Annotated in this window: 85 protein-coding genes, 1 tRNA gene, 1 pseudogene and 1 other annotated feature (1 of these 88 running past the window's edge); of the genes and pseudogenes, 37 read left to right on the plus strand and 50 right to left on the minus strand. The window is 51.9% G+C overall.

The genetic code is table 11. From position 1 onward, the window contains the following. From D5398_RS13940 to D5398_RS13950, 3 genes are all read right to left on the minus strand, one after another. Positions 1 to 1,168: the 5' portion of an amidohydrolase family protein gene (locus D5398_RS13940; RefSeq protein ID WP_120508176.1), read on the minus strand. 260 nt of this gene lie to the left of the window's left edge; only the first 1,168 of its 1,428 coding nucleotides appear in the window; the start codon lies at positions 1,166 to 1,168; its stop codon lies beyond the left edge, outside the window. Between the two features lie 11 nt (positions 1,169 to 1,179). Further along, entirely contained in the window at positions 1,180 to 2,169 is a 990-nt protein-coding gene (locus D5398_RS13945; protein WP_120508177.1) for an ABC transporter substrate-binding protein, read from the minus strand. A 263-nt stretch (positions 2,170 to 2,432) separates the two neighbouring features. After that, complete coding sequence (locus D5398_RS13950; protein WP_120508178.1) at positions 2,433 to 3,356, minus strand: LysR family transcriptional regulator; 924 nt, start codon at positions 3,354 to 3,356, stop codon at positions 2,433 to 2,435. Positions 3,357 to 3,570: 214 nt separating this feature from the next. Between D5398_RS13950 and D5398_RS13955 the strand changes: the two genes are divergently transcribed. Genes D5398_RS13955 through D5398_RS13990 form a run of 8 tightly spaced genes read left to right on the plus strand, consistent with a single transcriptional unit; the run spans position 3,571 to position 11,275 of the window. Then, a complete protein-coding gene (locus D5398_RS13955; protein WP_120508179.1) occupies positions 3,571 to 4,545 on the plus strand; it encodes a PDR/VanB family oxidoreductase in 975 nt (324 codons plus the stop codon). Between the two features lie 20 nt (positions 4,546 to 4,565). Next, positions 4,566 to 5,846 carry an amidohydrolase family protein gene (locus D5398_RS13960; RefSeq protein WP_120508180.1) on the plus strand — a complete coding sequence of 427 codons (1,281 nt, stop codon included), beginning with the start codon at positions 4,566 to 4,568 and terminating at the stop codon, positions 5,844 to 5,846. Then, on the plus strand, positions 5,836 to 6,306 hold the full coding sequence (locus D5398_RS13965) for a RidA family protein (protein WP_120508181.1): 471 nt from the start codon (positions 5,836 to 5,838) through the stop codon (positions 6,304 to 6,306). Before D5398_RS13960 ends, D5398_RS13965 begins: the two co-directional genes overlap by 11 nt. A gap of 21 nt (positions 6,307 to 6,327) precedes the next feature. Further along, positions 6,328 to 7,209, plus strand: coding sequence for a creatininase family protein (locus D5398_RS13970; protein WP_120508182.1), 882 nt, complete (start codon positions 6,328 to 6,330; stop codon positions 7,207 to 7,209). 12 nt (positions 7,210 to 7,221) lie between these two features. Beyond that, on the plus strand, positions 7,222 to 8,205 hold the full coding sequence (locus D5398_RS13975) for an ABC transporter substrate-binding protein (RefSeq protein ID WP_120508183.1): 984 nt from the start codon (positions 7,222 to 7,224) through the stop codon (positions 8,203 to 8,205). Further along, positions 8,202 to 9,029: an ABC transporter ATP-binding protein gene (locus D5398_RS13980; RefSeq protein WP_120508184.1), complete on the plus strand. Its 828-nt coding sequence runs from the start codon at positions 8,202 to 8,204 to the stop codon at positions 9,027 to 9,029. The genes D5398_RS13975 and D5398_RS13980 overlap by 4 nt, the downstream gene beginning before the upstream one ends. Positions 9,030 to 9,033: 4 nt before the next feature. Next, on the plus strand, positions 9,034 to 9,849 hold the full coding sequence (locus D5398_RS13985) for an ABC transporter permease (RefSeq protein ID WP_120131103.1): 816 nt from the start codon (positions 9,034 to 9,036) through the stop codon (positions 9,847 to 9,849). A 25-nt stretch (positions 9,850 to 9,874) separates the two neighbouring features. Continuing rightward, positions 9,875 to 11,275 carry an FAD-binding oxidoreductase gene (locus D5398_RS13990; protein ID WP_120508185.1) on the plus strand — a complete coding sequence of 467 codons (1,401 nt, stop codon included), beginning with the start codon at positions 9,875 to 9,877 and terminating at the stop codon, positions 11,273 to 11,275. 61 nt (positions 11,276 to 11,336) lie between these two features. On the opposite strand, the gene katG is transcribed toward D5398_RS13990, so the two are convergent. Together katG and D5398_RS14000 are read right to left on the minus strand one after the other, a co-directional pair. Then, entirely contained in the window at positions 11,337 to 13,547 is a 2,211-nt protein-coding gene (katG, locus tag D5398_RS13995; RefSeq protein ID WP_244216765.1) for a catalase/peroxidase HPI, read from the minus strand. A gap of 262 nt (positions 13,548 to 13,809) precedes the next feature. Next, complete coding sequence (locus D5398_RS14000) at positions 13,810 to 14,835, minus strand: LLM class flavin-dependent oxidoreductase (protein WP_120508186.1); 1,026 nt, start codon at positions 14,833 to 14,835, stop codon at positions 13,810 to 13,812. A gap of 262 nt (positions 14,836 to 15,097) precedes the next feature. On the opposite strand from D5398_RS14000, the gene D5398_RS14005 reads away from it, so the two are divergent. Beyond that, positions 15,098 to 15,173, plus strand: a tRNA-Asn gene (locus D5398_RS14005). Between the two features lie 483 nt (positions 15,174 to 15,656). Beyond that, positions 15,657 to 16,877 carry a multidrug effflux MFS transporter gene (locus tag D5398_RS14010; protein WP_112362521.1) on the plus strand — a complete coding sequence of 407 codons (1,221 nt, stop codon included), beginning with the start codon at positions 15,657 to 15,659 and terminating at the stop codon, positions 16,875 to 16,877. Positions 16,878 to 16,999: 122 nt separating this feature from the next. On the opposite strand, the gene D5398_RS14015 is transcribed toward D5398_RS14010, so the two are convergent. Next, a complete protein-coding gene (locus D5398_RS14015; protein WP_120508187.1) occupies positions 17,000 to 18,049 on the minus strand; it encodes an alpha/beta hydrolase in 1,050 nt (349 codons plus the stop codon). 248 nt (positions 18,050 to 18,297) lie between these two features. Between D5398_RS14015 and D5398_RS14020 the strand changes: the two genes are divergently transcribed. The 9 genes from D5398_RS14020 to D5398_RS14060 all read left to right on the plus strand — a co-directional run bounded on the left by D5398_RS14020 (position 18,298) and on the right by D5398_RS14060 (position 26,795). Continuing rightward, positions 18,298 to 19,464, plus strand: a complete 1,167-nt coding sequence (locus D5398_RS14020) for an aldo/keto reductase (RefSeq protein WP_208645954.1) — start codon at positions 18,298 to 18,300, stop codon at positions 19,462 to 19,464. A 14-nt stretch (positions 19,465 to 19,478) separates the two neighbouring features. Beyond that, positions 19,479 to 20,159 carry a heavy metal response regulator transcription factor gene (locus D5398_RS14025; protein ID WP_095921607.1) on the plus strand — a complete coding sequence of 227 codons (681 nt, stop codon included), beginning with the start codon at positions 19,479 to 19,481 and terminating at the stop codon, positions 20,157 to 20,159. A gap of 15 nt (positions 20,160 to 20,174) precedes the next feature. Beyond that, a complete protein-coding gene (locus tag D5398_RS14030; protein WP_120508188.1) occupies positions 20,175 to 21,632 on the plus strand; it encodes a heavy metal sensor histidine kinase in 1,458 nt (485 codons plus the stop codon). A 64-nt stretch (positions 21,633 to 21,696) separates the two neighbouring features. Continuing rightward, positions 21,697 to 22,176: a (R)-mandelonitrile lyase gene (locus D5398_RS14035; RefSeq protein ID WP_120508189.1), complete on the plus strand. Its 480-nt coding sequence runs from the start codon at positions 21,697 to 21,699 to the stop codon at positions 22,174 to 22,176. Further along, on the plus strand, positions 22,154 to 22,915 hold the full coding sequence (locus D5398_RS14040) for a carboxymuconolactone decarboxylase family protein (protein ID WP_097446449.1): 762 nt from the start codon (positions 22,154 to 22,156) through the stop codon (positions 22,913 to 22,915). The genes D5398_RS14035 and D5398_RS14040 overlap by 23 nt, the downstream gene beginning before the upstream one ends. A 9-nt stretch (positions 22,916 to 22,924) precedes the next feature. After that, on the plus strand, positions 22,925 to 23,509 hold the full coding sequence (locus tag D5398_RS14045; protein WP_120508190.1) for a flavodoxin: 585 nt from the start codon (positions 22,925 to 22,927) through the stop codon (positions 23,507 to 23,509). Positions 23,510 to 23,616: 107 nt separating this feature from the next. Then, complete coding sequence (locus tag D5398_RS14050; protein ID WP_120508191.1) at positions 23,617 to 24,681, plus strand: alpha/beta hydrolase; 1,065 nt, start codon at positions 23,617 to 23,619, stop codon at positions 24,679 to 24,681. A 246-nt stretch (positions 24,682 to 24,927) separates the two neighbouring features. Continuing rightward, on the plus strand, positions 24,928 to 25,779 hold the full coding sequence (locus D5398_RS14055) for an aldo/keto reductase (RefSeq protein WP_120508192.1): 852 nt from the start codon (positions 24,928 to 24,930) through the stop codon (positions 25,777 to 25,779). Positions 25,780 to 25,805: 26 nt separating this feature from the next. Next, complete coding sequence (locus D5398_RS14060) at positions 25,806 to 26,795, plus strand: aldo/keto reductase (protein WP_101867808.1); 990 nt, start codon at positions 25,806 to 25,808, stop codon at positions 26,793 to 26,795. Between the two features lie 34 nt (positions 26,796 to 26,829). On the opposite strand, the gene D5398_RS14065 is transcribed toward D5398_RS14060, so the two are convergent. Continuing rightward, entirely contained in the window at positions 26,830 to 27,723 is an 894-nt protein-coding gene (locus D5398_RS14065; protein WP_016243455.1) for a LysR family transcriptional regulator, read from the minus strand. A gap of 148 nt (positions 27,724 to 27,871) precedes the next feature. Here D5398_RS14065 and D5398_RS14070 point away from each other — a divergent pair, with 148 nt between their 5' ends. Beyond that, entirely contained in the window at positions 27,872 to 28,657 is a 786-nt protein-coding gene (locus D5398_RS14070) for an SDR family oxidoreductase (RefSeq protein ID WP_120508193.1), read from the plus strand. 34 nt (positions 28,658 to 28,691) lie between these two features. Here the strand turns inward: D5398_RS14070 and D5398_RS14075 are convergent. Then, positions 28,692 to 28,808, minus strand: a pseudogene (locus tag D5398_RS14075) (helix-turn-helix domain-containing protein); the annotation flags it as partial. A 449-nt stretch (positions 28,809 to 29,257) separates the two neighbouring features. Beyond that, a complete protein-coding gene (locus D5398_RS14085) occupies positions 29,258 to 30,286 on the minus strand; it encodes a GIY-YIG nuclease family protein (RefSeq protein ID WP_120508194.1) in 1,029 nt (342 codons plus the stop codon). Positions 30,287 to 30,472: 186 nt separating this feature from the next. Here D5398_RS14085 and D5398_RS14090 point away from each other — a divergent pair, with 186 nt between their 5' ends. Together D5398_RS14090 and D5398_RS14095 are read left to right on the plus strand one after the other, a co-directional pair. Beyond that, positions 30,473 to 30,901: an RrF2 family transcriptional regulator gene (locus D5398_RS14090; RefSeq protein WP_120508195.1), complete on the plus strand. Its 429-nt coding sequence runs from the start codon at positions 30,473 to 30,475 to the stop codon at positions 30,899 to 30,901. A 13-nt stretch (positions 30,902 to 30,914) separates the two neighbouring features. After that, complete coding sequence (locus tag D5398_RS14095) at positions 30,915 to 31,304, plus strand: DUF1360 domain-containing protein (RefSeq protein WP_120508196.1); 390 nt, start codon at positions 30,915 to 30,917, stop codon at positions 31,302 to 31,304. Positions 31,305 to 31,366: 62 nt separating this feature from the next. On the opposite strand, the gene D5398_RS14100 is transcribed toward D5398_RS14095, so the two are convergent. From D5398_RS14100 to D5398_RS14120, 5 genes are all read right to left on the minus strand, one after another. After that, positions 31,367 to 32,338, minus strand: a complete 972-nt coding sequence (locus D5398_RS14100; protein ID WP_120508197.1) for a chemotaxis protein — start codon at positions 32,336 to 32,338, stop codon at positions 31,367 to 31,369. A gap of 197 nt (positions 32,339 to 32,535) precedes the next feature. After that, the gene (acuI, locus tag D5398_RS14105) at positions 32,536 to 33,513 is read right to left on the minus strand and encodes an acrylyl-CoA reductase (NADPH) (protein WP_120508198.1); all 978 of its coding nucleotides are present in this window, start codon (positions 33,511 to 33,513) and stop codon (positions 32,536 to 32,538) included. Between the two features lie 107 nt (positions 33,514 to 33,620). Continuing rightward, complete coding sequence (acuR, locus tag D5398_RS14110; RefSeq protein WP_120508199.1) at positions 33,621 to 34,274, minus strand: acrylate utilization transcriptional regulator AcuR; 654 nt, start codon at positions 34,272 to 34,274, stop codon at positions 33,621 to 33,623. 153 nt (positions 34,275 to 34,427) lie between these two features. Next, on the minus strand, positions 34,428 to 35,774 hold the full coding sequence (locus tag D5398_RS14115; RefSeq protein WP_120508200.1) for an LLM class flavin-dependent oxidoreductase: 1,347 nt from the start codon (positions 35,772 to 35,774) through the stop codon (positions 34,428 to 34,430). A 9-nt stretch (positions 35,775 to 35,783) separates the two neighbouring features. After that, the gene (locus D5398_RS14120) at positions 35,784 to 36,770 is read right to left on the minus strand and encodes an MsnO8 family LLM class oxidoreductase (protein WP_120508201.1); all 987 of its coding nucleotides are present in this window, start codon (positions 36,768 to 36,770) and stop codon (positions 35,784 to 35,786) included. Between the two features lie 257 nt (positions 36,771 to 37,027). Between D5398_RS14120 and D5398_RS14125 the strand changes: the two genes are divergently transcribed. The 5 genes from D5398_RS14125 (at position 37,028) to D5398_RS14145 (ending at position 41,688) form a co-directional block, all read left to right on the plus strand. After that, complete coding sequence (locus D5398_RS14125) at positions 37,028 to 38,212, plus strand: M20 peptidase aminoacylase family protein (RefSeq protein WP_120508202.1); 1,185 nt, start codon at positions 37,028 to 37,030, stop codon at positions 38,210 to 38,212. Between the two features lie 215 nt (positions 38,213 to 38,427). Further along, complete coding sequence (locus D5398_RS14130) at positions 38,428 to 39,366, plus strand: ABC transporter substrate-binding protein (protein WP_208645962.1); 939 nt, start codon at positions 38,428 to 38,430, stop codon at positions 39,364 to 39,366. Positions 39,367 to 39,381: 15 nt separating this feature from the next. Further along, on the plus strand, positions 39,382 to 39,885 hold the full coding sequence (locus D5398_RS14135) for a GNAT family N-acetyltransferase (protein WP_120508204.1): 504 nt from the start codon (positions 39,382 to 39,384) through the stop codon (positions 39,883 to 39,885). A gap of 27 nt (positions 39,886 to 39,912) precedes the next feature. Further along, on the plus strand, positions 39,913 to 40,830 hold the full coding sequence (locus D5398_RS14140) for an amino acid ABC transporter permease (RefSeq protein ID WP_120508205.1): 918 nt from the start codon (positions 39,913 to 39,915) through the stop codon (positions 40,828 to 40,830). Between the two features lie 12 nt (positions 40,831 to 40,842). After that, positions 40,843 to 41,688, plus strand: a complete 846-nt coding sequence (locus D5398_RS14145) for an amino acid ABC transporter ATP-binding protein (RefSeq protein ID WP_244216766.1) — start codon at positions 40,843 to 40,845, stop codon at positions 41,686 to 41,688. Between the two features lie 78 nt (positions 41,689 to 41,766). On the opposite strand, the gene D5398_RS14150 is transcribed toward D5398_RS14145, so the two are convergent. The 8 genes from D5398_RS14150 to putP form a co-directional block, all read right to left on the minus strand. Next, positions 41,767 to 43,479 (minus strand): ABC transporter ATP-binding protein, encoded by a 1,713-nt coding sequence (locus D5398_RS14150; protein ID WP_120508206.1) that lies wholly within the window; start codon positions 43,477 to 43,479, stop codon positions 41,767 to 41,769. A 195-nt stretch (positions 43,480 to 43,674) separates the two neighbouring features. Continuing rightward, complete coding sequence (gene phoH / locus D5398_RS14155) at positions 43,675 to 44,463, minus strand: phosphate starvation-inducible protein PhoH (protein WP_120131086.1); 789 nt, start codon at positions 44,461 to 44,463, stop codon at positions 43,675 to 43,677. Positions 44,464 to 44,526: 63 nt separating this feature from the next. Continuing rightward, complete coding sequence (locus D5398_RS14160; protein ID WP_120508207.1) at positions 44,527 to 44,931, minus strand: hypothetical protein; 405 nt, start codon at positions 44,929 to 44,931, stop codon at positions 44,527 to 44,529. Positions 44,932 to 45,114: 183 nt separating this feature from the next. Further along, the gene (locus D5398_RS14165) at positions 45,115 to 46,272 is read right to left on the minus strand and encodes an N-acetylmuramoyl-L-alanine amidase (protein ID WP_120508208.1); all 1,158 of its coding nucleotides are present in this window, start codon (positions 46,270 to 46,272) and stop codon (positions 45,115 to 45,117) included. 167 nt (positions 46,273 to 46,439) lie between these two features. Next, positions 46,440 to 47,735, minus strand: coding sequence for an iron uptake transporter deferrochelatase/peroxidase subunit (efeB, locus tag D5398_RS14170; protein ID WP_120508209.1), 1,296 nt, complete (start codon positions 47,733 to 47,735; stop codon positions 46,440 to 46,442). Between the two features lie 155 nt (positions 47,736 to 47,890). Beyond that, a complete protein-coding gene (efeO, locus tag D5398_RS14175; RefSeq protein WP_162940765.1) occupies positions 47,891 to 49,018 on the minus strand; it encodes an iron uptake system protein EfeO in 1,128 nt (375 codons plus the stop codon). Between the two features lie 45 nt (positions 49,019 to 49,063). Next, positions 49,064 to 49,915, minus strand: coding sequence for an iron uptake transporter permease EfeU (gene efeU, locus D5398_RS14180; RefSeq protein ID WP_120508210.1), 852 nt, complete (start codon positions 49,913 to 49,915; stop codon positions 49,064 to 49,066). A 262-nt stretch (positions 49,916 to 50,177) separates the two neighbouring features. After that, positions 50,178 to 51,662, minus strand: a complete 1,485-nt coding sequence (gene putP, locus D5398_RS14185) for a sodium/proline symporter PutP (RefSeq protein WP_120508252.1) — start codon at positions 51,660 to 51,662, stop codon at positions 50,178 to 50,180. A gap of 526 nt (positions 51,663 to 52,188) precedes the next feature. Between putP and putA the strand changes: the two genes are divergently transcribed. Further along, positions 52,189 to 56,163, plus strand: a complete 3,975-nt coding sequence (gene putA / locus D5398_RS14190; protein WP_120508211.1) for a trifunctional transcriptional regulator/proline dehydrogenase/L-glutamate gamma-semialdehyde dehydrogenase — start codon at positions 52,189 to 52,191, stop codon at positions 56,161 to 56,163. Between the two features lie 60 nt (positions 56,164 to 56,223). Here the strand turns inward: putA and D5398_RS14195 are convergent, their stop codons facing one another. From D5398_RS14195 to D5398_RS14255, 13 genes are all read right to left on the minus strand, one after another. After that, complete coding sequence (locus D5398_RS14195; protein WP_120508212.1) at positions 56,224 to 56,892, minus strand: DUF998 domain-containing protein; 669 nt, start codon at positions 56,890 to 56,892, stop codon at positions 56,224 to 56,226. Between the two features lie 118 nt (positions 56,893 to 57,010). Next, the gene (locus D5398_RS14200) at positions 57,011 to 58,588 is read right to left on the minus strand and encodes an ABC transporter substrate-binding protein (RefSeq protein WP_120508213.1); all 1,578 of its coding nucleotides are present in this window, start codon (positions 58,586 to 58,588) and stop codon (positions 57,011 to 57,013) included. A gap of 165 nt (positions 58,589 to 58,753) precedes the next feature. After that, positions 58,754 to 59,170 (minus strand): flagellar protein FlhE, encoded by a 417-nt coding sequence (locus tag D5398_RS14205; protein ID WP_120508214.1) that lies wholly within the window; start codon positions 59,168 to 59,170, stop codon positions 58,754 to 58,756. A 1-nt stretch (position 59,171) separates the two neighbouring features. Continuing rightward, positions 59,172 to 61,256 (minus strand): flagellar biosynthesis protein FlhA, encoded by a 2,085-nt coding sequence (gene flhA / locus D5398_RS14210; protein ID WP_120508215.1) that lies wholly within the window; start codon positions 61,254 to 61,256, stop codon positions 59,172 to 59,174. Next, a complete protein-coding gene (gene flhB / locus D5398_RS14215) occupies positions 61,249 to 62,403 on the minus strand; it encodes a flagellar biosynthesis protein FlhB (RefSeq protein ID WP_120508216.1) in 1,155 nt (384 codons plus the stop codon). The genes flhA and flhB overlap by 8 nt, the downstream gene beginning before the upstream one ends. A gap of 210 nt (positions 62,404 to 62,613) precedes the next feature. After that, positions 62,614 to 63,258: a protein phosphatase CheZ gene (gene cheZ / locus D5398_RS14220; protein ID WP_112291593.1), complete on the minus strand. Its 645-nt coding sequence runs from the start codon at positions 63,256 to 63,258 to the stop codon at positions 62,614 to 62,616. Positions 63,259 to 63,268: 10 nt separating this feature from the next. Further along, on the minus strand, positions 63,269 to 63,658 hold the full coding sequence (cheY, locus tag D5398_RS14225) for a chemotaxis response regulator CheY (RefSeq protein WP_120131074.1): 390 nt from the start codon (positions 63,656 to 63,658) through the stop codon (positions 63,269 to 63,271). Between the two features lie 46 nt (positions 63,659 to 63,704). Continuing rightward, positions 63,705 to 64,754 (minus strand): protein-glutamate methylesterase/protein-glutamine glutaminase, encoded by a 1,050-nt coding sequence (locus D5398_RS14230; protein WP_120131073.1) that lies wholly within the window; start codon positions 64,752 to 64,754, stop codon positions 63,705 to 63,707. Then, positions 64,754 to 65,626, minus strand: a complete 873-nt coding sequence (gene cheR, locus D5398_RS14235) for a protein-glutamate O-methyltransferase CheR (protein WP_120508217.1) — start codon at positions 65,624 to 65,626, stop codon at positions 64,754 to 64,756. Before cheR ends, D5398_RS14230 begins: the two co-directional genes overlap by 1 nt. An 82-nt stretch (positions 65,627 to 65,708) precedes the next feature. After that, complete coding sequence (locus tag D5398_RS14240; protein WP_120508218.1) at positions 65,709 to 67,379, minus strand: methyl-accepting chemotaxis protein; 1,671 nt, start codon at positions 67,377 to 67,379, stop codon at positions 65,709 to 65,711. A gap of 69 nt (positions 67,380 to 67,448) precedes the next feature. Beyond that, entirely contained in the window at positions 67,449 to 69,143 is a 1,695-nt protein-coding gene (locus D5398_RS14245) for a methyl-accepting chemotaxis protein (RefSeq protein ID WP_120508219.1), read from the minus strand. 127 nt (positions 69,144 to 69,270) lie between these two features. After that, positions 69,271 to 69,435 (minus strand): hypothetical protein, encoded by a 165-nt coding sequence (locus D5398_RS14250; protein WP_244216767.1) that lies wholly within the window; start codon positions 69,433 to 69,435, stop codon positions 69,271 to 69,273. Then, positions 69,432 to 70,898, minus strand: a complete 1,467-nt coding sequence (locus D5398_RS14255; RefSeq protein ID WP_120508220.1) for an MFS transporter — start codon at positions 70,896 to 70,898, stop codon at positions 69,432 to 69,434. The genes D5398_RS14250 and D5398_RS14255 overlap by 4 nt, the downstream gene beginning before the upstream one ends. 114 nt (positions 70,899 to 71,012) lie before the next feature. Here D5398_RS14255 and ftrA point away from each other — a divergent pair, with 114 nt between their 5' ends. Further along, a complete protein-coding gene (gene ftrA / locus D5398_RS14260) occupies positions 71,013 to 72,020 on the plus strand; it encodes a transcriptional regulator FtrA (RefSeq protein WP_244216768.1) in 1,008 nt (335 codons plus the stop codon). A gap of 581 nt (positions 72,021 to 72,601) precedes the next feature. Here the strand turns inward: ftrA and cheW are convergent. The 7 genes from cheW to D5398_RS14295 form a co-directional block, all read right to left on the minus strand. Further along, positions 72,602 to 73,099 (minus strand): chemotaxis protein CheW, encoded by a 498-nt coding sequence (cheW, locus tag D5398_RS14265; protein WP_120508222.1) that lies wholly within the window; start codon positions 73,097 to 73,099, stop codon positions 72,602 to 72,604. Positions 73,100 to 73,181: 82 nt separating this feature from the next. Continuing rightward, positions 73,182 to 75,203 carry a chemotaxis protein CheA gene (gene cheA / locus D5398_RS14270; RefSeq protein ID WP_120508223.1) on the minus strand — a complete coding sequence of 674 codons (2,022 nt, stop codon included), beginning with the start codon at positions 75,201 to 75,203 and terminating at the stop codon, positions 73,182 to 73,184. A gap of 30 nt (positions 75,204 to 75,233) precedes the next feature. Next, entirely contained in the window at positions 75,234 to 76,337 is a 1,104-nt protein-coding gene (gene motB, locus D5398_RS14275; RefSeq protein WP_120508224.1) for a flagellar motor protein MotB, read from the minus strand. After that, the gene (gene motA / locus D5398_RS14280) at positions 76,334 to 77,224 is read right to left on the minus strand and encodes a flagellar motor stator protein MotA (protein ID WP_120131053.1); all 891 of its coding nucleotides are present in this window, start codon (positions 77,222 to 77,224) and stop codon (positions 76,334 to 76,336) included. The genes motB and motA overlap by 4 nt, the downstream gene beginning before the upstream one ends. 176 nt (positions 77,225 to 77,400) lie before the next feature. Beyond that, entirely contained in the window at positions 77,401 to 78,009 is a 609-nt protein-coding gene (flhC, locus tag D5398_RS14285) for a flagellar transcriptional regulator FlhC (protein WP_120508225.1), read from the minus strand. Between the two features lie 2 nt (positions 78,010 to 78,011). Continuing rightward, entirely contained in the window at positions 78,012 to 78,356 is a 345-nt protein-coding gene (flhD, locus tag D5398_RS14290) for a flagellar transcriptional regulator FlhD (protein ID WP_120508226.1), read from the minus strand. 1,259 nt (positions 78,357 to 79,615) lie between these two features. Next, positions 79,616 to 80,440, minus strand: coding sequence for an SDR family oxidoreductase (locus D5398_RS14295; RefSeq protein WP_120508227.1), 825 nt, complete (start codon positions 80,438 to 80,440; stop codon positions 79,616 to 79,618). Positions 80,441 to 80,767: 327 nt separating this feature from the next. After that, positions 80,768 to 80,889 (plus strand) — a sequence feature (His leader region). Between the two features lie 72 nt (positions 80,890 to 80,961). On the opposite strand from D5398_RS14295, the gene hisG reads away from it, so the two are divergent. The 8 genes from hisG to hisIE are packed head-to-tail and all read left to right on the plus strand — an operon-like array spanning position 80,962 to position 88,116. Further along, positions 80,962 to 81,861 carry an ATP phosphoribosyltransferase gene (gene hisG / locus D5398_RS14300; RefSeq protein ID WP_013575087.1) on the plus strand — a complete coding sequence of 300 codons (900 nt, stop codon included), beginning with the start codon at positions 80,962 to 80,964 and terminating at the stop codon, positions 81,859 to 81,861. A 3-nt stretch (positions 81,862 to 81,864) separates the two neighbouring features. Then, the gene (hisD, locus tag D5398_RS14305; RefSeq protein WP_120508228.1) at positions 81,865 to 83,178 is read left to right on the plus strand and encodes a histidinol dehydrogenase; all 1,314 of its coding nucleotides are present in this window, start codon (positions 81,865 to 81,867) and stop codon (positions 83,176 to 83,178) included. Continuing rightward, entirely contained in the window at positions 83,178 to 84,311 is a 1,134-nt protein-coding gene (gene hisC, locus D5398_RS14310; protein WP_120508229.1) for a histidinol-phosphate transaminase, read from the plus strand. Before hisD ends, hisC begins: the two co-directional genes overlap by 1 nt. Before the next feature lie 14 nt (positions 84,312 to 84,325). Further along, entirely contained in the window at positions 84,326 to 85,390 is a 1,065-nt protein-coding gene (gene hisB, locus D5398_RS14315) for a bifunctional histidinol-phosphatase/imidazoleglycerol-phosphate dehydratase HisB (RefSeq protein WP_415838530.1), read from the plus strand. After that, positions 85,390 to 85,980: an imidazole glycerol phosphate synthase subunit HisH gene (hisH, locus tag D5398_RS14320; protein ID WP_120508231.1), complete on the plus strand. Its 591-nt coding sequence runs from the start codon at positions 85,390 to 85,392 to the stop codon at positions 85,978 to 85,980. Before hisB ends, hisH begins: the two co-directional genes overlap by 1 nt. A 5-nt stretch (positions 85,981 to 85,985) precedes the next feature. Further along, the gene (hisA, locus tag D5398_RS14325) at positions 85,986 to 86,723 is read left to right on the plus strand and encodes a 1-(5-phosphoribosyl)-5-[(5-phosphoribosylamino)methylideneamino]imidazole-4-carboxamide isomerase (RefSeq protein WP_120508232.1); all 738 of its coding nucleotides are present in this window, start codon (positions 85,986 to 85,988) and stop codon (positions 86,721 to 86,723) included. Further along, entirely contained in the window at positions 86,705 to 87,478 is a 774-nt protein-coding gene (hisF, locus tag D5398_RS14330; RefSeq protein WP_120508233.1) for an imidazole glycerol phosphate synthase subunit HisF, read from the plus strand. The genes hisA and hisF overlap by 19 nt, the downstream gene beginning before the upstream one ends. Before the next feature lie 23 nt (positions 87,479 to 87,501). Further along, the gene (hisIE, locus tag D5398_RS14335; RefSeq protein ID WP_120508253.1) at positions 87,502 to 88,116 is read left to right on the plus strand and encodes a bifunctional phosphoribosyl-AMP cyclohydrolase/phosphoribosyl-ATP diphosphatase HisIE; all 615 of its coding nucleotides are present in this window, start codon (positions 87,502 to 87,504) and stop codon (positions 88,114 to 88,116) included. Between the two features lie 71 nt (positions 88,117 to 88,187). Here the strand turns inward: hisIE and wzzB are convergent, their stop codons facing one another. From wzzB to D5398_RS14375, 8 genes are all read right to left on the minus strand, one after another. After that, on the minus strand, positions 88,188 to 89,180 hold the full coding sequence (gene wzzB / locus D5398_RS14340; RefSeq protein WP_120508234.1) for an LPS O-antigen chain length determinant protein WzzB: 993 nt from the start codon (positions 89,178 to 89,180) through the stop codon (positions 88,188 to 88,190). A gap of 200 nt (positions 89,181 to 89,380) precedes the next feature. Continuing rightward, positions 89,381 to 90,790: an NADP-dependent phosphogluconate dehydrogenase gene (gndA, locus tag D5398_RS14345; RefSeq protein WP_120508235.1), complete on the minus strand. Its 1,410-nt coding sequence runs from the start codon at positions 90,788 to 90,790 to the stop codon at positions 89,381 to 89,383. A 323-nt stretch (positions 90,791 to 91,113) separates the two neighbouring features. Further along, complete coding sequence (locus D5398_RS14350) at positions 91,114 to 91,518, minus strand: WbuC family cupin fold metalloprotein (RefSeq protein ID WP_120508236.1); 405 nt, start codon at positions 91,516 to 91,518, stop codon at positions 91,114 to 91,116. Then, positions 91,505 to 92,722, minus strand: coding sequence for a glycosyltransferase family 4 protein (locus D5398_RS14355; protein ID WP_120508237.1), 1,218 nt, complete (start codon positions 92,720 to 92,722; stop codon positions 91,505 to 91,507). Before D5398_RS14355 ends, D5398_RS14350 begins: the two co-directional genes overlap by 14 nt. Next, positions 92,723 to 93,880: a non-hydrolyzing UDP-N-acetylglucosamine 2-epimerase gene (wecB, locus tag D5398_RS14360; protein ID WP_120508254.1), complete on the minus strand. Its 1,158-nt coding sequence runs from the start codon at positions 93,878 to 93,880 to the stop codon at positions 92,723 to 92,725. Beyond that, positions 93,855 to 94,733, minus strand: coding sequence for a dTDP-4-dehydrorhamnose reductase family protein (locus tag D5398_RS14365; protein WP_120508238.1), 879 nt, complete (start codon positions 94,731 to 94,733; stop codon positions 93,855 to 93,857). Before D5398_RS14365 ends, wecB begins: the two co-directional genes overlap by 26 nt. Then, a complete protein-coding gene (locus tag D5398_RS14370; RefSeq protein ID WP_120508239.1) occupies positions 94,726 to 95,757 on the minus strand; it encodes a polysaccharide biosynthesis protein in 1,032 nt (343 codons plus the stop codon). The genes D5398_RS14365 and D5398_RS14370 overlap by 8 nt, the downstream gene beginning before the upstream one ends. A gap of 13 nt (positions 95,758 to 95,770) precedes the next feature. Beyond that, positions 95,771 to 96,420: glycosyltransferase (locus tag D5398_RS14375; RefSeq protein ID WP_162940766.1), on the minus strand; the 650-nt coding region annotated here is incomplete at its 5' end.

Genomic DNA, 96,420 nt, shown 5'->3' on the forward strand with positions numbered 1-96,420 from the left:
CGAGGATTTGCGCCCCGCCTGCGCTGCCCCAGCGCACTACGTCTTCAACAGAGGCTGCGTCGCCGCCGCCTTCAAACGTGCCGCCGTCGTAGCGAGGTTTAGCCAGCATGCCTTTTCTGGCTCGCTGCAAAAGCCACGCGGCATGTGCCTCGCTCTGCATGTCGGCGGCTTCGTTCGATGCCGCACCGTCCACGCCCAGCGATACCGGCACGCCCGCCTGCTCCAGCGCCAGCAAATCGGCAATGCCGCTGCCCAGCCGCCCGTTGCTTTGCGGACAGTGCGCAATGCCGGTGCGGGTCTGGCCCAGCATGGTGATTTCCTGCGGCAGCAGTTTCACCAGATGCGCGAACCAGACGTCATCGCCCAGCCAGTCGTGTTCCGCGCAAAACTGCACCGGCGTCATGTCGAACTTAGCGCGTGCTGCATCGAGGTAATCCACCGTTTCTGAAAGATGACTGTGCAGGCGGATCCCCAGACTGCGCGCCAGTTTCGCCATTTCGCGCAGTTGCGGACCGGGTGCAGAATGCAGCAATGTCGTCGGTGCCATCACCACGCGGCGCAGTGACGTCGGTTTCGGATCGTGATAGCGGCCCACCAGCCGTTCCATATCCGCCATGTAATGATCAAAGTTCTCCGGACGCAGCGCCTGCGGCAAATCTTTCTCAATCGCCCGCCCCTGCGTTGCGCCCCCACGACACAGCACAATGCGCATTCCCAGCGCTTCCCCTTCACTGAACAGGATTTCCGAGGTATCGAAAGGCATATCCGGCCAGTAAAGATAGTTATGGTCAGCGACCGTGGCGCAGCCGGAACGTAACAGTTCGGTCAGACCGATACGCACCGCGAGCCGGAAGGTGACTTCATCAAACGTCCCGCGAAAGCGATAAGGCGTTGCACTTAACCACGCGGTCAGGCTTTTGTTCAGCCCCTGTGGCTCGCCTTTGAGTAAAGACTGAAACAGATGATGGTGCGTATTCACCCAGGCGGGATAGACCACGCAGTCGCAGGCATCAATTAGCCGCTCGCCGGGCAACGCCGTCAGGGAGCCAATCGCCTTAATGACACCCTCATAGACGCGAATATCCGGCCCGGCGTGGCGCGCGGCGTCTCCGGGCAAGCCGGTCAGGATCGCGTGCGCATTTTTAATCAGCAATGAGTCAGATGACATCGCAACGCTCCTCAGGGTTTAACCTGCATATGATCGACAAATTCAGTGGTATAAGCCTGTTTCCAGTCGGTACCGGCATCCAGCAGTTTAGCGTTGACCATAAAATCACGGGTTTTCTGCCAGCGGGCCTCCGTCATGGTGCCCCAGCCTTTGGTCGCCGCATCGCCGCCGTCAATCAGGTGATGTTCTTTGATTTGCTGAACGCCCCAGGCCAGCAGATCATCAGTCATCTTCGGGTTATCCTTTTTGATCAGCGCGTTGCCTGCCGCCGGATTTTGCAGATAACTCACCCAGCCTTCCATCGACGCTTGCACAAACTTAGCCATCGCGTCTTTTCTGCTGCTGATAAGGTCAGGACGGGTGATCAGGATCCCGCCGTAAGGGGGATAACCGTGCTCAGAAAACAGGAAGAAATTGGATTTCACCCCGGCCTTCTGTGCCTGAAACACTTCAGAACTGACATAGGCTTGCTGCGCCACGTTCTCGTCGGCGACAAAGGGCTGGATATTGAAAGTGTAAGGACGAACCTGCGAGTCGCTGAGCTGATAACGCGCCTTAAGCCACGGCCACCAGGTGGATTGCCCGGAGCTGGAAACCAGAATGGTTTTATCTTTCAGACCATCGAGGGAAGTGACAGAAGCGTGTGTCAGCAGACCCTGCGGGTCGAACTGGAAAGGGGCGGCGATGGCTTTGGCCTGAAACCCGCGCTGCACTGACTCGAGCAGCTGAAGGTCATAACCGATAATCACGTCGGCGCGTTTTGCCAGCAGCAACTGCATGCCGTTAACCTGCGGGCCGCCGGACTGAATGCTGACATCCAGCCCGTAACGTTTATAAATGCCTGTCGCCAGTGCCTGATAATAGCCACCCTGCTCCGCCTGCGCGTACCAGGATGTCAGTAGCGCGATTTTCTCATCGGCATGTGCCGGCAGAGAAACCACACCAGAAATCAGCGCGCTCAGCACGCAGCAAGACAGGGGAATGCGGGAAATTGATTTCATTGCTCCTCTCCTAATCATCGCCGGCGAGAGGATGAGCGAATGCGGCTCAGCCCCCCTGACCGGCTCAAAATGAACCGCGAAATGGTTGCTGAGCAATGTCCCGCGCAGTTGCCTGCACTGACCGCTTATACTCACTGTCAGCTATACAAGAAAGATGCCAACTTATCCGATCCGCTCTCCCTGCGCTCTGTCGGGGAATTCACGGGTGCACTCTCTGCAACCTTTGATTCACCACGGAGCGCAGTGCACCAGATGAGTGCAAGTCAGTGCCGCTTTCCCCCTGGTGTCTGGATCTTGCTGAATAACATCTCCAGCTGTTTGAGCATCATCGAGGCGGCCAGAGAAAGTTGCCGTGAAGGGGCAACGCACAGAGAGAGGGTGAAGGTCTTTAACTGCGGATCGGTCAGCGGTATGAACTGCAACTCATCGCTTTCCACTTCATCCATGATGTCGAGCCAGCACAGAATACCGATGCCCATTTTCTCTTTTATCAGCGAGCGGATCATGTGGATATTATTCGACACCGCCACCTCGTGGATCATGTCGCCGTTGATATTCATCAGCGCCTGCACCGGCTCAGCCAGCATCAGGGGGGCAGCAGGCAGGATGAACGGATACTCCATGCACTGATTAAAACGCACGCCGCTCCTGTTGCCGAGCGGATGCCCTTTCGGTACGACAATCCCCAGTTCGATTTCAGCAAATGCGCGCACCTGCAACTCGCGGGAACTTTGCGGGTTCAGCATCACCCCGAAGTCGGCATCACCGGACATCAGCGCCTGCTGAATGTCCACGTTGTTCATGGTGGTCAGTGTGAAAGAGATATTCGGGTAATCGGCATGCACTTTCCTGAGCATCGCTGAGAAAAACTGCCGGTTAATGGCGTCGATAGTGGCGATCCGCACATGCCCGCGCCGCAAGCCGCGCAGGTCATCGAGCTGTTCGCAGACGCGGGAGAAATCCTTTTTCCAGTTGTTCGCCGAGTGCAATAACAACTCGCCCGCCGCGGTCAGCCGCAGCCCGGTGGGATGCCGTTCAAACAGCGGCATGGCTAATTCTTTTTCAACCCGCAGGATCTGCCGGTCAATCGACGAAGCGGCAACATGCAGGGTTTCGGACGCCTTACGAAACGATCCCTGACGGGCAACCTCAGTGAAGTACAGCAGAAAACGGGAGAATGCGAACATAGGTGAGTGCTCTCTTTTATGCAACGGGATGTGCGAATCAAAGCGCTGGACGCAACAGTTTTATAACAATAACGTAGCTTTCATTGCAACGGGAACAATCGTTTCATTGCCGGTATTGCCCGCCCTGCGCTGTTTCCGGCGTGATGACAGCGGGTTATGCGGCAGGTGCATTGAAATCCTGTTATTAAATAACTCTTGAAAATAAATACGGTAAATGATGATGAAAGATGCCGGATTAATTCCTGTCACGATCAGGGCGATCGGGGTAAATGGTTCAGGGAATATTTCGCTGCAACTTATTGCGCAGCAGGGAGGCGTATTACCTGCTTATTTACCGGGAGCGCATATTGACGTTTTCATTCCTGAACTCGGCCCGCGCCAGTATTCTCTCTGCACCGAAAACCACAGCGGAGAATATTATGAAATTTGCGTAAAACTGGCGGAGAATTCCACAGGGGGATCGCACTTTATTCATCATCATTTCAGCGCTGGCGATAACCTCATCATCTCCGCCCCGCGAAATCACTTTCCTCTACCGGACGCCGGAAAATATCTGCTTTTTGCCGGAGGTATCGGCATCACCCCGGTGCTGGCGATGGCTGAACAACTGGCTCAGCAACAGACTGAATTTGAACTGCATTATTATTTTTCTGACCGGGCAAAAGCGGCGTTTACAGCGCGTCTGAATGCGCCTGCGCTGGCGAAAAATGTCATTTTACATTGCAGCGAAGCAAACGATTCCCTGCGTCACATCACCCCGCTGAGTTTATGCCAGCCGGAGGAAAATACCCGTGTCATTGCCTGCGGCCCTGACGGCTTTATCGAGCGTCTTGAAGAAATAATGCAGACACATCACTGGCAGGCAGAACAATTATCTTATGAGCGGTTCAGTAATGCGAATCTGAATAATGATACCGGCGGTGAGTCATTTTATATTCAGCTAAACTCCACCGGACAACGTTATTTAGTGGGTCGGAACCAGTCCATTGCTGAAGTCTTATTAAGTGCCAGAGTCGATATAATGCTGTCGTGCGAGCAGGGTATTTGCGGTTCCTGTATTACTGACGTCATCGACGGCATTCCCGATCACCGGGACTGTGTGCTGACCGAAGCAGAGAAAGTGGAGAATACGCAAATTACGCTGTGCTGTTCACGCTCCAAAAGCCCCCTTCTGGTCCTCGACCTGTAATGCCAACGCGGAGCCTTAAGATGAACATGCCGACACCTGACTCAGCGATTAATGGCATTGCCAACGTCCGTCTCCCCGCATGGTTGCTTCCCGCCGGCTGGCCCTTGCAGGCTGGCGAACCGCTCATGGCAGACCTGCGTTTTGATGCGGGGAAAATTTCTTCGTTGCAGCCCGCGCGAGCAGGACAAACAGACCTGTGGGACGCATGCGGCGCGCTGGCATTGCCGGGGCTGACAGAACCTCACGCGCATCTCGACAAAACCTTCACTATTGGTCGCAGCCGCCCTCCCCGACCCGGCCTTCTGGCCGCCATTGAAACAATGCATCAGGACCGCCAGCACTGGACCGCAGAGGATCTTCGCCAGCGTGCCCGCAAGGGACTGGACCTGGCAGCCGCCAATGGCGTCACCCGTTTACGTACTCATATTGACTGGTTCGAAGGCACGCCCCCGCTGGCCTGGCGAGAACTGGCTGATATTGCCATGCCGGGCGTCACGCTGGAGCGTGTAGCACTGGCACCACTGAGCTTTTTCGCCGATGCAGAGGCCGCAGACCTTATCGCACGCACGGTCGCGGAAAGCGGAAAAGACTGCCTGCTGGGTGGATTTATCCACTCGTCCAACTGGGATCCGGCAGCGATGACTCATCTGATGCGCAGCGCGTCACGCTGGCAACTGAATCTGGATCTGCACATCGATGAAGAGCTTTCCCCGGTGGCACACGGCCTGAGCTGGCTGGCTGATAACCTGACAGAGAACAAATTCAGCGGCCACATCTGTTGCAGCCACGGGTGCGCGCTGGCTTGTGGCAGTGAACAACAGGCACAGGAGGTGCTGAGTTTGCTGGCGGCACAGCGTGTCACGCTGATTGCCCTGCCGATGACCAATCTGCTGTTGCAGGATGCCGTCACCGGACGCACACCACGCCAGCGCGGGATTACCCTGCTCAAAGAAGCACAGGCGGCGGGCGTTCCGCTACTGCTGGGCTGCGATAACGTGCAGGACGCCTTTTGTCCCGCAGGCAGTTACGACCCGCTGGATACCCTGAGCTGCGCTCTTTTCGCGCTTCAGCTCGATAACCTGTTTGATCAGCATTCACGGCTGATTTGCGATGTCGCCGCACTGACCGGTGATACTCAGACCGGTCTGCCGCTCGCCGCTGGCAGCGCTGCCAGTTTAGTTATTTTTCCCGGCAGTGACCCCCTGACTTGGCCTTTGAACAGCGCAGCCCGTCTGGTGTTCCATCATGGCAGGCTCACCCACCAACGCACCTGGAATGAGGATTTATCCCATGAGTCTTGAAGCAGGAGCGGGTAAACCGCTCGCCAGATATGCCGCCTGGCGTCGTGCCGGTGATTTTGTCTTTCTCTCCGGCATCATTCCGGTGAACCCGCAGACGGCAACGATCGTGCGCGGTTTTCAGGATATCCCCGCGCAAGCGCGGCAGTTGCTGGGCGAAACGGGTGAGTTCTCCACCGACGCCAAACAGGGGCCGATCCTCGCCCAGAGCTGGTATGTGCTCGAAAGTATCCGTCACACCATTGAGGACGCTGGCGGGCAAATGAGCGACGTGATCAAGCTGGTGCAGTACTTCCGCAACCTCGATCACTTCCCGTATTACAGCCGGGTCAGAAAACTCTTTTACGCCGGACAACCGCCGGTTTCTACCGTGGTGCAGGTCAGTGAAATGCTGCCGAACGCCGACGTCCTGATTGAAGTGGAAGCCACGGCCTGGTTACCGCAATCCCGCTTAACCCAATAATGTCCGACCACGAGGCACAGCATGATTAACGGCTATATTCCCGCAGATCGTTTTCTCCCTTTCCTGAGCTGGACGGCCATCGCGGCATTGCCCGATAAGGCCAATACGGTGATCGTACTGCCGACCGGCGCAATTGAGCAGCACGGCCCGCATCTGCCGTGTTCGGTGGACAGCGTGATCTCCTCCGGCGTGGCGGGTCATGCACTGGCGCGGCTGTCAAAAGATATTCCGGCCTACGCCATTCCCCCTGTCACATACGGCAAATCAGACGAACATCTGAATTTCCCCGGCACCCTGACTCTGACCGGCGACACGCTGTTGCAGACGGTTCTTGAGATTGCCGAATCCCTGTACCGCGCCGGTTTCCGCAAACTGCTGATGATTAACGGTCACGGCGGACAGCCGCAGGTGTTGCAGATGGCCTCACGGGAAATGCGCCTGCGCCACGGCGACATGATCATGATCCCGCACGACGTGTTCCGCGTGGCTAACGTCGAAAACCAGTACCTGAGTGCGCAGGAGCAGAAAATGGCGATGCATGCGGGTCACAGCGAAACGGCAGTGATGTTGGCGCTGGCACCGGAATGCGTCCACATCGAACACGCGGTCGCCAATTATCCGCCGGAATTTCCCTGCCCGACACTTTCATCAGGCCGCCCTGCGGCTGCCTGGGCTTCCTATGATTTTGGCCCGAGCGGCGTCATCGGCGACCCGACCGGCGCAACCGCCGAACAGGGCCATGCGATCCTCGATTCCCTCGCCGCCAGCTGGGCGCAGGCCATCACTGAAATCCACCTGATGGAATGGAAAGTCCGCAGTGAACCGACCTGGGGAAAACACCACTGGAACGGTTTTGTGCAGACCAGCTTCACCCCTCCTTCGTCTTCTTTTGTCACTAAATAAAGGATTCTTACGATGAAAATACGGCGTAAACCCACTCTGACCCTGCTGGCCCTGCTGCTGGCCGGGGTTTCCACCACGACGATGGCGGAAGAAAAATTCACTTTCCTGACCAACTGGTACGCGCAGGCTGAGCACGGTGGTTTTTACGACGCTCAGGCCAAAGGACTGTATAAAACTGCCGGTCTCGACGTCAGCATCAAGATGGGCGGCCCGCAGGTTAACGTGATGCAACTGATGGCTGCGGGACAGGCTGACTGTACGCTTGGCGACAACGGTCAGGCGCTGGAAACCTGGCAGGCTGGCGTACATGCGGTGACGGTGGCGACGGTATTCCAGCATTCACCGACGGTGTTTATCAGTCACGACAAAGTGGAAAAAGGACAGGAGCTGAAAGACAAAACCTTCCTGCTGGCCACCGAGGCTTACACCTCTTTCTGGCCGTGGGCGAAGAGTGAGCTGGGGCTGGGCAGCGCCAAAATCCGACCGTATACCTTCAGCGTGCAGCCGTTCCTCGCGGACAATAATCTGGTGCAGCAGGGTTATGTGACTTCCGAGCCCTTCTCGGTCGAAAAAGGCGGCAAACCGTTCTACGTCTACATGCTCAGCGACTGGGGTTATCCGCCGTACGGCAATTCAATTATTTGCATGGCCGACACGGTTAAAAAACGCCCGGCGGTAGTGGCGGCATTTGTGAAAGCGTCGATGCAGGGCTGGAAGGAATACTTGCAGGACCCGACCGCGGGCAACGCGCTTATCACCAAAGACAACCCGCGCATGGGGGCTGATCAAATAGCTTTCGGCATCGCGCAGATGAAAAAGTATGAGCTGGTCACCGGCGGCGACGCACAGACCGGCGGTATTGGTATCATCACTGAACCGCGTCTGAAGAAGACCTGGGACATGCTGGTGAAGAACAAGCTGATCGACGCGGATAAAGTGCCGTTTGAGCAGACTTACACCCTCGACATGATCAAAGACGCGAAGGTTATGCCATGAATTCAGCCCCCAAACTGACCGTGATGAGCGATATCCGCTCAGCCAATCCTCCGCCGATACCCGCCATCGAAGTGCTGTCGGCTGAGAAAATTTACAGCAATGGCACGCGCGCGCTTTTGCCGGTCAATCTGACCATCAATCAGGGAGAATTTGTAACGTTGCTCGGCCCGTCGGGCTGTGGCAAAAGTACCCTGTTAAAAATGGTCGCCGGGCTGACAGAGCCCAGTGACGGCAAGCTGGTGCTGTGGCGTCGCGACAGCCGTGAAAAAACGCAGGTGCCGCTGTCTTTCGTGTTCCAGGAAGCCACACTGATGCCATGGAGCAATGTGCAAAATAACGTGCGTTTACCACTGGATCTGGCGGGCCTACCGCGCGCCGAAGCCAATACCCGCGTCAGTGAGGCGCTGGAACTGGTCGGGCTGGGAAAATTTGCCCACGTCCTGCCGCGTGAGCTTTCGGGCGGCATGCAGATGCGTGTGTCAATTGCCCGCGGGCTGGTGACACGACCGAAACTGCTGCTGATGGACGAACCCTTTGGCGCGCTCGACGAAATCACCCGTAACAAACTCGACAGCGATCTGCTGCGCCTGTGGCGTGAACAGGGGCTGACGGTGGTATTTGTGACGCACTCGATTCACGAAGCGGTATTTCTCTCGCAGCGGGTAATCATGATGGCTGCCCGTCCGGGACGCGTGGTGGAAGATATCGCCATCACCGAGCCTTTCCCGCGCAGCGAAGATTTCCGCGTCAGTCCTGCGTTTTCACGTTATGCGAAACAGTTGCAGGACAGCCTGCTGCAAGCCAGCCAATCGGGTATGGAGTAACGCTATGCAAACTCAAAAGTCTTCTCCCTGGATCAATAATCCGACCTTTCGCAAAGTGCTTTATCCGGCCGTCGTGGCCGTTGTGGTGATTTTGCTGTGGCAGGGCTGGGTGAGCTATTTCAAAATCCCCCAGTTTCTGGTGCCCTCCCCGGTAGTCATGCTCAACAGCCTGTGGACCAATCTCGGTTCGCTGATGATGTCGCTGCTGTTCACGCTGAAAATCACCCTGATTTCGTTTTTGCTCTCGATTGTCATCGGCTCAGCCGTGGCTTTTGTGCTGGTGCAAAACCGCTTTGTTGAAACCGCGTTGTTCCCGTACATCGTGTTTTTACAGGTGACACCGATTGTCGCCATCGCGCCGCTGATCATCATCTGGGTCAAGGACACCACGCTGTCGCTGGTGGTGTGTTCGACGCTGATGGCGGTGTTCCCGATTATTTCCAACACCACGCAGGGGCTGCGCAGTGTGTCGCCGGGACTGCTGAGCTATTTCCAGCTCAACCGCGCCAGCCGTCTGCAAATCCTGATTCGTTTACGCATTCCTTCAGCGCTGCCCTATTTTTTTGGAGCGCTGCGTATTTCCAGCGGCCTGTCGCTGATTGGCGCGGTGGTTGCCGAATTTGTGGCCGGTACCGGTGGCAATAATACCGGTCTGGCGTACCAGATATTGCAGGCGGGCTATCAGCTGGACATCCCGCTGATGTTTGCTGCCCTGCTGCTCATTTCACTCACCGGCATCGCTTTATTTGGCGTGATGTCGTGGATTTCTCGACGCGCCCTGAGCGCCTGGCACGAAAGCGAAGCCGTGCAATCTCATTAACCTCATTCAATTCAGGCAGAAAAATATGGACAGTGAACAACGTCAACTCGCGCTTGCCCTGATACTCCAGGCACTCCCTGATCTCGACTGGAATTTGCAGGCGACCAAAGTGAAACGCCTGTCGCGCGACTTTCACTGGTTCAGTCCGGTGCTGAAGCGGCAACTGGAAGACAAACAGGCCGACGCCGTGGTCAAACCGCGCAGTGAAGAAGAGCTGATTTTGCTGGTGAAAGCCTGCGTTGCGCATCAGTTGCCGCTGATTTTGCGCGGTGGCGCGACCGGTAACTATGGTCAACTGGTGCCGCTGGAAGGCGGAATTCTGGTGGATATGACCGGATTCAGTCAGGTGTGCGAACTGGGCAACGGCGTGGTGCGCGCGCAGGCGGGGATCCGTCTGGCCGATATTGAAACCATCACCCGTCCGGCGGGATGGGAACTGCGCTGCATGCCGTCAACTTACCGGCTCGCCAGCCTTGGTGGCCTGTACGGCGGCGGCTTTGGCGGCATCGGCTCTATCAACTATGGGCCGCTCGGCGCGCCGGGTAATGTGCTCAGCGTAAAAGTCATGACCATGGAAGCCACGCCGCGCATTCTGCACGTTCCTGCCCCACAGGCACTGCTGCTGCATCACGCTTACGGGAGCAACGGTATTGTGCTCGAAGTCGAACTGGCGCTGGCACCGGTTCATCAGTGGATTGAGCGGCTGGACGTTTTCGACGATTTCACCGACGCTCTGGATTACGCCAACGCCTTTGCCCGCTCGCCGGGGCTGGTCAAACGCCAGTTGGCACTTTTCGCTGCACCGATCCCTTCCTGGTTCAGCCATCTGAACGGGCATTATCAGGCCAGTCAGCACGCGGTCATCAGCGTGATTGCACAGGAAAGCGAAGGATTTTGCGCCTCTCTGTTGGAACAATTTCACGGGCGCAGCGCAGTACGCCAGTCTGCCGATGAAGCACGCGACGCCAATGCATCACTGATGGAATATTGCTGGAACCACACCACGCTGCACGCCCTGAAAATTGACAGTTCACTGACCTATTTGCAAACAGCGTTTAATTATACGAATTATCGCCAGCAGATTATCGATATGGCTGAAATATTTGGCGACGAAGTTATTTCACATATTGAATTCCTGCGTGACAATGACGGAAATATAACCGCCAGCGGCTTGCAGTTAGTACGTTACTCCACCGAAGAAAGATTGAACGAAATAATGATTACCTTCCGTGATAATGACGTAAAAATAAATAACCCTCATGTCTTTAAAATAGAAGATGGCAAACAGGGAGAAATAAAACCCGACGTCGTTTCCGTCAAAAAATGCCTTGATCCCAACGGGTTACTTAACCCCGGCAAGCTCAGGGGCTGGGATGTCCGCGACACGCTGGAATTAGATAACAATCCCCTGTTATTGGCTGACTGAACGAAAAAGCCCGCTTAAAAAGATTTAAGCGGGCTTTGTGCTTTCAAACGTTCAGTTCAGATCAAAGCTCGAATCTGTCCAGATTCATCACTTTGGTCCAGGCGGCAACAAAGTCTTTCACAAACTTCTCTTTGGCGTCACTGCTGGCGTAGACCTCGGCATTGGCACGTAATATGGCATTCGAACCAAACACCAGATCAGCACGTGTGGCGGCGAACCGGACGTCTCCGCTGACGCGATCACGACCTTCGAAACGCTCACCGGAACCGTCTGTCGCTTTCCATTCGGTGCGCATATCCAGCAGATGTGCGAAGAAATCTGCATTCAGCTCACCGGTTTTTTCCGAGAAAACACCCAGATTGCTGCCGTCGTAGTTAGCACCCAGCGCACGTAATCCGCCGACCAGTACCGTTAATTCCGGCACGGTCAGGGTCAGTTGCTGAGCCTTGTCGATCAGCAGATTTTCAGTCGTGGTATTCGCCGTATCGCCACGGTAGTTTCTAAAACCATCCGCTTTCGGTTTCAGCAATTCAAACGACTCAATATCCGTCTGATCCTGACGCGCATCCACACGACCCGGCGTGAATGGTACTTCAATATCAACGCCAGCCGCTTTCGCTGCTTTTTCAACACCCACCACACCGGCCAGCACGATCACATCCGCCAGAGACACTTTCTGCAATGACTGCTGAACAGATTCCAGAGCAGGCAGCGCACGGGCTGCAACGGCATTCACGTCCCAGTCTCGTTGCGGACGCAACGCCAGACGCGCACCGTTCGCGCCCCCGCGTTTATCACCCCCACGGAAGGTAGACGCCGACGCCCACGCCACCGAGACCAGCTCACTGACGCTCAGACCAGAAGCAGCAATTTTCTCTTTCAGCTGCGCGATATCAGCCCCTGTCGGGTGATACACCGGAACCGGCAACGGATCCTGCCAGATTAAATCTTCTTTAGGCACTTCCGGTCCGATATAACGGGCTTTCGGCCCCATATCGCGGTGGGTCAGTTTGTACCATGCACGGGCAAAAGCTTCGTTAAAGGCCTGCGGATCGCCGTGGAAACGACGGGAAATCTTCTCGAATTCAGGGTCAAAACGCAGCGTAAGGTCTGTCACCAGCATGGTCGGTTTGCGTTTTTTCGACGTATCGAACGGATCAGGAATAATATCCGGCGCATCGGCGGCTTCGAACTGAATTGCACCCGCCGGACTGCGGGTCTGCACCCACTCATATTTGAACAGATTTTCGAAGAAGTAGTTGCTCCACTGAGTCGGCGTCTGTGACCAGATCACTTCCAGACCGGACGTGATGGCATCCGCGCCGACACCGGATCCGTGGCTGCTTTTCCAGCCCAGCCCCTGCGATTCAATCGGTGCGGTTTCAGGGTCAACGCCCACGTTGCTGGCATCGCCTGCCCCGTGCGTTTTCCCCAGCGTGTGACCACCGGCGATTAACGCGACGATCTCTTCATCGTTCATGCCCATATTGCCGAAAGTGGCGCGGATGGCCGGAGCCGCAGAAGCCGGATCACCACTGTGATTCGGGCCTTCCGGGTTGACGTAAATCAGCCCCATTTCCGTTGCGCCCAGCGGTGATTTCGCCAGTTCTTCTGGATGACGGTGCTCCAGCCAGGTGGTTTCGTCGCCCCAGTTAATATCCTGATCCGGCTCCCAGACATCTTCACGCCCGGCACCAAAACCAAAGGTGCGGAAACCGGAGTTTTCCAGCGCCACGTTACCCGCCAGAATATACAAATCGGCCCAGGAAATTTTCTGACCGTATTTTTGCTTCACCGGCCACAACAGCCGGCGAGCTTTATCCAGACTGACGTTATCCGGCCAGGAGTTTAATGGTGCGAAACGTTGCTGGCCGCGCCCTGAACCGCCGCGCCCGTCAACGGAGCGATAAGTTCCGGCACTGTGCCACGCCAGACGAATGAACAGACCGATGTAGCTGCCCCAGTCTGCCGGCCACCAGGGCTGCGAAGCAGTAAGCACCCCTTTGAGGTCGGCTTTTAATGCGGAGTAATCTAATTTGGCGAATTCTTTGCGGTAATCAAACGTTTCGCCCAACGGGTTTGAGCGATTTGAATGCTGATTCAGCAGGTCAACCCTGAGCTGGTTTGGCCACCAGTCACGGTTATTTGTCCCGCCGCCAGAGGCTTTATTGGTGTTTCCTTCATGGAATGGACATTTACCGGCACCGGCTTCTCTGTCTGCTTCAACAATTGGCTTTGCGTCTTTTGCTTCTTCATCAATAGAACTGCTCATGCTCACACTCCTGTTATGTAGTCTCATTGCTACTCTATACGCGGTTTTGAACAACTCACATCTGAATCACCCTATGTATTTGATAGACTTTGCCTTGGGACTTACGCGCGATTTTTGTGGGCTTTATCACCAAAATACTTTTAGCACTGAATATAGAATAGTCACTTAATCGCAGAGGCTTCTCTGTCAGTGTCTCAAAATGAAAAAAGCCCGACTGAGTCTCCTCAGACAGGCTTTTATTTCTTAAAAATTTATTCAGAGATTATTCACGCCAGCCCATAGCAGGCGCGACGTGTTTAAGTATCGATTCAATCACATGCACGTTGTAATCCACGCCGAGCTGATTCGGCACGGTGAGCAATAACGTATCGGCTTCGGCAATCGCTTCATCCTTTTTAAGCTGTTCGATCAGAAACTCCGGAGAAGCCGCATAACTGCGCCCGAAAATGGCGCGCGTTTTCTCGTCGAGGAAACCGACCTTATCGCCGTCATTACTGCTGCCGCCGAAATAGGCGCGGTCTCGGTCATCCATCAGGGCAAAAATACTGCGACTGACCGATACCCGTGGAGTGCGGGTATGTCCCGCTTCTGCCCAGGCTTCGCGATAAGCACGGATTTGTCTGGCCTGCTGAATATGGAACGGCTCGCCTGTTTCATCATCTTTCAGCGTCGAGCTTTGCAGATTCATACCCAGCTTCGCGGCCCATACGGCGGTGGCGTTCGATCCCGCGCCCCACCAGATACGCTCACGTAAACCTTCAGAATGTGGTTCAAGACGCAGCATTCCCGGCGGATTTGGAAACATCGGTTGCGGATTCGGTTTCGCAAAACCTTCACCGCGCAGCGTATCCAGCAGCACTTCAGTGTGACGCCGCGCCATTTCCGCTTCCGTCTCCCCTTCTGCGGGCTGATAACCGAAATAGCGCCAGCCGTCGATCACCTGTTCCGGCGAACCCCGGCTGATACCCAGCTGCAAACGACCGCCTGAAATCAGATCTGCCGCGCTGGCGCTTTCCGCCATATACAGCGGATTTTCGTAACGCATATCAATAACGCCGGTGCCGATCTCAATCTTGCTGGTCTTCGCGCCGATGGCCGCCAGCAGCGGGAAAGGCGAACCCAGCTGACGGGCAAAATGATGGACACGGAAATACGCGCCGTCCGCACCCAGTTCTTCCGCCGCAACAGCCAGATCGATGGATTGCAGCAATGCATCCGCCGCCGAGCGTGTGCCCGACTGAGGCGATGGCGTCCAGTGACCAAATGATAAGAACCCAATCTTTTTCATCGTTAATTTATCCTCAAAGTACGCAAAGCGATGTGCCAGCCGGTCTTCTGAAGTCTGGCGCAATATACGTTTACTTTACGCGACTCAGGATGAGAATAAATATCAGTTGTTTAACAAAGCGATTCAGTTTATTTGATGGACATGAGTGATTTTTGCTTATTTTTTAACAACCTGAACAAAAAGTCTCCCATCGAAACGCAGAAGTAAAAAAACCGTTGCTCCCGACTTAATCCCCCGTTATCATGCGCCCCGTTCACACGATTCCTCTGTAGTTCAGTCGGTAGAACGGCGGACTGTTAATCCGTATGTCACTGGTTCGAGTCCAGTCAGAGGAGCCAAATTAGAGAAGCCCGCTCAGGGAAACCTGAGCGGGCTTTTTGCTTTTGGCTTTTTTGACCGGCGGTTATGAGCGAAAAGCGGAAATTGGCAACTGTTCTAACCACTGATAATGGCATCACTAAAATCGCGGTGTGTTAATCAGCGGTGAGCAAGGCAGTCCGCTTGGAAAACCGAACTTATCCTACGCTAAGACTAACCTACGGCTTTATGACGAAATTTTTCTTAGATTAGTCAGGAAGGCATGCTGTTTTATGATCTGATAATTCGTGCCCTTGTCTGCAATCACAAATCGTGCCTGAAACGATACCTCGATTCTTCCCCATAAGGCCTAAGATAAGCACCTGTTCAAATCATTTTTTCACTGCCTTCGCAATTCCCAATATTAATGAATGTTATTCATAGTCCCTATCCTCCCCTCGGTGATTATCAGCGAGCTTAAACCCGTTAATATGCCCTTATCTCTTCATGTCCAACGGATCACCATGCTTAATCAACAGACACGTACACAGTCAGCTACAGCTAACAATACAGGTCTATCATTTCTACTCATTCTCAGCGCCCTGATGGCTGTTACCTCTTTATCAACCGACATCTATCTTCCGGCTATGCCCGTCATGGCGAAAGATTTGCAGGGTGATGCTGAGCTGACGATCACAGGGTTCCTTATCGGCTTTTGCATTGCGCAACTGATTTGGGGACCGATTAGCGATCGTTACGGGCGTCGTCTGCCGCTGTTTATCGGTTTAGGCCTATTCATCATCGGCTCGGTGGGCTGCGCATTATCAACAGATATCGTGCAAATTATCTTCTGGCGTGTTTTTCAGGCGTTAGGTGCCTGTACCGGGCCGATGCTGGCACGAGCAATGATCCGTGACCTGTTTAGCCGCACTCGTGCAGCACAAATGCTTTCTACCCTGATGATAATCATGGCCATCGCGCCGATTGCCGGGCCCCTGATCGGCGGGCAGATGATTAAAGTCACCTCGTGGCATGCCATTTTCTGGCTGCTGGCGATTATCGGAACATTAATGCTGATGTCTTTATTCTGGTTACCGGAGACATTACCTGCTGAGAAACGCTCGCAAGCCTCCGTAACCAGAGCCTTTCACAACTACTATGCCTTGCTAACCAACGCCAAATACATGCGTTTTACGCTATGCCTGACGCTCTATTACGTTGCAGCCTACGCCTTTATCACGGGCTCTCCGTTTGTGTACATCACGTACTTCGGCGTAGATCCGCAGCACTACGGTTGGCTGTTTGCAGTAAACATTGTGGGATTAATGGCAGTGAGCATGGTCAACAGACGCCTGGTTCACCGCTATCCACTGGAAGCGTTGCTCAGGAATGCCGTATTCATCGCCACTATTGCGGCAATAGTGCTGGCAGTCACGACCGGCCTGGGTGTCGGTGGAATTACCGTGATTGTCGGGGCAGTGTTCGTGTTCTTCTCCATGAATGGCATCATCGCGGCGACATCCACGGCTTGCGCACTTGACGCCGTTCCTAATGTTGCAGGCTCAGCGTCGGCGCTAATGGGAGCATTACAATACGGTAGTGGCATCATCTCTTCACTTCTTCTCGCCCTGTTCAGTGATGGCACACCATGGACGATGGGCTGGATAATTGCGGTGTTTACGGCAGCCAGCGCCTTGATGGCATTGACTGTTCAGGTAAAAAACAACTGTCCCCTGCCCGAATGATTTTATGAATTTCATTCATAGTGGCTATTAACCAGGCGTAATTATCTTTCATCCCGACTCCGTTAATCTGAACGATAAATTTTGGATAAGTCGATACCCGCCGGGGTATCGACAGATGCGGATTAAATATTCTTATCGAAGAAGACGTCTAACTTTTGCATTGCCTGGTCTACGTATTTAGGTACCCAATACGTCTCGATATGGGTAGCGCCCTCGATCAGAAACAGTTCTTTGTCCTTCGTACCGGTGGCTTTCGCGAACGCATCTTCAGTCATATAGAGCGTATCCGCTTTTGTGCCAGCAATCATCAGCAGGGGTTTATTGATGAGATTGATATGGTCCGTTACGTCAAAGCTCATCAAGTCTAACAGGCTGCTTGTAGTGTATTTAAACGTAGAGTTCGGATGGGCGTGGGTTTTCCAGTAATACTCGTAGCCCTGGCGATACAAGGCAAAAGGTAATTTAGCAATCTGTTCATCAGTCAGGTTGGCATCGCCGGAGTAAAGCACCTCTCCTCCGGCGGCTTCCTGAGCACGTGCGTCAGAAGCCTGCTGAAGACGCTGCTGGATAGTATCCAACTGTGAATCCTGCATACCATTGCGGCGCACAAGACCTGAATTAAACATGCTGATGGTTGCGATCGATTTGAACCGTTTGTCCGTCTCGGCAGCAACAAGTGAATAACCGCCACCACCGCAAATGCCAAGCAGACCGAGGCGGGAAGTATCAACCCCCGGATACTGGCTGATGTAGTCAGCCATGCCGTGGACATCTTCGATGCGATTAGCGGGTTTATCCACGCTGCGCGGCATCCCACCGCTAGCGCCCTGATAAGCCGCGTCGGCGGTAATCGTGATGTAGCCCTGCTCGGCGAGACGCTGGGCATATAAACCCGCGACCTGCTCTTTTACGCCACCATTAGGATGTGCGACCACCACGGTAGGATATTTTTTGGCAGGATCATAGTTAGCAGGGGTATAGACATTCGCCGCAATCTGGATGCCATGCAGATCGTATTTCACCGGATGAATGTTGACCTTGCCTTTGACGTTCTCGGTGATGGCACCGTCATAGGCCAGTGTGAATGGATTTTTTTTGTAATCAGCCGCATTGACTGAGGTGGCTCCGGCCATTGCCGTGATTAGCATTGCACTGATAAGCGTAAATTTCATGCTCTCTCCCGATGAGTGTTTGCCTGGTTATGCAGGCTCGCGGAATCAAATTTGCAGGCTTAGAGTAGGCAGAGAGGGCTGTCAGCATCGTGACGGGGAAATAACATTTTCGTCAGGAATGGGACTGAGATGGGTAATTGTTTCTGACAACGCTGTCAGGTAACTGTCAGCTTTATGTTGGCAATCAGGAGGCAGAATGGTCTCGTTTAATGTGATTCATGTTCAATTTCTGAGAAAAGGAGCGATCAATGAAAAGCCAGAATGACCCAACAATGCCAGCGCGACGCAAGCTATTAGTCGCCGGGGCGGGTATTGCCGCCGCCTCGCTGATCCCCCACGTATCGGCAGCGAGCCCATCCTCTCAGGTCGATTCATCCAGACAAACCAGCCATCGCCCTGCGGCTCCGGGCAAACGTAAACTCGGGAAGCTGGAAGTTTCTGCCGTCGGTCTGGGCGTGCAGAACATGAGTCGCAAATACGACACCTCCGTTCCCTGGCGTCCCGAGATGCTCAATGTTATCCACCGGGCCTTTGATGAAGGGGTAACGTTCTTCGACGCTGCTGAAGCCTACGGCCCCTTTGAAGTCGAAAAAATTCTCGGGGAAAGCGTCGCCCCATTCAGGGACAAAATCGTTATTGCCACTAAGTTTGGCTGGAACATTGACCAGCAGACAGGTAAGCGACTGCCGGGTCTTAACAGCAGACCGGAGCATATCAGACAGGTCGTCGAAAACATGCTCAAACGCCTGCGTACCGATCGTATCGATTTACTGTATCAGCACCGGGTTGACCCGCAGATCCCGATCGAAGATGTCGCCGGTGTGGTGAAAGATTTGATGGATCAAGGGAAAGTCCTGCACTGGGGTCTGTCTGAAATGGGTATCAATACGCTGAGACGCGCCCATGCGGCATTACCCGTTACTGCCGTACAAAGTGAATACTCCATGCTCTGGCGCGGCCCTGAAAAGCAGGTACTTCCGCTATGTGAAGAGCTGGGCATTGGCTTTGTGCCATGGAGCCCACTCGGCGTGCAGTTTTTAACGGGCTGGATTGATGGGAATACCCGGTTCGCTGCCGGTGATATACGTGCTATAGAAACGCGATTTTCACCCGACAATCTCCCGCACAACTTACAACTCGTTGAGTTGCTGAAAACCTGGGCGATAAGAAAAAATGCCGCGCCGGGTCAGATTGCGCTGGCATGGCTCCTGGCCCGTAAATCCTGGATAGTTCCCATCCCTGGCACCACCAATAAAGACCATATGCTGCAAAACACAGCGGCTACCGGCATATCGCTGACTGCGGCAGAAATGACCGAGCTTACCCGCTCACTGGATGCCATCACTATCCAGGGTCAACGTCTGCCGGATGCCGTGCAGGTTTATTCCGATGTTGAAGCACCGATGAAAAGTTAAGAGGAAGTCCCGTTATGCGCCTGTTGTTAGTCGAAGATGAAGAAAAAACGTCAACTTATCTCAACCGTGCGTTGAGTGAGTCCGGATTTACGGTAGATGTTTCTGCAGATGGCGCTGAAGGTCTTCATTACGCGCTGGAGTTCGACTACGACGCGATAATCCTGGATGTCATGCTGCCGGGGATGGATGGCTACCGGGTTCTTGAGGGGGTGCGGGCTGTCAAACAGACGCCGGTGCTGATGCTCTCTGCACGGGGATCGGTCGACGAGCGCGTCAAAGGGCTGCGCCTTGGCGCGGATGATTATCTTCCCAAACCCTTTTCGCTTATTGAGCTGGTGGCGCGCATTCAGGCACTGGTGCGCCGCCGCGCTACGGATGGGGCTGACATCACCCAGTTGCAAATTCACGATCTGCACCTCGACTTACTGGCTCGCCGCGTTTTTCGCGCCGGAACACGACTGGAACTGACCGCAAAAGAGTTTTCCCTGCTGAGTCTTATGTCCCGTCATCAGGGTGAGATTCTGTCAAAGATGATGATTGCTGAGCAGATATGGGACATGAATTTTGACAGCGATGCCAATGTGGTTGAAGTCGCCATTAAACGTCTGCGAGCCAAAGTGGATGCCCCGTTCGATATCAAACTACTGCATACCGTCCGTGGCATGGGGTATGTCCTCGAAGTCCGGTCCGAATAAATGAAGGGGATAAGCATGCCTGAGCGTTCCATCTCCGTTCATCTGGCGCTGATGTTTGCCTTTTCCGCGCTGCTGATTGTATCCGTTATCGGCATCCTGCTCAGAAGCTCCTTACATGACTCTTTGCAAAAGCAGATGCATAACGAACTGCTGTTCCGGGAATCATTAATGAGTCCGTGGATCACCGCACGAACCTCGGCAGACGGCTGGTCTACCCTGGCCAATAAATTCACTGTGTTAACCAATTCTGAAGGTGAGCGCGTTCGCTACTGGATAGTGAGCGATAACCCGCGTTTTAGCATGGGGGGAACGCCACCGGTGGGTGTTCAGTGGTCTTCTTTGCAGGAAGGCTTTAATAAAGTGCCCGGCGCATCGGAAGGCGCATGCTCGCTGTTCCTGTTAGTGAAAACCATCCCTGCCAACGGTGAAAGACCTGAGCTGCGCTATGTGGTTGCCATCGACTCCACGCCGTACATGGGCACGCTCGATGCGTTCACGCGTACACTGCTGATCATTACTGCACTGGGCGTCGTGATTGTCGCCTTACTAGGATACGTCGTTTCAAGGATCGGTCTTCGTCCCGTTGGGGCGCTCAGTAAACAGGCCCGGCAACTCGCTCCTGGGGACCATGGTCAGCGCCTGAATACCGAAGCATTACCTGACGAATTACAGCAGTTAGCATCATCTTTTAATGGCGTGCTGGAACGGCAAGAGGTCGCCTGGCGACAGCTCGAAAGCTTTAACGCCGATGTTGCGCATGAACTCCGTACCCCGCTGACAAACCTTATCGGTCAGACGCAACTGGGTCTCTCGCGCCGACGTTCGCATGATGAACTGGAAGAGTTATTGGGTTCCAATCTGGAAGAACTTGAACGCATGACGTCTATTGTTAACGACATGCTGTTCCTGTCTCATGCTCACGCGGGTGAACATGCTTCCCAGCTTACGCAGGTGTCCCTGCGTGAAGAAACCCTGAAAACAGCGGAGTATGTTGAACCCTCTTTTGTTGAAAAACAGCTCTCTCTGGATGTTGAGGGCGATGTCACCGCGCACATCGACCGGCGACTGTTCCACCGCTCACTGGCTAATTTACTGGAAAACAGCGCAAGACATTCACCCTCCAACAGCAGGGTAATGGTGCGGTTAAGCGAAAAAGATCATCAGGCCTGTGTTGAAGTTTCAAACCCTGGCGACCCAATAGCACCAGAGCACTTACACCGGCTTTTCGAGCGGTTCTATCGCGTTGACACCTCCCGGGCCAGGAGTGATACCCATCATGGGCTGGGCCTGTCGATCGTGCGTGCCGTCGCCATTATGCACCGGGGAGATGTCTTTGCGCGGAGTGAAGATGGCATCAATACATTTGGCCTCACCTTTGCGATACAAGCGGATAAAGCGGCGGGCAACGCTCAATCCAGAGCTGAGCCGGGGCCCGGTTTAACTGACAGAATTGTCAGGGGGGCGTCAGCCTGACGTCATCGCCCTCTAGATAGAATCATCGCAGGCAATCCCCTCTTTATTGATAAGGACGCTTTGCATGATCGGACATTTACGTTACCTCGGGCTGTTACTGCCCCTCTGCACATTTTCATCCTCGGCAGCGGAGCAAAATCCCGCTGTCCATATCGCCTCCGCAGGAAGTCAGAACGCGGTGTATGGGCCAGCAGAGAACTTTACCGGTCGCGTCCGGGTTGATCCTCTCTTCAAACCGGATAACGACATCAATGTTTCCGGGGCTTATGTCACCTTTGAACCCGGCGCTCGTTCCGCCTGGCATACGCATCCGGCAGGTCAGCGGCTGATTGTGACCTCGGGTGTTGGGCTCACTCAGCAAGAAGGCCAGCCGGTGCAGGTTATCCGCGCCGGTGACGTTGTCTCTTGCCCGGCGGGGGTCAAACACTGGCACGGGGCGGCACCCGGCAGCGCGATGACGCATCTGGCGATAACCGGGATTGTGGATGGCAAAAGCGTTAACTGGAAGGAGTTAGTGACAGATGAACAATACCACGCCCATTAAAGCATTAGCGGCATCAGTACTGCTGACCTTTGGTTTTGGTCTCGCCGCACATGCTGCGCCCGTCAATAAAGGAGCCTCAGAAATGAACCACGAACAAAAGGTTTCAGATACGCTTTCAGCCAGCCAACAGGCCATCCCGTTGATTGCGGCATCGATGGCCAGCAGTCAGATGAATAAGCTGAATGCCGCCCTGAATCAGGGTCTTGACGCAGGACTCACGATAAACGAAACCAAAGAGATTCTCGTCCAGCTTTATGCCTATACGGGCTTCCCCCGTAGCCTGAATGCGCTTAGTGAACTGATGAAGGTCGTCGAAGCACGTAAACAACGTGGTATCAAAGACGTTGAGGGTAAAGAACCGGTTGCCCCGATCCCTGTCGGAGATGAACTTCGCCGTGTCGGTACCGCAAACCAGACAAAAATCTCAGGCGCTCCCGTCCAGGGCCCGCTGTTTGATTTTGCCCCAGTGATTAACCAGTTCCTGCAAACGCATCTTTTCGGCGACATTTTCGCCCGTGATAACCTCGACTGGCAAAGCCGCGAGCTGGCAACGGTTGGCGCATTAGCGGCCACACCTGGCGTTGAATCACAATTGCTGTCGCATACCCGAGCAAGCATGCGGGTCGGCCTGACGGCAGCGCAGCTGCGCCAGCTGGCACAGGTTCTGCGTGAACATGGCGAAAGTGATGCAGCAACGCGGGCTGAAAAGGCGCTGCAGCAGGCGCTCGCAAACAATTAGGAGTGGGTTATGGAGCATGATCCCAACCGCAGAATGTTAATCACCGCACTTGCCGGGCTGACGCTGGCGAACGTTTCTTTGGCATCAGCAGCCACCGGAACCACAAACGTGCAGGGTAAAAGCCGTGTTCTGGTGGCGTACTTTTCCCGCAGCGGAAATACACGGGTGATTGCGGGCGTCATTCACCGCAGCCTGAACACCGATCTGTTTGAAATCGAGCCGGCAACGCCTTATCCGGAAGACTATTTTCAGACCGTTGAACAGGCGAAAAATGAGCGTGAGCGAGGCGTAAAACCGGCATTAAAAAATAGCGTCGCAGATATCGCACGCTACGAGACCCTGTATTTAGGCTTCCCAATCTGGGGGACCAGCGTGCCGCCTGTAGTGCAAACATTTCTCAGCAGCCACAACCTTGCAGGCAAATTACTTATCCCCTTCATTACTCACGGTGGCTACGGTAAAGGAGACAGCGACGACATCCTTGCCAGTCTCGCCCCAACTGCGCGCCGGGAAAAACCGCTGGTCATTGAATGCGACCAGGAACGAAGAACTACAGAAACGGTAACCAGTTGGTTAGAGACGATACGCGGCTAATCGTCCGCATTCATGAGTCTGCCAAATAAGGGCAATCAGGGGTGCTAAATAATTAACGCTGACAACTCAGATATGATTGAACGGCAAACATAACAGAGGATGTAATCTTGAAGACAATCTTAAAAACGCTGGCCACCTGCGTAATGGCGGGTGGCCTGGTGGCTCAATCGGTATATGCCGAGCCGCTGGTTATTCAGGAACAGGGAAGCTTTTCTGCTGGTGGCACTATCATCACCGCACCAGGAACATTTGACGCGAAAAAGCCGCTGGATTCAGCTGGTCAAACCTACCATGGCGATCATGCGTCTGTGTTCTACCAAATCCCGGAGAATCCGCATAAATACCCTATCGTCATGCTGCACGGCGCAGGTCAGTTCTCCCGTACCTGGGAAAGCACCCCGGATGGTCGTGAAGGGTTCCAGAACATATTCCTGCGTCGCGGATTCTCAACCTATCTTGTCGATCAGCCACGCCGGGGCAGCGCCGGGCGCACGACTGTAGAAGGTACTGTTACGCCTAAACCGGATGAACAGATGTGGTTCAACCAGTTCCGCGTTGGCGTATGGCCAGAGTATTTTAAAGACGTTCAGTTCTCTCACGACAAAGAAGCGTTGAATCAGTATTTCCGTCAGATGACCCCGAATACCGGGCCGTTTGATATCAATGTCATCTCTGATGCGATATCCGCAGTAGTGGATAAATCCGGCCCCGCTATCCTCTTCACCCACTCTCAGGGTGGCGGACCAGGCTGGTATACGGCGATGAAAAACGACAAGGTCAAAGCCATTGTCGCCTTTGAGCCTGGCAGCAGCTTTGTCTTCCCGGAAAAAGAACTCCCTGCCCCTATGCCAAGCGCGTTCGACACGCTGAAGGGTGAGCCTGTTCCGATGGAGCAGTTTATGGCACTGACCAAAATCCCGATTCTGATTATTTACGGCGATAACATACCGGATAAACCTGTCGCCATGCCCGCGCAGGACAGCTGGCGCGTACGCCTTGCAATGGCTCGGGAGTGGCGCGACGTGGTGAACAAGCATGGCGGGGATGTGACGGTGACGCATCTGCCTGAAATGGGAATCAAAGGGAATACCCACTTCCCATTCTCTGATCTCAACAATATGCAGATTGCTGATTTGGTGAGTAAATTTCTGAAGGAAAAAGACCTGCAATAGGAAGAGCCAGTATTGAGTCTTCATTATTGAAGGCTCAATACAAACATCATCTTTATAAAAAATAAAGTGGCCTAATCCTGCCGAAAAAAAGTGTTGAATATGGCGGTTTGCTTTGCTCACAAAACAGAGCGTCAGCCCTCCAAAGATTAATGAATACATCTAATAAACCCTAGTTAATTACCCCCTCTAATAGAATAAATAACTTTGCGTTATGCTTTTCCTACACAACAGCTGAAGGATAACGTCATGCAAACTGTAAAACTGAACAACGGTATAGAAATGCCCCTTCTGGGCTTTGGTGTCTTCCAGATGACGGATGCCGCCGAATGCGAAAGAGCCGTGATTGACGCTATCGATACAGGATACCGCCTGATCGATACCGCAGCGTCCTACCAGAATGAAACCCAGGTCGGGAACGCTCTGAAACAGACCGGCATCGCCCGTAACGAACTCTTTGTCACCACCAAACTGTGGCTGCAGGATACCAATTACGAAGGCGCTAAAGCACAGTTCGAACGCTCTTTGAATCGACTGCAACTTGATTACGTTGACCTGTACCTGATTCACCAGCCTTACGGTGATGTCCATGGGGCCTGGCGTGCCATGGAAGAACTGCATAAGGCAGGAAAAATTCGCGCCATTGGCGTCAGCAATTTCCATCCTGACAGACTGGCCGATCTTATCGCTTTCAACAAAATCGCCCCTGCGGTGAACCAGATTGAAGTTAACCCCTTTAACCAGCAGCTGCATGCCGTTCCATGGAATCAAAGCCGTGGCATTCAGCCGGAAGCCTGGGCACCGTTTGCTGAGGGTAAAAATGGCCTGTTCCAGCATCCCGTGTTAACGGCAATTGGCCTGAAGTACGGCAAAAGCGTGGGCCAGGTGGTACTGCGTTGGATCTTCCAGCGAGGCATTGTTTCACTGGCGAAATCGGTGCGCAAAGAACGCATGGAAGAGAACATCAACATACTCGATTTTGAACTCAGCGCTGAAGATATGCTGCAAATTGCCGCCCTCGACACCGCTACCAGCGCCTTCTTCTCTCACCGTGACCCGGCAATGGTGGAATGGCTGACTGGCCGCAAACTGGATGTTTAAGTCACGATAAAAGAGGTATTCATTCAATGCAAAAACGTTATCTGGGTCAATCCGGACTCGAAGTCTCCGCGCTTGGGCTCGGCTGCATGGGTTTAAGCCACGGCTATGGCCCGGCCACCGATACCCGTCAGGCTATCGAGCTCATTCGCGCTGCGGTTGAACGTGGCGTCACCTTCTTCGATACCGCTGAAGTGTATGGCCCCTTCCTCAATGAAGAGGTTGTCGGTGAAGCCTTAAAACCATTTCGTGACCGCGTAGTCATCGCCACCAAGTTTGGTTTTACTTTTGGCGACGACAACAAGCAGCAGATTTTAAACAGCCGTCCGGAGCATATCCGTGAAGCGGTGGAAGGATCATTACGCCGTCTTAACACTGATGTCATTGACCTGCTATATCAACACCGTGTCGATCCGGACGTCCCGATTGAAGATGTTGCGGGAACAGTGAAGGACCTGATCGCTGAAGGTAAAGTTAAACATTTCGGTCTGTCCGAAGCGGGCGCGCAAACCATTCGTCGTGCGCATGCCGTACAACCTGTCACTGCCCTGCAAAGCGAATATTCAATGTGGTGGCGCGAGCCTGAGCAGGAGATCCTGCCGTTGCTAGAGGAACTGGGTATTGGTTTTGTGCCCTTCAGCCCATTAGGCAAAGGCTTCCTGACGGGCTCGATTAAGCCAGGAACTACTTTTGGGAAAGATGATTATCGCAGCACCGTACCGCGTTTCGCCGGGCAGGCGATTGAAGCCAATGAAAAGCTGGTCTCATTGCTGGGTGAACTGGCGGCAGAGAAAGGCGTGACGTCTGCACAAATCGCGCTGGCATGGTTGCTGGCACAAAAGCCGTGGATTGTTCCTATCCCTGGCACCACCAAACTACATCGGCTGGAGGAAAACCTGAGAGCTGCCGACATCATTCTTTCGCAGGATGACTCATGGCAGATAACCCAGGCGCTTGAAACGATTAAAATCGTCGGCGAGCGTTACTCTCCTGAGCATCAGGCTCGCGTGGGCCGTTAACACTCGAACGGGCCCTCTGCGAATGGGGGACCCGTTATTCCTGGTAGCGAAGTGCATCGATCATCAGCGCAAAAGCGGGCGGATGCTGCTTGCGGCTCGGGTAGTAGAGGTAATATCCGGGGAAAGATGGGCACCAGTCCTGCAAAACCTGAATAAGCTCTCCTGACTTTATATAATCCTGCACCCTGTCTTCAGGTATACAGGCGATGCCAAAACCGGATAACGCCGCATCAATTCTTTCCGCCTGCAGATTAAACGTTACCTGCCCTTCCACTCTGACCCTTAACGGTTTCCCTTCCTTCTCAAACTCCCAGTGGTAAAGCCCACCGGCTGTCGGCAGGCGCATATTGATACACCGATGATTTTGTAGCTCGTGCGGCGTTTCAGGGGCCGGGTTTGCAGCGAAATAAGACGGCGCTCCTACGACGGCCATTCTCATGTCCGGCCCAATTCTTACCGCAATCATGTCTTTATCCACGCTTTCCCCCAGACGGATCCCGGCATCAAAACGCCCCTCAACAATATCGACAAAGCCGTTATCAACGACCAGTTCAACATTGATTTCCGGGTATTCCCTGAGGAAGGGTTTTAGCTTCGGCCATACCAGACTTCGCACGGCATGCTCCCCGGCAGATAAACGGATATTACCTGAGGCAGTGCCGTTCAGCTGAACCAGCGATTCCAGTTCCTGCTCGAGATCGGCAATACGGGGTTCAAGGCAGGCAATAATTCGCTCACCGGCTTCCGTAGGGGCAACGCTTCGGGTCGTGCGGGTCAAGAGGCGGATATTCAGCCTTTCCTCCAGAGCCTTCATCGCGTGGCTGAGTGCAGACTGAGAAACGCCCAGTTTGCCCGCTGCTTTGGTAAAACTTCGCTCCCTTGCCACCACAAGAAAGATTTGCAGTTCGTTGAAATTTTCTTTGAGCATCGGCGATTTCCTTATGGAGGCATTCCCTTCATCGCACACTCATGAAGGGTGTTCATAGACACAATCATTTTAGCCCCATTACTGACATTAATGATAATTGATATTCTGACCGTATCGAAAATAAGTCTGAATTATCAGTAGGTTTATCATGAGAATACTCGTTGCAGGGGCGACAGGAAGTATTGGCCTTCATGTCGTCAATACCGCTATCAAAATGGGCCATCAGCCCGTGGCGCTAGTCAGAAATAAACGCAAAGTAAAATTGCTTCCCCGGGAAACAGATATTTTTTACGGCGATGTTTCATTGCCTGAAACACTCACCGAATTACCGAAAGATATTGATGCCATCATCTTCACGCTCGGTTCCGATGGCCAGGGGCGAATTGGTGCCAGAGCGATAGATTACGGCGGAGTGCGTAATATTTTACGCATATTTAAGAATACGCCTGTTCGTATCGGCCTAATGACCACGATTGGCGTGACTGAACGACTCAGCACCTGGAATCAACGCACTGAGGTGCATGACTGGAAAAGACGTGCCGAGCGTCTGGTAAGGGCGAGTGGTCACCCTTATACCATCGTCAGGCCCGGCTGGTTTGATTACAACAATAATGATGAACACCGAATCGTTATGCTTCAGGGAGATCGTCGCCATGCAGGAACACCGGAAGATGGTGTGGTATCCCGGGAGCAAATCGCCCAGGTTCTGGTCTGTGCCCTGACCAGCGACGAGGCAAAAAATAAAACGTTCGAGCTGGTGGCTGAACAAGGAGAAGCACAACAGGATCTTACTTTGCTGTTTGCAGACCTGCAAACTGATAATCCTGAAAAAAATGATGGGGTTTTAGATTTGAACAACATGCCTTTCAGTGAAGAACCTGAGTGCATTATTAACGAGCTGAACCTGTTTTCAAAACACGTAAAATCAATCTAACACCTTTGACAACTTGGCCCAATAGAGGCCGGTCTTATGACAGTTTGGATCCGGCCTTTATCCGAAGTATGGTTTGCCGGGTAGTACTAAATTCTCGGGCAATAGAGCTGATGCTTAAGCCTAAATTAATACGCTCAATAACGACCTGTTTTGTTCTTCGTTCAGTGAACCAGATTAATGAGCACAACTGAAATTAGACATGTCCGCTTATGGCACTCAGCCGACAGTTAAACCTCTTTGCACACAGTTTCACATAGGATAAACACCTTCGACGTTACCTCTAATTACGCTTCATTTTCAGAGAGTAAAATAGTCATGTTCACTCATGCTGCGGAACGCTCATACCAGATTTATGGAACCCGCAACTATCGGTGGTCATTCTGGTGGTTTTGACAGAAAGGGAATTCAGGATTTTCTTGTTTATTAGCCAGTTACTGGCAAAGGCGATCCCAGTCAGAGGAGCCAAATTTAGAAAAGCCCGCCTTGGGAAACTTAGGCGGGCTTTTTGTGCTTTGACTGCAGTCAATTGCTTTAAGCGAAGTGTAAACGTCAGTCGAGATAACACATCGAACATTCAATTCCCAATAATATGTCTAATTCTTAGCTCAATTGCTTCATCCAACTATGAATACTCTTTAATTCGATGATCTTGTTACGAATCGAAACTTCAATGTTCTCATTAATAGTTAATGGTGACCATATTGTTAAGTGAGGAGAGACTGCCATAAATTGCGTCATATTTTTACCATCTTTCTTAACCAAAGTAACCTTTTGCTTACTACGCCTCTGGTAATCATGTTCTTTATCCAGGCACTCCAGCGCTTCATTTAAAATGCATCGCCACTTTTCCTCTGTCAATTCATTAAGTTTAAATGGTTTGCCGCCTATGTATTTTTCTTTAATTTCAGGTCTGGATGCTACTTGCCAGGCATCGCGCCAAAAGGACAGGAATATTTGATCTGAAGTTTTTAAGTCTTCTATTATTTTTGGCAATTCAGGTGCTTTTAGCTCTGATTTAATAAGCTTAGATATTGGCCAGTTTTTGTACATCAACCCTTCAAGGTTAACCCCTAAAGAAATTTCATTGCTTTTTGGTTGCACGGCAATATTCCATTGGACGCCCTCGTTTCCATCACTCATGCCAAAAAATGGCTTATTGAGTTGGCCAAAAGGTCTACCTTTTATTTCTAAAACCTCACAAAAAGTCTGTAATAAAGCAGCATACTCTTCAGAGCGAGGTCTGTTTGGAAAATTGCTATTATTTTTCTTTCGATGAAGTTTTGTCTGAGGCGACGTTTGGCGATCAATACTTTCTATCATTTTAATATTACTCTGAGAATCAAAAATAGACTTTATAGCTTTGTATGCATCATCCGCGCACAAATTAAAGAACTCTCTTCTCTTTTGACGTAATGGACTTAACTTATAATGAATTAATTTCTCAAGTTCCTTGCAATCATCAACAGAAATGAAGTGAGCCACAGCCCAAATAAAATCGCCAGTTGAACTTTTATTTATTTCATGACACCGGGAAATGGGATCTCTGGTGGTCATTCCAATCTTACACACCGGCAAGTCAATGTCAGCGACTTCCAGAATATAGACATACCCACTCATTTTATCAGTCATGTTCACCTTTTTTTAAATTTATGAATATTCATCCATTCTCTATATAATAGCATTCCCTTTTGAAATCGACAGAGTTATTAATCAATTATAGTATTATTAAAAATACCGAAAAGGTTATTTCTTAAGCGCCGCAAATCTCATCCCCCGCACTTGACACCCCACATATCATGTATCATTATAAGTTACATGAAAACAAACAACTCACTTTCTTCAACGCTGCACATCCTTCTGCATATGGCTGATGCTGGCGTGCCGCTGACGTCGGAACAGCTGGCGGCTTTCCTCGACACGAATCCTGTCGTGGTGCGTAAGATGCTGGCCGGACTGCGCGAGCACGATATTGTTACGTCCGAAAAGGGCCATAACGGTGGCTGGAAGCTGGCGCGCGCGTTGAATGCCATCACCTTGTATGACGTCTATCTGGCGCTGGGCTCCCCTTCTCTGTTTGCTATCGGTAACCGTAATCACGCGCCAGAATGCCTAATCGAACAGGGGGTAAACCGAACCATGAATGGCGCATTCACTCAGGCGTATGAGCTGATCATCGGTCAGTTCAAACAACAAACTCTCGAGGAGATCGGTACAGAATTCTTAAATAACCCGCCACACACTTAAAACTGAGGTCAGTATGGATATAAACATCGCACACGGGCTTTCCGCATTGTGGAATTGCCTGATCATTGCCCTTGCCGCCAGCAGTATTTCCATGAGTATTACGCAGGCAGATTTATTTGAGCCCATGCGTAACTGGATTGAAAAGAAAAATAATACGCTCGGCCATCTGTTTAAATGTTTTTATTGTTTCAGCCACTGGGTAGTTTTTGCCGGCATGGTGATTTATCACCCGCTGATTATTAACAGCAATTACATTGTTGCCGACTGGCTGGTATCTGCTTTTCTGACTCTTACCCTGACCACCTTTATTAATGGTCTGATGTTCAAAGTGTTCCAGTCAGCGATTTCAACGCACGTACTGAAAGCACGCGCCCGTAAGGAATTAAGCGGCGACGCGCATTAATCAGACAATCAAAAAGCCCGCAGAAAATGCGGGCCATTTTGTATTATTTAAAGCAGCAGCCGTTAAACGTGCGCTATCTTCTTGGCATCCAGCGCTTTATGAATTGCCGCTTCCAGTTCGTTAATTTCAAATTTCGCCACGTATCCGTCGGCACCGACTTTACGTACGTGATCTTCGTTGGCGCTGCCGGAAAGGGAGGAGTGGATAATCACCGGGATATTTTTCAGGAACTCATCGCGCTTGATGTTCAGCGTCAGGGTGAAACCGTCCATTTCCGGCATTTCAAGATCGGTGAGAACGAAGGAAATTTTATCGGCGATTGGGCGCCCTTCTGCTTTGCACTCTTCCGCCATTTTGCGGATTTTATTCCAGGCTTCCAGACCGGTCACATGCATCTGCGCCGGGATTTCCATCATGTTCAGGCCTTTTTCCAGCATCTGACGCGCGACTTTCGAGTCTTCAGCAACTATCGCTACCGTGCCCGGTTTCAGCTTGAACGCGCTGGTTTTCTTCTTGTCCATATCGATGTTGCTGTTCGGAATGATGTCATGCAGGATCTGCTCGACATCCAGCACCAGCGCCAGACGGGTGCTGGATTTATCGGTATCAAGACGCGCGATACTGGTGATGTTGCGGCTCTTCACGCCGGATTCGGCGGCCAGCACCTGGCTCCATTCCAGACGCACGATGTCGTCCACAGATTCCACGGCAAATGCCTGCGTGCTGCGGGCATATTCCGTGACCAGCAAAATGTTCAGTCCGGTTTTCGGCACGCAGCCGACCACGGCGGGCAAATCAATCACCGGAATAATTTCACCGCGAATGTTAGCCATGCCCATCATCGGCGATGACATGCCTGCGGCTTTCGTCAGTGACGGCATAGGCACGATTTCGCGCAATTTAAAGACGTTGATACCAAAGAGTTCAGATTGTTCGTCTTCCGGCGAGGTTCCAAGACGGAACAGCAAAAGCTCAAACCGGTTTGATGATGTGAGATTGGTTCTCTCATCAATTTCTTTCTGAAAATTATCCATACTTTCCCCATGCCTGTCGTTATTCGTTTTTATCGGTGTTTGCGCTGTGCGTCGTTCGGAAAATAAGGACTCCGTTCTCTTTTTTTCTCAGAGGGACACTGTATTTATCGGCTGGTTCGGTGCAATTCTTTAGAGCGGCGGGAAAATTGAGCAGGAAAGACAACCCGGCATTGTGAAAATGCCGGGTCTGAACAGGATTAGCCGCCGATTTTCACCAGCGTTCTGCCCTGAATTTTATTATTCAGAAAATCTTCGGCGTAAGCAGGCGCTTGCTCCAGCGTGATTTCTGTTGCGGCTTGCTGATAGAAGCTTTCAGGCAGTGTACTGGCCAGCCGTTCCCACACCGCCGTACGGTGTTCAGCAGGCACAGAAACGGAATCGACGCCCTGCAAACGCACGTTGCGCAGAATGAACGGCATCACGGTGGTCGGCAGTCCAAAGCCGCCCGCCAGACCGCAGGCCGCCACGCACCCGCCGTAATTGGTTTGCGCCAGTACTTTAGCCAGAACCTTGTCGCCAACGGTATCGATGGCACCGGCCCACAATTGTTTTTCCAGCGGACGCGTTTCGGCAAAATCATCGCGTGAGAGAATTTCGCTGGCGCCCAGTTTGCGCAGGTAATCATGGGTGGATTCACGCCCGGTCACAGCCGCAACGGTGTAACCAAGCGTATGCAGCAACGCTACAGCAGTGCTGCCGACGCCACCGCTGGCGCCGGTCACCACGACGGTGCCACTTTGCGGCGTTACGCCCGCCTCTTCCAGCGCCATCACGCATAACATCGCCGTGAAACCGGCGGTGCCGATGATCATGGCGTTGCGCGCAGGCATTGCTTCCGGCAGCGCGACCAGCCAGTCACCCTTGACGCAGGCCTGCTGCGCCAGTCCGCCCCAGTGGGTTTCACCCACGCCCCAGCCGGTGAGGAGCACCGCTTGTCCGGCGGAAAAACGCGGGTCGTTACTGCGTTTCACGTGGCCGGTGAAATCAATACCCGGCACCATCGGGAACTGGCGGATAATTTTACCCTTGCCGGTGATCGCCAGCGCATCTTTGTAATTCAGACCTGACCAGCTGATATCCACCAGCACATCACCCTCAGCCATTTCGGGCAGCGAGATGTCTTTCACTTCGGCCAGAGTGGTTTTGTCTTGTTGTTCGAGAACCAATGCTTTCATTTTTTTCCCTTTTAATTTCAGGAGATTGAATTAGTGTTGTCGTCAGCCATGCGATTGCCGACGTAATGATTGCAGGTGCTGTTTTTCTGTTTATGGGAAAGCTGAATTTATGAGTGAAGACTGCCGCGAAAATAAGTCCAGAACTGATCCAGCGGTTCGGCGGAGCGGAACAGTTTTGCGCGCATTACTGCGCCTTCCCAGCCAGACCAGAAAATTTGCGACAGTTGTTCAGGCGGTATTGTTGTGCCGATTTCGCCGCCTGATTGGGCCTCCCGCAGGCAGGTGGCAATCCGGCTTTCCCATTCGCCCAGGATGACTATCAGTTTTGCGGGGAAATCTTCAGGAAGCAACGGGGACTCCTGTAACAGGTTCCCCACCAGGCAGCCACGGGTGAAACCAAACTTTGCCATTCCCTGTCCGGCATGCTGTACAAAAGCGTCGATGCGACTTAGAGGTGACATTGTCACGTTCAGCAAGAACTTATCCAGCCGGTGAGCGAAGAAAGCGCCATACGCATCCAGTACGGCCATGCCAAAATCCTGCTTACTTTTGAAATAGTGATAAAACGAGCCTTTCGGTACGGCGATGTTTTTAATCACCGTTTCGATGCCTGCCGACAGATATCCCATCTCTGTGATCACTTCCAGCCCGGAGCGGATCAGCGCCTCGCGCGTATCCGCAAACTCGCGTTCAGTTCTCGGCGGACGCCCGCGTCGAGGCTTGTTCAGCGTTTCAGGGTCAGTAGTCAGATCAGCATTCATAATTTAGACCGGTCGTTTATTAATTGCAGAAAGCCTACGCCGAATCATTTTCACAGGCAAGCCCGCATGTTTCTGCCCGACCTTCCCTGCAAAGCAAAAGGCCCGCACGGAGTCACCGGAGCGGGCCTTTTAAACAGCATGAGTATGTTGTAACTATTTCTCGCTGACTGTCTCGCGGCGAGTTTCCTGCACGCTGTAACGGTTGGTTTTAAAAGGAATATCCAGCCGTTCGCGCAGGGTTTGCGCTTCTGAAGGATGCCAGTATCCACGCGCCGCCAGCACCGGCAGAACCAGCCGCGTGATGTCGTCGAGCGCTTCCGTCAGTACAGGTCCGCTGATGATAAAGCCGCTTGCGCCGCCCTCTTCCACCCAGCGGATCAGCTGGTCTGCGACCTGTTCCGGCGTGCCGAAGAATTCGCCGCGCGGCAGCGTGGTCTGATATGCCACTTCACGCAGCGTCAGGTTCTCGTCTTTCGCTTGTTTCTTGATGCTGTCTGTGGTCGAACGGAAAGTGTTCTGACCTAAATCACCCAGTTCCGGGAACGGGCCGTCAGGCGGATACTGGCTGAAATCATGATGATCGAAGAAGCGTCCGAGATACGCCAGCGCATCATCGAGCGAAAGCAGGGAAAGCAGATACTGATATTTGGCCTCGGCTTCCTCTTCGGTTTTGCCAACTATCGGGCTGATGCCGGGGAAAATCCCCACCGGATGACGTCCATTTTTCGCGACCTGCGCCTGCAATTTTGCGGCGTACTCCTGCGCTTCTTCCAGCGTGCGGGCGTTAGTGAAAACTGCATCGGCTGATTTTCCTGCCAGCGCGATACCGGCGTCAGATGCCCCTGCCTGGAAAATCACCGGCTGTCCCTGTGGCGAACGCTGGATATTCAGCGGCCCCTCCACCGAGAAGAATTGTCCCTGATGATTGAGTTTGTGCAGCTTCGCGGCATCAAAAAACACGCCGCTCTCACGGTCACGGACAAACGCACCGTCTTCCCACGAATCCCACAGCCCCTGCACCACGTTGATATATTCTTCTGCAATCTGATAACGCAGCGCGTGCTCGGGATGATCTTTGCCGAAATTTTTCGCAGAACCGGCCAGCGGCGACGTCACCACGTTCCAGCCCGCGCGACCCTGACTGATATTGTCGATGGACGCCAGCTGACGCGCCACGGTAAACGGGTCGCTGTAAGAAGTCGAAATAGTTCCTGCCAGCCCGATGCTGTGCGTGGCAGATGCCAGCGCCGACAGCAACGCCACCGGCTCGAAACGGTTGAGAAAGTGCGGCAGCGATTTTTCGTTGATGTGCAGACCGTCGGCGACAAACAGAAAATCAAATCCGGCAGCTTCAGCGCGCAAAGCCAAATCGCGGAAATACGGAAAATTCACGCTGGCATCGGCAGGCGCTTTTTCATGTCGCCACGAATTCATATGTCCGCCCGCACCGTGCAGCATCAGACCCAGCTTAATACTCTTTGAATGGCTTGAATGGCTCATGAAATTTCCTTAATGCTGGCCTGCCAGCAATTCGATGGACTTCAGACGCACCGCGGCATCTGTCAGTGGGGTATGGATCACAAATTCATTCACGCACAGACGGCGCTGAATATCGCGCAGCTGCTGATGGATATCGCCGGGCGTACCGTGCAAAACGCTGAGCTTCTGTTGTTCGATGTGGTATTGCGTCGCGCCCGCCTGTTTCACAAAGGCTTCTGCCTGTTCGCGGGTACCGACCGTGACGTGGCGATCGCCGACGGTGACGCGAAAATTATGTTGTTCAGCCACCAGCGCTTCTGCCTGCTCACAGGTTTGCGCCGCAAGTACCGCCAGGCTGACCAGTGCCTGCCCCTGTCCGGCAGAATATTCGTGATAAGCCAGCACCGATTCGGTCATCACCTGTTCCGAAGTATTGATGAACCCGGCAAACACAAAATTCCAGCCGAGCGACGCCGCCAGCCGCGCGCTTTCCGGGCTGGCACCCAGCAGAAATCGCTGAGGACTGGCAGGCGGACGCGGCAACGCACGCGCTTCATTGCCTGCCAGATGATCGTCAAGATGAGTCAGATAATGCGTCAGTTGCTGCAACTGTGCAGGAAATCCGGGAACAGCATCCGCCTGCGTATAACCGCGCAGGGCTTTGGTTGAAAGCGGCAAACCGCCGGGTGCTTTTCCGATACCGATATCAACGCGATCCGGCGCCAGCGACGCCAGCAGATGGAAATTTTCAGCCACTTTATACGGGCTGTAATGTTGCAGCATCACGCCACCTGAGCCGATCCGCAGCCGGGATGTCCGTGCCAGCAGCCAGGCAATCAATACTTCCGGCGAGCTGCCCGCCAGCCTATCGGTGTCGTGATGTTCTGATACCCACAGGCGGTGATAACCCAGCGCTTCGGCTTTAAGCGCAAAAGTGAGCGTCGCTTCCAGTGCCTGCGCCGCAGTCTGTCCTTCGTTAATCGGGCTTTGGTCTAATAAACTCAGTCGGTAATTCACCGGACATTCCTTTTTATCTGTCACGCTCTCAATCTATAGTGACAAAAAGAGTTCCACGAAATACGACCAAAGCTAAATAATAAAAACACGTTTCTATAGTCAGTATTTTGCTATGCGGTTGTCTGCAAAAATGAGCTGTGCAAAACGACTATAAATTATAGCGACTGAGTATTTAGTTATTCTCTCCGGTCTGGCTAGCATGAAATGACCTGCACTATTCCTGTCACAACCATTTCAGACAATAAGGTTATTTCATCATGAGCATTTCACTTGCCGAAGAAACAAAAAACATCGCACAAAAAAACACATCGGGTTTAGAAGAACAACTCATCGCCTGGCGCCGTGAATTACATCAGCATCCTGAATTATCTAATCAGGAATTTGTGACCACGCAAAAAATCACGCAGTGGCTGAATGCCGCCGGGATCCGCATTTTATCCCTCGGATTAAAAACCGGCGTGGTGGCGGAAATCGGTCCGCAAACAGGTCCGGTCGTTGCGTTGCGCGGTGATATCGACGCATTGCCGATAGAAGAAACGTCCGGCGTGCCGTTCAGTTCACAGCAGCCCGGCGTAATGCATGCCTGTGGCCACGATTTCCATACCTCGGTGATCCTCGGCGCGGCGCATTTACTCAAAGCGCGGGAAGATCAGCTACCGGGGCGTGTAAGGCTGTTTTTCCAGCCCGCTGAAGAACGGTTTGGCGGTGCGTCACAGCTGATTAAAGCCGGGGCGCTGGAAAATGTGGATGCTATTTTTGGTCTGCACAATGCGCCTGAATTACCGGTCGGGACCTTCTCCACCAAGGGCGGCGCGTTCTACGCCAACGTGGATCGCTTCCAGATAACGGTGACCGGCAAAGGTGCGCACGCCGCGCATCCGGAAGAAGGCATCGACAGTATTGTCACCGCCAGCCACATCGTGACCGCGCTGCAAACCGTGGTCAGCCGCAATGTCAGCGCCCAGGAGGCCGCGGTGGTCAGCGTCACCCGTATTGAAGGCGGCAATACCTGGAACGTGTTGCCGCAAACCGTGGAACTTGAAGGCACGGTGCGCACGCACAACAGCGAAATCCGCGAACAAATTCCGCAGCGTATCCGTAAAGTGATTACCGGTGTCGCCGACGCGCTGGGCGCTAAAGCCGAATTACACTGGTTTGGCGGGCCACCGGCGGTGGTTAATACGCCGCACTGGGCCGAATTCAGCCTGAAAGCAGCGGACGAATTTGGCTATAAAACCGAAGTTGCGCAGGCACAAATGGGCGGTGAAGATTTCGCGTTTTACCTGCATCACGTGCCGGGTGCATTTGTCAGCATCGGCTCCGCCAGTGATTTTGGTTTGCACCATCCGCAATTTAATCCGGACGAATCGGCTATTTATCCTGCAGCAGAATATTTTCAGCAACTGGCTGAAAAGGCGCTGGATGAATTAATTTCACAGTAACGAAAGCGTTTAATTTTATATGCATGACGCCCGGAAATTCCGGGTGTTTTTCGTGAGTTTTTAAACCGGTGTGTATTTCCACTTTCTCTCTTTGATTATTTAATTTTGTTGTTTTACATCCCTGTAACACTCGGGAATAGTGAAAGCGTCATCTCACCGGTATCGCCACACAATAAGCCACCACACAATAAGAAGGCAGGGTAAAAATAATAATGATGAAACATAGCGTAAAATTCACCGCCATAAAAAGTACGGGCATCGCCGCTTTATTAAGTCTTTCAACACTGGCCTATGCCGCGCCGGGTATTGATCTGGTAGCCAATGAAACGCCGGTTAATACACCGAAAAGCCCGGAAGCCGTGGCAAAAATCCCGGCTAACTTTAAATTTGTTGAACCCGGCACCCTTACCGTGGCGCTGGCGGTGCTTGGCAGCGCCCCACCGTTCGGCTTGTACGCCCGTGATAACAAAACCGTGATTGGCAGTGAAGCCGACATCGCCCGTCTGGTGGCTGACGGTTTAGGCCTGAAACTCAAAGTGGTTCCGGCCTCATGGGAAGACTGGCCGCTGGGTGTGACCTCCGGGAAATACGACGCGGCCATCTATAACATTACCGTCACTAAAGACCGCAAAACCAAATTTGATTTCGCGACCTATCGTCAGGATACGCTGGGCTTTTACGTGAAAAGTGACAGCAAAATTACCTCCATGACTTCCGCGCCGGATATCGCCGGTAAACGCATCATCGTCGGTTCCGGCACCAATCAGGAAGCCGTGTTGCTGGCCTGGGACAAAGAGAATCAGGCCAAAGGATTACCGGCGCTGAAACCGCAATATGTCACCGATGACGCCGCTGCCACGCTGGCCATTCAGTCCGGTCGTGCCGATGCCACTTTCGGACCGAACGTCACCGGCGCGTATAAAGCGCTGCTGACAGGTAAAACCAAACTGGTCGGCACCGTGCCGGGCGGCTGGCCGAAAACCGCCAATATCGCCGTCACGCTGAAAAAGGGCAACGGACTGGTAGATGCCGTGCAGGCCTCGCTCAACAGCGCCATTGCCAGCGGTGCTTATATCAAAGTGCTGGACCGCTGGGGCGAGAGCGTTGAGAAAATCGATCATTCAGAAATTAACCCGCCTGGACTGGGCGATTAATCAGAGGACGCCACGATGAGCGACGACGTATTTATCCAGACCGTAGCGGAAGACCCGCTGATTGCGCCGGTAATTCAGGGCTTGTTCGGCGAATACCGTGAACGCTACGGCGATTATTTTGCCAGTAAGGAACCTGAGGATGACAGCGTATTTGCCCGCCCGGACGGCGCGTTCATCGTTCTGCTGAGAAACGGAGCGCCCATTGCGATGGGCGCTTATAAGCGGTACGACGCACAAACCGCCGAGCTGAAACGCATCTGGACGGACCGGTCGCTGCGCCGTCAGGGGCTGGCGCAGAAAATTTTGCATGAGCTGGAACGCCGCGCCGCCGCTTACGGTTACCGGCAGGTGTTCCTCACTACCGGTTTCCGTCAGCCGGAAGCTGTCGGCTTGTATCTGTCTCATGGATATCAGCCGCAGTTTGACACACGGCTGGATCCGGAAGTGTATTCCCGACCGCCTTATGACGGGCGTCTGCCGTTTACCAAAAAACTGACCGCCGACGTTCCGGTGTCGTAATCAGCAGCAATCAGAAAGAGAAAGCCTATGAGCGAAAATGCCCCTTCATCCGTGAATCATCCCCCGCTAAAAGTGGTGCCGGCGCGTTATCCGTGGCGGCTGGCCGGTGCCGTCTTTTCGGCGTTTATTTTGTTATGGATTATTCAGTCGATTGCGACAAATTCCCGCTGGGAATGGGGCGTGTTCCGGCAATGGTTTTTTGATCCGGTGATTTTATCGGGTCTGGGAAAAACGCTGTTACTCACCCTGCTGGGAACCGTGTTCGGCGTGATTTTCGGTACCGCTCTGGCTCTCGCCCGCCTGTCGAAATCTTACTTACTAAATGCGCTGGCCTGGGGCTATATCTGGCTGTTCCGCTCTTTGCCGCTGTTGCTGGTATTGATCATCCTCTACAACTTTTCCTACCTGTACGACAATCTGTCGTTGGGCATTCCGTTCACGCATATCTCCTTTTTCAGCACGCCAACCGTTGATTTGCTGGATCAGTTTTCGGTTGCCGTTCTTGGTCTTTCGCTGGTTCAGTCTGCCTATACCGCAGAAATTATCCGTGGCGGGATTTTAGGCGTTGAGCACGGGCAGCATGAAGCCGCCGCTGCGCTGGGATTACCGGCTTACCGTCGCACCTTCCGCATTATTTTGCCGCAGGCGCTGCGCTCGATTCTGCCGACCGGTTTTAATGAAGTGATAAGCCTGGCGAAAGGCACATCGATTGTTTACGTGCTGTCGATGCCGGAACTGTTCTACACCGTACAGGTGATTTATAACCGCACGCAGCAGGTAATTCCGCTGCTGATGGTGGCGACCATCTGGTATCTGCTGATCACCACCGTGCTGTCATTTTTGCAGTATTACGTCGAGCGTTATTTCTCCCGCGGCACCGTTCGTCAGGTCGCGCCCACTCCGTTGCAGCGTCTGCGTCAGTGGCGCGTCGCCCGTCTTCAGTAAAGGGAAAATCTTATGTCCGAAGCCTTTGATTTATTCGTTAACCGCCCGGCTGATGCTCCCGCAGAACCCCTGTTTGTGCTTAAACCGCACACCGCGACCGTCGGGCGCATTGATATCAGTAATCTGAGTAAATATTACGGCGCGCACAAGGCGCTGGATAACGTCAGTCTGAGCATCGAACCGGGCACGGTAACGGTTATCCTCGGCCCTTCCGGCTCGGGAAAATCCACGCTGCTGCGCACCATTAATCATCTGGAACGGGTGGATGAAGGTTTTATCCAGATTGACGGCGATTACATCGGTTACCGGCGCAAGGGCGACACGCTGTATGAACTGAAAGAGCGCGCCATTCTTAAGCAACGTACGCACGTCGGCTATGTGTTCCAGAATTTCAATCTGTTCCCGCACATGACCGTGCTGGACAACATTATCGAAGCGCCGGTGGTTCACGGATTGTTGGGCCGCAAACAGGCCATCGCCCGCGCCTATGAACTGCTCGACACTGTCGGGCTGCGTGAAAAAGCGCAGGCCTGGCCGCGGCATTTGTCAGGCGGGCAGCAACAGCGCATCGCCATTGCACGGGCGCTGGCGCTCAATCCGAAAGTGATGTTATTTGATGAACCCACGTCAGCGCTGGATCCCGAACTGGTCGGCGAAGTGCTGGACGTGATTAAGAAACTGGCGCAGTCAGGCGTCACGCTGGTGGTGGTAACGCATGAAATTGGCTTCGCGCGTCAGGTTGCCGATCAGGTGGTATTTATGGTGGATGGCGCGATAGTGGAAACCGGCAGCGCGGCACAGGTGCTCGACCGGCCACGTCATGCACGTACCCGCCGTTTTCTGGAGAAAGTGCTGTAAATTCTGCTTATTGGCGATTGGTAAATCGTAAATCGGTAAAAATCCGGCACCAAGATGCCGGATTTTTTATATCAGCTTTTAGCGAAACTGTGCCGCATGAAGCTGCGCATAACGTCCCTGAAGCGCCAGCAGCGATTCGTGCGTTCCCTGCTCCATAATGCCTTCTTTATCTACCACTACAATGCGGTCGGCATTCTGGATCGTCGCCAGACGGTGAGCAATCACCAGCGTCGTCCGTCCTTCTGATAACTCCGCCAGCGACTGCTGAATCGCCTGTTCCGTCGCCGTATCCAGCGCAGACGTCGCTTCGTCGAGGATCAGGATGGGCGGGTTTTTCAGAAAAATACGCGCGATCGACAGGCGCTGTTTCTGCCCGCCGGAAAGCTTCACGCCACGCTCTCCGATAACCGTTTCCATCCCCAGCGGCAGTCCGTCGATCACATCATCGAGGCGCGCACGACTGGCGGCCAGCCGGATTTCTTCTTCGCTGGCACCCAGTTTACCGTAAGCAATATTCTCGCGGATGGTGCCGCCAAACAGGAACACGTCCTGCTGCACAATGCCGATGTTATGGCGCAGCGAGGTTTGCGTCATATCACGGATATCAATACCGTCGATGGTAATACTGCCGCTGTCGATATCGTAAAAACGCGGCAGCAGCGAACATAGCGTCGTTTTCCCGGCACCCGATGGCCCGACAAACGCCAGCGTTTCGCCCGCATTAATCGACAGCGTGATGCCGTTAAGAATTTTGCTGGCCGGGGTATAACCGAATACCACATTGTCGTAATGAATATCACCGCGCAGATGGCTGACCACCTTCGCACCGGGACGGTCGACAATATCCGGTGCGGTATCGATAAGTTGCGTAAAACGTTTAAAACCGGCGATGCCTTTCGGATAACTTTCCAGCACCGAACTGATTTTTGCCACCGGGCGGAAAAAGACCTCCACCAGCAGCAGGAAGCCGACAAATCCGCCATACGTCAGCTGATCGTTAATCACGTACCAGGTACCGGCCACCATCACAATCAGCTGAACCAGACGCGTACTCAGATAGCTGAGTGTCAGGCTGGCGGTCATGATCTGATAGGCTTTCAGCTTGGTGCTGCGGTATTTGTCGTTATCTGCCGCAAAAAGTTTTTGCTCATGTTCTTCGTTGGCAAAAGCTTTCACGACACGAATGCCGCCAATGCTTTCTTCGATGCGGGCGTTGAAATTTCCCACCTGCCCGAAAAGCCTGCGCCAGGTTTCGGTCATCTGCGCGCCATAACGGCTCACCATCCAGGTCATGGCCGGCACAATAATAATGGTCATCAGCGCCAGTTGCACATGCACTGTCGCCATCAGAATGAACGCCCCGATAAACGTCATTATTGCGATAAAGACATCTTCCGGCCCGTGGTGTGCCACCTCGCCGACTTCTTCGAGATCTTTCGTCACGTGGGTGATGATGTGACCAGTTTTCGTATTGTCGTAATAACGGAACGAGAGTTTCTGTAAATGGCTGAAAGCCTGACGGCGCATATCGGTTTCAATGCCGACACCCAGCGCGTGGCCCCAGTAGTTAACGATCGCCATCAGCGCGGTATTAAACAGGTAAATGAGCAGTAATCCGACCGTCGCGCCGATAATGAGTACCCAGTCGTGGGCGGGCAATAATTTATCGATGAAGGTTTTGATCGCCATCGGAAAACCGAGCTCCAGCAGTCCGGCTAAAATCGCGCAGCCGAAATCGAGGAAAAACAGTTTTTTATAGGGCGCGTAATAAGAGAAAAAACGGCGGAGCATCATGCATCCTTATGAAATAGCCTGAAGGCGAAGCGAGTAGTCTAGATGAAAACGGTTATCAGTCAGAGTGTTTTATAAGACTGTTTTAGTTGTGGATTATCTGAGAATGTCTAAGCGTAGCTGAACTGACAGAAAGAAAGGCCGCCCATCTGTGGAGCGGCCTTTATAACATAATCTTAGTTTAAGACAGGGGAATTAAGAGTAGGCGTGCAAAGTACGTTTACACAGTTCTGAACGCACGCAATCCTCTTTGCCAAACTGAATGATGCCAATCATCTCGTCTTCTTCGAAGCGGGACATTGCATCGCTGAGCCCCGATACTACGCCGCGTGGTAAATCGCACTGGGTAATATCACCGTTAACGATAACCGTCACGTTTTCACCGAGACGGGTCAGGAACATTTTCATCTGACTGGCCGTGACATTCTGAGCTTCATCCAGAATAACCACAGCGTTTTCAAAAGTACGCCCGCGCATATAAGCGAATGGCGCAATTTCGACCTTGCCTATTTCCGGTCGCAAGCAATATTGCAGGAATGATGAGCCCAGGCGACGTAATAGAATGTCGTACACCGGACGGAAATAAGGCGCGAACTTTTCAGAAATATCGCCGGGCAGGAAACCGAGATCTTCATCGGCCTGCAATACCGGACGCGTCACAATAATTCTGTCGATTTCTTTGTGAATTAATGCCTCTGCCGCTTTCGCAGCACTGATAAATGTTTTGCCGCAGCCCGCTTCGCCAGTGGCAAAAATTAACTGCTTATTCTCTATGGCTGATAAGTAATGACCCTGAGCTTCAGTACGCGCTTCGATGACGGAAGTATCGCGACTGTCGCGAGCCATTCCGATCGATTCCAAACCGCCCATCTGTACCAATGACGTCACAGATTCTTCCTCGCGCTGGCGGTGACTGCGTGAATCATTACGAATGACACGTTTTGCTTCACGACGAGCTTTGATCACTGCTTTCTGTCTTCCCATAGTGGCACCTTACAGTTTGATTCACTTAACGCTAAGGCATAATGCCCGCACGATTATGTTTCACTAACAAATGAGGTTTTGGTCTCCTTTTAGACCAAGTAGAGCCAATGAATAACGTGAAGAGGAAAATAGACCAAAGCGATTAGGTAATAATCTTTTGGCTGCTTTCTGTTCACAAGGAGGCATTGTCAATAATGACAAACCGCTGACCCAAACAATGAAATTGCCAGAATAATAGCCAATGCGTTTCGCATCAGATTGAGCAGGTTTTAAGGGGTCAGTTAAAGAACAGGGTTGCTGTAGCGTGGATGAAAACATCTGTAGAAAACGGTAGGAATAAACTGAAAATGGTTGAGTTAATATTGGAGAGTCGGAAGCCTTGCCCTCGTTTGCTTTTAAGCGACAACAACGAGTGAATGAGTGAAGCTTGTTATTTTCTATCACCAGCCCAAACATGGACTTTACCATTCGCGCTCCCCGCAGTGTTATTCACGGCACCTGCCGTACACCTTGTGAAAACTACCGCTTAATAATTTCAGTATAATGACAGCTGAAATAATTGCGTTACCAAAATGTAAAAAAATTTGTGTCCGGCGTCAATAGGATCACCAGGATCTTTTTCAGATCCTCCGCAAGCGCGCTTAATTCTCCTCAGCTCAGCAGATTATTTTTCTTTTCATTGATGAAGTAACTGTTAATCCCATCCGCCAGCGCACGGGCCATTTTCTCCTGAAAGACCGGCTCACCGAGCAGTTTCTCTTCCTGTTTATTGGTGATGAAAGAGGTCTCCACCAGCACTGAGGGAATGCGTGGCGATTTTAACACTGCGAAACCGGCCTGTTCCGGATGCGGGCTGTGCATGTGATGCACTTTGACAATATTTGCCGCCAGATGACTGCCAAAATTCATGCTGCGGTGAATGGTTTCATGCTGATCGAGATCAAACAGCGTTTCTTTAAGGTATTGATCGTCAGTCTTAAAATCATTGTCGTACAGCACATCGACGCTGTTTTCACTTTGCGATAAATACCGCGCCATCGCGCTGCCTGCGCCGTGCTCAGACAGCGCAAAAACCGATGCGCCCGACACCTGATCGTTAGTGAATCCGTCAGCGTGAATGGAGATAAACAGATCCGCTTCGTGCTGATGCGCCAGACTGACGCGGTGATACAGCGGGATAAAAACATCATCCTGACGCGTCAGCACCGCGTGAATACCGTGCTGTTCATCCAGCAATGTTTGCAGTCGTCTGGCGATATGCAATACCACATGCTTTTCGTAAGTGCCTTCATTGCCGATTGCCCCCGGATCCTTACCGCCATGACCGGGATCGATCATCACCAGCAGGGGTTTCTCTGCACGCGGCGTGGTGGTGGTTACCGGGATCGTCTCCGGTACATCCTGCATGGCACTCTTTTCTGTAATCGACACGTTCAGCACGCCATTCTCCGCGCTGCGCGTAATCACCGGTTTCCCTTTCACCTGTAACACAATACGCGCCACGTCCGGGCTGAAATGAGCAAGGCGAGCTTCTGCCACCCACGGAAATTTCTGCCTCACCACGGTCAGCGCATGTTCCAGTTCAGGGGGAAACGACGTCATCGGCATATCGATAACCACCCGCTGCGGCGCGCTGAGCATAAACACACGACAACGCTTATCGGCTGCCGGTAATGCCAGGTGGATCTGGCCGGCATCCGACGTCATCGTGATGCGTACCGCCTTTTGGGCGGCATAAAGCCGTGGCGCGGTCAGTGACAGTCCGATACCGAAAATCAGCAGTTTTCTGCGGGAATGGTTGATGGTCATAGCAATCTCAGTGCAGGCACGTGATAAATCATTTTCGCGATTTATCATCATGACATTACGAAGATTTTTATGGGTTAAGGGGAGTATTAACAGGACGTGAATTACGTTACTAAGCGTAAAAAGGATTCTGGTTTTGTGACTCCCCCTTCGCAGGGGGAGCAGCAAGGTCAGGCTTCGATTAACGATTGTCCGAGATAGTGACTCTCATCTTTATTGCCCGGCAGCGTGAAGAAAAAACCTCCGCCATTTGGCCGGATATATTCTTCCAGCGCCTCGCCGTTCAGGCGTTTTTGCACCGTCAGGAATCCTTTCTCCAGATCATGCTGATAACAGACAAAAATCAGCCCCATCTCCAGTTGCCCGGAATTGGTCACGCCCAGCGAATAGCTGTAACCCCGTCGCAGCATCAGGTTGTCATCGGTTTCTTTAGTGCGCGGATTGGCCAGACGGATATGCGCATCCAGCGGGATCACTTTGCCTTCGGGATCTTTGGTGTAATCGGGCACATCGTGCTCTTTTTCCATCCCCAGTGGCGCGCCAGTCGCTTTATGGCGGCCAAAAATGGATTGCTGTTCCTGCAACGGCGTGCGGTCCCAGAATTCCACTTTGAACGGGATCAGACGTGTGACCTGATAACTGCCCCCTGTTGTCCAGACCGGTTCTGACTGATCCGGCGTCACCCAGATGGTTTTATCCATCAGCGGCTTGTCTTTGGAATCGGGATTGGCCGTGCCGTCTTTAAAGCCCAGCAGATTAATCGGCGTTTCTTTGCCCTGACTGCGCGCGGCATGGGAAGAAATAAAACCATCACGACGCCAGCGCACGCTGAGCAAATCCGGCGTGTATTTAATGATGTCACGCAGTGCGTGAACCACGGTGTCGCTGTTATTGGCGCAGATTTGCAAAGACAGATCCCCGTGACACAGCTTCGCGTCGAGTGAATCATTCGGGAAACGCGTCATGCGGCTTAATTTCAGCGGCTTGTGTGGCGCCAGTCCGAAGCGTTCATCAAACAGAGATTCACCAACGGAGAGAGTCAGCGTCAGGTTATCGGGGTAAATTTCTGCCCCCATCACCCCGGAATCCATCGGCGGGAATTTCGGATCAAGTGATGGGGCGGTGCCACCGGTGGTCAGAAAAGCAAAACGAGTATCGAGAAGACGGAACAGACGCTCGAGGTCGGCTTTATTGGTCGCCAGCACATCAAATGACACCAGCATCATCGATGCCTGCTGTGGCGTTAAAATGCCTGCCTGATGTTCACCATAATACGGCTGCTTTCCCCAGCGTTCGTCGGGAGAAACGGTGCCTGGCGTGTATTCTTTTTTTGCTCCGGGTGTTTTCTCAGCCTGCGCAGTGGCTGCGCCGCCCAGGGCAAATGCCCCGCCTAACAATCCCACGCCTTTTAGCAAGCTACGGCGGGAAGAGGAAACGTCATCTTGATTATTGTTTTTGTGACTCATTGCTATGCCTCGGTATAACGCTCCTCCCCCTGCAAAGGCGGAGGCTGGGAGGGGGTATTAAGGGCTAAGACCTCATCAAAGCAACTTCAACTTTTTGATTCTGCTTTAATACCCCACCCCAACCCTCCCCTTCGCAGGGGAGGGAGCTGAAGAATTTAATCCAGACCTAAAACACCGCGCAGTTTGGCCAGATCTTCGGCCAGCGTGGTGATCGGACCTTTCATGGCGTTACGGTCTGCATCGGACAGTTTTTCGTAATTCTCATAGCCGTCTTTGGTTTTGTATTTATCCAGCAGGGTATCGACAGTTTTGAAGTTTGCGTCGATTTTTTCCAGCAGCGGTTTGTCGGCTTTTTCCAGCAGCGGACGCAGCAGGTTAACGATTTTCTGCGCGCCGTCGAGGTTAGCGCGGAAATCCCACAGGTCAGTGCGGCTGTAACGGTCTTCTTCGCCGCTGATTTTGCTGGCTGCCACTTCTTCGATAAGCCCTGCCGCGCCGCCGACGACTTTGCTCGGTGGGAAAGTCAGGTCAGTGATGCGTTTTTGCAGATCGACCGTGTCGGTGTAAAGCTTGTCAGCGAATGGCTCTGCGCCTTTGGTGGTTTTATCGGCGAAGAGGATTTTCTCCAGACGGTGGAAACCGGTGAAGTTAGGATCTTCTGCTTTTTTCTCGAAATCGTCTTCACGGGCATCGATGCTGCCATCCAGATCTGAGAACAGTTCAGCAATTGGTTCGATGCGCTCATAGTAAACGCGGGTCGAAGCGTACAGAGACTGCGCTTTCGCCAGGTCACCTTTCTTAATCGCGTCAGTGAAGGCTTTGGTGTGTGATACCAGTTCAGCAACCTGCTGCGTTACATACACTTTATATTCAGCAATCGGCCCGACCAGCGCCATCGCGTCCGGCTTAGCGGAAGCCGCTGCGCCTTCTGCGGTCACGGTCAGTTTGCCTTTCGGATTGCTCAGTAAGCCGCAGGTCATGTCATATTCGCCCGGCTCCAGATTGGCGGTCATTTTCTGAGTGAAGCCCGGTGCAACGTTTTCACGCTCTTCCACCACCATCACGCCTTTCAGAATTTCCCATTCCAGGTTTTTCTGGCTGTCATTGTGGATAACAAACTGTGTTTTACCGGCCGGCACACTCAGCGCCATCGGTTCACACTGTTTATCGTTCACAGTAATTTTGACCTGACGAACGTCGGCTGCCAGTACGTTAGCGCTCAGCGTAAAAGCCGGCAGAGACAGCAGTGCAATCTGTAAAGCTTTACGGCGAAAATGTGGCATGTACAACTCCATGGCAAAGGCAAAGTGATAAACAGGTTTATACAATTAACGTTGTGTTTTTTGCCCGGCAGAAGCCGTGGCAGCCACAGAGGATTTCCCCTGAGGCAGGAAAAAGAAGAACAGCGCCGGGATCAGGTACAGGAAATAAACCAGCACTTCACTGACGCTTGGCGCTTCCTGATAACCAAACATCCCTTCCAGCAAGGTGCCGAACAGCGAATGCGTGGAGAGCGTATTGCTTAAATCAAACGCGATATCCTGCAAACCGTTCCATAATCCCGCTTCGTGGAAAGCGCGGATCGCGCCCGCTGCCAGACCGGCTGCAACAAAGAGGATAAACAGGCTGGTCCATTTGAAGAATTTGGCCAGATGCAGTTTCACACCGCCGTAGTAGATAAGGAAACCCAGCACGATGGCGGCGCCCAGCCCGAGCATTGCGCCAATTGGTGCGGCAATTCCCACGTCCTGCTGGAAGGCTGCCAGCAAGAAAAACACCGATTCCAGGCCTTCACGTGCGACGGCAAAAAACACCATCGCCACCAGCGCCCAGCCCTGCCCGCGCCCGGAATTCAGCGCATTATCAATCGCGCCTTCCAGATGCACTTTGATTGAACGGGACACTTTGCGCATCCAGAACACCATGTAAGTCAGAATGCACACCGCGACCACGGCGACAATCCCTTCAAATAATTCCTGCTGTTTTTGCGGAAATTCACCGGTAGTGGCGTTGATGAAAAGCCCCAGCGCCAGACATAACGCCGCCGCGACGAACACGCCAATCCAGACCACACCGAGCCACTGCCCGCGTTGCGTCCGTTTTAGATAGCTGGCGATCAGGCTGACAATCAGCGCCGCTTCCAGCCCTTCGCGAAACATAATGAGAAACGGAACGAACATAGCGAAAACTCCTGACCCTGTTGATCTGCAAAAACTGTAAGGTCTCTGTAAAGAAAAGTAAAAAGAAACGATAGTGATTATCATTCTTGCAAAAAGAAATACAAGAGGTAAGCGTTCCTTTTTTGAAGATGTCTTCGCAAATGCGTATAAAAAGTCAGGCGGGAGCGTTCTGAGGTGAGAAACTGGCTGGCAATGTGTCGGGAAATGCGGCGAAACGGGGTCAGGACGACCCCGTTATGTGCGACCTCTGAACAGAGGTTTATCAGATAGTGTTATATTCCGCTTCCGCAGTTATGAAGCGTTCTTCCACCGCAGCAGAAGGTTTGCGTCCCATCAGGCTGACAATCCAGATAGCCAGCGAGGCAAAGATAAAGCCCGGAATGATTTCGTACAGCTCAGTCCAGCCGTATTGCTTCCAGAGGATAACTGTAACCGCACCGACGATCATGCCTGCCAGCGCACCGTTGCGTGTCATGCGTTTCCACATGACTGAAATCAGGATAACCGGACCAAACGCCGCACCGAAACCAGCCCACGCGTAACTCACCAGACCCAGCACGCGGTTCTCAGGATTTGCCGCCAGCGCAATCGCCACCAGAGCAACCACCAGCACCATCAGACGACCCACCCATACCAGCTCACGCTGACTTGCACCTTTGCGCAGGAACGCTTTGTACAAATCTTCCGTGATCGCACTCGAACACACCAGCAACTGGCAGCTGAGCGTACTCATCACCGCCGCCAGAATGGCGGACAGCAAAATACCGGCAATCCACGGGTTGAAGAGGATTTTCGCCAGCTCGATAAATACGCGCTCACCGTTTTGCGTCACGTTACCTGCTTCACCCGGATTATTGCTGAAGTACGCAATCCCGAAGAAGCCCACCCCGACGGTGCCTGCCAGACACAGAATCATCCAGGTCATACTGATCCGGCGTGCGCTGCGAATGGTGCGATGGGAATCAGCCGCCATGAAACGCGCCAGAATGTGTGGCTGACCAAAATAACCCAGCCCCCAACCCAGCAGTGACAAGACCGCGACCAGATTCATGCCTTTAAACATGTCGGTGTATTCAGGATTCTTAGCGTGAATCACCATCATAGAGGTATCAATGCCACCGACCGCGAGGATGACGATCACCGGCGTGAGGATCAACGCGAAAATCATCAGACTGGCCTGCACAGTATCCGTCCAGCTGACCGCCAGAAAACCGCCAATAAAGGTATAGACGATAGTCGCTGCCGCTCCGGCCCACAGTGCCGTCTGGTATGTCAGGCCAAAGGTGCTTTCAAACAGACGCGCACCGGCAACAATGCCGGACGCACAATAAACGGTGAAAAACACCAGAATCACAATTGCGGAAATAATACGCAGCAGTTTGCTGGAATCTTCAAAACGATGAGTGAAGTAATCCGGTAGCGTCAGCGCGTTATTATTGGCTTCGGTATGCACACGCAACCGCCCTGCGACCAGCTTCCAGTTCAGGTAAGCGCCGATCGTCAGACCAATCGCAATCCAGCTTTCGGAAATTCCGGAAATGAAAATCGCGCCCGGTAAACCCATTAACAGCCAGCCGCTCATATCCGAAGCACCGGCAGAAAGCGCCGTAACCACGCTGCCTAAACTGCGTCCACCCAGAATATAGTCATCAAAGTTTTTGGTTCGTAAATACGCGATGAGCCCAATTAAAATCATCCCGAAAATATAAACACAAAACGTCACCAGCATCGGTGTGCCCATTGTCATTCCATTCTCCACTTTCTTCTTATTTGCGATGTTGTCCGGCATCTGTCTGTCCTGACGCCCTTCTCTTGAAGGACTGCCAAAAACCTGCCGGGGCGAGATGATGGCTGAAACCGGCTGTAGTTTCAGCATTACTCTCCCTATTTTTTATATTTTCGCGTCAATCGTCAGCGTCAATAGCATGGCTGTTGTTCAAAAATCCTGTCGTGCCGGATACTGGTTCAGCAGCGGCGGCATTTCAATTGTTTTAACAATTTTGATACCTAAAACTCACGCTTCATCACAGTTATCGTGTATCCGGGTTGCACGTTGCAACTTCGTCAGTTGCACCCGCCACAACCCTCCTGTCTGTAGTGTTATCCGCTAAAAATTGCTTTTTCAGGCGTCACCGTTTGTTAAAAATGCCAGATAAATCACATCAGGCATACTTCCTGCATTAACAGGGTTGCACAAGGTTGCAACATAGAAGATATTGCTTGCCATAAAGATAATGAATTCACCTGAACCTTTTCATATGGAGTGGTTGCGCATGGGTATGACAACGATGGGCGTGAAGCTGGATGAAGGCACACGCGACAGGCTAAAAGAGGCGGCGCACAAAATTGACCGCACGCCGCACTGGCTGATTAAGCAGGCGATTTTTTCCTATCTGGAACGTCTGGAAAATGGCGATGCGCTGCCGGAAATTCCGGCGCTGAACGGCGCTGCCGCTGGCGAAAGCGAAGATGCCGCATTACCGGCGGTTCAGGAAATGCACCAGCCATTCCTTGATTTTGCCGAGCAGATTTTGCCGCAGTCGGTCAGCCGTTCCGCTATTACTGCCGCCTATCGTCGCCCTGAGCCTGAAGCCGTATCCATGCTGCTCGAGCAGGCTCGTTTACCGGCCCCGCTCGGCGAAGCTGCGCTGAAACTGGCCGCTGATATCGCCACTAAACTGCGTAACCAGAAGAGTGCAAATGGCCGCGCCGGTATGGTGCAAAGCCTGTTGCAGGAGTTCTCCCTTTCCTCGCAGGAAGGCGTGGCGCTGATGTGTCTGGCCGAAGCGCTGCTGCGTATTCCTGATAAACCAACGCGTGACGCATTAATCCGCGACAAAATCAGCAACGGTAACTGGCATTCACATCTGGGCCGCAGTCCTTCATTGTTCGTCAATGCCGCTACATGGGGTTTGCTGTTCACCGGTAAACTGGTATCGACACATAACGAAGCCAGCCTGTCGAAATCTCTGAACCGTATTATCGGTAAAAGTGGCGAACCGCTGATCCGCAAAGGCGTCGATATGGCGATGCGTCTGATGGGTGAACAGTTCGTGACCGGCGAAACCATCGCAGAAGCGCTGGCGAACGCCCGCAAGCACGAAGAAAAAGGGTTCCGCTATTCCTACGACATGCTGGGTGAAGCGGCGCTGACCGAAAAAGATGCGCAGGCGTATTTGCAGTCGTATCAGCAGGCGATCAACGCGATCGGCAAAGCCTCTAATGGTCGCGGGATTTATGAAGGCCCCGGTATTTCCATCAAACTTTCCGCCCTGCATCCGCGTTACAGCCGGGCGCAATACGAACGTGTGATGGAAGAATTATACCCGCGCCTGCTTTCCCTGACGTTGCTGGCGCGCAGTTACGATATCGGCATTAACATTGACGCTGAAGAAGCGGATCGTCTGGAAATCTCTCTCGACCTGCTGGAAAAACTCTGCTTCGAACCGGAACTGGCGGGCTGGAATGGCATCGGTTTCGTGATACAGGCTTACCAGAAGCGCTGCCCGATGGTGATTGATTACCTGACTAATCTGGCGCAACGCAGCCGCCGTCGCCTGATGATCCGTCTGGTGAAAGGCGCGTACTGGGACAGCGAAATCAAGCGCGCGCAGGTGGAAGGACTGGAAGATTATCCGGTGTATACCCGCAAGGTTTACACCGACGTTTCTTATCTGGCCTGCGCCCGCAAACTGCTGGCGGTGCCGAACCTGATTTACCCGCAGTTCGCGACGCATAATGCCCATACCGTTGCCGCTATTTATCAGCTGGCCGGCAATAACTATTATCCCGGTCAGTACGAGTTCCAGTGCCTGCACGGCATGGGTGAACCGCTGTACGAGCAGGTTGTCGGCAAGATTTCCGAAGGAAAACTGAACCGCCCTTGCCGTATTTATGCACCGGTCGGCACGCACGAAACGCTGCTGGCATATCTGGTCCGCCGCCTGCTGGAAAACGGCGCGAACACCTCATTCGTTAACCGTATCGCCGATGCCACATTGCCAATCGAAGAACTGGTTGCCGATCCGGTTCTGGCTGTCGAAGCGCTGGCCGCCAGCGAAGGTCAGGTCGGATTGCCGCATCCGCGTATCGCCCTGCCGCGTAACTTGTACGGTGACAAGCGCGTGAATTCCTCCGGTCTGGATATGTCCAGCGAGCACCGTCTGGCTTCCCTTTCCAGCGCCCTGCTGCAAAGCGCCACCCATCCGGTAAAAGCACAACCGATTATTGATGCTCAGACTGACGACGGTGAGTTCCTGCCGGTGATTAACCCGGCACAAAGCAACGATATCGTCGGGTATGTCCGCGAAGCAACGCAAGCTGAAATCAGCCGTGCGCTGGACGCTTCTGCCGCCGCCGGGGCTATCTGGTTTGCGACGCCTCCCGAAGAGCGTGCCGCAATCCTGCAACGCGGTGCAGAATTGATGGAAGCGCAGTTGCAAAACCTTCTAGGCGTGCTGGTGCGCGAAGCCGGAAAGACGTTTAATAACGCCATCGCCGAAGTGCGTGAAGCCGTGGACTTCCTGCATTATTACGCCGGTCAGATCCGTGAAGATTTCGCCAACGACACGCACCGTCCGCTAGGGCCGGTGGTGTGTATCAGCCCGTGGAACTTCCCGCTGGCCATTTTCACCGGTCAGATTGCTGCCGCGCTTGCCGCCGGTAACAGCGTCCTGGCAAAACCTGCGGAACAAACGCCGCTGATTGCGGCATTAGCCGTGGGTATTCTGCATGAAGCCGGTGTTCCGGCTGGCGTATTGCAGTTGCTGCCGGGTCAGGGTGAAACGGTCGGTTCACAGCTGGTGAATGACGAACGCGTGCGTGGCGTGCTGTTTACCGGCTCGACGGATGTTGCGGGTATTCTGCAACGCAATATAGCAGGACGTCTGGATCCGCAAGGGCGCCCGACGCCGCTTATCGCGGAAACCGGCGGTTTGAACGCGATGATTGTCGATTCCTCCGCACTGACCGAACAGGTGGTAACGGATGTGGTCGCATCAGCTTTCGACAGTGCCGGTCAGCGTTGTTCCGCCCTGCGCGTGTTGTGTATTCAGGACGATGTGGCCGATCACACGCTGCAAATGCTGCGCGGTGCCATGGCGGAATGTCGCATGGGTAATCCTGAACGCCTGTGTACCGATATCGGGCCGGTGATCGACGCCGAAGCCAAAGCGGGCATCGAAAAACACATCGATGATATGCGCGCCAAAGGCCGCACCGTATATCAGGCGACGCAGGAATTCACCGCCGATCAGCAGGAATGGGCTCACGGCACTTTTGTGAAACCTACGCTTATCGAACTTGATAGCTTTGATGAGATGAAGAAAGAGATCTTCGGGCCGGTGTTGCACGTGGTGCGTTATGCCCGTCAGGATCTGGATAAGCTGATCGGTCAGATTAATGCGGCCGGTTATGGCCTGACGCTGGGTATTCATACCCGCATCGATGAAACCATTCATCGTGTCACGCAACAGGCGCACGTCGGTAATATGTACGTGAACCGCAACATGGTCGGTGCGGTGGTTGGTGTGCAGCCGTTCGGTGGCGAAGGTTTATCCGGGACCGGACCAAAAGCCGGTGGCCCGCTGTATCTTTATCGCCTGCTGAGCAGCCGTCCGCAGGATGCCGTGCAGCAAACATTGCTGCGCCAGGACAGTGAACTGCCGCTGGATACGTCCGTGCGTGAAGCCCTGCTGGCACCGCACCGCGCGCTGCAAAAATGGGCCACGGAGCAGAAACATCGCGAGGAGCTGGTGGCAGTTTGCGAGCGTTTCGCTCAGACCAGTCAGGGCGGCACATTGCGTACCCTGCCGGGGCCGACCGGCGAGCGCAACACTTACGCATTGCTCCCGCGCGAACGTGTTCTGGCGCTGGCCGATAATCAGGAAGATGCGCTGACTCAGCTGGCGGCAGTTACCGCCACCGGTTGCCGCATTATGTGGCCGGAAGCGCCATTGCAACGTGATCTGTTTAACCTGCTGCCAAAAGCCGTGCAGGAACGCGTTGATTTCACTCAGGACTGGCAGAATGCAGAACCGGTATTCGATGCGGTGATTTATCACGGTGACGCCGATCAGCTGCGCGAACTGTGTCAGACCATCGCCCAGCGTTCCGGCGCGATTATCTCGGTGCAGGGTTTTGCACGCGGTGAGGACAACATCCTGCTGGAACGTCTGCTGCATGAGCGTTCATTAAGCGTGAACACCGCTGCGGCGGGCGGGAACGCGAGCCTGATGACGATCGGCTAAGTCTGACGTGCTCCTTGTGCAAATTATCGCGGAGGGAGCACGATTTTTACGAATGAAAGCTTAACAAGTCCTTTCGGTTTTATTGCCGAGCCATATTCCGGTGCCGATTTGCCAGCCGGTGATGGTGTAGACCGAAAGACGCTCGATGAGTCCGACCGGTAAAACATCCAACGAGATAGTCACCATGCTGATGAGTCCGAGACTGCCCAGAATCAGACTCAGAAGCGCAAATCCCCGCCAGCCATCTTGCTGACGTTTTATCCATCCCGCCGACAGTAAACACAGATTTCCACCCGCAATCGCCAGCACTGCGCCGGTCTGATGAACCGTAATTCCGCCCGTTCCTCCGCCACTGTGAAAAGCAGCGATCATCACGCCGCCGAGCCCATGCAGCAGACCGAATAATACAAACGCGCGTTCTCCCTGCCCTTTAAAAACGGGACGTAATAACCAGCAGGCCAGAAAAAATAATATGCCTTCTGCTGCGAAACCGGCGTTCATCACATTGTGCAGGGGCGAACAAATATCTCTGCCGTCAGGCGTCGCATCGCAGGACGCGATACCCAAATCACTGATGTAATTATGCAGCCAGGAATAAGCCGGACTGCGCCAGCCGGACGCGCTGATATTTTCGGCCAGCAAATAAATCATCCCGCCCGCGGCGAAACACAGCGCCCCGGTTTTATGCCCTTCAGATGACGTTTTCTGCTTTTCAGATGAGATGTGCATGAGAGTCTTAGTGATATCGCGGTGAAGTAATAGTAGCGGAAATTACACGATAAAAGAGGGAGGACAAGTGTCCTCCCTGCGCATGTGAATGTCGGAACCCATCGGGACTGGCCGGAGGTTACTCCTTACTCACCGTATCAAGATACAGCTGACTGCCCGCCACGTTCTGGCTCGCCCCCTTCACGTTGTCACGGATTGCCACCAGCAATTTGCTTTGCAACGCCACCACGAATGGCGAACTTTTTTGCAGCTCACGTTGTAAATCGGCATACAGCGCTTTGCGTTTTTCCGGATCGGATTCTGCGGCTGCGGCTCGCGTCTGTTTGCTGATTTCAGGAATAACCCACTGAATACGCTGAGCCAGCGTTTTCGGGCCATTCGGCACGTTATACGCAAAAGTGCTGGCGTTGGTATTCGGATCCAGATAATCCGCACCCCAGTAGGTGAAGATGGACTGGAATTTGTGCGCCCGCATACGGGTCAGCACATCGCTTTCCACCAACGGATGCACGACTAAATTGATGTCGGCTTTAGCAAAACTGGCCTGTAATGCCTGCGCGATATCAGAATATGGCGGCTGGTTAATGACGATTAAATCAATTTTAGTGCCCGGCGCGATCCCCCCTTTGCTGAGAATGGTTTTGGCTTTCGCCACATCGTATTTGAATGGCTGGTCGTCAATCGCACCGGCCAGACCGTCAGGCAGGAATGTCTGATGGATGCCGTACTGCCCTTTGAGCAGATCAGTCGAAATCCCCTGATAATCCACCAGCCAGCGTGCCGCTTCCCATAACGCCGGATTCGCCAGTGCCGGTTGTGTGGTGTCGCCGACGTTAAACGCCAGATAGAACACTTTTGCCGCCGGGAACTGCGCCACATGCACGCCTTTCTCTTTTTGCAGCGAGCTGAACTGGTCTGCACCCAGGTCATACGCCACGTCAGCATCACCATTAAGCACCAGTAACCGGCGGGTGGACGGGTCGCCGACGTTTTTAAAGAGTACGTTCTCCAGTTTTGCTAAAGGTTTAGCGTTCTGATTACGTTTAAAGATTAAGGCTTCATGCGGCACATAATTACGCACTTCAAACGCACCGCTTCCTGCCGAGCGTGAACGCAGCCAGCTGTTACCGAAATCGTTCTGCTCGACATGTTCTTTCAGCAGTTTGCTGTCAACTATTCCGGCGACGGGCGCGGATAAGATACTCAGCACTAAGCCGCTGCCGATATCCGCAGGCCAGCTAAGCTGCACCTTATCATCACTCAGTTTTTTCAGGTTTCCGTCGACGTTTTCCGGCGTCCAACCCAGTTCTCCCAGAATAAATGACGGGCTTTTATTGAGTTTGACCACGCGGGTAAAGGAGTAAATGACGTCATCTGCGGTCAGCGGATTGCCGCTGGCAAATTTCTGGCCGGGTTTAAGGGTGAAAATCAGGCTATGACCGTCCGGCCCCGGCTGCCAGCTGGCGGCAGCATCGGGACCCAGTTTATCCGGGTGCTGGCGGTCAGAAGCCACCAGTTGCTGATACAGATTCACCAGATTGCCGGAACTGACCGTTTCAAAACTTTCAGCCGGATCCAGGCTGATAATACCTTCGAGCGAACCGGCCACCACCAGCGTATCGGCGGGCGTTGCGGCGTCCACGCGGGTGACCGCCATCATGAGCAAAAATAACAGGGAAGGAACACGGACTTTCATTGAGGTCATACTCCACAGGTGAAAAGGCAATTTTTTCGAGTGTAGAGTGTCGGCGGCACAGCCAGAACCATGAAATAACGCTATGTATTTCAGGAAAATAGATTAAGAGGCGGGAATGGGGAATGACACGAATGGGGTGTGGGGCGCACCGGAATGCGCCTTGCCTTACTGATAGTTCACAATCACCTGATTACTGACTACCCGCAGCGGCGTATTTAGCGCGCCCGCACCGGGCACGAAATACACAAATCTCAGCGGGGAAATCGCGGCCTGACCATAAAATGATTTCGTCATTCCGCCCTCGGCATCCAGTGCAACACAGTGATTCTGCGTATTACATAACTGCACCTGCAATCCCGCCGGTCTTGCGCCGAGCAATTCAACCTTCCAACTGATGCTGGTGATGGTCGCAGAAGTCCGCTGTCTGACCGGTGCGGAATTCGTCGCTGCCAGTGCCGCCGATGACATCATCACGCCACGATTTTGCAGCGTGACGCCGTGGCGGGTGTCAGACCATGAGCCTGTTGCAGCCATCGCAGACAGACTCAGGCTGCCCAGCAGCATTATCACCACGCGGCGCATATTATTCGCCGCCGATGGTAGCAGTCATGCGGATCTGACGGCTGTCGGTCATTTCCAGATTCGACATCACCACGATATTTGGCAACGAGCGGCGCAGGAAGCGCGACAACAGCGGACGCAGCGCGTGATTCACCAACAGAACCGGCGGCGCGCCGAGCATATCCTGACGTTGCAACGCGGCTTCAGATTGCGTCAGCAAGCGGTCTGCCAGACCGGGCTCGAGGCCGCCACCACTTTGCAATGCCTGGAGCAGCAGACGTTCCAGCGAGGTATCGAGGCCGATGACCTGCACTTCGCCATTGCCGGGGAACCATTGCTGCGTGATCGCCCTGCCCAGGGCCACGCGGACCACGGAGGTCAGTTCGTTCGGATCCGGCTGATTCGGTGCGTACTCCGCCAGTGTTTCGACGATGGTACGCATGTCGCGGATCGAGACCCGCTCCGCGAGCAAATTCTGCAACACCTTGTGCATGTTGGTCAGGGAAATGACGCCAGGAATGAAGTCATCCGTCAGCTTCGGCATTTCCTTGGTAACGCGCTCCATCAGTTCCTGCGTTTCCTGACGGCCAAACAGTTCTCTGGCATGCAGGCTGATCAGGTGATTGAGGTGCGTCGCGACCACGGTACTGGCTTCCACCACGGTGAAGCCCTGAATTTGAGCCTGCTCGCGCATGGCCGGTTCAATCCACACCGCCGCCAGTCCGAATGCCGGATCCACCGTCGGTTCGCCCGGCAGTTCACCAATCGCGCTGCCAGGGTTAATCGCCATCCAGCGCCCCGGATGTGCCGTACCGGTGCCGATTTCCACACCTTTCATCAGAATACGGTAGCCCGCAGGCGGTAATTCGAGGTTGTCGCGGATATGAATCACCGGCGGCAGATAGCCCATTTCCTGCGCGAATTTCTTACGGATGCTGCGGATACGTCCGAGCAGCTCACCGTTCTGAGCAAAATCCACCATCGGGATCAGGCGGTAACCCACTTCCATGCCCAGCGGGTCTTCGAGCTGCACGTCCTGCCAGCTGGCTTCAACCATCTGTTTGCCGCTGTCAGCCGTAGCCGGAATGTCTTCTTTCTCCGCAGGTTTTTTCTGCTCCTGACCGCGTGTCCACCACGCCAGCCCCAACAGACCGGCAGTGAACATCAGGAATACCAGGTTTGGCATCCCCGGAACCATACCGAGTAAGCCCAGAACACCGGCACTCAGCATCATCACGCGCGGGTTGCGGAAAAGCTGGGTCACCATTTGCTCGCCGACGTCTTCATTAGTCCCGACGCGCGTCACGATAACACCGGCAGCGGTGGAGATAACCAGCGCAGGGATCTGCGCGACCAGACCGTCACCGATGGTCAGCAGGGTGTAACTTTCAGCGGCATGACCGAGATCCATACCGTGCTGCAATACACCAACCAGCAGGCCGCCGACGACGTTGATGATCATGATCATCAGACCGGCAACAGCGTCACCACGTACAAATTTACTCGCACCGTCCATCGAACCATAGAAGTCCGCTTCCTGCGTGACTTCGCTGCGGCGCTTTTTCGCTTCGTCTTCACCAATCAGTCCGGCGTTAAGATCCGCGTCGATTGCCATCTGTTTACCGGGCATCCCGTCGAGTACGAAACGCGCGCCCACTTCGGCGATACGCCCGGCACCTTTGGTGATAACCATGAAGTTAATCAGCACCAGGATAATAAACACCACGATACCGATGGCGAAGTTGCCGCCGACCAGGAAGTGGCCGAAGGCTTCGATGACCCGCCCTGCCGCCGCGCCGCCGGTGTGACCTTCCATTAAGATCACACGCGTCGAAGCCACGTTCAGCGACAACCGCAGTAAGGTTGAGAACAGCAGAATGGTCGGGAAAGCAGCGAAATCCAGAGTACGCTGGGTGAACATCGCCACCAGCAGCACCATGATGGAAAGTGCGATGTTGAAGGTAAACAGCAAGTCGAGGATAAACGGTGGCAACGGCAGCACCATCATCGACAGGATGATCAGGATAAGAATTGGACCTGCCAGCACCTGCCATTGTCCGGACTTAAAGTTGGCGGGTAAACGCAGTATCGCGGCCAGATTAGCCATGGGTATCACTCTCTCCTGCTGCAAAATCCAGGCCGTCAGGCACTGGCAAATGTTGAGGTTTTTTCGGGATCAGTCCGCCTTCACGCTTCCAGCGTTTGAGCTGATAAACCCAGGCCAGCACTTCTGCCACAGCTGCATATAGTGCCGCCGGGATCTGCTGACCAATGTCACTGTGCCGGTAAAGTGCACGCGCCAGAGGCGGCGCTTCCAGCATCGGAATTTTGTGTTCAGCACCGAGTTCTTTGATACGCAGCGCCACTTCTCCGGCACCTTTCGCCAGAACTTTCGGCGCACTCATTTTGTTTTCGCTGTACTGCAACGCCACCGCGTAGTGCGTCGGGTTGGTGACGATAACGTCGGCTTTCGGCACATCGGCCATCATGCGGCGTTTTGCCATGGCGCGTTGTTGCTGACGAATACGCCCCTTAACGTGCGGGTCGCCTTCCTGACTTTTATGTTCGTCGCGGATATCCTGCTTACTCATGCGCAGCTTTTTCAGGTTGCTCCAGATTTGCCAGAACACGTCGAATCCGACCATCGGCGTCAGCCCGAGTACCACCATCAGCCCGCAGAACACCACCATATTCAGCGCTTCACCGAGCGCTGGGATCGTCGGTTGCGCCAGAAGGCGCATCATGTCCGGCCATTTATGCCACAAATACAAACCGGCGACGGTGCCAACCAGTAACGCTTTCAGGATGGCCTTCAGCAGCTCCGCCAGCACCTGTCCGGAAAATAAACGTTTGAAACCGGCAATCGGATCCATGCGGCTGAATTTGAATTCAAAGGATTTGCCACTGAACAACAGACCGCCGAGCAGTAACGGTGCCGCGAGTGCGATCAGCACCAGACCGCCAATCACCGGCAATAACGCCCAGACGGCGCGACCAAGTAAAGTCGCCATCTGCTGTAAAACCTGACGGTCATCGCTGACCATGCCGTGATCGAATTTCAGCCCCTGAGAAATCATGACGCCAAGTTGTCGCGCCATCGATTCGCCGGACATCCACAACAGCGTTAAACCGCCCCCGAGCATCAGAACGGAGGTCAGTTCGCGCGAACGCGGGATTTGCCCTTCTTCACGTGCTTTTTCAAGCCTGTGTGCGGTGGGGGCCTCACTTTTTTCGAGATCGCTTTCTTCAGCCACCGGCGGTTCCTGTCAGCAGTTACCCGGCGTGCAAAACACAACGGGTACAATTTCAGGGATAGCATGACAAAAGTGGTGAAGTCTGATGGATTGAAAAGCGATATAAAGAGGCGGCTATTCAGCAGATGAATACCAGAATTGAAATTGCGGATAGGGAAAACACCCCTCAGTAAGATACGAAGAGGTGCTTATTGCTCACGTCCGGACACATCAGAAACCTAATGAGTCCAGCAGGTCGTCTACCTGTTCTTGTGAAGCGACCACGCCGACGCCGTTCGCGTCAAGCTGCGGGCCGTTGAGCAGGCTGTCGGTTTCGCGTTTCTGCTTAACCTGTTGTTCAGGGATATTTTCCATCAGCACCATTAACAGCTGATTTTCAATTTCCTGAACCACGGTCATCATGCGTTTGATCACCTGACCGGTCAGATCCTGGAAGTCCTGCGCCATCATGATTTCCATCAGCTGAGCATTGGTGAAACTGGTGTGCTCAGGGATTTCTTTCAGATAGCTGCGGGTGTCTGTCACCAGTTCGCGTGCATCCGACAATTCAATCGGATTTTCAAACCATTCATCCCAACGCTTATCGAGTTTCTTCGCGGCAGATTCAAGTTTGTTCTGACGAGGTTGCGCGGCTTCAACACAGTTCAGGGCGCGCTCGGCGGCCTGCGCTGTCATGGTGACCACATAATCGAGACGATCGCGGGCATCCGGGATCGCTTCGGCTGCCTGAGCAATGGCCTGATCCAGGCCAAGTTCACGCATACTGTCACGCAACATACGGGTCAGTTGCCCAATGCGGGCGATAATATCGCCCGCGGTTGCTGCATCATTTGCAGGCATTGGTATCTCTGCCATAGGTGTGCTCCTACATGCCCAGTTTTTCGAAGATTTTGCCCAGCTTTTCTTCCAGCGTGGCGGCGGTAAATGGTTTTACAACATAACCACTGGCACCGGCCTGAGCGGCTGCAACGATGTTTTCTTTCTTCGCTTCTGCCGTCACCATCAGCACCGGTAATTTAGCCAGTGCGCCATCAGCACGGATGGTTTTGAGCAGATCCAGACCGTCCATATTTGGCATGTTCCAGTCGGATACCACGAAGTCAAAACCGCCGGAACGCAGTTTGTTTAGCGCATCAACGCCGTCTTCCGCTTCTTCAACGTTGTTGAAGCCCAGCTCTTTCAGCAGGTTGCGTACGATACGACGCATGGTAGAGAAGTCGTCTACTACCAGGAATCTCAGATTTGGATCGGCCATGTTTTATCTACTCCTAAGGTTTGCTACCCAGCTCAAGGCTGAAAAATTAAATACGTAATGCCTGACCGGCTGATATTTGTGCCAGCATCCGCTGACTGATTTGGCTAAGATCCACCACTTCGTTTACGCCGCCGGTGGCGATAGCCTCACGAGGCATACCGAAAACCACACAGCTGGCTTCGTTTTGTGCAAGGGTGTAAGCCCCTGCGCGGTGCATCTCGAGCATGCCGGCGGCGCCGTCATTGCCCATTCCCGTCAGGATCACCCCGACGGCATTGCGTCCGGCGAACTGCGCCACCGAACGGAATAACACGTCAACCGACGGGCGATGGCGATTCACCGCCGGACCGTCGTTCAACTTAACCTGATAGTTGGCGCCGCTGCGCGCCAGTTCCATATGCCGGTCGCCCGGTGCGATATAGGCATGCCCCGGCAAAACGCGCTCGCCGTCTTCGGCCTCTTTCACGGTTATCTGACATAACTTGTTCAGACGCTCCGCAAACGAGCGGGTAAAACCCGGTGGCATATGTTGTGTAATCATCAACGCCGGACACGTCGGCGGCAGCGGTTGCAGCACGTGGCGGATAGCCTCGGTGCCACCTGTTGATGACCCGATGGCAATCAGCTTTTCACTGCTCAGCAACGGTGTATGGCTGAGAATCCGCGGCTGTTCGGTATTCACGCTTTTATTCAGACGCGCTTTTGATGCGGTGCGAATTTTGTCGGCAATCATTTCGCTGTAAGCCAGCATGCCTTCGCGGATCCCGAGCTGAGGTTTGGTAACGAAATCAATCGCCCCCAGTTCCAGCGCACGCAGGGTGATTTCTGAACCTTTACCGGTCAGCGACGACACCATAACGACCGGCATCGGGCGCAGACGCATCAGCTTTTCCAGGAAATCCAGGCCGTCCATGCGCGGCATTTCGACATCCAGCGTCAGCACGTCCGGATTGAATTTCTTGATGAGATCGCGCGCCACCAGAGGATCCGGCGCGGTCGCCACCATTTCCATATCCGGATGGCTGTTAATGATTTCAGTCATCAGCTGACGCATTAACGCCGAATCATCGACGCTCAACACTCTGATTTTATTCATTACCTCTCCTTGGCGAGGCCGTAGACAGTCTGGCCGCGCAAATAAAATTCCCGGCTGATTTGGCTGAAGTTTTCGGAGTGTCCGGCAAACATCAGGCCACCCGGTTTAAGTAACGGAACAAATCGGCGTAAAATTTTCTCCTGTGTTTCTTTATCGAAATAAATCATCACATTACGGCAGAAAATTGCATCAAACGGACCGTTCAGCTGCCACTGATTCGCCAGCAAATTCAGTTGCTGGAAAGCCACCATCTGCGCCAGCTCGGGACGCACCCGCACCAGACCGCTGTGAGGGCCGGTGCCTTTGAGGAAAAATTTCTGTAACTGTTGCGGGCTGAGCGTGCGCAGCTCTTCCAGCCGGTAAACACCGGCCGTGGCTTTCTCCAGTACCTGCGTATCAATATCGCTGGCCTGAATACGGCAGCTGGCCATGCGCGGACCGAGCGCTTCGCTTAGCGTCATGGCGATGGAATAAGGCTCCTCACCGGTCGACGCCGCCGTGCTCCAGACACTGTAATTATTCGGGCGTGAACGGGCATGTTCCGCCAGAATCGGAAAGTGATGCGCTTCGCGAAAGAACGCCGTCAGGTTGGTAGTCAGCGCATTAATAAATGCCTGCCACTCCGGACTGTTGCTGTCACTTTCCAGTAACGCCATGTAACTGCCAAAGTCATTCAGGCCGAGGATACGTAACCGCCGGACAAGGCGGTTGTAGACCATTTCACGCTTATGGTCTGCCAGTACAATTCCCGCACGCTGATAGATAAGTTCACTTATCCGGCGGAAATGGGTATCTGACAGCGGTAAACGCTGGATCATCTGAGCCATGATCGAAGTGTTATCAGCACTCATTGGCGAGCCTGGTTGATTCATGGTGCAGCTCCATTAATGGACAGGTGGTATTACGGGTACCCAATTACTCTTCATCCGCTGACTCTTCATCCGGACGACCCTGTCAGAAGGTTTCCCAGTTATCCGCAGAACCTGCTCGCGCGGGTGCTGCAATTAACGCGGGTTGAGCCACCGGGCGTGGTGCAAAGCCCTGAGCCAGACCGTTATGGCGCGGCAATGCGCCATTGGCGGTGGCAAGACGGAACACCGAAACCGCGCGGGTCAGGTTTTCAGACTCAGCTTCCAGCGTATGTGTGGAAGAGGCAGCCTGCTGAACCAGCGTGGCGTTTTGCTGTGTCACCTGATCCATCTGCGTCACGGCAATAGAAACCTGCTCAATGCCGCGACTCTGTTCGTCCGACGCAGAGGCGATTTCACCCATGATGTCCGTCACGCGGGTGACGGCACGAACGATGTCATCCATGGTGTTACCGGCAGATTCCACCAGCGCGGAACCCTGGCTGACGCGGCTGACAGACTCATCAATCAGCGCTTTAATTTCCTTGGCGGCCTGCGCACTGCGCTGCGCAAGGCTGCGGACTTCACCGGCCACAACCGCAAATCCGCGGCCCTGCTCACCCGCACGGGCAGCTTCGACAGCCGCGTTCAGCGCCAGAATGTTGGTCTGGAATGCGATGCCATCAATGACGCTGGTAATTGCGCTGATTTTTTTCGAGCTGCCCGCAATGTCATTCATGGTTTTCACCACATTGCCGGTCAGTTCGCCGCCTTTTTCGGCGGTATTCGACGCATCACGCGCCAGCTGAGTTGCCTGACGGGCGTTCTCAGCATTCTGTTTCACCGTGGCGGTCAGCTGTTCCATGCTGGCAGCCGTTTCTTCCAGCGCCGAAGCCTGCTGTTCGGTACGAGAAGACAAATCGGTGTTGCCTGCTGCGATACCTTTCAGGCCTGCAAACATAGTGTCCGCCCCGTGACGAACGGTACGCACCGTTTCTGCCAGCGAGGTCTGCATTTGTTGCAGGCTTTCGAGCATCACTTTGATTTCATAGCGCCCTTCTACGACGATTGGCGCAGAGATATCGCCGGAGCCGATGCGGTCAAAATGGGCACGCATGGTGGTCAGCGGACGGAACAGGATCCGGCGGGTAACCATCAGCGCCAGTGCTGTCAGCGCCAGCAACAACAGGGTGATTACCGTGGTGTTGATCATCACACTCTGATAAGACGCCGCAGTCTGGGTCTGCGCCTGCTGGAAACGACCGCTGACATAGGCGACATAATTGCCGACATCCTGCTGGAACTGATCCTGATATTTTTGCGTCGGGCTGGCGAGAAACGCATCCATGTCGCCACGCGATAGCGAATCAATCAGCACCTGCAACATGCCGTGCAGGGCTTCGTAGCTGGCCTTGTTAACGGCGGTCAGCTGTGATGCCTTTTCAGTTCTGCGCGGCAGAGCCAGGAATGCAGCGTAAGAATCTTCAGCACTTTTCAGGCTGTTTTTCGCATCGGCCATCAGTTGCGTGACAGTTTCCTGAGGCTGTTTCAGTGCCAGACGCGTGGCCGCGCGGTTCAGGGTGTTACGGGTTTGCAGCAGATAAGACCAGCTCTGGCTGAGCGCATCACGCTGCTCAGCGGTGTTGGATATCTGCTCAAAATTCGTTTTATCCGTGTGGGCGGTATACAGTGACAAGCCGCTGCTCACCAGTTGCATCACAAAAAAAACGACTAATAACAAAAACATGCAGGTGGACACACGGATGTGCTTAAACATGGATAACCTCTTTTATGTGCCGGCCCTGACCGGCACAATCTTGCCTATAAAGCATGCGATGTACGTGGCTCAGAAGGTTTCCCAGTTTTCGGTTAAATCTGTACTTTGTGCTCCGCCTTTTCCGGCTTTAGAACCTGAAAGGTTCGGAGTCAACAGAGGCAGTCTTGCCGAAGATGCCGGGTTCTGACGCACGTTGTTATTTGTGGTCTGACTCAGCGTAAACACGGCCACAGATTGCGTCAGCAGGCTGGCCTGCTCTTCCAGTGCCGCCGAAGCGGAAGCGGATTCTTCAACCAGTGAGGCGTTCTGCTGCGTCACCCGATCCATTTCAGTAATGGCTTGTGCGACCTGCTCGATCCCGCGGCTTTGTTCATCAGAAGCCGACGTGATTTCGCCCATAATGTCGGTCACACGCGTGACGGCGTTCACCATGTCATTCATAGTTTCACCAGCACTTTCTGCCAGAACTGAACCGGTATTAATGCGGCTGACAGAATCATCAATCAGCCCTTTAATTTCTTTTGCTGCCTGCGCGCTGCGCTGCGCCAGGGTACGAACTTCACCGGCCACGACCGCAAACCCACGCCCCTGCTCGCCTGCACGAGCGGCTTCGACCGCGGCGTTCAGCGCCAGAATGTTGGTCTGGAAGGCAATCCCGTCGATAACACCGGTAATGTCGGTGATTTTCTTCGAGCTGCTGGCGATGTCATTCATGGTATCAACCACGTTAGCCACCACTTTGCCGCCCTTCTGCGCGGTTTCTGAGGCGCTCAGTGCCAGCTGGCTAGCCTGACGGGCATTTTCGGCGTTCTGTTTCACCGTCGCGGTCAGCTGCTCCATGCTGGCTGCAGTTTCTTCCAACGCAGAGGCCTGCTGTTCGGTACGCGAAGACAAATCACTGTTACCCGCCGAGATTTCGCTCGCGCCACTGTAAATCGCATCGGCACCGTGACGTACGCCGGATACCGTGCGGATCAGTTCGTCCTGCATGTACTTGAGACTATCGGCAAGCTGGCCGATTTCATTACGGCTTTTCACGACTATTTCGTGCGTGAGGTCACCGGTTGCAATTTTGCGGATGGTATCGACGATATTTTTCAGAGGATGGATAAGGATGCGCTGCACGCCGGTCCACGCCAGAATGATGAATACCAGTAAGACAATCAGGACCGTACCCAGCATCCACATCGCATGCGTGAAGGAGTTTTCACTCACTTTCACCGCATCGTTGTAGAGATGATCGTTCTGGTCGATATAGGTCACGAACGCTTTTTCGAAGTTGTCCTGATATTGCTGCGTAGGTTGTTCGAAGAAGTCGTTAATACGCCCCAGACCAATCAGCTCAATCAGTTCAGAAAGCGCATCATGCAGCACCTGATACTGCTTTTTGGCATCCGCGGCGTACTGTGGATTCTGGCTGGCATCTACCGGGATTTTTTGATAATTGGCGAAATGCTGATCGGCGATTTGCAGATCTTTCGTCGCCGTATCAATCAGCTCTTTGACCGTGGCACCGCTGCCCATCTGGTTCGCGTCGAGCATGAAACGGATACCCGCACGGTTTAAGGTGTTACGGGTCTGGAGCAGGTAGATCCAGCTGGCATTGAATTCTGCCTGCTGTAAACGAATCTGCTGAGAAGTCGTGAAGTTGTCTTTATCTGTCTTTAAAGACTTAAAGAACAAGCCTCCGGATACCAACTGTAAAGCACCGAAGACCACCAGTAAGATCACGATTCCCGTGACCACTTTCATACGGTTAAACATGTTGTTCCTTTTTGAATTGGATTTATCTGGAACAGTTATCGGCAGAAAGTGCGGGAACTTTATGTGATGAGGATCGGATTTTTTCGCAGGGAAATCGGGGGGCAGGCAACCGTGGCGACAAAACGCTTCAACAGCGCGATACGTTGTGCGTCAGGGTTACCAGCAGGTCGTTGTGGATAGTCAGCACGACGCCTTTAAGTAATTCTGTGGTGTTATCGATTTGGAAAAGGGTTTTGAGTTTATCGATATCGTTGCCGATTTTACGCCCTTCAGGGAAAGGCGTTTTTTTCAATTGGTTTCGAGTTTTCGTTCTCTCCCTCTTACGTTAAACAACCCATAACTCAGCAGCGCGAGGATCCATACACCTATCCCGCCATACATCAGAATTCCGGCAAATCCCTCTGTCAGCACCTGTTCAACCTGACTATGCGCTAATGACACGTCGCTTCCACCGGCAATACGCTCAGCCAGCGCATAAGGATCCGCCGCGCCAGGTATTATTTTCTTCAAACTTTCGGCTATACCCGTAACAAGCAGACTGCCCATCAGCGCAATGTTGATAGCCAGCGTAATCAGCCGTGCACTGATATCCATTCCCGAGGCCATGCCCGCGCGACTGCCGGGTACCGAACTCGTTGTCGTATTGGTGACGGGAGTGTTGGTCATGCCGAGCGCTGCGCCTGCCAGTAATGCGCCGGGGAGCAGGCTTTGATGATAATTGACCGCAATTTGCATCAGCATAAACCCCGCTCCTATCGCAAACAGTCCCAACGGAATAATACGTGCGGCACCAAACCGTGAAGTGAGCTTTTCACCCAGCGGCGGCAACAGTAATGTTGGCAAGGTATACGCCAGTAATGCCAGGCCGGTTGAAAAACTGTCATAGCCCAGCCCGCTCTGGTAATACACCGGCAGATAAATCATCAGTGGCCAGAAACTGAAGTTCATGCCAACCGACCCCATCAGCGCCCCGGAAAATGGCCGGATGCGAAAGACTGAAAAATCAAACATCGGGCGCGGATGCCGTTTTTCTATCCCCACAAACAACAATGCGCTTAGCAAAGTCAGCAGCAACAATATGCGTGCCAGCGTGCCGCTCCAGCCAAGAACACTTCCCTGCGTGATCAGATACGTTGCGCCAAGCACCGTGGCAGAAAGCGTCAGCAGCCCCCCCACATCGAGCTTTTTCGCCTGTATGTCCCTTGACTCCACTACGTTGGTCAGGGCCAGAATCAGCGTGATGATGGCGATAAATACGTGGATCAGAAATACCCAGTGCCAGCTCATCCATGTCACCAACATGCCGCCGATAACCGGCCCAAACCCCAGCCCGAAACCGAACGTAATTCCCCATGCGGCAAATGCCTGACTGCGTGCTTTTCCTTGCGGGAATTGCGACGACAAAATCGCAATCAGACACGTCAGCATTGCCCCGCCGCTCAGTCCCTGCAGGAAGCGTCCGGCAATCAGCCAGGCGGCGCTGCCCGCCAGACCGCACATCAGAGAGGTCAACCCGAAAGCGGCAATACTGATAATAAATACCCGTTTGCGACCATAACGATCGGCCAGCGTACCGGTTGCCATCAGTACCGTCGTACAGGCCAGCGTGTAGGCATTCATAATCCACTGCAGCTCACGAAAGCTGGCATGTAACTGCTGTTCAAGTACCGGCGAAATCACCGGAACGCTGGAGATTTCCAGTCCGGACATCAGGGCTGCCAGACAAACTGCCATCAGTGCCAGGGTGTTCTTCATATCGTATTCCTGCAAATGTTCAGAGAACGACAGCATGTAAGATTGCGCGCGTTGTAGAAATCAGGCCGGATGCCATGTATCGTCAAGATCATGCCAATATGAGGATTCATGTTAATGCTTAAAGCTGAAACGACGGCGATGGCTTCTGTCCATGCTCCGAAAAACCGGCGTCTGGTTTTGCTGGCTTATGAATGTCTGTGCACTTTTGAATTCGGCATTGCGGTTGAAGCTTTTGGTCGCGCCGATGAACTGACGGGAGAACCGCTTTACGAGTTATCCGTCGCGTCAGCAGAAGAAGGAACCTTTGGCGCACAAGGCGGTGTCCGGCTGGTGGTTGATGGTGGGCTGGAATTGCTGGAAGACGCGGGAACGATTGTGATCCCCGGCTGGCGCAGCATCCACGAACCGGCTTCTGAACGGCTGATTACGGCACTGCAAAAAGCGCATCAAAGCGGGACGAGAATTGTGTCTATCTGTGCGGGAAGTTTCGTGCTCGGCGCTGCCGGTTTACTGGACGGCAAACGCGCCACCGCCCACTGGAACAGCACCGATGTACTTGCGCAGAGATTTCCAAACGTTCAGGTCGAGCACGGCATGATATATGTCGATGAAGGCAGCATCATCACCTCTGCCGGGGGAGCGGCGGGCGTCGACTTGTGTCTGCATCTGATCCGACGCGATTACGGCATTGAAGTTGCGAACCGCACGGCGCGCCGCATGGTGACACCGCCGCTGCGCGAGGGAAATCAGGCGCAGCTTATCCAGCAACCGGTCCCGCGTCATCAGACCAAAACGCTCGCCCCCATGCTGGACGATTTGCGCAGTCATCTCAATACGCCGCTGGTGATTGAGCAACTCGCCACACAGGCAGGCATGAGTCGTCGTACTTTCTTGCGCCGTTTTCACGATGCCACCGGCACAACGCCGGGCGAATGGATGCTGGGAGTCAGGCTGGAAAAAGCCTGCGCCCTGCTGGAAAACGGGAAACTGAGTGTTGATCGCGTAGCCGAACAAGCAGGATTTGGATCACCTGAAACGCTGCGGCACCACTTCCGTCAGCGGCTGGGAACAACCCCGACTAAATGGCGGAAAGAGTTTATTGGGAAAAATCTGGTGGGATGAAATAGGTGGCGGGGATGCCTGTATGGCAGTGAACATCCAGAACAACAGGCATCGGCCTATACCAATTTTCTAAGCTGCCTGTACGGCAGTGAACCGTTCAGTTTTCTGTTTCTGGCGTTGAACTACGAAAGATTATTCCTGTTTGGGCAAAAATACCCTCTTTTTTTGATGGGTAACAGGATTTATAAAAATCAAAGAGTTAGACAAAGTGCAGAAAAGAGGGTGAGTTCGAAGATGGCATTAATACCCCATCCCGGCCTTCCCCTTCGCAGGGGCAGGAGAAATGCTACATCCCTTCCACCTTTGAATTTACGTAAGAGAAACAGAACGAAGGTTTTATTCGATCGACTTTGGCTTGCTCAAAAATCTTGCTGAACGGAGCGGCTTCGAGACCTATGGCTCGAAGACCGAGAGAAGGCACCGCGGAGCGGCAAGATTTTGCGCCACACGCTGTGTTGACAGAATATGTCCGTCGCACCCGCGACAGCGCGGAGTAAAAAGAGCGTGGAGTCCAGAGGCCCGCGCGAGTGCGGGTCTCTGGACTGGTGTGGGCGGCGAGCCCAGGATCTTGACTTTAAGACTCAAATCTTAGTAACGCTATCAACCAGTGCCATTTCTTCACTGCTCAGCAGTTTTTCGATGTCCACGAGGATCAGCATCCGGTCGCCGAGCGAGCCGAGGCCGGTCAGGTATTCTGTCGACATGGTTACCGCGAATTCTGGTGCCGGACGGATCTGTTCCTGACTCAGTGACAGCACATCGGATACGCCATCAACAACAATACCGACCACGCGGTTTTCGAAGTTCAGAACGATCACCACGGTGTTTTCATTGTAAATCACATCTTCCTGAGCGAATTTCACGCGCAAGTCGAGGATTGGCACGATAACGCCACGCAGGTTGGTGACACCTTTAATAAATGCAGGCGTGTTAGCGATGCGGGTTACCTGATCGTAGCCGCGGATTTCCTGCACTTTAAGGATATCAATGCCGTATTCTTCGTCGCCTAAAGTAAAGATCAGAAATTCCTGACCTACTGTTTCGCCCGCAATTTTAGACACGGTTGCAAGTCCTGCCATGTTGTTCACCTTTGCTTTTATCTTTAAATTGGCCTGAGTTTTCACACCCGGCGACAATGAATGTCGCCGGAAGCTTTGCTTGTTATGCGGCAGATACGCCCGTTGCCAGTTTGTCGCGGTTAAGTGCCTGCAATGCAGACACATCAACGATCAGCGCCACGCTGCCGTCGCCTAAAATGGTGGCAGCGGAAATACCCGGCACTTTGCGATAGTTACTTTCCAGGTTTTTCACCACCACCTGGTGCTGACCAATAAGTTGATCAACCAGCAAGGCGTAGCGGCGTCCGGCGCTTTGTAAGATCACCACGATGCCCTGAGTCGCTTCTGTTTTCGCATCTTTCACGTCAAAGACGTTGTAGAGTTCAACCAACGGCAGGTACTCACCACGTACCTGCAGAACGCGTTCGCCACCGGCCAGCGGATGCAGGTCTTCGGCCAGCGGTTGCAGTGATTCCATCACCGCATTCAGTGGAAGTATGAAGACCTCTTCGCCAACTTTAACGGACATACCGTCGAGAATCGCCAGCGTCAGCGGCAGCAGGATACGGATGGTCGTGCCCTTCCCTTGCTGGGAATGGATTTCGACATGACCGCCCATTTCCTGAATGTTACGTTTCACCACGTCCATGCCGACACCTCGGCCTGACACATCCGTGACTTTCTCAGCGGTCGAGAACCCGGCAGCAAAAATCAGCATGCCGACTTCTTCATCGCTCATGTTTTCGCTGACGTTCATGCCCTGCGACGCGGCTTTCGCCAGAATACGTTCGCGATTCAGACCTGCGCCGTCATCGATGACTTCAATGCAGATGTTGCCGCCCTGATGTTCGGCGGACAGCGTCAGATTGCCGGTCGGTTCTTTGCCGTTGGCAAGACGCACTTCCGGCGTTTCCACACCGTGGTCGAGGCTGTTACGCACCAGGTGCGTTAACGGGTCAATGATACGTTCGATCAGGCTCTTATCCAGTTCGGTGGAGCTGCCGAGCAATGTCAGTTCAATCTGCTTATTCAGTTTGCTGGCCAGATCTCGCACCAGACGCGGGAAGCGACTGAAGACAAATTCCATTGGCATCATACGAATCGACATCACCGATTCCTGCAAATCACGGGCGTTGCGTTCCAGTTGGCCCATGCTGTTGAGCAGGTCACTGTGCACCACCGGATCCAGCAGGTCTGAACGCTGTGCCAGCATCGACTGGGTGATAACCAGTTCGCCGACCAGGTTAATCAGCTGATCCACTTTCTCTACGGCCACACGGATGCTGGTAGATTCAGCCGCTTTAGGGGCGCGCGCTTTTGGCGGTTCGCTGCCTGGAACCGCAGTCAGAACCGGAGCCTGACGCACGGCGACCGGCGCGGCTTCAGTCACTGCCGGAGCGGAGGCTGCAACAGGAGCGGAAGGTACGGAAGCAGACGCCTGTGTGAAACTGATCTGTTCCGGTTCCAGTACAAAACAGAGCACGGCGATAATGTCATCTTCGGTCACCGTGGTGATAAGCGTAGCTTCCACACTGTCTGCGGTTTGTACCGGATCTTTGATTTCGCCCAGGTTGCCCAGCTCTTCGAGCATCACCGGGACTTCCTGCGTTTTCAGCCCGGAAAGACGTACACGCATACCGCCACTGCCCGCTGTCTGGGCAACAGGTGCCGGTGCTGCCACGGCAAGTTCGTCTTCCACTAGATGAAGATCTGCCGCAGGCTCGCGCTGTTCTTGCGCTTCGAGGGCCAGTTGTCTCAGGGCTGCACAGATATACTCAAAGCTTTCTGCGTCAGGATCCCGGGAAGATTTATAGGCGTCGAGTTGCTCCTGCATAATGTCTTTTGTTTCCAGAAACAGGTTGATGATGTCGGTGCTCAGGCTCATTTCAGCGCGACGTGCACCGTCGAGCAGGTTTTCCAGTAAGTGAGTCGTTTCCTGTAAAACCGTAAATCCAAACGTTGCTGCCCCGCCTTTGATTGAGTGCGCTGCGCGAAAAATTGCATTGAGCTGCTCAACATCCGGGGCCTGCGGATCAAGTAACAACAGATGTTGTTCCATGTCCGCCAGCAGCTCGTCTGCTTCATCAAAAAATGTCTGATAAAAATCAGTAATATCCATGCTCACGTGATCACCTCTGCTGTGAATCGCGGCTTGTTAATGTGTCGCAGGTGCCGTGCCTGCCGCGACAGCCGGAGCTGCCGTCGCAGGTTGAGCGCCTGCCGAGGGTGTCACTGGCGTCTGCGTCTCAATCCCGGTTATTGATGGTGCCTGTACTTGTGATGGTGCTGGTGCTGCTGATGAATCAGGTACTGCTGGTGCAGCCGGAGCCGGGCTCATTTTTGGCGCCAGCGCGGGTGCCGTCTGACGTCCCGGCACTTGTCTTTGCAGTTCGCCTGCGTCACTGATCGTGATCGCTTCGCCCTCGCTGTTTTCTCGTTCAATAGCTTCTTCAGCGTGTTTATTAAGAACTAAAATGCTGATGCGCCGGTTAATCGCGTCGCCCGCAGGATGGTTTTTTAACTGCATAGTGGATCCCATGCCCATCACGCGCAGAACTTTGCCTTCGCTGAGTCCGCCGATAATCATTTCGCGACGTGAGGCATTCGCACGATCTGTCGAGAGTTCCCAGTTGCTGTATCCGCGTTCACCCTGCGCATACGGCATATCATCGGTATGACCGGCAAGGCTGATTTTGTTCGGGAAATCATCCAGTACCGGCCCGATAGCGCGCAGAATATCGCGCATATACGGCTCGACAATCGCACTGCCCAGCTGGAACATCGGACGATTTTTGCTATCAATAATCTGGATCCGCAGACCCTGCTCGGTCAGATTGATCATCAGATGCGGGCGCAAATCTTTGAGCCGCGGATCGGATGCCAGCATGTCTTCAAGTTTCTGCTGCAACCGTTGTAAATCCCCGGCCTCGCGTTTGCTCTCGCCCTGTGACTGATCCATTTTATGCACTTCGCCATCCTGCACGGTCGGGTCTTCCCCGCCGCCAGGGATCGGGCTGGTTGCATCACTGCTGCGCGGCCCGCCGGTTATCGCCACCGCCAGCGGTGTACGAAAGTATTCGGCAATTTGCACCAGTTCTTTAGGGCTGGAGATCGAAATCAGCCACATCACCAGGAAGAAAGCCATCATCGCTGTCATAAAATCAGCGTAAGCAATCTTCCACGAACCGCCGTGATGCCCTCCGCCGTGCTTACTCTTTTTCTTGCGGACAACAACGATTGGATGGCTCTGATGCTTCATACTTTTTCTTCTTCAGTTTGTTTCTGACCCGGCGACTTAACCTGGCGAACGTGCTCCTCCAGTTCGATAAAGGAAGGACGCTCAGAGGTGTACAACGTCTTACGGCCAAACTCGACGGCAATTTGTGGCGCATAGCCATTGATACTTGAAAGCAATGTCACTTTGATGCACTGCATCATCTTGGCGTTTTCCGCGCTTTTCTGGCGCAGGACGCTGGCCAGCGGAGAAATAAAACCGTACGCCAAAAGGATACCGAGGAAGGTTCCGACCATCGCATGCGCAATCAACGCACCCAGTTCTGCTGCCGGGCGGTCCGCCGCGGCCAGGGTATGAACGATGCCCATAACCGCAGCAACGATACCGAAGGCAGGCAGCGAGTCGCCAACCAGCGCCAGGCTGTTAGCAGGGACTTCGCTTTCGTGCTCGTAAGTTTCGATTTCCTCATCCATCAATGCTTCAATTTCAAAAGCATTCATGTTGCCGCTCACCATCAGGCGCAGGTAATCCGTCAGGTATTCGACTAAATGTTTATCGGCAAGGATGCGCGGATAATTAGCGAAAATATCGCTTTCGTTGGGATTGTCGATGTCATTTTCCAGCGACAGCATCCCCTGTTGACGTGATTTCGCCAGCAACCGGTACAGCAACGCCATCAAATCCATATACAACGCTTTGTTGTATTTCGATGCGCGAAACAGCTGAGGCAGCGCGCGCAGTGTGGACTTAATCGCTTTACCGTTGTTACCCACGAAAAAGGCACCGATGCCTGCACCGGCTATGATGAGTAATTCTGCGGGTTGGTATAACGCGCCCAGTTCACCGCCGACGAGCATGAAACCGCCGAACACTGAGCCCAACACCACGATGTAACCTATTATCACTAGCACGATGAATCCTTAATTCGATGTGGTTTTAGGGCGAGGAAAAGCGCGAGCCATGTTTTTGCCAACATTTATGCCGCTAAAACGTGCATAAAAGATGTCAGATAATGACTGAGATGTTCGGGGGAAATTGATGAGCGGTGTTACCACCGCTCAGAAAGACTTACTGCAACCCAACCATCTCAAACAGCGCGCTTGACCTGTTCGTCCAGCTCTTGAGATGTTATATCGGCAACCTGCGGGGAAAGTTTACGTTTTTTTACGGCTCGGGATGGGGGCTGGCAAAGACTGCAAACAAACCCGTGACGGGGCTGGTGTGCATGGGTAATAAATGAACCTTCACAGCAGTTACAGGCAGAGAGCTGCAACATGCCGCTGTCGACAAAACGGACCAGTGTCCACGCGCGTGTCAGCGCGAGGATCGGCGCTTCACCTGGCTGTTCCGGACATTGTTCGAGATACAGACGGTAAGCCTTAATCACCGCTTCCACCCCATTACAATGTCCGCTCTTTAAGAGGAAAGAGTACGCGTTGTAAAACATGGAAGAATGAATGTTTTGTTCCCAGGTCATAAACCAGTCGGTCGAGAACGGTAACATTCCTTTCGGCGGAGGACTTCCACGCAGTTCTTTGTACAGTCTGATCAGTCGGCCACGACTTAATTGCGTTTCGCTTTCCAGCATCTGCAATCGGGCACCCAGCGTAATCAATTCCATGGCAAGCTGAATGTCGCGCGCTTCCTGAACGATACTTTTTTCTGCCGGTTTGGTTGACGCATCTTTCCCAGACATAGCTACGCCCTTTTCTTCATCGCGCCGCTATCTTTCGCAGCCAGACCTTTAAGCAAATGGCTGGACAACAGAATACCGGTATGGATTTGCTGTAAATCATCCACCCGAGATTCCTGTGTCAGGCGTTCTATTGTTTTACTGTCATCAAAGCGAAACTGGCACAAAAGCTGGTTCGTTTCAGCAAGCTTTACCATTTGCGGCAACGTAAGCTGGCCAAGTGTTTCTGCCATGACGTCATCAATTCCCAACCGGAACATAGCTGAGGCTTTTTCGTCGTTAATCAAACGCTGCGCCAACAGTAAATATGACAGGTTGATATCATATATGTGCTTAAGCAATTCGGACATTCTGTTCTACCCCATTACCGATGCCACTTTTAAAGGTGGCTGATTGATAGACATATTCCATGCAGCGAGCGTTTTACCCGGCGTGACTGGAGTATTTTTTACTATCAAAACAATTGGATCATTGGCTGTTTAATAAATCTCACGATGACAATTAGATTTATCCCGCGGTATTTACTTCACCGCCAATACAAAGTTGTTCCTGATGTAAACTAAATTAATTGTGACAATTGCACTGCTAAGTATTAGTGAAACACTTTAGTTTTGATGTAGTGGCAGGGTCCGTTGCTGTGATGGCGTGTCATTCAGTGAAACGCTTTTACATACATTATTAGGAATAATCTTACTACGACGCAACTCTAACCCCGTTCCCTTTACACATACAATCTTGTCGTGGACGAATTTTGAATAAAGTGTGACGCGCATCACACTTTTGTGATTTATTTTGACTCCAAAAGTGCAATTTATCGTGAGTATTTGCGTAAATTTAAGTCAAAAGTAAAAAACCGTCTAAAAAGCTGTCTTCAAACTGTCTTTTTTCGCCTTTTTTAGATCATTTTGTACAAAGACCACCTAAAGCCAAATGATTAGCACACGCAGTAATTAATCATAGTGCATGTAGTTTTTTATCCTGCTAATTTCAAATAGCATGATCATTGTGCTAATTATGCACAACCCAGTCAGGGCGGGGGTTTTCGGGGAGTTGTCTTAAGGAATTGTGTTTAAAATAAGTACGGATTGTTTCGAAATCGTGAGCAACCACGTGGTTTCAAAAGTAAAAAGAAAATGATTGTAATAATTTATTACAGCGCGAAAGGAGATATCCAGTCATAAGACCAGATTGATAAGGATAAGTGATGAAACAGCAGATTTTTGCCGTGCTTACGTATCGGCAACTCTTCATGAAAACTTTAATGATTGGGGTTAAAAAAGTGGTTTATGTGGCGCAAGCGTAAATTAAAAGCTTAAGAATAGGATTTTTATTACCTGACCAGCTGCACTCACTCGCTTTTACGTACAAAATACGAATAAAACACAACTTTTGCGCAGAGGGTTTCAGGTATAAGTGAATAGCCTGCAAAAGTGAAGGTCATTAAATTGTCTTATTCCTGAAATACGTTTCCAGGATACTGTTGAACAGTGATTACTTTCATTCAAAGCGATTTGATTTGTCATTGAACGTTAATACAGCAAACTAAAAAAAGGCCTGCTGATATTTCAGGCAGGCCATAACTTATTATTATCCAAAAACCGTTTAACGATTAAAAAGGCATAGATCGCGGGTCCGGATACTGATACTCAAAACCGAGTTCTTTACAGATCCGCTCACCATCTACAATTTTGCCCTTTCCTGCTGAAGCTTCATCAGCAAATGTTGGCGGTTGCAGCCCCATCTGTCTGGCCAGTGCCGGATAGAAATCAGCTTTAGCCGGATGTTTCGGCGCGCATAAGTTGAAGGTATGCCCTCCTTTTGGCCGGCTAAGCAGTAATGCGATTGCCGCCACAACGTCATCCTGATGCACCAGATTGACACCGTGCTGTCCGCCTTTCACCTGTGTTTTACCCGCCATGAAACGGCCAGGATGACGGTCTCCGCCCACCAGACCCGCCAGTCGCAGCACGTCGACCGAAGTATTGGGCAATCCGTGGAACCAGTTCTCCAGCTCTTTGAGGACCTTGCCGCTCGTTGTTACCGGCTCCAGAGGTGAATCTTCACGCACAGTGCCTTCTGCTTCTCCATAAACTGACGTCGAACTGGTGAAAATAATCCGCTTCACGTTATGCGCCAGCGCGCTGTCAGTTAGAAGCTGCACTGCCTGGAAATAAAGTTCACTTCCCTCTACAGTCCGGCGCGCAGGCAGAGTGATAATCAGGGCATCAACATTGAGCAGACGATCAAGGTCCTCCGCTTCGCACTCCATTTCTGGCGCGAAAACCAGCGGAAAGCATTCGATCCCCACCATTCTTGCGGCGTCCACTCCATCGAGCGTCGTTTTGCTGCCCACCACATCGTAACCTTTTGAAGCCAGCGCCATCGCCAGTGGCATTCCCAGCCAGCCCAGACCGATAATCGAAACCTTCTTCATACTTTGCTCCGTTTGTTCAGAGGCATTTGGCATCACATCACCAACTGCTGATATCTTCCTTTATACTAGCAAATATCGCCTTTTCCCCGTTCAGTCTGCGTAAGGTTTTCTTCAGGTCTGTTAACAGATCATTCAATTTTTAGATGAAACCCCTTCCTCTGATAAGAAAAACTCATCATCCGAAAAAAAGGTTGCGCTGCTGCCGCCCGATAGTTTAGTTTTATTGGCAACGAATTTGATATGTGCGGCGAATGACTCAAACCTGGATCACGCGGCATTTAAATCACCCGATTGAGATACTGACATGACAAACGTTCTGATTAACCATCATCATCACCATCACCCTGACTAGTCTTTCAGGCGATTGGTGCTGGGAGACTGTTTAGATCTTCCAGTGGCGCAGAACGCAGAGATAGCCCCCGGAAGATTTCTTCCGGGGGCTTTTTTTTGGCCTGACGGATTGAAGTTGAAGAATTTTACACAAAACGATTTATATAAATAATTGAGAAACTGAGGTCATCATGCTGGATAAAACACGTTTACGGATAGCAATGCAGAAGTCGGGTCGCCTGAGCGATGAATCACGCGAATTGCTGGCGCGCTGCGGCATTAAAATCAATCTTCAGGAACAGCGTCTCATCGCTTTCGCTGAAAACATGCCCATCGACATTTTGCGCGTACGTGATGACGATATCCCGGGACTGGTGATGGATGGCGTGGTTGATCTGGGTATCATCGGCGAAAATGTGCTGGAAGAAGAGCTGCTGAGCCGTCGCGCACAAGGCGAAGACCCGCGTTACTTCACGCTGCGTCGGCTGGATTTCGGCGGCTGCCGTCTGTCACTGGCGACTCCGCTGGACACCGAATACACCGGCCCGCAAAGTCTGCAAAACGCGCGTATCGCCACCTCTTATCCGCACCTGCTCAAGCAATACCTCGACAAAAAAGGTGTTGATTTCAAATCCTGCCTGCTGAACGGCTCTGTTGAAGTCGCACCCCGCGCTGGTTTGTCTGATGCGATTTGTGACCTGGTGTCGACCGGCGCAACGCTGGAAGCCAACGGCCTGCGCGAGGTGGAAGTGATTTACCGCTCAAAAGCCTGTCTGATCCAGCGCGACGGCGAAATGCCACAGGAGAAGCAACTGCTGATCGACAAAATGATGACCCGTATTCAGGGCGTTATTCAGGCTCGCGAATCCAAATACATTATGTTGCACGCGCCAAGTGAGCGTCTGGACGAAATCGTGGCCCTGCTGCCGGGTGCAGAACGTCCGACCATTCTGCCACTGGCAGGCGATCAGCAACGCGTGGCCATGCACATGGTCAGCAGTGAAACTCTGTTCTGGGAAACTATGGAGAAACTGAAAGCGCTGGGCGCCAGCTCCATTCTGGTTCTGCCAATCGAAAAAATGATGGAGTAAGCCATGAAGCCTGACGCGTTCACTACCCCGATTGACTGGCAGCAATGCGACGAGCAACAGCGTCGCGAGCTGCTGACACGCCCGGCGATTTCGGCGTCCGACCGTATTACCGAATCTGTCAGTGAAATTCTGCGCCGTGTGCGCAGTGAAGGTGACAGTGCGCTGCGCGAGTTTTGCGCCCGCTTTGATAAGACTGAAGTTCAGGAATTGCGCGTCACTGCACAGCAAATCGAGGCCGCTTGCGCGCGTTTGGGCGATGACGTTAAACAGGCGATGGCTCATGCCGTCCGCAATATCGATACGTTCCATCAGGCGCAAAAACTGGCTGTCGTCGATATCGAAACCCAGCCGGGCGTGCGTTGTCAGCAACTGACACGTCCTATTCAGTCCGTGGGCCTGTATATTCCGGGCGGTTCTGCACCGCTGGTTTCCACCGTATTAATGCTGGCAACTCCGGCACGTATCGCCGGATGCCAGAAAGTGGTGCTGTGTTCCCCGCCACCGATTGCCGATGAAATTCTGTATGCTGCGCGACTTTGTGGCGTGGAAGAGGTGTATCAGCTTGGCGGTGCGCAGGCGATTGCGGCGCTGGCTTTCGGCACCGAAACTGTGCCGCGTGTGGCAAAAATCTTCGGGCCAGGCAATGCCTATGTGACAGAAGCCAAACGTCAGGTTAGCCAGAGTCTGGACGGCGCGGCGATTGATATGCCTGCCGGGCCTTCCGAAGTACTGGTGATTGCGGACAGCGGCGCTACACCTGATTTCGTGGCCTCTGATTTACTTTCACAGGCTGAACACGGCCCGGATTCTCAGGTGATTTTGCTGACACCGGACATAAAAATGGCACAAGCCGTTGGCGAAGCCGTTGAACGTCAGTTGCAGACATTATCCCGCAGCGAAATCGCCCGTCAGGCGCTGGCAAGCAGCCGTCTGATTGTGGCGAAAGACCTCGCGCAATGCATCGAAATCAGCAATGCGTACGGGCCTGAGCACTTAATTTTGCAGACCCGTGAACCTGAACAACTTGTCGACAGCATCACCAGCGCCGGTTCGGTATTTCTCGGTGACTGGTCGCCGGAATCAGCGGGCGATTACGCTTCCGGTACCAACCACGTTTTACCGACTTACGGTTACACCGCGACCTGTTCCAGCCTCGGTTTGGCCGACTTCCAGAAACGTATGACCGTTCAGCAGTTAACGCCTGAAGGTTTGCTGGGTCTGGCGAATACGATTGAAACGCTGGCGCAGGCAGAACAGCTGACCGCACACAAAAATGCCGTGACTTTGCGCGTGAATGCTTTAAAGGAGCAACGCTGATGAGCAACGAAAACAACCTCAGCGTTCAGGCGCTGGCACGTAAGAATGTGCAGGAACTGACACCGTATCAGTCCGCCCGCCGTCTGGGGGGAAATGGTGATGTCTGGCTGAATGCCAACGAATACGCCATCGCGCCACAGTTCGAACTGACACAGCAAACGTTTAACCGTTACCCGGAATGTCAGCCTGCGCTGGTCATCAACCGTTATGCAGCTTATGCCGGAGTGGATCCGGAACAGGTGCTGGTCAGTCGTGGCGCAGACGAAGGCATCGAGCTTTTGATCCGCGCTTTCTGCGAACCGGGCAAAGACGCTATCCTTTATTGTCCGCCAACGTATGGCATGTACAGCGTGAGTGCCGAAACCATTGGCGTTGAAGGCCGCACAGTGGCTGCGAAAGCCGACTGGTCTCTGGATATACCTGCCATTGAAGCCGCCCTCGACGGCGTGAAACTGGTGTATGTGTGCAGCCCGAATAACCCGACCGGTAATATCATTGACCCTGATGAAATCCGCGCCGTACTGGAAATGACCCGTGGTCGCGCGATTGTGGCGGTCGATGAGGCGTATATCGAATTCTGCCCGCAGGCAACGGTTTCCGGCTGGTTGCAGGAATATCCGCACCTGGCAATTTTGCGCACGCTGTCCAAAGCCTTCGCGCTTGCCGGTTTACGCTGCGGCTTTACGCTCGCCAACAGTGAACTGATTGCTTTATTAATGAAAGTCATCGCGCCTTATCCTTTATCTACGCCGGTTGCCGATATCGCGGCCCAGGCGCTGAGCCCGGAAGGACTGGCCGTTATGCGCCAGCGCGTGGCGGAAGTGATTGAAAACCGCGAATGGTTGCTGGCAGAACTGGAAAAATGCGACTGTGTTGAAGAGGCCTTTGCGAGCGACACGAACTACGTACTGGTCCGCTTCACCGCTTCAAGTTCAGTATTTAAAAACCTCTGGGATCAGGGCATTATCCTGCGTGACCAGAACAAGCAACCGGGGCTTTCCGGCTGCCTGCGTATTACGATTGGTACGCGCAGTGAATTGCAACGCGTGATTGACGCACTGCAACCATTGCCGGGCGCAAACGCCACGACCATCAATGATAATCAAAATAGCCCCCGCAAGGAGCACATGTGAGCCAGAGTCCGTTATTGCAAAAAACACTGTTTATCGACCGCGACGGTACGCTGATTTCTGAGCCACCGGAAGATTTCCAGGTGGATCGTCTGGATAAACTGGCTCTTGAGCCCGGTGTTATTCCGGCACTGCTGGCACTGCAAAATGCCGGATTCAAACTGGTGATGATCACCAACCAGGACGGTCTGGGTACCGCCAGTTTCCCGCAGGAAACCTTCGACCCGCCGCACAACCTGATGATGCAAATCCTGACCTCTCAGGGCATCGTTTTTGATGAAGTGCTGATCTGCCCTCACCTGCCGGCAGATCACTGCGATTGCCGTAAACCTAAAACAAAACTGGTCGCCGGTTATCTGGAAAGCGGCGTGCTGGACACGGCTAATAGCTATGTGATTGGTGATCGTGATACCGATATCCAGCTGGCTGCTAATATGGGCATCGCCGGGCTGCGTTATCAGCGCGATACACTGAACTGGACTGCAATTGCTGACCAACTGACTAAACGTGACCGTCACGCAAAAGTGAACCGCGTGACGCGTGAAACAGCGATTGATGTGGATGTCTGGCTGGACCGCGAAGGCGAAAGCAAAATCCGCACCGGCGTCGGCTTCTTCGACCATATGCTGGATCAGATTGCGACTCATGGCGGTTTTCGTATGAACATTGAAGTGAAAGGCGATTTGTATATCGACGATCACCACACTGTCGAAGACACCGCTCTGGCATTAGGCGAAGCGCTGAATAAAGCGCTGGGGGATAAGCGCGGCATCGGGCGTTTCGGATTCGTTCTGCCAATGGATGAATGTCTGGCACGCTGCGCGCTGGATATCTCAGGCCGTCCGCACCTGGAATATAAAGCTGAGTTTAATTATCAGCGTGTCGGCGACCTGAGCACGGAAATGGTCGAGCACTTCTTCCGCTCACTGTCTTACGCGATGGCCTGTACCCTGCACCTGCGCACCAAAGGCAAGAACGATCACCACCGTGTCGAAAGCCTGTTTAAAGTCTTTGGCCGCACGCTGCGTCAGGCCATTCGCGTGGAAGGCAACACCCTGCCGAGTTCGAAAGGAGTGCTGTGATGAATGTCGTTATCCTTGATACCGGCTGCGCCAACCTCTCTTCCGTGAAATACGCGGTGCAACGCCTGGGCTATGAGCCGACGGTGAGCCGCGAAGCGGAAATTGTGTTGCAGGCTGACAAACTGTTTTTGCCAGGTGTCGGAACAGCTCAGGCCGCGATGGAACAACTTGAGCAACGCGAGCTGATCGACCTTATCAAAGCCTGCACACAACCGGTGCTGGGTATTTGTCTGGGCATGCAGTTGCTGGCGTCTTCCAGTGAGGAAAATGGTGGGATTGATACGCTGGGCATTATCGAAACACCGGTAAAACGCATGCAGGATAGGGGTTTACCGCTGCCGCACATGGGCTGGAATCAGGTTATCGCCAATGCCGACAGTCACCTTTTCCGCGGTATTGATGAAAACGCCTACTTCTATTTTGTTCATGGATTTGCCATGCCGGTATGCGAAAACACCATCGCGCAGACACTTTACGGTGAGCCTTTCAGCGCCGCCGTGCAAAAAGACAACTTCTTCGGCGTGCAGTTTCATCCCGAGCGCTCCGGTGCCGCTGGCGCACAGTTGCTGAAAAACTTTCTGGAGATGTAAACAGCATGATTATTCCCGCTTTAGATTTGATCGAAGGAAGTGTGGTGCGTTTGCATCAGGGCGATTACGGTCAGCAACGTGACTACGGCAACGATCCGCTGCTACGGTTGCAGGATTATCAGCAACAAGGTGCAGAGGTTCTGCATCTGGTGGATCTGACCGGCGCGAAAGATCCGGCAGTCCGCCAGATCCCCCTGCTGACTAAATTACTGGCAGGCGTTTCCGTGCCGGTGCAGGTCGGTGGCGGTATCCGCACCGAACAAGATGTTGAAGCTCTGCTCAGCGCCGGGGCAACCCGTGTTGTGGTCGGTTCGACTGCGGTAAAAGATCCCGAGAGGGTTCAGGGCTGGTTCAGCCGTTTCGGGGCAGATGCGCTGGTTCTGGCGCTGGATGTGCGCATTGACGCTGAGGGGACCAAGAATGTTGCCATCAGTGGCTGGCAGGAAAATTCCAACGCCACGCTCGAACAGGTCGTCGGGCAATATCTGCCGTTCGGTCTGAAGCATGTATTGTGCACGGATATTTCCCGTGACGGTACGCTGGCGGGTTCCAACGTAGAACTTTATCGTGAAGTGACTGCACGTTATCCGCAGATAGCTTTCCAGGCATCAGGCGGGATCGGTTCCCTGAGCGACATCGCGGCCTTGCGTAACAGCGGCGTGCAAGGCGTGATCGTCGGGCGCGCACTGCTCGACGGTAAATTCAATGTGACGGAGGCAATTTCATGCTGGCAAAACGGATAATCCCCTGCCTCGACGTTAAAGACGGTCAGGTTGTGAAAGGCGTGCAGTTCCGCAATCACGAAATCATCGGTGACATCGTGCCATTAGCGAAGCGCTATGCCGAAGAAGGCGCGGATGAGTTGGTGTTTTATGATATTACGGCGTCCAGCGACGGGCGTGTTGTGGACAAAAGCTGGGTATCACGCGTGGCAGAAGTCATCGATATCCCCTTCTGTGTGGCGGGCGGGATTAAGAGCCTGGAAGATGCCAGTCAGATTTTACAGTTTGGCGCGGATAAGATTTCTATTAATTCTCCTGCGCTGGCCGACCCAACATTGATCAGCCGCCTCGCCGACCGGTATGGTGTACAGTGCATCGTAGTTGGCATTGATACCTGGCACGACGCTGCGACCGGCACCTATCAGGTGCATCAGTTTACCGGCGACGAAGCCCGTACCAAAGTCACCACCTGGCAGACAATTGACTGGGTGAAGGAAGTGCAGGAACGCGGCGCAGGTGAAATCGTTCTGAACATGATGAATCAGGATGGCGTGCGTAACGGTTATGACCTTGCGCAGCTCAAAATGATCCGCGAAGTGTGTCATGTTCCGTTAATCGCCTCCGGCGGCGCTGGCACGATGCCTCACTTCCTTGATGCATTCCGTGAAGCACGGGTTGACGGTGCACTGGCCGCCTCCGTGTTCCACAAACAAATTATTAATATTGGCGAGCTGAAAAGCTATTTAGCCGAAAATGGTGTGGAGATCCGCTTGTGAGTAATCAGGACGTAAAAACCGGTCTGCTGACCAGTGAACAGATTAACCAGCTGGACTGGGCAAAAGTGGACAATCTGATGCCAGCCATCATCCAGCATGCGGTATCGGGTGAAGTACTGATGCTCGGTTATATGAATCAGGAAGCGCTGAGCGTTACCCAGTCTTCCGGGAAAGTCACCTTTTATTCGCGTACCAAAGAACGTCTGTGGACTAAAGGCGAAACGTCAGAAAACTATCTGAATGTGGTCAGCATCACACCAGATTGTGATAACGACACGCTGCTGGTCCTGGTTAATCCTGTTGGCCCGACCTGTCATAAAGGCAATAACAGCTGCTTCCACCCTGCCGAAACCGACTGGGCGTTTTTATATCAGCTGGAAGAACTGCTGGCGTCACGCAAAACAGCCGATCCGGATAGCTCTTATACTGCAAAACTGTACGCCAGCGGCACCAAACGTATCGCGCAGAAAGTCGGTGAAGAAGGCGTGGAAACCGCACTGGCCGCCACGGTCAATGACCGCTTTGAACTGAAGAATGAAGCCTCGGATCTTATGTATCACCTCCTGGTATTGTTGCAGGATCAGGATTTAAATCTGAGTGCAGTGATCGACAATTTGCGTCAACGTCATAAGAAGTAACGCCAGATTCGGGATACAAAAAAGCCGCCTTTGCTGAAGAGCATTGGCGGCTTTTTAGTAATGGCTATTTATCAGTTACGCGGTGAATAACTTTTTACCATGTTCCGTCCCAGCACAATCAGGGAGCCCACAACAATACCCATAATCGCACCAATGAGTAAAATTAATACTTTCTTAGGGCTATCTCTGTGTACTGGCAGATCAGGCTTCATGACGTAGCGAAGCGCATAGGTTGAGTCTGGTTTAGATTTTAGCGCACTAATGGCTAACAATGTCTGACGAGCCTGATAATAAGAAGCATCAAGTGGTAAAGGTCGCGTCGCTTCATTTTTAATGGTGGCAGAGAGTGCGTTGCTACCCAAAACAAAAAGAGTGTCTTCGGAGAGCGTTTCCGCCTGCTGAACCAGAGTATCTTTAATATTAGCTTGTTGAGCAACCAACAATGACTGATTTAACATTTTCAAACGAAGGTCTTTCTTTTCCTGAGCAACCTTCTCTTGGGTAGCTAAGTCCTCTTTGAGGTCATCAATTTTAGAGTTAATACTACTCTGCAAGTCATTATCTAACTCAGTCACGACTCGCTTGTTAATTTGCTGTATGTAAGTAGTGAGGGTCTTTTGCGCCTCTCCAGCAGTCTTCGCGGTATAACTGATTTTGAGGGGAACCGGTTGATCTTTAACAGCCGGAGCTATAACCAGCTTTTCCGGATCAACCTGATTGCCAAGTTGTTCAGATAACGCAGAAATGGAAGCATTAAATCGGCCGAAAAAACGTTGCTGAACATCGACAACGGTTGGGGCGTTTGCGGGATTCTGACTATAAAGTACGCTCATGGCGTTGTTGTAGTTTGCAACTTGTCCCGAATCGGGGTAAGTAACAATGGCATCTGAAGTCCATTTCTGTTTAGCCACAGACAAGTAGACAACCGCCAGAATAATTGTCAAAACCATAACTGTAAAGATTACTATTTTACCACGCCACAACTGCAAAAGGACGTCGATGAGGTCAATTTCTTCATTTGGTTTCGAAGACAGGTTATTGGTCATTTTGTTATCTTGATTCATGATTACCCTAGAGAAAAACAGTCACATTTGGTCAGTGATATGTGCCTGTCGATTATAGACAGGTTTCCAGAGAAAATTGGGATTATAAGCAATGATTTTCGTAAGAATTCCCTGAAAAAACCACTTGGGAATTTAAGGGAAAAGATCACGGTCAAAAAAAACGCCCCTCTGCGGGGCGTTAATATTTTAGTTAACGCTGATTAATCCATCCACTCGGTATGGAAAACGCCATCTTTATCGGTACGTTTGTAGGTATGTGCACCGAAGTAGTCACGCTGTGCCTGGATCAGGTTAGCTGGCAGAACCGCAGAACGGTAGCTGTCATAGTAGTTGATCGCAGCGGAGAAGGTCGGTGTCGGGATACCGTTCTGAACAGCATAGGACACGACATCACGCAGCGCTTGCTGGTATTCATCAGCGATGTTTTTAAAGTACGGAGCCAGCAGCAGGTTCGCGATGGAAGCATTTTCAGCATACGCATCGGTAATTTTTTGCAGGAATTGTGCACGGATGATGCAACCCGCACGGAAGATCTTCGCGATTTCGCCGTAGTTCAGGTCCCAGTTGTTCTCATCTGATGCCGCTTTAAGCTGTGAGAAACCCTGCGCGTAAGAAACGAGTTTACCCAGATACAGAGCACGACGTACTTTCTCAATGAACTCTGCTTTGTCGCCAGAGAAAGATTTAACAGCCGGGCCAGACAACACTTTAGAAGCCGCAACACGCTGGTCTTTCAGGGAAGACAGGTAACGGGCAAAAACAGACTCAGTGATCAGGGTCAGTGGCTCGCCGAGATCCAGAGAGCTCTGGCTGGTCCATTTACCGGTACCTTTGTTCGCTGCTTCGTCCAGAATCACATCGACCAGGTATTTACCTTCTTCGTCTTTCTTAGTGAAGATATCTTTGGTGATGTCGATCAGGTAGCTGCTCAGCTCGCCTTTGTTCCACTCAGCGAAAGTGGTTGCCAGTTCTTCGTTGCTCAGGTTCAGGGACTGTTTCAGCAGGGAATACGCTTCTGCGATCAACTGCATGTCGCCGTATTCGATACCGTTATGAACCATCTTCACGTAATGCCCTGCGCCATCTGCACCGATGTAAGCTACACAAGCATCGCCATCTTCAGCACGAGCAGCGATTTTCTCAAGAATTGGGGCAACCAGTGCGTACGCTTCTTTCTGACCACCAGGCATGATGGATGGGCCTTTCAGTGCGCCCTCTTCACCACCGGATACACCAGTACCGATGAAGTTGAAGCCCTGCTCGGAAAGTTCGCGGTTACGACGAATGGTATCTTTATAATAAGTGTTACCGCCATCGATGAGGATATCGCCTTTATCCAGGTGCGGAGTCAGGGATGCGATGGTTTTATCAGTTGCTTCACCGGCTTTCACCATCAGCAAGATACGACGAGGTTTTTCCAGCGAGTCAACAAACTCTTCGACGGTGTAGTGCGGAACAAGATTTTTACCCGGGTTTTCAGCGATGACTTCATCAGTCTTGTCGCCAGAACGGTTAAAAATGGAAACGGAATAACCACGGCTTTCAATGTTAAGCGCGAGGTTACGGCCCATGACCGCCATACCGACAACGCCGATCTGTTGTTTGGACATTAGCAACTCCTGTCTGTAATAGTTGAACGCTCAGTTTTTAGTCTAAACACCTGTTTAAAGTGAGTTTATCTGCGCTGAGCTATACAAATGAACATAGGTATTGTACATGAGAATGATCGAGGGGGAACCTATCGCAGCGATCACAAAATGCGTTTCCAAAAGACGACGGATTTCAGGCGGATCTTTGTTACAAGTAATCTCAGCGTAGGTCTTGCAGGGATTATCATTCAAGACTTAAGCTAAAAACATATGTAAAAAGCTCTACACAAATATATATTAAATAACCTAATGGCAGAGCTGACCAAAAATGAATCAGTATTTTGCTACCATTGAGGAAAAGACTTGGCAAAATTAGGATCAAAAGGTCCTTCTTTTATCTCAAGCATCAATGCCTGATCGGAGACGCATTCCACACTATGAATTTCATTGGGAGCAAATTCTACCAACCCGGTTTTTTGGGCAGGCCCCGCTAGGAATTCATCGATGATTTTACCCGATACATCATGAATACAAACCTTAATACATCCCTCCGTCACGCTAAACATTTCCCATTGATGAGGAAGCTCATGAAAGTGAGGCTCAACATAACTTCCTTTGACTAAGGCAATGAGTAAACGCTGAACTTTGTCCTGATGAGATTGATGCAACAAATGATGTGACCGTTTTCTTTCTGAAATCACGGCCTGCCGGTACAGTTCGTCTATAAACTGTCTATCAAGTGTTCTCATTAAAAGCCCCCAGGCACTTTTCAATATGCTTAGCTGCAGAATTAACTGAAAATTGATTGATCAATAATTGCTTAGCATTTTCGCCAATTTTACGACGTAAAGATTCATCAAAATAAAGTTTCTCAGCAGAGGAATAGAGATTTTCATCTTCACCATTAAAATGAATGAAGCCAGCTTCGTTATCATTTACTAAATCAAGAAGATCATTTCCTTTATTAACGCTTCCTAAGATTGGTAAAGACTCAACCATATAACCTAATAATTTACCAGGGAAGTTATGAGCAGTATGGTTAGCGGACAATGAAAACAAGCCTATATCCACTTCAGTAAGAATATTTTTAAACTCGTCCTGATTAACCGAAGGCAAATAAGTAAAGTTTTCTAACTTCCATTCCTTTGCTAAAGAATTAATTAAATTAACTTCATCTCCCTGACCAACAAACAAGAAATGGGCTTTTTCATAAGCGCTCATTCTTTTTACCAATCTCATCAAATTGCCCATATCTTGGGCATGCCCAATATTTCCTCCATAGAAGAAAATAATTTTATCCTGAAGATAAAGCTTTTCCCTTACAGAAACAAAATTGTGGGAGTTTTTTATGACTGGACTAACATCTGCCCAATTACGGAAAACCTCACATTTGTGGCCTGGGTGGAGGGATTCAAATAACTGAAGATTCTTTAGCGACATAAGCCCAATATGATCGGCCGCAGCATAATTCTTATGTTCAAAGAAACGAAAATATTTAGCAATGAAAGAATTATTACTAATAATCCCTTCATCAATTGCCCATTGAGGAAAAAGATCTCTCAAAATTAAATAGGATGGGCAAGACCAAACGCGTTTAATTTTCTTTACAAACCCACCGAAGAATATAGATGGTGAATAATAGACAACACCATCAACACGGTTCTCATTGATTATTTTCGAAGCCGATTTCCAAGCATTAATTGAAAGTAGAGTTTCATTAATAGCGCGCTTTATTTTGGGAATATCTTTTATTGGCCCACTTTTAAATTTATAGACCTTAATACCATCGATGTTAAGAATAGTAAGAGATTCTTGATTATTTTGATCATTAGGGCAAATGACAATAGGGTCATGGCCACTTTGCTTTAAGGCTAAAGCAAGCTCATGCATCATCTTCGCACTAACCCTGGTGCTAAATGGCAAATAATCGTCACAAATCAAAACAAGCCGCATTTAATCCTTCTTCCAAACTTTTTGATTAACAAAATTGGTATAGCTCATAATAATGCGCAAGATTTTCAGTGATACGTTGTCAATCTGATAATCAGCAACCATTCTTAATTCTCTTTCCTCACTACCTCTTTTCTGAGTTTCGAGAATTGATAACCCCTGGAGGACTCGCTCCAAATCAAGACCCACAAACATGACTGCTGCCTCTTCAAAACCTTCAGGCCTCTCATGTACTTCTCTAAGATTTAACGCGGGGAAATTCAAAATAGATGATTCTTCAGTTATTGTGCCACTGTCAGATAAAACAGCCTTAGAGTCTTGTTGAAGCTTAACATAGTCAAGAAAACCAAATGGTTTCAAAAATTGAACGTTTGTTTTTACAGATAGTTTTAAAGAATCTATTTTTTTTCGGGTTCTAGGATGTGTAGATACAATAATAGGTATATTGTAAGTAACTGACAATGTATTAAGTATGTCGATTAATTTTTCCAATTTATCAGGTGAGTCAACATTTTCCTCACGATGAGAACTAATAAGGAAATATTCGCCTGATTTTAGATTTAATTTATTTAATATATCAGAAGATTTTATCCCATCCCTATAATAATCCAACACCTCGCGCATCGGGCTACCAGTTTTAATGATTTGGTCAGCTGGAATCCCTTCTCTTAATAAGTACTCCCTTGCTATTTCGCTATACGTTAAATTGATGTCAGCAATATGATCAACTATTTTTCTGTTTATCTCTTCAGGAACCCTGTAGTCAAAGCAGCGGTTACCAGCTTCCATATGAAAAATTGGGATTTTTTTTCTTTTTGCAGCGATTGATACTAAAGCACTATTTGTATCGCCAAGAATCAGTAAAGCTTCTGGCTTAATTTCTTCAAACACCTTATCAGATTCAATTATTACCTTACCAATCGTTTCAGCAGCATTCAAGCCCGCCGCTTCTAAAAAGTAGTCCGGCTTTCTGATACCCAAATCGGAAAAGAATACTTCATTTAACTCATAGTCATAATTCTGACCTGTATGAACCAATACATGATCTGTAAATTCATCTAGAATTGCGATAATACGAGATAAACGAATGATTTCTGGCCTGGTACCAACTACTGTGACAATTTTAATTTTCTTATTATTTGAAGTATTGATTGTATTCATCATTCATTTTCCTAATCAGTTGGGTCCAGGGTAAAGGTATAAAGCCCGTTGCTTTTCTGAATTTGTCAGAATCTAGACTTCTGTCAATGACAAGATCTTTATGTGGGTCAATAGTTATTTCCTTCTCGTACGTATCTCTAATCAGTTCTAACAAAGAAAGCTTGTCTATTGGTTCAACACTCAGATGATATAAACCACTTAAACTTGCGTTAGTTATTACGTATTTTTCAACTAACTCTGCTATATAGCATGTAGGCATACCTGAGAAAATAGCGTTTAAATACCCATCAACCCTATTATTTTGAGCCAAAAACCAGTCAACCAGGCTATGCTGAGTATTGATTTCATGACCAATTATTGATGTTCTCAAGGTGATGTGTCCGTCATAATCCACTTCACCTAAAAATTTTGAGCGACCATATAAATCCAAAGCATCTGGATTTTCTATTTCTTTATAATTTCCTTTGTCTCCGCTAAAAACGCAGTCTGTAGAAAAATGTATTAATTTACTTTTATTTGCAGTGCAAATTGCTGCGAGTTCGTGTGGGAATAGCGCATTAATTTTAATCGCAAGAATGGGTTTTTTGGAATCAGCAAGTTGTTTAATAATGCCAACACAGTTAAATACAAAATTGGGTTTAAATTGTGAAATCAGTTCAGAAATGGAGTTTTCATTTCTCACGTCAATATCACTGACAATTTGAGTAAAGCCTAATTCATTTAAGTTTGTCTTAATTACATCAGAGCGTACGGTTCCCAAGACTTCATATTCATTCTTACTATTATAGTATCTGTAAATGCTTGCTCCCAGCATTCCATTGGCACCTATAACAAGTATTTTATGTTTATTCATCTGGATTCGCCTCTACACCAGCTTCAATTTTATTAATGTATTCAAGTTTTCGTAAAAGAGAAATCATGCCATCGACATCAAGTCTTTGTGTATTATGCGAATTATAATCCTCAAGAGAATCGATGTTCTTGTTTCCAATCTCAAAATATTTCCCATAATTGAGATCTCGATTATCTGCCGGGATCCGATAATAATCCCCCTGATCTTCTGCTACTAACATTTCCTCTCGGCTGCATAATACTTCAAAAACCTTTTCTCCATGCCTGGTGCCGATTACATTAATTGGATGCTTTTCTTCTTTTGTTACTACTAAGATAGCCTTGGCTAATGTTTCAATTGTAGCCGCGGGAGCTTTTTGTACAAAAATATCGCCATTGTTACCAAATTCAAAGGCATGCAGTACAAGGTCTACAGCGTCATCCAAGGTCATCATGAATCTTGTCATGGTTGGGTCGGTGATCGTGATTGCTTTACCAGCCTTAATTTGCTGAATAAATAGTGGGATTACAGAACCTCGGGAAGCCATTACATTACCATATCTCGTCGCACAAATAGTTGTTTCCTCTGGCACATTTCGCGATTTGCCTATGATAACTTTTTCCATCATTGCCTTAGAAGTCCCCATGGCATTAATAGGATAAACTGCTTTATCTGTACTCAAGCAAACTATGCGTTTTACTTTATTAGTTATTGCCGCTTCTAATACATTGTCAGTACCAATAATATTGGTTTTGACTGCTTCCATCGGATAGAATTCGCAGGATGGCACTTGTTTTAGTGCTGCAGCATGATAAATAAAATCAACTCCGCGAGTGGCCGAAAGCACACTGTTATAATCTCGAACATCTCCTATGTAGAATTTTAACTTAGGATGAGAATATTTTTTCCGCATATCATCTTGTTTTTTCTCGTCCCGGCTAAAAATTCTAATTTCTTTAATATCAGTGTTTAAAAACCTTTTTAATACAGCATTACCAAATGAGCCTGTACCGCCTGTAATAAGTAAAATTTTATCTTTGAACATTATGTATTCTCTATCAAATTAATTTAAAAAAATCTACCCAAGACGTTGATTGAATGTAACTATATTCAGTTATATCAAGTTTAGGCATTTTGCCTTTTTCTATAATTGAATATATTTCGCGACTCCACTCATTAGCATCTTTATAGTTGACATAACTTACATTCTGGTAATTCCCTAACACTTCTCTGGTGTATGGTAAATCACTGCATATTATTTTCTTGCCTAATGTAGCCGCTTCAGCAAGAGGTAACCCAAAGGATTCCAGATAACTAGGAAAGACCACTGCAGTAGAACTACTATATTTTTTGAACAGTTCTTCCTGTGATAATCTACCTAAATATACAACGTTATCGTGTAAATTATATTTCCGAACTAAGCTAGTAAATTCACTCGCTGGATTTTCATCAAAAGTAACGAGAAACTTTAATTGATTGATAAGATTTGTATTCTTTAGCTGTGCCAGCGCTTCTAGAATGACAGCATGATTTTTATAAAAAAGAGGAGTCGCTGGATATATTATACTTATTTGTTCTGGTACTACATTCTCGAAATCACTGCTGAAATAGACAATATTTATATTTGGCTTTATTACATGTATTTTTTTATCGTTTATTTTTTTAGATTTTTTTAAAATAGCCGCTTTCATCCATTCTGTTTGTACAA

It is taken from the genome of Rahnella bruchi (assembly GCF_003614975.1).
Classification (GTDB): Bacteria; Pseudomonadota; Gammaproteobacteria; order Enterobacterales; family Enterobacteriaceae; genus Rahnella; species Rahnella bruchi.

Coding starts and splice junctions, on each gene's coding strand:
- D5398_RS13945 (WP_120508177.1), bottom strand. CDS start 2,169: ATGAAATCAATTTCCCGCATTCCCCTGTCTTGCTGCGTGCTGAGCGCG.
- D5398_RS13950 (WP_120508178.1), bottom strand. CDS start 3,356: ATGTTCGCATTCTCCCGTTTTCTGCTGTACTTCACTGAGGTTGCCCGT.
- D5398_RS13955 (WP_120508179.1), top strand. CDS start 3,571: ATGATGATGAAAGATGCCGGATTAATTCCTGTCACGATCAGGGCGATC.
- D5398_RS13960 (WP_120508180.1), top strand. CDS start 4,566: ATGAACATGCCGACACCTGACTCAGCGATTAATGGCATTGCCAACGTC.
- D5398_RS13965 (WP_120508181.1), top strand. CDS start 5,836: ATGAGTCTTGAAGCAGGAGCGGGTAAACCGCTCGCCAGATATGCCGCC.
- D5398_RS13970 (WP_120508182.1), top strand. CDS start 6,328: ATGATTAACGGCTATATTCCCGCAGATCGTTTTCTCCCTTTCCTGAGC.
- D5398_RS13975 (WP_120508183.1), top strand. CDS start 7,222: ATGAAAATACGGCGTAAACCCACTCTGACCCTGCTGGCCCTGCTGCTG.
- D5398_RS13980 (WP_120508184.1), top strand. CDS start 8,202: ATGAATTCAGCCCCCAAACTGACCGTGATGAGCGATATCCGCTCAGCC.
- D5398_RS13985 (WP_120131103.1), top strand. CDS start 9,034: ATGCAAACTCAAAAGTCTTCTCCCTGGATCAATAATCCGACCTTTCGC.
- D5398_RS13990 (WP_120508185.1), top strand. CDS start 9,875: ATGGACAGTGAACAACGTCAACTCGCGCTTGCCCTGATACTCCAGGCA.
- katG (WP_244216765.1), bottom strand. CDS start 13,547: ATGAGCAGTTCTATTGATGAAGAAGCAAAAGACGCAAAGCCAATTGTT.
- D5398_RS14000 (WP_120508186.1), bottom strand. CDS start 14,835: ATGAAAAAGATTGGGTTCTTATCATTTGGTCACTGGACGCCATCGCCT.
- D5398_RS14010 (WP_112362521.1), top strand. CDS start 15,657: ATGCTTAATCAACAGACACGTACACAGTCAGCTACAGCTAACAATACA.
- D5398_RS14015 (WP_120508187.1), bottom strand. CDS start 18,049: ATGAAATTTACGCTTATCAGTGCAATGCTAATCACGGCAATGGCCGGA.
- D5398_RS14020 (WP_208645954.1), top strand. CDS start 18,298: ATGAAAAGCCAGAATGACCCAACAATGCCAGCGCGACGCAAGCTATTA.
- D5398_RS14025 (WP_095921607.1), top strand. CDS start 19,479: ATGCGCCTGTTGTTAGTCGAAGATGAAGAAAAAACGTCAACTTATCTC.
- D5398_RS14030 (WP_120508188.1), top strand. CDS start 20,175: ATGCCTGAGCGTTCCATCTCCGTTCATCTGGCGCTGATGTTTGCCTTT.
- D5398_RS14035 (WP_120508189.1), top strand. CDS start 21,697: ATGATCGGACATTTACGTTACCTCGGGCTGTTACTGCCCCTCTGCACA.
- D5398_RS14040 (WP_097446449.1), top strand. CDS start 22,154: ATGAACAATACCACGCCCATTAAAGCATTAGCGGCATCAGTACTGCTG.
- D5398_RS14045 (WP_120508190.1), top strand. CDS start 22,925: ATGGAGCATGATCCCAACCGCAGAATGTTAATCACCGCACTTGCCGGG.
- D5398_RS14055 (WP_120508192.1), top strand. CDS start 24,928: ATGCAAACTGTAAAACTGAACAACGGTATAGAAATGCCCCTTCTGGGC.
- D5398_RS14060 (WP_101867808.1), top strand. CDS start 25,806: ATGCAAAAACGTTATCTGGGTCAATCCGGACTCGAAGTCTCCGCGCTT.
- D5398_RS14065 (WP_016243455.1), bottom strand. CDS start 27,723: ATGCTCAAAGAAAATTTCAACGAACTGCAAATCTTTCTTGTGGTGGCA.
- D5398_RS14070 (WP_120508193.1), top strand. CDS start 27,872: ATGAGAATACTCGTTGCAGGGGCGACAGGAAGTATTGGCCTTCATGTC.
- D5398_RS14085 (WP_120508194.1), bottom strand. CDS start 30,286: ATGACTGATAAAATGAGTGGGTATGTCTATATTCTGGAAGTCGCTGAC.
- D5398_RS14090 (WP_120508195.1), top strand. CDS start 30,473: ATGAAAACAAACAACTCACTTTCTTCAACGCTGCACATCCTTCTGCAT.
- D5398_RS14095 (WP_120508196.1), top strand. CDS start 30,915: ATGGATATAAACATCGCACACGGGCTTTCCGCATTGTGGAATTGCCTG.
- D5398_RS14100 (WP_120508197.1), bottom strand. CDS start 32,338: ATGGATAATTTTCAGAAAGAAATTGATGAGAGAACCAATCTCACATCA.
- acuI (WP_120508198.1), bottom strand. CDS start 33,513: ATGAAAGCATTGGTTCTCGAACAACAAGACAAAACCACTCTGGCCGAA.
- acuR (WP_120508199.1), bottom strand. CDS start 34,274: ATGAATGCTGATCTGACTACTGACCCTGAAACGCTGAACAAGCCTCGA.
- D5398_RS14115 (WP_120508200.1), bottom strand. CDS start 35,774: ATGAGCCATTCAAGCCATTCAAAGAGTATTAAGCTGGGTCTGATGCTG.
- D5398_RS14125 (WP_120508202.1), top strand. CDS start 37,028: ATGAGCATTTCACTTGCCGAAGAAACAAAAAACATCGCACAAAAAAAC.
- D5398_RS14130 (WP_208645962.1), top strand. CDS start 38,428: ATGAAACATAGCGTAAAATTCACCGCCATAAAAAGTACGGGCATCGCC.
- D5398_RS14135 (WP_120508204.1), top strand. CDS start 39,382: ATGAGCGACGACGTATTTATCCAGACCGTAGCGGAAGACCCGCTGATT.
- D5398_RS14140 (WP_120508205.1), top strand. CDS start 39,913: ATGAGCGAAAATGCCCCTTCATCCGTGAATCATCCCCCGCTAAAAGTG.
- D5398_RS14145 (WP_244216766.1), top strand. CDS start 40,843: ATGTCCGAAGCCTTTGATTTATTCGTTAACCGCCCGGCTGATGCTCCC.
- D5398_RS14150 (WP_120508206.1), bottom strand. CDS start 43,479: ATGCTCCGCCGTTTTTTCTCTTATTACGCGCCCTATAAAAAACTGTTT.
- phoH (WP_120131086.1), bottom strand. CDS start 44,463: ATGGGAAGACAGAAAGCAGTGATCAAAGCTCGTCGTGAAGCAAAACGT.
- D5398_RS14160 (WP_120508207.1), bottom strand. CDS start 44,931: ATGGTAAAGTCCATGTTTGGGCTGGTGATAGAAAATAACAAGCTTCAC.
- D5398_RS14165 (WP_120508208.1), bottom strand. CDS start 46,272: ATGACCATCAACCATTCCCGCAGAAAACTGCTGATTTTCGGTATCGGA.
- efeB (WP_120508209.1), bottom strand. CDS start 47,735: ATGAGTCACAAAAACAATAATCAAGATGACGTTTCCTCTTCCCGCCGT.
- efeO (WP_162940765.1), bottom strand. CDS start 49,018: ATGCCACATTTTCGCCGTAAAGCTTTACAGATTGCACTGCTGTCTCTG.
- efeU (WP_120508210.1), bottom strand. CDS start 49,915: ATGTTCGTTCCGTTTCTCATTATGTTTCGCGAAGGGCTGGAAGCGGCG.
- putP (WP_120508252.1), bottom strand. CDS start 51,662: ATGACAATGGGCACACCGATGCTGGTGACGTTTTGTGTTTATATTTTC.
- putA (WP_120508211.1), top strand. CDS start 52,189: ATGGGTATGACAACGATGGGCGTGAAGCTGGATGAAGGCACACGCGAC.
- D5398_RS14195 (WP_120508212.1), bottom strand. CDS start 56,892: ATGCACATCTCATCTGAAAAGCAGAAAACGTCATCTGAAGGGCATAAA.
- D5398_RS14200 (WP_120508213.1), bottom strand. CDS start 58,588: ATGAAAGTCCGTGTTCCTTCCCTGTTATTTTTGCTCATGATGGCGGTC.
- D5398_RS14205 (WP_120508214.1), bottom strand. CDS start 59,170: ATGCGCCGCGTGGTGATAATGCTGCTGGGCAGCCTGAGTCTGTCTGCG.
- flhA (WP_120508215.1), bottom strand. CDS start 61,256: ATGGCTAATCTGGCCGCGATACTGCGTTTACCCGCCAACTTTAAGTCC.
- cheZ (WP_112291593.1), bottom strand. CDS start 63,258: ATGGCAGAGATACCAATGCCTGCAAATGATGCAGCAACCGCGGGCGAT.
- cheY (WP_120131074.1), bottom strand. CDS start 63,658: ATGGCCGATCCAAATCTGAGATTCCTGGTAGTAGACGACTTCTCTACC.
- D5398_RS14230 (WP_120131073.1), bottom strand. CDS start 64,754: ATGAATAAAATCAGAGTGTTGAGCGTCGATGATTCGGCGTTAATGCGT.
- cheR (WP_120508217.1), bottom strand. CDS start 65,626: ATGAATCAACCAGGCTCGCCAATGAGTGCTGATAACACTTCGATCATG.
- D5398_RS14240 (WP_120508218.1), bottom strand. CDS start 67,379: ATGTTTAAGCACATCCGTGTGTCCACCTGCATGTTTTTGTTATTAGTC.
- D5398_RS14245 (WP_120508219.1), bottom strand. CDS start 69,143: ATGTTTAACCGTATGAAAGTGGTCACGGGAATCGTGATCTTACTGGTG.
- D5398_RS14255 (WP_120508220.1), bottom strand. CDS start 70,898: ATGAAGAACACCCTGGCACTGATGGCAGTTTGTCTGGCAGCCCTGATG.
- ftrA (WP_244216768.1), top strand. CDS start 71,013: ATGCTTAAAGCTGAAACGACGGCGATGGCTTCTGTCCATGCTCCGAAA.
- cheW (WP_120508222.1), bottom strand. CDS start 73,099: ATGGCAGGACTTGCAACCGTGTCTAAAATTGCGGGCGAAACAGTAGGT.
- motB (WP_120508224.1), bottom strand. CDS start 76,337: ATGAAGCATCAGAGCCATCCAATCGTTGTTGTCCGCAAGAAAAAGAGT.
- flhC (WP_120508225.1), bottom strand. CDS start 78,009: ATGTCTGGGAAAGATGCGTCAACCAAACCGGCAGAAAAAAGTATCGTT.
- flhD (WP_120508226.1), bottom strand. CDS start 78,356: ATGTCCGAATTGCTTAAGCACATATATGATATCAACCTGTCATATTTA.
- D5398_RS14295 (WP_120508227.1), bottom strand. CDS start 80,440: ATGAAGAAGGTTTCGATTATCGGTCTGGGCTGGCTGGGAATGCCACTG.
- hisG (WP_013575087.1), top strand. CDS start 80,962: ATGCTGGATAAAACACGTTTACGGATAGCAATGCAGAAGTCGGGTCGC.
- hisD (WP_120508228.1), top strand. CDS start 81,865: ATGAAGCCTGACGCGTTCACTACCCCGATTGACTGGCAGCAATGCGAC.
- hisC (WP_120508229.1), top strand. CDS start 83,178: ATGAGCAACGAAAACAACCTCAGCGTTCAGGCGCTGGCACGTAAGAAT.
- hisH (WP_120508231.1), top strand. CDS start 85,390: ATGAATGTCGTTATCCTTGATACCGGCTGCGCCAACCTCTCTTCCGTG.
- hisA (WP_120508232.1), top strand. CDS start 85,986: ATGATTATTCCCGCTTTAGATTTGATCGAAGGAAGTGTGGTGCGTTTG.
- hisF (WP_120508233.1), top strand. CDS start 86,705: ATGCTGGCAAAACGGATAATCCCCTGCCTCGACGTTAAAGACGGTCAG.
- wzzB (WP_120508234.1), bottom strand. CDS start 89,180: ATGAATCAAGATAACAAAATGACCAATAACCTGTCTTCGAAACCAAAT.
- gndA (WP_120508235.1), bottom strand. CDS start 90,790: ATGTCCAAACAACAGATCGGCGTTGTCGGTATGGCGGTCATGGGCCGT.
- D5398_RS14350 (WP_120508236.1), bottom strand. CDS start 91,518: ATGAGAACACTTGATAGACAGTTTATAGACGAACTGTACCGGCAGGCC.
- D5398_RS14355 (WP_120508237.1), bottom strand. CDS start 92,722: ATGCGGCTTGTTTTGATTTGTGACGATTATTTGCCATTTAGCACCAGG.
- wecB (WP_120508254.1), bottom strand. CDS start 93,880: ATGAATACAATCAATACTTCAAATAATAAGAAAATTAAAATTGTCACA.
- D5398_RS14365 (WP_120508238.1), bottom strand. CDS start 94,733: ATGAATAAACATAAAATACTTGTTATAGGTGCCAATGGAATGCTGGGA.
- D5398_RS14370 (WP_120508239.1), bottom strand. CDS start 95,757: ATGTTCAAAGATAAAATTTTACTTATTACAGGCGGTACAGGCTCATTT.